The organism is Helcobacillus massiliensis, assembly GCF_033106145.1.
GTDB lineage: Bacteria > Actinomycetota > Actinomycetes > Actinomycetales > Dermabacteraceae > Helcobacillus > Helcobacillus massiliensis.
Window position 1 is genome coordinate 2,122,346 of record NZ_CP136959.1, and the last position, 115,343, is coordinate 2,237,688.

Sequence of the window (115,343 nt, forward strand, 5' to 3'; positions counted from 1 at the left end):
GCGCTGCGAGGCCGCGCACACCATTGAGGCGTTCGGCCCCGTCTCCTCCCTCTTCACCTACGACACGCTCGAGGAGGCCGTGGAGCTTGCGGCGCTCGGCCGCGGCTCCCTCGTGGCGACGGTCTGCACCAACGACCCGGAGGCGGTGCGCACGCTCGCGCTCGGCATCGCCGGGCATCACGGCCGCATCCACCTGCTCAATCGGGACGACGCCCGCACCTCCACCGGTCACGGCTCCCCGCTCCCCCACTTCACGCACGGCGGGCCGGGCCGCGCCGGCGGCGGCGAGGAGCTCGGCGGCATCCGCGCGGTCAAGCACTACATGCAGCGCTCCGCGATCCAGGGATCCCCCGATCAGCTCACCGCCGTCACGGGCGTGTGGCACGCCGGGGCCCGTCGGATCATCGCCGGCTGCGAGAAGTTCGGCGCCTCGGCCGACGCCGTCCACCCGTTCCGCCGCGCCCTGGACACCCTGCGTGTGGGTCATGCCTTCGCCTCCGACCTGCGCACGGTCCGAGCCGAGGACATCGCGGAGTTCGCCGAGTCCACCGGGGACGTGTTCTATGCGCACACGAACCCGGAGGCTGCGGCGGCGAACGAGTTCTTCCCGGGGATCGTGGCGCACGGGTACCTGCTGGTGTCGTGGGCGGCGGGCCTGTTCGTGGCGCCGGGGCGCTCCCCCGTGCTCGCGAACTACGGGCTGGAGAACCTGCGGTTCATCACCCCCGTCGCCGAGGGCGACTCCGTGCGGGTCATGCTCACGGCCAAGGAGATCCGACCCCGCGTGGACGCCGACTACGGCGAAGTGGTGTGGGATGCGGTCCTCTACAACCAGGACGAGGAGATCGTCGCGACCTACGACGTCCTCACCCTGGTCGCGAAGGACGAGTCCCAGGCCCTCGGCGGGTGACGCGGGTGCGGTCCGTCGGGCTCCGGTCTACATGAACAGCCGCACCCAGGCGTCTGCGCCGAGCCAGATCCCGACGATGGCGGCGATCCACAGCAGGGTGACATCGGCCTGGCGGCTGAACCACTGCGCGAACCTGTCGAGCTGAGCCTCCGCGCGCTGCCCCAGCCGTGCGCGCAGCACGACAAGAACGAGCGCCGGGACAACCATCAGCAGGCAGTACCCGGCCAGGATCAGAAGCCTGCCCGGCAGTCCCACATCCATCTGGCCGATGATGCCCGTCGCCGCCAGGTACGGGAGCATGCTGGCGACCTCGATCAGCCCTGCCCCCAGGGCGAGACTCATCATCACCGGGACGGGCAGATCCCGATCGAGGCGGCGCCGCCACTTGCGCGCTGACGCCTCCGGGTCCGGGGTCCGGCTGAAGATCCCCCACGCCGCGAGCGCAATGCCCACGATCAGTTGTCCCCACAGCACCGGTTGGGCGTCCCAGATCCCGTCGGCCTCCACGATCATGGAGATGCCCGCCAGCAGTGCGATGCCGACCAGGAAGTAGAACGCGGTGATCACCGCGAGGTAGGCGAGCAGCGGTGCGAGGCGGGGACGGGGCCGCGCGAGGTAGAGCAGCGGGATGAGGAGTGTGCCGGTGCTGGTGGCGTCGATGAGGGCAAGGCCGATGAGGGGGAGGATCATACGCCGTCCTAGAACGATCGTGCTGAAACAAGCGCCAGACTAATACAGCACAGGCGTGCTAGAAAAGAGGCATGCCGAAGATCGTCGACCACGACCAGCGGCGGTCCGAGATCGCCGATGCCACCATTCGCGTCATCGCCCGAGACGGCATCCAGCGAACCAGCGTGCGCGCCGTCCTCGCTGAAACAGGGGTGTCCAGCGGGGCGCTGCGGCACTACTTCCCCTCGCATACTGACCTTCTGCGGTTTGCGAGCATCCACCTCAATGCGCGCAGCGAAGGGCACGTCCGTACCGCTCGCCTCGCTGGGCACCGCTCGCCCGCCGATCAGGTGATCGCGATGTGCGAGGCGCTGCTGCCGCTGGACGAGCCCCGGCGTGAGGACATCCGCGCGTACGCGCAGCTCGCCGCACTGGACGGCGCCGACGCCCAGTACCGGGCAGACGCGGCGCCCGGGGTGGGCCGACTGGCGAGGATCTGCGTGGAGCTGCTGGACCCGTCGGGGCGGCTTCCCGAGGACCGCCGACGGATCCTCGCCGACCGCCTGCACTGGGCGCTGGACGGGATCGCCGCGCAGGAGGTCCTGTTCCCCGGCCACATGAATGCCGCCACAATGAGAAGCGCCCTGCGCGAAGTCATCGAGGACCTGGTTCGGGAGATCGAGGCTGCGGCCGCACGCTGACCGCGGCAGGGCCCGCCCGCACCCTGACCCGACAGGGCCGCCCGTGCACGCTCGCCCCTGCCTGGGCCCACCATCGGCGCTCGGCCCCGCCCGCCCCTACCGCCCGCGCAGGCCGTGCATCGCCATCGCCACCACCAGGTCGGCGACGGCGTCGGCGTCGAGCGGGCCGCCGGGGCGGTACCACTCGGTGATCGAGTTGATCATGCCGAACAGCAGGCGGGTCGCGATGCGCGGGTTGATCCCGTCGGCCAGCTCCCCATCGGCGGCGCAGGCTTCAACGAGTGCGGTGACCTCACGGTCGAACGCACGACGCCGCTCCATGGCTTCGCGCTCCAACGGGGTGTTGCCGCGCAGGCGCAGCAGGAGGGTGACGCTGGGCAGTTCTTCGATGAGGGCGAGGGCGGTGGCGCGCACCACCGCTTCGACCCGCTGACCTGCGGTTGCGTTATCCGGGACGTGGGGCGGCCGACCGGCTTCGAGGGACTGTTCGAGGGCGTGGAGGGCGCGATCGAGGGGGATGCGCAGGAGCGCTTCCTTGCTGGCGACGTGATGGTAGATCGCCGACTTGGTGAGCCCGAGCTCCGAGGCGAGCATGCCGATGCTGGTGGCCTCGTACCCGTGGCGGGTGAACAGGTCCGTGGCCACGCGCACGATCTCGTCCTGGTCGTAGCCCGGACGGCCCCGGCGGGCACCCGCGCGCGGCGTCCGGGAAGCGGTGGCGGGCTCGGGAGCAGCGCGGTCGGTGGTGTCAGTCATGGGCCTTCACGGGTGTCGGAGCTGGCCGGTCGCTCGGTCAGGAATCGGCTGTGCCCAGCCTAGCGACCCCGAGGCTCGGTGACCTGGGACTTTGCCTCGGACGCACAGAACGAGGTTGACTTTTTTGCAGTTTCCCGGCGGGGATATCGCAAAAAGGTCAACCTCGATGGGCTAAGCGGCGTGGGGCCGGGCTCAGCGCAGCTGGGGTGCGTCCGGGACGGGGCGGCAGGGGCTGCACGGCGCCGCAGCAGCCCCCGCCGGCGTCACTTCAGTTCGCCGGCCACACCTTCAGCAGCGGCGACGAGGTCGCCGTCCTTCAGCAGCTGCACAGCGGCCTCGATGTCCGGCGCCATGAAGCGGTCACGGCCGGGGCCCTCCACCGTCTCGCGCAGCTTCGCCACCACCGCGGCGCCCGCATCGGACGGCTTCAGCGGTGCGCGCATGTCGATGGCGCGGGCGGCGGTGAGGATCTCGATGGCGACCACGCGGCGCAGGTTCTCCACGGAGACGCGGAGCTTGCGGGCGGCGTGCCAGCCGAGGGACACATGGTCCTCCTGCATCGCCGAGGACGGGATGGAGTCGGCGGACGCGGGCACGGCGGCGCGCTTCATCTCGGCGACGAGCGCCGCCTGCGTGTACTGCACGATCATGAACCCGGAGTCGGTGCCGGGATCCTCGGCGAGGAACGGCGGCAGACCGTGGGAGCGGGCCTTGTCGAGCATGCGGTCGGTGCGGCGCTCGCAGATGGAGGCGAGGTCCGCGGCGACCACGGCGAGGAAGTCGAGCACGTAGGCGACGGGGGCGCCGTGGAAGTTGCCGTTGGAGGTGATGGTGCCGTCGGAGAGCACCACGGGGTTGTCAACGGCGGAGGCGAGTTCGCGCTCGGCGACCATCGCCGCGTGGGTCATCGTGTCGCGGACACCGCCGGCGACCTGCGGGTGGCAGCGCAGCGAGTACGCGTCCTGCACGCGGGAGCCTTCGGCGAGGACGTCCGCCACGATCGGGGAGTCCTTGAGCAGCGCGAAGACGTTCGCGGCGGAGTCGGCCTGGCCGGGGTGGGGGCGCAGCGGCATGTGCAGCTCGGGGCCGAACACGGTGTCGCGGCCGCGCAGGCCCTGCACGGTGAGGGAGGTGGCGATGTCGGCGGCCTTGACGAGTTCGCGCAGGTCCGCGAGCGCCATCAGGAGCATGCCGAGCATGCCGTCGGTGCCGTTGATGAGGGCCAGGCCCTCCTTCTCCTCGAGGGCGATCGGCTCGATGCCGGCCTCGTCGAGGAGCTCGGGGACGGGGCGCTCCTCACCGTCGGCGCCGCGGGCCCGGCCCTCGCCGAGCAGCACGATGGCGCAGTGGGACAGGGGCGCGAGGTCGCCGGAGCAGCCGAGGGAGCCGTACTCGTGGACGATCGGGGTGATGCCGGCGTTCAGCAGCGCGAGCATGGTCTCGACCACCACGGGGCGCACACCGGTGTGGCCGGTGGCGAGGGTGCGGGCGCGCAGGAACATGAGGGCGCGGATGACTTCGCGCTCCACTTCGGGGCCGGTGCCGGCGGCGTGGGAGCGGATCAGGGAGCGCTGCAGGTCCTGGCGCTTCTCCTGCGGGATGGAGGTGTCGGCGAGGGCGCCGAAGCCGGTGGACACGCCGTACACGGGGGTGGGGTTGGAGGCGAGGTCCTCCACGTGCTGGCGGACGCTCTGGATGTGCTCGCGGGCCGACGGGTCCAGCTCGACCTTCGCTCCGTGGCGGGCAACGGCGCTGACGTCCTCAGGAGTGACGCCAGAGGTGGAGAGGGTGATGGTGTTGGTCATGGGTTCAGGGTGCCAGGCGGCCTGGAGCGGCGCCATAAATCTGTGAGCCGGGCGCACAGCACCGCCCCCGAGTGTCCGGAGATCCGGATCTCGAGGGCGGTGCGTTTCTGACTCCGCTCCCGCGCTACAGCAGCAGGTGCGCGATCGGGGTGGCGATGAGGATCGAGAGGGCCACGCGCTCGAACCAGATGACAACGAAGTGCCACAGCTTCAGCGGGATCTCGGTGGCGAGGACCGCCGGGACCATGCCGGAGAAGAAGATGATGGCGCTGACGCTGACCACGCCGATCACGAAGCGCAGCACGAGCGATTCGTGATCGCCCACGATGCCGGCAGGCAGGAACATTTCGGCGATGCCGACCGCGGAGGCCTTGCCGGCCAGCAGCGGGTCGGGCAGCTGCACGATCCACGCGAACGGGTAGAAGAGGTAGCCGATCCAGTCGAAGATCGGGGTGAACTTCGCCAGGAGCAGGCCGATCAGGCCCACCGACAGGATCGAGGGGATGATCGACGCGCTCATCAGCGTGCCGTCCTTGAGGGTGGACCACACGTTCCGCGGCAGCGACGGCGTCTGGTGCAGGGTGCGCATGGCCTCGGTCCACGCGGTGCGCAGCCGGTTGCCGGGTTCGGCCACGGGCTCCGGCTTGTGCTCCACACCCTCATAGGTGGTGGTGGGGATGAGGCTCAGCGGCGGGATCCACACGGTGATGATGGAGACCAGGAAGGTCACGAACAGGCTGACGAAGAAGTACAGCAGCCAGTGGTCCATCAGGCCGAGCGCGCCGGCCACGATGATCATGAAGGTGGCGGAGACGGTGGAGAAGCCGGTGGCGATGATGGCGGCTTCGCGGCCGGTGTAGCGGCCTTCGCGGTACACACGGTCGGTGATGAGCAGGCCGAGGGAGTAGGAGCCCACGAAGCTGGCGACGGCGTCTACAGCCGAGCGGCCGGGCACGCGCCACAGCGGCCGCATGACGCGCTGCAGCATGACGCCGAGGAACTCCATCAGGCCGTAGCCCACGAGGAAGGCGAGGAACACGCCGCCGATGGGGATGAGCATGCCCACGGGGATGGCGAGCTTGTTCCAGAGGAAGTCACCGATGGCCGGGTCGGACAGCGGGCCGGGGAAGCGCCCGAAGGCGGCGAACGCTGCGACCACGAGGCCGAGGATGTTGAGCACGGAGAACACGATCCGCACCGGGTTGGCGTTCCAGCGACCGGTGACGAAGGGCCTCACGGTGCCGAAGGCCACGAGCGCCAGCACAACGAACGGCACGGCCGGGCCGAGCACCCATCGCACGAAGGTGAGCACGTGGTCCACGGGGATGGAGGATTTGCCGTTCACGGAGAACACGGCAAAGAACATGAACAGGCCGAAGATGCTGTACACGACGAAGCGCCATTTGCCGCGCACCGACGCAGGGTCGAAGTCGCCGTAGGAGCGGCCGGAGGCGGCATCGGCGGCGGACTGGGCGGCGCCGGACAGGCCCGAGTGGGCACCGCCGGTGGGGATGGCGGTGGTCGGGGTGCGGCTGAGCCGCCCGCCCGAGTGGGGGTCGATCGGGTGGGACATGGGACTCCTGAGGTCGGGGTTCAGGGTGCCGGAGCGCCGCGAACCCACTGGGGGCGTTCGCGGCGCCGACGATTGCAGTCAGTGTGCCAGATCACAGGGTGCAGTGCCCCTTCGGGTCGGTCTGGTGGGCGCGCAGACCAACTGACCGTCCACGATGCCGGACATGGGGTGGCGGGGTTGCTCGGCGGGGCCGGCCGACGGGTGCCGGGGTCGCTGGCGGGGCGGGCCAGGGCGGGCCGACGGGTGCCGGGCAGCGGCCAGGGCGCCTCAGTAGGGTGGCGACAGTCGACCCCGGGAGGTGCCATGAAGATCGCCGTTTCGCAGTTCACCCCGACCAGTGACCCGGCCGCGAACCTTGAGCGGATCCGCGACGCCGCGCACCGCGCCGCCGATGAGAGGGCGCGGATCTTCGTGGCGCCGGAGTACGCGATCGGCCGCACCGAGGACCCGTCGGCCCCGCTGGAGCCCATCGCTCAGGGGCTCGACGGCGCCTTCGCCACCACCCTCGCGGACCTGTCCGGCCGACTCGGCCTCGTGATCGTGGCGGGGTCGCTGACGCCCGCGCCGCAGGGGCGGGTGCACAACACGCTGCTGGTGGCCGCTGGCGGCTCGATCACCGACACGTACACCAAGATCCACCTGTACGACGCCTTCTCGTTCAGCGAGTCCGACCGCATCCACCCCGGGGAGGTCCGCCCCACCGTGATCACCGTGGACGGGGTGCGGATCGGACTCGCCACCTGCTACGACCTCAGGTTCCCCGAACTGTTCCGCGCCCTCGCCGCCGACGGCGCCGAGCTGGCGCTTGTGCCTGCGGAGTGGGCGCCGGGCCCGATGAAGGAGGACCACTGGCTGACCCTGCTGCGCGCCCGCGCCATCGAGAACACGATGGCGGTCATCGGCACGGACTCCTGCGGGAAGGGCGTGGCGGTCGGGCGCTCCGCCGCGTTCGGGGCCGACGGCGCGCAGCTCATGGACCTGGGCGCGGGCGAGAAGCTCGGGTTCGTGGACGTGGACATGGACGAAGTGCGACGGGTGAGGGAGTCGAACCCGAGCCTGCAGAATCGGCGGATGTGAGGCCCTGGGGCGGGGTGTCGGCACCAATGGCGATGAAGGCCGGCCTCTGACGGCCATGCCCATGCATCTGCGAGCGGAGCGTCAGTGCTGAGCGCCCGCATCTTCCCAGGACGCGTAGGTCTGGCCGTCCTCAGTGCACCATTCGATTCGGCCGTTCGCAGACGCTCTTCCTACGGCAACGGCTGCGGCTGCCGACGCCGACCGGAACACAACGTCTCGGGTCAGGCGAGCGATGCCTGTCTCATCGGGCTCGATGCTTCCATCGTCGAACAGTTCCTGACGGACTTCGGCTCGCTGGAGGTGCTGCCTCCGCGTCGCATTAGCCGCGCTTGCAGTCAGGGGTGCCATGGCCTCCGCCACAGCTGACCCTTCGAGCATGGTGAACTCCCCGTCGATCATTTGGGCGCGGGCGTCGACATTCCGCTTGCGGAGGCTCAGCCGGAACACCGGGGAGCGCTCCGGACCCAGAGCCTGCGGCACAACGGGCTCTGAGATCGCAGAATGTGCCCGCTCGTCGAAGTCTGCCTTCACAGGCCGTGCTTGCCCGCGCAGCAAATTCACACCAAGCACCGGGAGGAGGACCCGCACCTGCTCGATGAAGTACTCCATGTCGGAGCGGTCACCCTCAGGGAGCTCAGCGCCGCCCGTGGGAGTGTTCCCGTTCTCCAATGGGGTGCGCGCGATTGATTTCGCGATGGCGATGAGCCGGAACTCGATGAAGCGCACGTGCGCGCTGGTGAGGTTCAGGTCCTTGGAGGTGATGATGAGGACTTCGTTCCACCAGTCCTTCTTCGCATCATGGTTGGCGAGCCGGGTCGCGACGTTGTCGCTCTGCCCGATGTACGCGAGTTGGCCCGCTAGCATCGATGGGTCCTCGCCCAGAAGGATGTAGACCCCGGTCCGTTGAGCCTCCTCACGGCGACGGATCTCCCCCAGCTTTTCTCGCTTTCCACGCAGAATATGGCCTGTCCAATTGCCGATCTCTGCGGTGATGAGACCACCAGCGGTTCCATCAACGAGGAAGAGCTTGACCTGTCTGCCGTGCACTGTTTCCCCAACGGTCGTCCGGATTGCTACTGGGTGACTCTACGTGCTTCGGGCCCTGCCCGCAGGCCGCTCAGCGCTGAGTGCCGCCCTCGACGACGGCGGCGAGCTGGGCGAGGCCGCGGTCGAACTGCTTGGCGAGGGTCTTCTCCATGCGGAACACGGCGAAGAAGAACCGCGCCGGTAGCGTGTTCTCACCGGACATGGTCCACGTCAGGTCGCTGCCGCCGCTGGCCGACGGGGGCACGGCGATGCGCACCCGGTTGTCTGCGGTGAACGGCTTCGTGAAGTGCAGGGCGATGTCCGCGGACGTGTCCGTGGCAGCCGTGATTTCCATGGTGCCTTCACCGGCCGTTGCGTTGCCGGACCAGCCGTACTTCGCGCCCACGCCGGAGTCGGGGCCGGTGCAGCGGCGGTTCAGCTGCGGGTCGAGGCCCTCCCACGGGGACCACAGTTCCCACTCGTGGAAGTCGAGGATCAGCGGCATGACCTGGTCTGGGGTCGCGGTGGTGTGGGCGGTGCGAGTGATGGAGAACGGTGTCGTTATGGGGTGACAGCAGATCCGCTCACGGGTCCGTGGCGCGAGTCCGGTGGCGGGATCACATCGTCGGGGACGACGCTCCGGCGAGCCATGACCTCGAGCGGGTCGCCCAGGTCACTGCCAATATTTGACGCTTGGTCAGTATGACGAGTCATGCGCCTGCTCTCCGGTTCGGGCGATTTCATTGCGGCAGTGGCAACGCTTTCTCACCAGTCAGCCTGTGTCCGCTGCCGGGGTCATGCCCTGGTCCATTCACCGGCATCTCCTCGGCCGCTATGCGTGCGACTCTCGCTTCATTTTCCCGTTTGCGGGACGGTCCCGCATGCTGACGTCCTTACCGGCCAGGCGATCGCGACACCGGTCCCGGCCCCTGCTCGCATGCAGATGCCGCAGGGCGTCTCCGTATGCGCGCGATCGTTGGACAGCCTCAGGCTCAACGCTGCTGGCGGGGGGAGGACGGTGTTGCCCAGTTCCTGGGCCGTCACCAGACGGGCTCATCCCCGCTGACGCGGGGAGCACTTGATCCGCGGGGGCGCGGTGTCCGTCCACGTCATCGGGCGTACACCAGGACCAGGGTCTCGTTCGGCCACGAGTAGCGGATGTCGGAGTGCTCGATCGATCCGGGCCGCTTGTAGTCGTAGATCATGTTGCGGATGCCGTCGGTGGTGCCGAGGGCGTCGAGGACGCAGTCCAGGTCGTCGCCGCGCTTCAGCATGAGGACGTCGTTGGTGCCGTCGCGGTACTGGTCGGCTGTGAGGCCGCAGTCGGTGCCGGCCATAGCGACCTTCTCGGCGGGGGACTGGGCGCAGCCGGCGAGGGTCAGCAGGGCGGCGAGGGTGAGAGCAGCGCGGCGCTTCATGGTGTGGTCCTTCGTAGAGTGTCCTGGTAGGCGTGGATGATCTCGGCGGTGACGTCGAGGGCGGCGGCGAGCGCTGGGATGTGCCCGCCGGTGTGGTGTTCGGCAGCGGCGTATGCCTCAGGGGTGATGAGGAGATCAGCGGCCCATCGCCATGGTCGGGCCTCGTTGGCGTCGTCCTGTGGGCCGTCGTCGCCGTACCAGGCGTGGCCGAGTTTGTGGGCGAGTAGGGATCGTGGGCTCATCCCCGCTGACGCGGGGAGCACCTCAAGTTCGGCGACACCGGCGACGCGCAGGAGGGCTCATCCCCGCTGACGCGGGGAGCACTCGTTACTGTACCGGGTCAGCACCTTGACCGACGGCTCATCCCCGCTGACGCGGGGAGCACCGAGATACCGCGCGCCCATGTGCGTGCCGAGCGGGCTCATCCCCGCTGACGCGGGGAGCACGGCGACCGGACCCGGCCCGGCGTGTCCGTCCTGGGCTCATCCCCGCTGACGCGGGGAGCACCAGGAACTCACCAGGGAGGGGGCCGCTATGCAGGGCTCATCCCCGCTGACGCGGGGAGCACGCGGCAATCCACGGGTTGCGCTTGGTCTTCATGGGCTCATCCCCGCTGACGCGGGGAGCACGACATCGCACCCCGACGCGAGATAACAGCGTCAGGCTCATCCCCGCTGACGCGGGGAGCACGTGGGAGCGCCCGCTCACCCTGCACAGTGATGCGGCTCATCCCCGCTGACGCGGGGAGCACACAGAGACGGCGTCGGCGTACAGCGGGTCAGGGGGCTCATCCCCGCTGACGCGGGGAGCACCGCCGGGCGCGACACTATCCGGGCGCTCCAGGCGGCTCATCCCCGCTGACGCGGGGAGCACTCAGCGGTGTGGCGCGACTCGGACGCCGGGACGGGCTCATCCCCGCTGACGCGGGGAGCACGATAGCGCTTATCCTGGCGAGCATGGCCGGGGAGGGCTCATCCCCGCTGACGCGGGGAGCACCACGCGGCGGACAAGGTCGAGCAGGGCGTGGACGGCTCATCCCCGCTGACGCGGGGAGCACCGCCATGCAGCAGTGAAGGTGCGGGGGGTGGTAGGCTCATCCCCGCTGACGCGGGGAGCACGGCGGCGTGGAAGATAGCGCTTGGCCCGATTGGGGCTCATCCCCGCTGACGCGGGGAGCACGACATCACCGCGATCACCCTCTACGGCAACAACGGCTCATCCCCGCTGACGCGGGGAGCACTATCCCCACTCGCTGCTGATACGGCGCGGATCGGGCTCATCCCCGCTGACGCGGGGAGCACTCCTCGTGGGCGATTTCGAGCTGTCCGTGCTCGGGCTCATCCCCGCTGACGCGGGGAGCACGACGCCGCCCCTCTCATCGCGGCGCTCGACTCCGGCTCGTCCCCGCTGACGCGGGGAGCACCCGCAGCTGGTCCTTGCGGACCGTCACCGAGAAGGCTCATCCCCGCTGACGCGGGGAGCACCGATGCGACGTGGGAAATGGTCTGAGGCCGATGGGCTCATCCCCGCTGACGCGGGGAGCACCCTCCGCGCCTGCGCGGCGCAGTGAGCCAGGGCATCGTCGTAGGCGTTCTCACCGTCGAACGGGGCTCATCCCCGCTGACGCGGGGAGCACAGGTGGTGGCTTATCTGGGGTGAATTGTAGGTGGGCTCATCCCCGCTGACGCGGGGAGCACGAAAAGGACACGCTGCTGCGCCTCGCCGCCGCGGGCTCATCCCCGCTGACGCGGGGAGCACTGGACCCCGCACGACCCGCCTTCTCTAGCGCGGGGCTCATCCCCGCTGACGCGGGGAGCACATACAGGTGCGCTAGGCGCACATCGACCCCCGCGGCTCATCCCCGCTGACGCGGGGAGCACGGGTCCATGCCTAGATTCTAGTCGTGGTCGTCCGGCTCATCCCCGCTGACGCGGGGAGCACGATGAGCCTTCGTATAGACGTGGGCGCGCTGTGGGCTCATCCCCGCTGACGCGGGGAGCACTCCTGGCCACATTCGTGCGCTGAGCACGGTGAGGGCTCATCCCCGCTGACGCGGGGAGCACATCGCCAACTGCGGAACAGCAAGCGCCGTCGCCGCCGGCTCATCCCCGCTGACGCGGGGAGCACGCGTCCACCTCCTGCGGTGGGGTGAGGCCGATCGGCTCATCCCCGCTGACGCGGGGAGCACCATGAGGGTGGGCCGCTACTGACCCATCGGACGGGCTCATCCCCGCTGACGCGGGGAGCACCCACCGCTCTTCCCCGTGGTGGACCCCATCCCCGGCTCATCCCCGCTGACGCGGGGAGCACAACGCCACCAACAGTGACTTGAAGACCTACGAGGGCTCATCCCCGCTGACGCGGGGAGCACCCGGGCGCGCCGGGGGTGAGCGTGTCAGCCATCGGCTCATCCCCGCTGACGCGGGGAGCACTTGACCCGTACGTGTTCGGTTACTGGCTTGGTGGGCTCATCCCCGCTGACGCGGGGAGCACACCAGCGACTTCCCGATCCTCCTCGGCCGCGGCGGCTCATCCCCGCTGACGCGGGGAGCACGAGTTCTTGTCCACCATGGGGAAGTTATTCGCGGGCTCATCCCCGCTGACGCGGGGAGCACGCGATCTACGGCCGAAACGAGGCCCGCGGTGACGGCTCATCCCCGCTGACGCGGGGAGCACCCAAGCAGGTCAACTCGGCGGCACGCCGATTCCGGCTCATCCCCGCTGACGCGGGGAGCACTCGGGGTCGTCCGGGACGGGCTTAATCCAAACGGGCTCATCCCCGCTGACGCGGGGAGCACTCTAAGGTGTTCGGCACCAGGGGCGCGACACAGGGCTCATCCCCGCTGACGCGGGGAGCACCTGAGGCGCTTTCCCGCGCCCTAGACCTTGGCCGGCTCATCCCCGCTGACGCGGGGAGCACATGAGAGATGCAACTGCGATCCAACTTGAACAGGGGCTCATCCCCGCTGACGCGGGGAGCACGAGATCACCAGCTGGGTACTGGCCTCCACATACGGCTCATCCCCGCTGACGCGGGGAGCACTGTTCTGCTTTCGTCCCACGTCGAGATCGCCTCGGCTCATCCCCGCTGACGCGGGGAGCACCCGCGATAACGCGGGGGTCTCGCGTCCCCATGAGGCTCATCCCCGCTGACGCGGGGAGCACCCCCGAGGGTCTTCCCTACGGCAAATACCCCCGCGGCTCATCCCCGCTGACGCGGGGAGCACTTGGCGCTGTGGAGGATGCGGCTCGCTCGGTTGGGCTCATCCCCGCTGACGCGGGGAGCACCTGAGGATGCGCCTCGCTCGGGTGTTGGAGATCGGCTCATCCCCGCTGACGCGGGGAGCACACTTCCCCACCTGGGGAAATGGAAGCCTACTGTCCATTCTAGACACGACTTGCGATGCGCTACGGCCCGTATCAGCGACGACGTGCACGTCGGTAAGCAGCCGCATTGCTCCACCCAGTCGACCGTTGCGGGACCCTTTCACCACCTGTCGGTCTGCGCAGCAAAGTGACGCCATCGAAGTCGACCGGCGTCCAGGCATGACGGTGAACGCGATAGGAGTACCCCTGCTCATTCGCATCCGGATAGACAAGCAGTGCGCGCCCGTCGGCCACGCTTCCCATCACCCGTTCCCACAGTTCATCGCGAACCCGAGCGCTCGGGTTCCCTACGAAGACCCCTGGGCTGATCTCCAGCAACCATTTTGTCAGATCGCCTCGCAGACCCGCCGGCACCGCCGTGAGTACCAGCGTCATCATGAGCTGGTCCCCGACCAGTTCTTTCCGGCAGCCACGGCATCCAGTTCATCCCACAGCAGCAGGTCCCCCAACGCCAGGTCCATCTCGTCCGGCACATCAAGGAGCTCATGCACAGCTGCGATCATCCGCGGAATGAGTCGCGTTTCCACGACTTGGTCCCGCAGGGCTCGGCGCGCACGGGGCCCGGCATCGTCCTCCCCGGCCGCTGCCACATCGAAGGCTGCCGGGACCACCACTTCAGCTTTGAACAGATCAGCGATGTCGTAGACGAAAGCACGATCAGTCCCGGAATGAACCACACCCAGCGCGGGGACCGCGCCTAAGGACACGAGCACCGCCTGCGTCACCCCGTACAAAGCGGCATTGCACGAGGTGAGCGCCTGATTGATCGCATCGGAAGCGCTGAAGTCATCCGGGTCGTAACGGCGGCTCGACCATTCCACGCCCGTGCGCTCCGCGTGCTCCCGATAGATCTTCTTCATCCGGGCTCCCTCACGCCCACGCAGCTCAGCCATCGTTCGGCCGCTCACGTCCTCACCGGGAAACCTCATGCTGTACATAGCCCGCGCACACTCCAAGCGACGGCGCTGATTCGTCACGATCGCCGCCTGTGCCTCCGCCAATCGCGATGAAGCCGACAGCGAACGGCCGTGAGCGTAGTACCGCACGCCCCTCTCCCCAACCCATACGACGGAGACTCCGCAATCGCCCAGCAGGCTCATCGCACCGAAGGTGGTACGTGTCCCCGGGCCGAGCAGGAGCGCCGCCAGTGACGCCGCTGGGACATGGACGACTCCACGCTGGTCGGTGAGCGTCACCGCATTCGCATCACGGTGAACAACGCAATGCTCCGCATACAGATAGCTGAGACGGTGCTCCGCTCGGGCGAGGGAATGCCGCCCGAGCGGAGCACTGCTGGGACGCGCTGTCATCCGGTCGGTGCCGCCAGTGACAGCAGCCCGCATCCGTATGCACGCGCTCGCCCGATCCCCTCGGTCAGGGAACGACGCAGCAGCTCCGCATCGGTCACCTCCAGATGACCATCGAAGCGTGCTGTCCGGATCATCACCGGATGCTTCGCTTTTCCCTTATGGAATCGAAGATCACGCCGCTGCGACACCATCGCATCCAGATGCTCGACTGCGAGCTCCTCGGCCGACGGCTCCCGGGGCGCATCCCGATGCACGATCGAGAAGCCGTGCTGGCCGCTCTTCGTATCAAGCCAGGCCAACTGCTGCGCCACGGTCACATGCGCGAGCACCCGCCCCCGCTGGCCGCGTTCACCCGCTTTGGAATGAACCGGGTTGGCGGTGAGTCGGAACGCCCATCGCTGCCCTGTTGCCAGCCGGTCGAGGAACGGGCCCAGATCAGCTGTGTCCCCGCGCTCGCCCGCACTGCAGGCCTGGCCGGCGATGACATCGAGGTCCGGCACGCCTGGACCCACCAGGTACAGCACATGACGGTCGGGCGTCGAGTCCAGTCGCCACAGCACCCGGCCGCTGAGATCAGCCTCGCCAGCGCTGAAGGCGGTCATCACCGCGGCGTGCATCGCCTGAGGGTTGCCGATCAGTTTTCGTGCGCCCCGCACCCGCGGATCAAGGGGGATTCTGCTGAGAGTCGTCATGCCTGCACCACCGCCTCGAAGAATGGGTCCCGAGGGCGAGTGCCTTCAGAATTCTCCACCTCGACGGGGGAATCCTCCACCACTGTCCTCCAGGCGTACTTCCGGTGCTCCTGATCGAAGCTCACCGGCACATCCTGGATCTGCTCGCCGGATTCACCCGGCAGAGCATCTCGATACACGGGCAGCGACACGGACTGTGCGCACCGCTTCTTGTACGGCTTACCGGCACACCACTTCGCCTGCTGCAGCGCGACCACTGCATCGGTGTCTACGATCCCCTTCACGAGATCCGGGTTCGCGGGGCATGAACGGCGCCCCAGGTACAAAGGAAACATCGGTGAGAGCAACGCTTCCTCCATCCCTTCCAGAACCTCGCGGTCCTTGGATTCGATTGCTGCGAGAAACACGGCGTCCTGGAGGAAGTACCGGGTGACCAGCGAGGTATCGGTCTTCGTTCTGCGCTGCCAGGTCTGTGCGGTCTGGTAGTCGCGCAGAAGGGTGCCCGGCTGGTCCACACGCACGGCGAACCGCAGCCCCAACAGGTCCGCCAGCGAATCCGTGCGATGCCGCCCCTCAGCCGCCGCAATCATGCCCAGCACGCCTGACTTCGTGGGGGCAGAGGCTGTTGTACGGCGGTTGAATCGCGCCTGGTGCCCCCAGGACTGCATTGGACCGCTCAGCTTCAGCAGAAGGGTGGCTGTCATGAATCGCTGCCTTCGCCGAGCGCCTTTGCGAGTCCTTCGTTCAGGTCGGCAAGGGTCACCGTTGCGCCGAGCCCCTCGAGGGCGGCCACCATCTCAGAGGTGCCGAGCACAAACGCCGCCTCGGGTGCGAAACCATAGGCACTCTCCAGCTCGCGGGCCTCCTTCGCAAGACTATGAGCCGCGCTGACGCGGCGTCCCTGATCGTCTCCCGCCGTCACCGGCTCCTCGAACGCGTTGACCAAGGAGACCGGACGGTCCCGGCGCACCGTCACATACACCAGTTCGGGCAGCGTCTGGTTTGCGAAAGTGTTGATCTTGCCCGTGGGCATTGAGGTGATGAATGCTTTGACGAACGCCTGGACGCTGGGCACGACAGCCTGAGGATCCCCGAGGTTCTTCGCGAGACCCGACACATTCACGGTGGCGTAGCGGTACAGAGTCGACGACATCATCTGGACCGTGCCGATCATGCCCGCCCCGGCTTCCTCGTTGTCCTCCACAACGTCATCCACCGCGGTGAAGTAGTCGAATTCGGGTTCCGACTCGTGCACTCCGATGGCGTGTGCAACCTGTACTGCAGCATCCACGTTGAAGTCCGGGGCGTCGGCAAGCATGCGTCCAAACATGGCGATGTCAATGCTGTGGTGGGTGTCCAGAACGTCACGCGCATCAGCAGGCTTCGGCTTCGTTCCGTCGAGATCGAGCAGGAGTCGTGCAGCCCTGTCGATCTGGCGAGACGAGAGGAACAGGAGGTAGCCGGTCTGCTCGGCTCCAGGCTGTTCTCCCTCCTTGGCCTTCGGCTCCGTCAGTTTGATCTTGCCCGCAGCGAAGAGAGCCTTGACTGCAGCTCGGGCATCGGCTTCGTTGAACTCTGTGCCGCTCTCCATCGCCAGGTGCTTCATCCGCTTTTCGATCAGTTCAGCCGTGTGCTTGGTGCGGTAGCCGATCTTCTCCTGGCCGAGGGTGTTCTCAAATTCTCGGCGGATTGCGCGCTTCCACGCCTGGGAGGAGACGCGCTGCCGAGGAACCCCGCCGAAGACAGCGGACTTCGGTGCGCCGGTGTCATCGCGGTTGATGTTGCTCGGCGGAATCGTGTGCAGAGCGTGAATGTCAACGATGAGTGTCATGAGTGTTCCTTTCAGGATTCCGAGGTGGTGGATGAGGAGTCTCTTGTCTTCTTCTCGCGCATCGGCGCGAATGTGATGTCCCGCGACCAGCGCAGCAGGACCCCCTGCCGGTGCTGTCCTGCCAGCGTGCGCAGGTCGCCCGCGAGCGCGCCGTAGTCGAAGGCGAGCTTCTCTCCGCGCAGGAGGGTGATCAGGGAGCGCAGATGTGTGGTGCGGGCGCGGTGGTCGCGCGCCGCAAGGAGAGCATCGAAGCGCGGCTTGAGGGACTGCGAGCTGCTGCGGTCGATGAGAAGCCCCATCGCGCTGGCGAAGGAGCGACCGTCCCGATGGATCGGTTCCGTGATGCTCTGTGCGTGGACGGCGAACAGTGTGAGGGCATCGAAGGCAGCCTGTTCGCTAGGGGTGGGGGCATCCCCGTGACCGGTCTCCCCCTCGCGCAGATCAGCGCTGAGTGAGGAAAGGACCTGTTCGAACTCCAGAGGATGGCGTTCCGGGGACTGCCCGGCTGCTCGGCGCAAGCGGGCAAGTGCGGCCCTCGCGTCCGCCTTCTGACGATCTCCGCGGTTGCCCAGTGCAGCATCCTGCAGCGCCACTGCGGCGTTGCGCACTGCGCCCCTGAGTCCACCGGGTCCCTTCCCCTCTGCCCGTTCGGGGGGACTGTTCTCAACTGTCATGGCGAATCTCCTTCTCCGTTCTGATGATCTGGGTTGCACGAGCGAGAGTCTTGGTGAGCGAGCGGCGCAGCCTGCTGAGGGCAGTGGCTGCTGAATGAGTGCGCATTCCCTCCCCTTCAGGAATGGTCCGGCCGATGAGAGCGCGGGGCCCGGCACCCTTGATGAGAATGGCGGCCTGGTCCGTTGCGGCCTGGAACACCTGCGTGTGCCAATCCGCGACCGCAGCGTCCACCTGCTCCGTGTCATCTGTAGGCACGGTGCGCAGCCACTTGCGGAAGGGCTGCTCGAGCATGGCGAGGAAGGAATCGGTGGCGGGGGCCTGGAACACGTATTCGTCTCCTGCGGCCTGGAGGAGCCACCCGGCGAAAGACCCGATAGCGATGCCGGCATCCAGGGTGCTGCGGGCTGCACCGAGTACGGCTTGGCGAGCGTATGCGTTCTCTTCCTGGAGCACTGCGGCTGGCAGTTCCACAGCCGCATCCACCACTTCGGTAATGGTGGCTGACTGTGGACCGTAGGTCATCGAGGTGAGGCGAACGGGCGCGAGCGTCGGCACCCCGGGCACCGAGCGTGCTGCAGCCGAGAACCAGTCGAGGTTCTGCGGGCGCTTGCCCGGCTTCGCCTTCTTCTCCAGCGGCACATCTCCACCCAGACTGACAAGGGGTTCGAGCGCCTTCCACATGGTGCGCTCCGGCGAATACGGCTGGGGGTAGAACACGTCCTGGGTTCTACTGGACTTGTTCGTGGAGTATCGGTGCGGTGTCATCGGGTCGTTGAGCACGTTCGCTCCTGCATCGGGGATCCTGTCCCCATTGGTGACCATGCAGCCCGTGACGTGCTCCCCGTTGTGGTGCAGGTGGGCACGGCGGGACTGCCAGGTCATGAGGTCACAGGCCCCCTGCGGAATCTCGGCTGCACGTGCTCCTGGACGATCCGGTTCGCGTTCCCAGGCAGGCAGGTCCGCGTCACTTTCCAGGAATACAGAATCAGGGCAGTTGAGCATCAGAGTTTGGCGGAGATTTCGGCCGAGGATGGTGGTGCCGCCTGTGTAGCCGCTCCACCCTGTGCCAATCGGATAACTCTTTCCACCCTTGACTCGCGGATCATCCAGCACTCCCGATTTGATGCCGGAATAGTCGAAGGCATGCACGTGGATGAGCCACCGAGCGGCTTCGGCGAAGCCGAGCGTCTCAACACCCGCACCAGCCCGCATGGTGAACCTGTCGCCTTCGGCTTCGGGGATCAGACGGCGCACGGGCAGCTGCCCACCGGTCTTGGTGCGCAGATCAGCAACCTGCATGAACGGCACTTCCGAGGAGAGAAGATCGAACCGGTCAGCATGGTCGGACAGGTACTCCAGCACCTGGTCGTCGCGAACGGCCCCGTCGGCCGCAGTCCACTGCTCACGGCGCCAGGTGCGAAGTTCACGTGCATCAGTGAGGTCATAGTCGCTGTAGAGCACATGGGCGCGCACATAGATCGCGATGATCACTCGCAGGACGGCGTAGTCCTGGGTGGGGGAATCACCCCTGAGCGCGATCACCTCGATCTGCCCCGAGAACAGGTCGCGCAGGCTCACGAGCCTGCGTTCCTCTCCTGTGAGAACCACAGGGATCCACGGCTCGGTGACGAGTGAGAATTCAGTTGCTGCCATCGGCGTCTCCTTCAGGATGCTGGCGAGGACGGTGGGGGTCTTCGGCGATTTCGATCAGGCCGAGATCGGGGCTGTAACGCAGCGCGCGGCCCTGCAGGTCAGTGGTCAGGTCTTCGTCAAAAGGCAAGGCGATCATTCCGCGGAGGAACGGGTCCTTCCTCCATCCGAGCGGTGTTCCGCGTTCCAGCTGCGCGATGAGGACGTCGAGCGCCTGCGGATTGCGGCCCACCCAGCCGGGAAGCCGGATGATGCTGCCCGCGAGATCCCGTGCAGACCGGCGGTCGAGTTCGGCATCCGGAATCCGGTCGACCAGCGCCGCCTCACGGTCTCCGACCCATGGGAAGGGGCGATAGCCCGTCTCCGTTCTGATGATCGGGATGACTTCGAGACTGGGCGTGCTGTCGCGCACCTGCGCGAGCCCGAACGCCTCCGCGTCAGATGCGGAGCGGCTGCGGTCGTCGTAGAAGCGGGAGAACAGTGCGTCCAGGTAGAGCGCCTGTCGCGGCTGCGGGAACCGCCACGTCTTCGCATTGTCCTCCTGGCGCTTCCGCCGTTTCTCATCGTCTGCACACGCCTCGGCCCACGTCTCCTCCCACCCGGTCGGAATCTCAGGGTCTGGTCCGTACGCCTGCTGCACCAGTGGTGCGGTGCTGTGGGGGCGCTGGAACCCGTCGGCCAGGACAGTGGAGTGGAGCAGGGCGGCGGTGGCCAGCAGCATCCGCGCCCCATAGACCGCAATCGCACCACCGTCGAACTCCGGAGCTTCGCTCGGGCTCAGGTCGGTGAGGATGCCGCGGATCAGCACGGTCGCCTTCTGGAGGCCGGCAGGTCTGTCCGACGCTGGGCGACTGTGCCGGTGGAGCCTGCCGATGCGCTGGATCAGGAGGTCCACTGGTGCGATATCCGTGATCAGCACGTCCGCATCGATGTCCAGGCTCTGCTCCGCCACCTGGGTCGCCACCACGATTCGGCGCTCCGGTCGGCCCGAGCCCCGGTGCGCCTGGGGGCCGAGCGCTGCACGCAGAGCATCTTCCCTTCGGGACCGGTCGGAAGCGAGGAAAACGGCATGGTGCAGTTCCACCTCTCCCGGGAACCGATCACTGATCGTGGTGAACGCCGCCTGGGCGCGCTTGACGGTGTTGCAGATGATCAGCGCACAGCCGCCGTCAGCCAGCAGGTCTCCGACGGCGTCCACGAGCGACTCGGGCGAATCCTCGAGGGTTGAGACTCCCGCAGTCAGTTCCACTTCTCCCAGCGGAACCGGTGTTTCGTCCACGGACCGCGCCGTCACCGAGGTGATGGCCGGGTACGCGTGCGAAAGCGACAGGGGCTGCTGCCGGCCGCGCTTGCGCCGATAGCCGGGCAGTCCCTGCTGATATGCGTGGGCGAGTTGCTCCTTCTGGCCCACAGGCAGCGTCGCAGAAAGCAGAATGACCGATGCTCCGTAGGACGCGAGCCAGGTCAGCGCGGTCTTCAGGTAGCTGGACATGTAGGCGTCGTAGCTGTGCACCTCGTCGACGATGATGACTTTCCCCGCAAGCCCCAGATGACGCAGCATTGAATGCTTGGACTGCAGGGCCATGAGCAGCACCTGATCGACTGTGCCCACGACGAATGTGGAGAGAATGCCCTTCTTCCTCCCGGACATCCATTGCGAGGCCACCACATCACCTCCGGATGAGGGATCGTCAGCATCGATGCCGCGGAAGCGGAGCCGATGGTAGTCCTCGTTCAGCGAAGCTCGTGAGTGTGCGAGGAACAGTGAGGAGACTTCACCGCTCGGGGTTGCTCTGCGGATCCATGAGAGGAAGCGTTCGAACAGGCCATTGGCGGTGGACATTGTGGGTGCCGCGACCATCACCCCACCCGCACCGGTCTTCTCCGCGAGGATTTCGGCTGTCGCAAAGGCGGCTTCGGTCTTGCCGTTGCCCGTCGGCGCTTCCAGGATGAGCAGAGCGGGACCCTCTGCGGCTTTCGCCGCCTCGATCATGGCTTCCTGGGCCGGCCGCGGGGCCATCTCGGGTCCCCATCCGAAGCGTTCGCGGTAGAACTCCGCGGCGGGGCCGACGGATCCCTCCGCCGTCCACGGAACCGTGAGGTCAATGGCTCGGCATCCTGCTTCGATACGGCTCTCCTGGTCGTGGACGGTTTCCAACGGGAATGCTTCTTCGTTCGAGGCTATCCAGTCGGCCGCGATCACGATGCCCGCGAATAGGTTCTGGGTCTGAATCGGCAGTTCGGGGAGGTGCCCGATCAGGCTTCTGATTCCTGATTCATCTGCGGCGCGGTCGAGAAGGTACCGCTGGGCCTCCTGCCAGTTCTCAGGGTAGGAATCGAGGATCACTTCCGCTTCCCCGATCAGCTTCACCTCGCTCGATTTTCCGTGGTGCGCATCGACGATGCTTGCCAGGGATTTCGCAGTGTCGATCGAGCACCCTTGCTCCATGGCCCAGCGACGAAGCAGGATCCCTGACGCCATTTCGTGGCGAAAGCGGGGAATCATCTGCTCGTTGGCGCTCAGATCGAGGCTGAGACCGGCGTCGCGCACACGCTCGGCGAGATGAGCATATTCCGGCTGGTGCGAGGCGAGCATCTGGAACGTCATGGTTGCTTTCCCGCAGTTGTGAGCACCGGCGAGGAACCGCAGGATGCTTCGGCATTCTTCGTCCGTGAGCCCGGTCTGCTCACTGACCAGGGATCGAATGCTCAGCGGAACCCAGGAGTCCCACAAAAGTCCCGCCACACTGCATGAATCCGAGAGATGCTGTAAGAGCGAAAGCCACCGCGAACCGTCCCCAGACTTCGCCCACAGCACCCGCGCCAGCTCCATTGCGTCCATAGCGCCCTCCTCGAGGCCTTGTTCACTCTGCGGTTTCACGCCGTCAGGGTCAGCATAGGCAGACCGCCCAATATGAAGTCAACCCCCAGACCCCCGACTTTACGAATTCAGTTACTGAAGCACCTTCGACTCTGCATGTCGCACCACAGGCGCAGGACGTAGATTGCTTCTGGCGCATCTCGCTCCCAGCGTCAGCCGGGATGAGCCCTCGTACAGACGCGGGTGCGCCGTGCTCCCCGCGCCAGCGGGGACAAGCGGAGGGCACCTCAGGTCTCGAGGTGGCCTCCGCTTACATTCATGCACCCGTCGGCTGGCCTCGTGCATCTGGGCCGCGGTACTCAGCTCCTAGTACCCTGAAGCGCCACCGCGCGTCTCAGGGCACTGGGCTGCAATCCGTTCTTCCACCGCAGTTCTCTGCAGAAATGAGACCCAGCATGACCACCGACTCCGGGCACGCCAGCATCGACTGGATCGCCACCACGGACACCACAGAGGAGGCCGTCTTCGACCTCCTCGACGCACTTGTCTACTTCGCGCCGGCCGGCGGTTTCAGCCCCGGCCTCCGCGAAGGTTCCATCGACATCGCGGTCGACGCCCCCAGCTTCAGCAACGCCCTCGAGGAGAACCTTGCAGCCGCACGCCGCGCCCTCTCGATGAACATCCCCAATGCCGACATCATCGGCATTGAACTCATCGACTGGGCCACGTTCGAACAGGAGCTTGCGGAGCCGCTGAAGGGCTGATACTTCCCGCCCGCCGCAGGCATCAGCGAAGGCCCCTCTCGGTCCATCGAACCGGAGGGGCCTTCCTCATGCCGCCGTCACTTCACCTCGGCGCCGCGCGCGAACACCTTCCACGTCATCGGCATGCCCGGACGGTACGCCAGGTGGATCGCTGCGGGCGCATCGAGCACGTGCAGGTCGGCGCGGGCACCCACCGTCAGATGGCCCACGTCAGCCATCCGCAGCGCGATCGCGACCACCGCCCCCGCATCCAGCAGGTTACGCGCGGGCGCGAACGGCATCCGCGTGGAGATGTCGCACGCCGGCAGGATCGTGGCGACAGTCGGGCCGGAACCCGTCGGCCAGCGGGACGATGGTGATGACCTCCGGCTTGCCGTGGGTGAGCGTGCCCGTCTTGTCCACCACGAAGGTGTCGGCCGGGGCGAGGCGCTCGACGGAGTCGCCGCCCTTGAGCAGCACGCCGTGGCGGGCGCCGTTGCTCATGCCCGCGACCATCGAGACCGGGGTGGAGATCACGAGGGCACCGGGGCAGGCGATCACGAGGAACGGAGGGCGACGTGGATGTCGCGGGTGATCAGCAGCGCGATCAGGGAAGCGACGATGATGCCCGGGGTGTAGATGCGGGAGAACGCCGTTCGGGAGCCGACGGAGTCCGCGCGGACGGTGAGGAACCCGTCGGCGGCCATGGTGCCGGCGTACACCAAGTCGCCCTCGGACTTCTCCGCGGGGACGGGCTCGCCGGTGATGGTGCGGCCGTCAGGGATGACGTCCGCCTTCTCGGGCGCAATGTCCAGCAGGTCGCTGACGGAGCGGCGGGTGCGCTCCAGGGTGCGGGCCTCCAGCCAGGAGCCGACGACGAACAGGAAGGCGACCACGCCGGCTTCCACGAACTCGCCGATCACCAGGGCGCCGGTGACGGCGGTGGTGACGAGCAGGTCGATGGAGAAGGCGCGGTAGCGCAGGGCGCGCAGGTGGGACGTCATGATGAGCCTCCATCAACACGTAGAGGATGAGCGTTGATACGAGTTCATCAGCGGCCGGCACTCGGCACCTTGACCGGGATCAAGTGGGGGCTCCGGGCGGTGGGCCGCGGCTCTGTCCCGACCCCGTCATTCACATACGGGCACACTCCGTCATGAAGCGAGCCTTCTCCGCCGGGGCGTGCCTACGGTGCTGAGAACATCGGTTGAAAGGGGGCGCTCGTGGCGGTCACGATCGGCGTCGACATCGGCACTCAGGGCAGCAAGGCAGCGGTCTACACCATCAGCGGTGTGCAGGTGGGCGCCGCATACACCCCGCACACCATCACCTACCCCGGCCCGGGGCTCGCGGAGATGGACCCGGAGCACCTGGTGGACTGCGCGTTCACCGCCATCGCCAGGGCCCTGGACTCCGCGGTGGACAACGGCATCGACCGTTCACAGGTGGCGGGCATCGCCCTGTCCGGCATCCTCGTGGGCCAGGTCCTCCTCGATGAGGACAGTCGGATCCTGTTCCCCGTCATCACCAGCCTCGACAGCCGCGCTGCCGGCCACGCCGCCCGCGCCGGCCGCGACCTCGAACCGCTCTGGGCGGCCGAATCCGGCACCACCACCCTCGATGCGTACGCCGCCCCGTTCCAGCTGCAGTGGATCCGCGACACCCACCCCGAGGTGTACGCCCGGATCGCCCGCACTGTCTCCGTGGCGCCGTACGTCTCCGGCCGTCTCGCCGGCCACGGCCAGGCTCAGATGGTCACCGACCCCACGCACGCCTCCGGCTTCATGGTGGGCTGGGACGCTGCCACCGGTGGCTTCTCCCCCGCCCAGTTCGAGCTGTTGGGCCTGCGGACAGACTTCCTTCCGCCGATCGTGCCGTCCGACGCCGTCATCGGCACCGTCTGCGCGGAGGCGTCCCGACGCACGGGATTGCCCGTCGGCACCCCGATCGCCGCCGGTGCAGGCGACGTCCAGCAGTCCACCCTCGCCTCCGGCATGGTGACAGCCGGGCAGGCCACCGACTCCGCCGGCACCACGAGCATCCTCACCGTGGGCGTGGACGGCATCATCCCCGCCGCCACACAGATCCCCGGCCTGCTGTACAGCCTCGGCACCATCCCCGGCCAGTCGTTCTACTGGGGGTACGTCCGCGCCGGCGGCCTGTCCCTGCGGTGGTTCCGCGACCAAGTCGCCTCCCGCCCCCAGGACGACGCCCTCTACGCCGAGTTCGACACGCTCGCGGCCGCGGTCCGCCCGGGGGCCGACGGGGTCCTCTTCCTGCCGTACCTCGCCGGTGGCAACCCGAACAATCCGGACGCCTCCGGCACCTGGCTCGGCATGGACTCGAGCACCACCACCGGCGCCCTGTGGCGTTCCGCTCTCGAAGCGGTGGCGTTCGAGTACGCGTCCACGATCCGCACCATCGAGCAGAGCTCGCAACCGCTCAGCGAAGTGCTCGTCACCGGCGGCGGCGCCTGCAGCGATGTCTGGAACCAGATCAAGGCGGACGTCACCGGTGTGCCGTGGCGCCGCCCGCGGCGGGTGGACGGCCCCGTCCTGGCCGACGCCGCCCTCGCGAACCAGGCGGTTGGCCTCACCGACTCCCTCGCTGATCAGCTGACCGCCTGGAACCAGGGCGGCGCCTCCGCCCGGCCCGATGCGGCCCGGCACGCCTGCTACCGCGACATCGCACAGGTGCGCGACGACCTGCTCAGTGGGCCGCTGCAGCAGGTGTTCGCGGGAGTGCGCACCGTGCGAGAGGTGACGCAGCGGGACCACCGCGAAGCCGTCGGCCGCGCCCTCGCCGCCTGACCCGATCATCCCCACCGCGCCTCGTGCGCACCACCACCCCAGACGAAGGAGACACCATGACCATCCTGATCAAGTGGGCCGCCGATGCCCCCGAGACCGAACTGCTGCGCACCGAGGAGCCCGCGGAGATCCGCAAGGAGCTGTCCACCCTGGGCGTGCGCTACGAACAGTGGCCCACCTACGACCTCGCCCCAGACGCCGACCAGGACGCCGTCCTCGCCGCCTACCGGGACGAGGTGCAGCGCCTCACCGAGGAGGAGGACTTCACCCTCGTGGACGTGATGCGCCTGAAGAACACGGGGCAGGAGGACTTCTGGGAGAAGGCGAAGGCCGGCCGCGAGAAGTTCCTGGACGAGCACCGTCATGACGACGACGAGGTCCGCTTCTTCGTGGACGGCGCCGGCACCTTCTACCTCAACATCGAGGACACGGTGTACGCGGTCCTGTGCGAGCAGGGCGACCTGCTGTCCGTGCCGGAGGGCTCCACCCACTGGTTCGACATGGGCGAGAAGGCCCCGGAGTTCACCGCGATCCGGTTCTTCCACGACGGCGAGGGCTGGGTGGGCGACTTCACCGGCTCCCCCATCTCGCAGAACTTCCCCACCCACGACCAGATCCTGGCCTCTCGGGCGGCGGCATGAGCACCACCGTCACGCTGAAGCGGCCCGAGGCGATCGTCCTCGACATCGAAGGCACCACCAGCTCCACCTGGTTCGTGCACGACGTCCTCTACCCGTACTCCCGCGAGCGCTTCACCGAGTACCTGACGGACCGCGCCGATGATGAGGACGTGCAGCGCGCCCGAGGCCAGATCATCGACCTCGCCGGCCTGGACCCGGACGCGGATACGGCGCAGCTGGTGGCGGCACTGGAGGACTGGCTGGACCGGGACGAGAAGCGCACGCCGCTGAAGATCCTGCAGGGCCTCATCTGGGCCGACGGGTTCGCCAAAGGCGATCTGACCAGCCACTTCTTCGATGATGCGGTGCCGGCGATCCGCCGCTGGCACGAAGACGGCATCGAGCTGTGGGTGTTCTCCTCCGGGTCCCTGTCCTCGCAGCGGGCCTGGTTCGGCAACTCCCCGGACGGCGACCTGCTGCCCCTGTTCTCCGGTCATTTCGACACGGAGAACGCGGGCCCGAAACGGGTGGCGTCCTCGTACGCGACGATCCGCGAGCAGATCGGCCGGCCGGCCGCATCGCTGCTGTTCTTCTCCGACCTGGTGGAGGAGCTGGATGCGGCCGAGGAGGACGGCTGGGGCACCGTGGGCGTGCGCCGCGAGGGCGATCAGCACGCGGAGCGCGGGGTCGGCGAACACCCGGAGATCTCGACGTTCGAGCAGGTCCGGTTCACATGACGGGCACCGTGCACGGGTCGCCGGCCGGCGGGACCGTGGGCGGGCAGGCACCGTCGGCCGCGCTGGCGGGCCGCGCCCTGGGGGCGCCGCTGCGGGGCGAGTACGACGTCGCCGTGATCGGCGGCGGCATCTCGGGCGTGCAGATCGCGCGCCACGCCGCCGGTCGGGGCCTGCGTACGGTGCTGCTGGAGAAGGTCGACTTCGGGGCGGGGACGTCCTCCGCGACGACGAAGGCGATCCACGGCGGGCTGCGCTACCTGGAGCAGTACGACTTCGGGGTGGTCGCGGAGTCCGTGGCGGAGCGCCGCTTCCTCGCCATCGCCGCCCCGCACCTGGTGCAGCCGCGCTCCTTCCTGCTGACCGCGTTCGACTGGTCCGCTCCGAAGGCGCCGATGCTGGGCGCGGGGGTGGCGCTGTACGAGGCGTTCGCGTGGAACCGGAACACGGGCGTGCCGCGGGACATCCGCTCGCCGCGCTTCCGCTGGGTGGGGCGCCGAAACCTGCTGCGGCGGGCGCCGATCCTCTCGCCCGACGGCCTCACGGGCGCGTGGCGCCACGACGACACGCTGAACCTCCACCCGGAGCGGCTGCTGCTGGCGCTCGTCCACTCGTTCACGGCCGACGGCGGCACCGCCCTCAACCACGCGGAGGTCACCGGCCTGCTGCGGGGCGCCGACGGGTCCGGTGCCGTGACCGGTGTGCGAGTGCGGGACTCCCTCACGGGGGAGACGGCTGCCGTGCCGGCGCGGACCGTCATCAATGCCGCAGGCCCCTGGGTGCAGCAGGCCCTTGGCGGTGATGCGCCCCAAGCGGGTGTGCGGGTGCAGCAGGCGAAGGGGGTGCATCTGCTGGCCCGGGACATGGGACTGACGGATTCGCTGTACGTGCGGGGGCGCAACGGCCGGCACGTGGTGGTCAGCCCGTGGCAGGGCCGCACTCTCATCGGCCCCACGGACACGCCGTCCGCGGGCAGCGCTGATGACGCCCGCACCGAGGTGGAGGACGTGCAGCTGCTGCGCGAGACCCTGGATTCGATCAGTGCGCGGCCGCTGCGCCGCGAGGACGTGACGTCCACGATCGTGGGGGTGCGGCCGCTGGTGGCGACCAACGGTGACACGTATTCGACCTCGCGCCGCTTCACCATCACCGATCACGCCCAGCAGGGCCTGGACGGGCTGTTCACCGTCACCGGCGGGAAGTGGACCACGGGCCGCGCCATGGGCGCGCAGGTGATCGACCGCGTGATCGCGGCACGAGGGTCCCGTCTGGGCCCCACTCGCCGCTTCGATTCGCGGCGCCTTCCCCTGTCCACGAGCTTCGGCGACTACGGCACGGTGGCGGCCGCGTTCGATGCCGCTCTCCGACGGGTGCCGGCGGCGCCGGTGCCCCAGGCTGTGCGCCTGCATCTGGCGCGGCTGTACGGGACGGCGCATGAGCGAGTGCTGGCGCTGGCGGAGGCGGATCCGCGCTTAGCGGAGCCGATCGGTCCGGGTCCGGACATCGCCGCGCAGGTCGTGTATGCGGTGACCGACGAAGGTGCCCGGACGCTCGCGGATGTGCTGGAACGCCGACTCGTGATCGGCACGCTGGGTCCGGTCCCGGAGGGAGCGCTGCGGCAGGCGGCAGCGCTGCTGGCGGGACTGCTGGGCTGGGACGAGGCCGGGATCCGCGCGGAGGTGGAGGCGTACCGCGGCCGGCTGGATGCGGACCGGGATGTGCTGGATGAGGCGTTCGCGCGGTAGTCGCGGCGCGTGCTGGGCGCGGCATGCAGGATGCGAGAAGGGGCGGGATCCGTGGTGGGATCCCGCCCCTTCTGCTGTATGCGGCTGGTGGTCACACGGCCGCGGCGGGCACCGGTTCCGGGGCGGGAGCGGTGAGCGGTTCGCGGTGGTCGCGGGCTTCGATGCCGGGGGCGCGGAGGGTGAAGGTGAGGGCCATGCCCACAATGTAGAGGGCGGCCAGCAGCCAGATCACGGGGGCGACCCCGACGGCGGGGACGAGGCCGGCGACGAGGGGGCCAGCGAAGTTGGAGAGGCCGGCACCGAGGTTGAGCACGGCGATCGCGGCGCCCTTGTTGGCGGGGGCGAGCAGCGGGACGATGGCGGACAGAGGGCAGAACATGCCGAGGGCGAAGCCGTAGACCACGCCGACCGCCATGACGGCGGGGAGGTGGGCGCCGAGGGCCTGCGGGGCGTAGTAGAGGGCGAGGACGGACAGGGCGCAGGCGAAGCAACCGGCCCAGGCGACGACGGCGACGCGGCCGAGGCGGTCGGAGAGGTAGCCGCTGAGAAGGTTCGCGACGATGTTGGCCAGCAGCATGGTGCCCCAGATGGAGGACCACTGGGCCTGGGTGAAGCCGATCGTGTTGACCATGTGGACGTTGAGGAACACGGCGAACGCGTAGTAGCTCATCGTGTTGATGATGCGGATGACGCCGGCGATGCCGACCTTCGGCTGATCGCCGACGATGGTGATGGAGGCGGCGAGGCCGCGGAGGGTGTCGGCTGCGGTGACGGTGGTGGGGCCGTCCTGGCTGCGCAGCAGGAGTGCGACGATGGCGAGTCCAGCGGTGACGAACGCGAGGCTGCTCCAGAGGACGCCGAGGGGGCCGAGCTGGTCGATGGTGCCGGCCACGAAGTAGCCGGAGATGACGCCGAGGCCCATCACGTTGAAGAACCAGTACCAGCCCACGGCTCTGCCGAGGACCTGGCTCGGGGTGGACAGCGTGACCCACACGAGGAAGCCGTAGGCGAACAGGGGGTAGCCGATGGCGCGGATGGCGTAGGCGGTGAGCATGACTGCGAAGCTGTCCGGGAGGACGCCCAGCAGCAGGAACACGAGCTGGAACACGATCCAGATGCCGCCGCCGATCACCATGACGCGCTTGGGGCCCCATGCTTCGGCGAGGGCGCCGGCGAGCCACGCTCCGACTGCCACCACGATCCCGTACACGGTGAACAGGAGGGCCACGGATCCGGCGTCGTGCCCGCGGTCGGTGAGGTAGGTGGAGAGGAAGCTCAGTTCGATGCCGTCTCCCACCATGAACAGGGTGAGCGCCACGAAGCCCCAGGCGAGGGGCCTCGAGATGCCCTGCTGTGCGATGAACCTGCTGAGTCCACGGCCCGAATCCGGTGATGCCACGGCTCCTCCTCCACATCAGTGCGCACGCGTGCCGTGCGCGAGTGGAGTCAAGCTACGGGCCCTGGGCAGCAGGCCGCACCATTCGTGACGGTCTATAGCCGGGGATGAACGGGAGGGGTGTGGGGGTGCTCCTTCACCGCGCTTCAGACCGTCACTTCACCTCGGCGCCGCGCGCGAACACCTTCCAGGTCATCGGCATGCCCGGACGGTACGCCAGGTGGATCGCTGCGGGCGCATCGAGCACGTGCAGGTCGGCGCGGGCACCCACCGTCAGGTGGCCCACGTCAGCCATCCGCAGCGCGATCGCACCGCCGCGGGTCGCCGCAAACAGCGCCTCGGCGAGGCTCATGTGCTGCTGCAGCACCGCCGTGCCCACACAGAAGTTCATCGCACTGGTGAAGCTCGTGCCCGGGTTCAGGTTCGAGGCGATCGCGACCACCGCCCCCGGATCCAGCAGCTCACGCGCGGGCGCGAACGGCATCCGCGTGGAGATGTCGCACGCCGGCAGGATCGTGGCAACGGTCGGGCCGGAACCCGTCGGCCGCACACCGCTCTCCCCCGCGTCCACCACGACCTGGCCGTCCGAGTCGCGGGAGACCGTGCCCGCGAGCGCCTCCACATCCGCCGCGGACAGGAAGTTCACGTGGTCCACGCTCGCCGCGCCGGTCTCGACCGCGAGCTGCACACCGCCGGATTCGCCGAGCTGGTTGCCGTGCACGCGCACACCGAGGCCCGCAGCCTTCCCGGCGTCGAGGACCCGTCGGGACTGCTCCACATCGAACGCGCCCTTCTCGCAGAACACGTCGATGAAGTCCACGTGCGGCGCCACCTGCGTCAGCATCTCCCCCACCACGAGGTCCACATAGTCCTCGGCGGTGCCGCGCGAGCCCTTCTCGCCGTTGAACTCCGACGGCACCAGGTGCGCCCCCAGGAACGTCACCGCGTCCACGTGGTCGCGGGCGATCGCGGCGGAGCGGACCTCGTCCTCCACGGTGAGGCCGTAGCCGGTCTTCGTCTCCATGGTGGTGGTGCCGCCGAGCGCCGCGGCGCGGACCCGCTGGGCGAGCAGCTGGGAGAGGCGGTCATCGCTGGCGGAGCGGGTGGCGTCCGTGGTCACCTGGATGCCGCCGGCGGCGTACGACTCACCGGCCATGCGGGCTTCGAACTCGGCGGAGCGGTCGCCGTCGAACACCATGTGGGAGTGGGAGTCGACCCAGCCGGGCAGGACCGCGCGACCGCCGAGGTCTTCGCGGGCGTCGGCGTCGGGCGCATCGGCGGCCTTCCCGACCCACACCACGCGGCCGTTCTCGGCGACGAGCGCGGCGTCACGGATCACGCCGGCGCCCTTCGCGCCCTCGGATTCGCGCAGTGGGTCCATGGTCCACAGTTCGCTGATGTTGGTGAACAGGGTGGTGGTCATCGCGGCCTCCATCGGCGGGTCGGTCGCGGCGCTCCGGGGTGGGAGGCCGACGGGTGCCCCGCCAGGCTATCGCCGCGGCCCGCAGGACGTGCCCGAGATCCGGGGCGGGGACTGCTCGCCGACGGGCGCGTGTGTGGACTCCCGGACAGCGACCCCCGACGGGCCCGCGCCCCCCGCCGTCACCGGCCCCGTCGGCCTCCCCCCCCCTGCGCCCAGCCCGCTCAGTACAGTGGCGGCACCATGCCCGACGGGATCGGCCCGCAGACCGAGCAGACCCTGAAGAACGTGGAGGCGGTCCTCGCGGAGGCCGGGTGCACGCTCGATGACGCGCTCAAGGTGACGGTGCACCTCGCGGACCTCGATGACTTCGCCGGGTTCGACGCCGCCTACGCCCCGTTCTTCACCGATCCGCGGCCCGTGCGCACCACCGTCGGCTCCGCGCTGCTCGGCGGGATCCTCGTGGAGATCGACGTCATCGCCCGCCGCCGCGGCTGAACGGGCCCCGGGCGGCGATTTATAAAGATTATAAAAATTATAAAGCTCGCAAAGGCAGGCTCTCGGGTGGGCCAGCGTTCGGCGGAGCCCCCGCCCCAGGGCCGGCACAGGGGGTGGCGACCCCGCTGATGCACGATGCCACGGCACCGGTACAGGCGGGGGTGACCAGTCACCGACCAGCACCTCCGCTGAATCGAGATAAGGGTTGTGGGTCCCACAACGCAGTGCGGGGCCCACAACCCTTACCTCAACAGCCGGCGCACGCGGCCAGCGGCTTACGCGGTCAGTCGCGCACGTGCGGCTCCATCGGGATCTTCACGCCGCGCTCCTCGGCCACCTCAACGGCGCGGGAGTAGCCGGCATCCACGTGGCGGATCACGCCCATGCCCGGGTCGTTCGTGAGCAGAGCGGTGAGCTTCGCCGCCGCGAGGTCGGTCCCGTCGGCCACGCCGACCTGGCCCGCATGGATGGAGCGGCCGATGCCCACACCGCCGCCGTGGTGGATGGACACCCAGGTGGCACCGGAGCTGGTGGCGGTGAGGGCGTTCAGCAGCGGCCAGTCGGCGATCGCGTCGGAGCCGTCGAGCATGGACTCGGTTTCGCGGTACGGGGAGGCGACGGAGCCGGAGTCCAGGTGGTCGCGGCCGATCACGATCGGGGCCTTCACCTTGCCCTCCTTCACCAGCTGGTTGAACAGGAGGCCGGCCTTGTGGCGCTCACCGTAGCCGAGCCAGCAGATGCGGGCGGGCAGGCCCTCGAACTCCACGTACTCGTCGGCGGCGTCGAGCCAGCGGTGCAGGTGCTCGTTCTCGGGGAACAGCTCCTTCAGCGCCTCATCGGTCACCTTGATGTCCTCCGGGTCGCCGGAGAGCGCAACCCAGCGGAACGGGCCGAGGCCCTCGCAGAACAGGGGGCGGATGTAGGCGGGGACGAAGCCGGGGAACTCGAACGCGCGGTTGTAGCCGGCGTGACGGGCCTCGTCGCGGATGGAGTTGCCGTAGTCGAACACTTCGGCGCCCTCGTCCTGGAACTCCACCATTGCCTGCACCTGGCGGGCCATGGCTTCGCGGGACTTCTTGGTGAAGCCCTCGGCGTCGGCCTTCGCCTCCTGCTTCCAGTCCTCGAACGCGATCTCGGTGGGGAGGTAGGAGAGGGGGTCGTGGGCGGAGGTCTGGTCGGTGACCACGTCGATGTGGATGTCGCCGGCGCGGTGGCGCTTCAGCAGTTCGGGGAAGATCTCGGAGGCGTTGCCCTCGATGCCGATGGAGAGGGCGCGCTTCTCCTCCTTCGCCTTGTTGGCGCGGGCGATGGCGTCGTCGAGGTCGGTGGCGATCTCGTCGAGGTAGCGCTTGGCCTGGCGGCGCTCGAGGCGGGAGCGGTCCACGTCAGCGATGATGCAGACGCCGCCGTTGAGGGTGACGGCGAGGGGCTGCGCGCCGCCCATGCCGCCGGCGCCGCCGGTGAGGGAGATGGTGCCGGCGAGGGTCCCGCCGAAGTCGGCGTCGCGGCCGTCGCGCTCGGCGAGCTTGCGGCCCACGGCGGCGAACGTTTCGAAGGTGCCCTGGAGGATGCCCTGGGTGGCGATGTAGATCCAGGACCCGGCGGTCATCTGGCCGTACATCATGAGGCCCTCGGCTTCGAGGCGGCGGAACTCGGGCCAGTTCGCCCAGTCGCCCACGAGGTTGGAGTTGGCGATGAGCACGCGCGGCGCCCATTCGTTGGTGGTGAAGACGCCGACGGGCTTGCCGGACTGCACCAGCAGGGTCTCGTTCGGTTCGAGGTCCTTGAGGGAGTCGACGATGGCGTCGAACGCGTCCCAGGAGCGGGCGGCGCGGCCGGTGCCGCCGTAGACCACGAGCTCATCGGGGTGCTCGGCGACCTCGGGGTCGAGGTTGTTCATCAGCATGCGCAGCGGGGCTTCGGCCTGCCAGTGCTTGGCGTTCAGGTCGGTGCCGCGGGGCGCCTTCACGGGGCGGGGGCCGGCGGGCGTCTTCTGCTCGTCAGTCATCGATCCTCAATCCTTGTGGTGGTCGGGTGTGGAGCCCACACAACCACAGTGGGTGTGTGCCGGACCACGGTGGAAGAGGGAGTCAGGCGGCCGACGGGTGCTTGCAGTCCGGGGGCACGGACTATTGCCCGAGGGCGAGCCCGCTCAGCCGAGCGCGGCCTCGAGGCGGCGGACGGCCGCGCCGAGCTGCGTGCGCACCACATCCGTGTCGACGGCGGTGCCGTCCTGCCAGGTGACGGCGATGGAGGCGACGGGCCAGCCGGACTTCTCCACCACGGCCTTCGCGATGGAGCGGAACCCGGGTGTGACTTCGCCGTTCTCCTCCGCCCAGCCGCGGTCGCGGGCGTCGCGGGCGTCGGCGAGGGCGCGGGCAACGGGGAACGTCATCGCACCGCCCACCCGGGATTCGAGGGCGGTGGTGCCGGCGAACACGGCCACGAGCTGCCGGTCGGGCAGCGCCGAGAGGATGGCGCGGCCGGAGGCGGTCAGGTGGGCCGGCAGGCGGACGCCCTGGTCGGTGACGAGGGAGGGGCGGTGCGCGGCGCGGGATTCGACCACGTAGAGGATTTCGCGGCCCTGGAGGACGGCGAGGTGAGCGGACTCCCCCACCCCGTCCACGAGCTGATTGACCACGTGGTTGCCGAGCCGGGCCAGGGGCGCCTGGCGGGTGTAGCCGGCGCTGAGTTCGTAGGCGGCGGTGCCGAGACCGTAGGTCTTGTCCTCGCGGTAGTGGAGGACGTAGCCGTGCTCGGCGAGGACACCGAGGACGTCGTACGTGGTGGAGCGGGGCAGTTCCAGTTCGGCGGCGATGCGGCTCGCTGGGACTGGCCGCGAGCGCTGCGCGAGCAGAGTGAGGATCCGCAGGGTGGCGTCAGCGGCGGGGACTTTGGTGGCCATACCATCCAGTCTAGCCAGGCCGTCCAGAGTGCTGGACAGCAGTGCGAGCGGTGGACGGCACTGCCCAGGCTGGCGCTTGCCAGCGTGCCAGGATGGGGGCATGACCTCTTCGCACAGCACCGCTCCCGCTCTGCACGACCAGTGGTCCGGTCGCCATGACGGCGACGGCGCCGATCACGCGCGCTGGCACGAAGTCGTGCGCATCGCCGCTGACCCCTCCCCCAGTGACTCCCAGGCCCCGTCGGCCCCCGGACCCGACACCTCCTACCCCACCGAGTTCGGTCGCCACATCGGCGTGCTCGGCTTCCGCTCCGACGAAGGCGTGCGCCGCAACGCGGGCCGCACCGGCGCCGCCGACGGACCCCGGGCACTGCGCGCCGCCCTCTCCGGAATAGCGCTGCACGGCCCCCTCGGGGACGGCTCGGTCGCGATCGTGGACCACGGCGATGAGGTCACCCACGGGGAGGACCTCGAGGACGGGCAGGCGCGGCAGGCGGACGCCACCGGTCGGGCGCTGTCGGCCGACGGGAACACGCTCACCGTGGTGCTCGGCGGCGGCCACGAGACGGCGTGGCCGAGCTATGGCGGCCTTCAGCAGGCCCTGGACGCCGGTGCGCTTCGGCCGGACGACGCCGGCACGGGCGCGGCAGGCGACGCCGGTGCGGGTTCGGGCGCGGCTGGTGACCGGCCCCGCTGGGGCGTCCTCAACCTCGATGCCCACTTCGACCTGCGCCGCGCCGACGCCCCCTCCTCCGGCACCCCGTTCCTGCAGATCGCTGAGGCGGAGCGCGCGCAGGGCCGCGACCTCAACTACGCGGTGGTCGGCATTGCGGAGGCGTCGAACACGAAGGTCCTGTTCGATACCGCGCGGGACCTCGGCGTTGAGTGGATGACCGATGAGGAGTGCGCATCCGTCGGCCGGGACGGCATCGCCGACTTCATCGAGTCGTTCGCCGAGCAGCTCGATGTCCTCTACCTGACGATCGACCTCGACGTCCTGCCCGCCCACACCGCCCCTGGGGTGTCAGCTCCGGCCGCGTTCGGGGTGGAGTTCGCGCTGATCCTGCATGCGGTGCAGGTGGCGGCGCGGACGGGGAAGCTGCGCCTGCTGGACGTGGTGGAGCTGAACCCGACCCTGGACATCGACGGCCGCACCGCGAAGGCCGCCGCCCGGCTCATCACCGACGCTGCGAGCATCGCAGCGGGCGAGACTGCCGGTGAGTGAGCTCGACGCCGTCGCCCCGGGGGTGCTCGTCAGCACCTCCCGCCGGGACCTGACCACCTCGACGGTGCTGGCGTCCATCAGCGAAGCGCTGCTGATCGACCCGTCGTGGGAACCCGATGAGCTGGCGGACCTCGCCGACCAGCTGGGGTCACGGTCCCTGCAGGTCACGGGCGGTTTCTCCACCCATGCCCACCATGATCACGTGCTGTGGCACCCCGCGTTCGGGCCCGCGCCCCGCTACGGGTCGCTGCCGACGGCGGCGCAGTGCGCACAGCACCGGGAGGACATGGTCGCGGCCCTCGGACCGGACTTCATGGGCGCTCCCGGCTCCCTCGGTGCGGTGCTGGGCGATCTGGTGGGCCGTGTGGAGCCGGCGCCGCACGCACCGGCGGACTCCTCGCGGATCTGGCTGCCCGCGGGCACGGTGCCGCGCGGATTCGAACCGGAGTTCATCGTGCACAGCGGGCACGCCGACGGCCACACCGCGGTCTGGCTGGAGGAACAGGGCGTGCTCATTGCGGGAGACATGCTCAGCGATGTGGAGCTGCCGCTGCCGTACACGGCGGCGAACATCGGCCTGTACCTCGACGCATTGGAGCGTCTGGAGCCGTACGCGGCGAAAGCGCAGGTCATCGTGCCGGGACACGGGCACGTGGGCTGGGGGCAGGCCGCGATGGAGCGCCTGGACGCGGACCGACGCTACCTGCGGCACGCCATGGCGGGGCGCACCCCGAACGATCCGCGGCTGGAGAGTGCGCAGATGCGCGCTGTCCACGAGCAGCTGCTCGCCTCCGTCTCGGAGAGCGGCACCGGCCCGGCCTGAGCTGGGAACGGCCGCTCCCCACAGTTCAGCAGAAGAAAGCACGCCTGGAGCGCGCTATGCGTGCGGCATTCTGCTCACGTTCGGGCGGGACGGCTTACCAGATGCCGTCCTTCGAGCGCGCGCCACCGGTGGACGCATTGCCGGTGTCGAGCGAGCTGATGACTGTGCCTGGCTGCACCGGGACCTTTGTGTTGCTGGTCTGCGGGCCGGACATCGTCCAGTTGATCGGCGACTTCATGGTCGCGAGCTTCTTGTTGTAATAGTCGACGCACCGCGACTGGTTCGGCAGGCCGATGCTCGCGAGGCTCGGGGCGAAGGTCTGCGCCGTCGGCACCGTGACCGTCAGATAGTTGGTCCACCGCTGGCCGCTGACTGCGCCGCCGGAGATGCCGAAGCGAATGTCCGCAGTCGTATCGCCCGAACCCGCAGCGGCGAGCTTTCCGGTCGCTGCCCAATTGATCGTGTGATGCACCTGGTTCGCCGCGCCGTTCGTGGGCTGCGGCCCAATGCCTTCCCCACCGTTGACAGTGCGGGTGCCCCAGCTGGTGACGACGCTCGTGAGAGCGCGCCCGGTGCGAACCTTAGTGGTGGACAGGTCGTTGTAGCTCATCAGGCGCACACCGAGGTTGAGCGGCTGCGTGGACGAGAACGTCACTGGGCAGCTGCTGGCGTTCGTGACGTTCACATAGACATCAGTGGCGTATCCGTTGAGAGCGGCGACCGGCTGATAGAAGTTGATGTCGAGCGAGATCGGCTCGCCGTTGCAGGAGAACTGCTGCTCGGCTTTCAGGAAGGCGGCGTCGATCTTCTGCACAGAGGCGCTGTTGCAGGCGCCGCTGGAGGCTGCGTACGCCGGCGCCGCAACGGACACCGCAGCGGCGGGCACCGTCCACGCCGCACCGGCCGCGAGGGCGCGGCGGCGGGAGAAGTCTCGCCGGGCAGAGGTGGTGGACGAGTCGCGCTCAGTCATCGGAGAGCCTTTCTGGTGGAGGGATGGTCGGGGGCCCATGCGCGCCGGCGGTCACCTACCGATGGGGTAAGACACTTGTACGGCGCTCATCTCCAGCATGCTCCCGTTACCTGAACGAGATCAACAGGGCGTGACCGGTCCCCACCCGCCCGCGACCAGTGCGGCACCACTCGGGCGCGCCATGACGGCATTCATCCCACCACCCCCGGCGCATACCAGCCCCAGTGCCTGCCCGGACCGGGGCTACGATGGTGGCACTGTTCCCACCCGCCCGGCGCTCTCCGATCTCCGCGCCGCGGCCTCACTCCTCAAGGTGTCGCCTGTGAGCACTGCTGCCCAAGAACCCCATCGTCCACCATCCGGCGCTGCACCCGTCGGCGCTGCCCCCGTCGGCCCCGACCGCACCCTCGTCGAACGCAACGGGATCGACGTCATCGCCGAATCGGAGCGCACCGCCGCACCCCACCAGCTCTTCTGGCCGTGGTTCGCCGCCAACGTCTCCGTGTTCGGCATGTCCTACGGCGCGTGGACCCTCGGCTTCGGCATCTCCTTCGTGCAGGCCGTGATCGTCTCCATCATCGGCATCGTGGTCTCGTTCCTGCTGTGCGGCCTCATCGCCATCGCCGGCAAGCGCGGCTCCGTCCCCACGATGGTGCTGTCCCGGGCAGCGTTCGGGGTGCACGGGCAGAAGGTGCCCGGCATCGTCTCGTGGCTGACCTCCATCGGCTGGGAGACCATGCTCGCGATCTCCGCCGTGCTCGCCACCGCCACCGTGTTCGAACTGCTCGGCCTCGCCCACGGCACCACCGTGCTCGTGATCGCCGCGGTCGCGATCGCGGCGCTCATCGTGGGCGCGTCCGTGCTCGGCTACCACACGATCATGCGGATGCAGTCGATGCTGACGTGGGCGACCGGCGCGTTCACCATCCTGTTCATGATCCTCGTGATCCCCCACATCGACCTCGGCGCCGTGATGTCGATGGAGAACGGCACGGTTCAGCAGACCGTCGGTGCGCTCGTCATGGTGATGACCGGGTTCGGGCTCGGCTGGATCAACATCGCCGCGGACTGGTCGCGGTACCAGCGCCGATCCACGTCCGACGGGGCGATCGTCGCCTGGAACACCATCGGCGGCTCCGCAGCCCCCATCATCCTGGTGACGTTCGGCCTCCTCCTCGCCGGCTCCGATGCCGACTTCGCCGCTCAGGTGGGCGATGACCCGATCGGGGCGCTCGCCACTCTCCTCCCCCTGTGGGCGCTGATCCCGTTCTGGATCGTGGCGGTGCTGACCCTCGTCTCCGGCGCGGTCCTGGGCATCTACTCCTCGGGCCTCACCCTGCTGTCCCTCGGCGTGAACATCCCCCGCCCCGCGGCGGCCGCGATCGACGGCATCATCCTCACCCTCGGCACCATCTGGGTGGTGTTCTTCGCGCAGAGCTTCATCGCGCCGTTCCAGTCGTTCCTCATCACCCTCGGTGTGCCGCTCGCCTCCTGGGCAGGCATCCTCATCGCTGACATCCTCAGCCGCCGCGCCGACTACGACGAGCAGGCCCTGTTCGACGCGCGCGGCCGCTACGGCTCAATCGACTGGACCTCGATCGGGACGATGGCGGTGGCGTCGCTGGTCGGTTGGGGGCTGGTGGTGAACTCCTTCGCCGGGGAGGCCTCGTGGAACAACTGGCAGGGCTACTTGCTGGAGCCGCTGGGCCTCGGCCAGTGGAATGCGGCCGACGGGTTCTGGGAGGGCGACTGGGCGTACTCGAATCTCGGGGTGCTGCTGTCGCTCGTGCTGAGCTTCCTGGTGACCCTGGTGCTGCGGCGCGGCTCGATCCGCCGCCAGGAAGAGGGGGCGCTGGGCCGCGGTGAGGGGCGTCGTGGCTGAGCCTTCGCCGTTCCTCGTGATCGTGGACCCGCAGGTCATCTTCGCGGCGGACGGCAGTGACTGGCAGTCGCCGTTCTGGGCCGACGCCGAACCCAACATCCTTCGCCTCGCCGACGCGTTCGGTGAGCGGGTCGTCGTGACGCGATGGCTGCCCACCGCGGACCGCTCCACCTCGTGGGGCGACTACTTCGAGGCGTGGCCGTTCGCCGACGTCCCCGCCGACGACCCGCTGTACGACCTGTTGCCGGGGTTCGAAGACCTGTCCCCGCACCCGACGGTGGATGAGCCGACGTTCGGCAAGTGGCATGACCAGCTGCGCGGCATTGTGGGTGACGCCCCCGAGGTCGTGGTGGCGGGAGTGTCCACGGACTGCTGCGTGATCTCCACCGTCCTTCCCGCCGCCGACGCTGGCGCCCGCATCACCGTGGTCGCCGACGCCTGCGCCGCTTCCACCGCCGAGAACGGCGCGGCGGCGATGCACGTGATGGGGCTGTACCCGCCGCAAGTGCAGATCACGTCGACCGCCACAGTGCTGGCGTCCCGCGCCACCACAACATAAACGCCTTCGAATCATAAAAACGCCCGCCCCATCAACCACGTGCGTGATCGATGGGGCGGGCCATTGCTGGAGCGATCAGTGCTCGCAGTAGTGATCACCGTGCTCGGCGTGCTTGTGGCCATCGTGGATGTAGTCCACGTGGTCACCGTGCTGCACTGCTTCGTGACCGCAGTTCTCGCCGTGAGTGTGCTCTTCCTTAGTGTGGTGCTTTTCGCAGGACATGTCCGCTCCTCTGTCAGTGGTGTTTTCTGGTCTGCAGTGCCTGCACAGTCAATGCTGGGCACCCGCAAGGTTTTCAGCAGTATGAGCGAGCGCATCTTCAACCACGTGCAGCACATGCTGATCCGCGATTGAGTAGCGGACTTCCTTGCCATGCCGGCAGCAGGTCACCAATCCCACGCTTCTCAGCGCTTTGAGATGCTGCGACACCACAGGCTGCGCCAAGTTCGACGCCTCCGCGATTCGCCCCACCGGCATTTCCCCATCACGCAGCGTGAGAAGCACACCGACTCTGGCCGCATTGCCCAGAACCTTGAACAGCTCCGCAGTTCGGATGAGGTGGTCCATCTCGCTCATATGCCCAGCCTGACACACATATTGTTTTATTGCAATATCTTGATGTGTTGGTTGGGGGCGCCCCGGCTATCCAGTGATCCCGAACCGCTCCAACTGCTTGCGGGCGCCCGCGTTCTGCATCGCCAGCAGCTCCGCGTAGATGCCGCCGGAGCGGGCCAGTTCCGCGGGGGTGCCGATCTCGTCGATCTGCCCGTCCTTCAGCGTGACGATGCGGTCCACGTTCGCGATGGTGGACAGCCGATGCGCGATGATCAGGGAGGTGCGGTCCGCCATCAGTTCGTCGAGACCGCGCTGCACTTCGCGTTCGCTCTTGGTGTCGAGGGCGCTGGTGGCTTCGTCGAGCACGAGGATGGGGGCGTCCTTGAGGATGGCGCGGGCCACCGCGATGCGCTGCTTCTGCCCGCCGGACAGCTTCAGGCCGCGCTCCCCCACCACGGTGTCGTACCCGTCGGCGAACTTCTCGATGAAGCGCTCCGCGTTGGCTTTGCGGGCGGCTGCGCGGATCTCGTCATCGGTGGCGTCGGGCCGGCCGTAGGCGATGTTCTCGCGGATCGTGCCGGAGAACAGAGACGCGTCCTGGAACACCACGCCGACCCGGGCGCGCAGGTCCTGCACCTGCAGGTCCGCCACGTTGTGCCCCGCCACCGAGATGCGTCCCGAGCGGGCCTGGTAGAGACCGAGCAGGAGGTTCACGATGGTGGATTTGCCGCCGCCGGACTCGCCGACGAACGCCACCTTCTCGCCATGATGGATGCTGAAGGAGATGTCCTGGAGGACATCGACCCCTTCGTCGTACGCGAAGTGGACGGAGTCGAACTCCACCGTCGGCGCCCCCGCCACGGGTGCGATCGCGGAATCGCGTGACTGCTGCAGGGTCCGCATCGGGGAGCGGGCATCGATCGGGGTGTCCATGACGCGGAAGTAGTCACGGGAGCCGGCGATGGCGCGCTGGGCCATGTCGATGAGGTAGCTCATCGACTCCACGGGCTGGCGGGCCATCATCATCATCTGGATCAGCAGCACCATCTCGCCGACCGTGAACGCTCCCTGCACGGTGTTCACGAAGATGATCACGTAGATCGCGAAGAACACGACGTTGAGGGCGGTGCGGCGCAGGATGTCCATCGTGTGCCAGTGCTTCGACTGTTCACGAGTGGTGGCGTCGGTTGTGATGAAGCGGCGGGTGAAGGCGTTCAGTTCGCCCTTCTCACGCACGAACGACTTCACCACGCGGATCTGCCCCACCACTTCGCTGAAGCGGCCGGAGGCGATGTCGATCTGTTCGTTCTTCTGCCCTTCGAGCTTCTGCCATTTCGTGGAGGTGAGGGCGGTGAGCCACACGTACACGGGGAACACGATGGCGAGCAGCACGGCGATCGGCCACGCGTACCAGCCGGAGATGACGAGCACCGCGACGGTGGTCAGCAGCATGGTCGCGAACATGTTGGACATGGTCTTCGCGAACTGCGAGATCTCGGTGATGGAGCGGTTCAGCCGCGCCACGATCGTGCCGGTGAGTTCCCTGTCGTACCAGGACTGCGGCAGGTGCAGCAGCTTCTCGTAGTAGCGGACCGAGAGGATGGTGCGCATGCGGTTGGCCATGACGTCGCCGTACCAGCCGCCGATGTTGTGCAGCAGCGCCTGCGCCGTGAGCGCCACGAGGATCCACACGGCGGTCCATATGATGGAGGACATGGCGCCGTCGGCGGGGCCGCCGTTCGCGGCGGAGGCGGCGACGATGTCGGTGGCGCGGCCCACGAGGAACGGGACCAGCAGGGTTGCGACGGTGGCGAGGGTGCTGGTGAGCAGGATCGCCAGGTAGAACGGCCAGAGCCGACGGGTGAAGCTGAGGATGCGCAGGAGGGGTTTCATCGTCTTCGAACCTACTCCTGCGCATCCTCGCGCGGCCAGGATCAGTGGGGAACGCGGCACCCCCGCTGCACGTAGGCATCCATCTCGCCTTCGGGCACCATGGAGCCGCCGGTCAGCCACGCCAGGTGCATCGCGTCGGTCGGGAGGTTGAGGCCAGCTCCCCGCCCGGCGGCGATGCGGGCGGCGGAGTCGAGGGCGGCCGCGGAACTGGGCTCCACCCGGATGCCGTCGGCCTCGGAGAGCTGGGCGAGGCGTCGGAACATGGCGTCATCGCTGACCGTCACGAACGCGTCCACCAGCTTCTCCACCGCGGCGCCCACGAACCCGGAGGGGCTGGCGCAGGCGAGGCCGTCGGCGACGGTGACGTTGGTGAGGCCGATATCCCGCACCGAGATCTCCTCGTGGGCGCCGGTGAGGACGCCGAGCAGCATCGACGGGGACTGGACGGGCTCCACGAAGATGCAGCGCACCGCGTCACCGAACTCGGTCTTCAGGCCGAAGGCGACACCGCCGGGGCCGCCGCCCACACCGCACGGCAGGTGCACCACGAGGGGTTCGGCCTGCGTCGGTGTCCGGCCTTCGCGGCGCAGCTGGGCGGCGAGGCGGCGGCCGGCGACGGCGTAGCCGAGGAACAGGGAGCGGGAGTTCTCGTCGTCCACAAAGTAGAGGGAGTCGTCGCCGGCGGCCTGGGCGCGGGCCTCGGCGACCGCGACGGAGTAGTCGGCGTCGTATTCGACGACTTCGACGCCGTGGGAGCGCAGCATGTCCTTCTTCCAGGCGCGGGCGTCGGCGCTCATATGGACGCTGACGGCGAAGCCGAGCTGGGCGGACATGATGCCGATGGACAGGCCGAGGTTGCCGGTGGAGCCGACGGCGATGCGGTGGCGAGCGAACAGGGCGCGGGCGTCGTCGCCGGCGAGGATGCTGTAGTCGTCGTCGGTGGAGGTGAGGATGCCGTGCTCGAGGGCGAGCTGTTCGGCGTGGACGAGCACTTCGTAGATGCCGCCGCGGGCTTTGATGGAGCCGGAGATCGGCAGGTGGGAGTCGAGTTTGCCCCACAGGTCGAGGGAGCCGACGGGGCCGTCCGCGAGCGCGGCGCTGGTGCCGGGGAGGGCCGCGAGGGGCGATTCGATGATGCCGGGGGTGCCCCAGTCGGCGGCGGAGGAGGCGGTCTGGGGGAAGACAGCGGCGAGGTAGGGGGCGAAGCGGCGGAGGCGGGCGTCGGCGTCGTCGATGTCGGCGCGGGTGAGGCCCACGCTCGCCAGACCGACGGATGCCGGTGTGGTGAGAGCGGGCTCGTTCAGCCAGATCGTGGGGCGGGCGGCGGCGATCTCGCTGATCACGGGGTGTTCGCGCTCCCAGGCGGCGAGGGGGCGGCCGGCGAGCAGGTGGGGCTGCGTGTCAGGGGTGCGGTCCATTCGCCGATCATGTCATGCATGGTGCGCCGTTCGGCGGGCACTGACGGTTCCGATGTGTCCGTTCTGCGGATATTCTGTGACCATGAAGCGCTTGCACCGCGCCGGCCTGGTTCCGGCGCTCACTCTCACTGCTGTTCTGGGTCTGTCGGGCTGCGGCCTGTCGTTCGGCGGTGATGAGCCGTACGCCAAGGACGATTCGGGCGGCGGGTCGTCGTCCCCGGCGTATGCGGGATCGGAGAACAGCCCCGGCGCGTCCGACGGAGGCGGCGAGTCGCCCTCCGCTTCCCCCACCGAGTCGGAGTCGCCGAGTCCAGAGGCGAGTGAGTCCCCGTCGGCCTCGAAGAAGCCGTTCCAGCCGGCGCCGTCCTCCACCACGGACAGCCCTCAGCAGGCGGCGCCCGCTCAGCCTGCGCAGCCGGCCCCCGCGCAGCCGGCCCCGGCTCAGCCGAGCAGCGCGCCCGAGGACGGCGGCCCCTACCATTCCCAGTTCAACGAGTCCGACAGTGACTTCATCGATGCGCCGGTCACCGCACCCGAGGGCCTGCCGCCGGAGATGGTGAAGGGGTATCGGAAGCTGAAGCCGCCGCCGTCGGGGGCGTGGGCCGAGGACCACATGCAGCCGTGGATCACGTATGACACGGCGTCGGACCTCTCCTGGGTGCAGGTCATCAGCACGGACAAGAAGTACAGCCAGATCCTCCTGTTCCACAAGGGGAAGTACATCGGCGTCACCACCGGCAAGGCGCAGCCGGGGCATCAGACGGTGACGCGGATGTCCAACAGTTCGATCCTCGTGATCTACCGGACGGATCGGGGCAACTACCAGGTGACCTACACGTGGCAGCCGGGCAATAAGAAGGAGCCCGTGCGAATGGACGGCGACGCCCCCGTCATGAACTGACGCCGAACGGCCCCAGTCGAGCGGGCGCGTTCAGCGCTGCCGCCGCGGCGGGCGCGCTCAGAGCACCAGTGTCTCCACCAGGGTGAACACGCCGACGGCGGCGAGCAGCCCGGAGAACACCAGGGTGAGGGTGGAAGGGCGCGCCTTCTGCGACAGCGGCCCGCCGAGGAGCGAGCCGGCCATGGAGCCGGCGAGGAACAGCAGCACGAGCGGCCAGTCGATCTGCACGTCGGTCCCGATGCGGGCGATGAGGGACACCGCGGAGGACATGATCATCACCAGCAAACTGGTGCCGGCTGCGCGCCGCATGTCCAGGTGCAGCCCGATCACGAGCATCGGCACCACGATGAACCCGCCGCCCACACCGAAGAACCCGGTGAGGAGGCCGGTGAGGGTGGCGGCGGCGATGAGGAGGGGCAGTTTGGGGCGGCCGACGGGTGAGAGCGTCGCCTCGGTCCTCTGCTCCGCCTCGGCACTGGTCTCAGCGCGGGATTCGCCTGCCGCATCGGCGCGGGCTTCGGCTGCAGCGTGGGCGCGGGCCTGGGCTGCGCGGCGGTTCTCGCTGCGGCGAGTCTCCAGGCCGCGCCTGATCATCGCGACCGCCACGAGCATGAGCAGCGCGGAGAACAGGATGAGCAGGATCTGCCCGGGGACGAGTGCGGAAGCGCGGGACCCGGCGACAGCGCCGACGAGGGAGATGCCGCCGAAGATCAGGCCGTCGCGGACGGCGACGGAGCCGCGCCGCCAATGGTGGATGATGCCGACGATCGCGGTGACACCGACGATGACCAGGGATTCCGCGGCCGCTGTGTGGGGGTCCTGCGCGAGCAGGTAGACGAGCACGGGAACGGAGAGGATGCCGCCGCCGGCTCCGAGCGCACCGACGACCAGGCCGATGCCGAGGCCGAGGAGGATGGGGAGGACCATGCCCCCATGGTCTCACTGAGCAGGCACGCGATGTGAGGCGCAAAGCCGGAGGTGGAGTTGAATGCAGAAACTGGTACGAACTGCTCGATCAACGACGATGGCCCTCGGCGCCGTCTCGAACGCACCGCGTTGCCAGCAGTTCAGCACTTTCACTCATGCCAAGCCTGCCTTCGGCAACCCCAATGACCAGGTCATACGCATCATCATCTGGGGCGACGAGGTCCCACCCATTGAGTCCGAGGAAAACATGAACAGCAAGGAACCCAAGCCTCTTGTTGCCATCGACCAATGGTCGATGGCAAACGAGTGACTCCAGCAGTGCTGCGGTCTTTTCCATCTCCGTTGGGTAGACATCATTGCCCCACAGAGTCGTGGTGGGACGTACGGCAGCAGCTTCGAGGAGGCCCAGGTCCCTGATTGGCCCAACATCAAGATCATCGATGAGGCCCAAGAGGTCCACAAGGTCCAAGAACTGTGTCATTGACCCAGCCGGTCCAGCAGCTCGGCATAACGAGCCCGACCCGATGAGGACAGTCGGCGCACCTGTTCACGATGGGCGCGACGCTCAGCCGCCTCGCGAATCGCACGGGCGACCGTCTCCTGTTTGCTGAGCCCCTCGGCGCGCGCAAGCTCGGCAAGCAGTCGATCGTCATCGGGGGAGAGTCGAAGAGTCATGGCCATGACAACATGGCATCAATCCGGTACCACTGTCGCGATCCCCACCTCGGCTCCTGCGGGATGTCGCACCTCTCTGGCTCGCCTTCAGCAGCATCAAGGCTTGCGCGCCAGATCACACCCGTGTCTAGAATGGCTCTCATGACGATCACGCCTCCTGCTTCGACGACTGCTGTTCGAACCGATGGGGGCGCTGCCCCGTCGGCCTACCTCCGCCATCCGGATCTGCACGATGACCTGGTGGTCTTCTGCGCCGCCGACGACATCTGGGCCGCTGACCTCCCCACCACGGAGGGGCCGGCCCCGCATGCGCGGCGCCTCACCGACGACGGCGTGCCCGTCTCCTACCCCCGCATCTCCCCCGACGGCGCCCATGTCGCCTTCACCTCCAGCGCCACCGGCGCCCCCGAGGTGCATGTGGTCTCCACCGACGGCTCCGCCGACGCCCGCCGCCTCACCTATTGGGGCAACCGCAGCACTCGAGTCGCCGGGTGGCTGGAGGACGGCCGGATCCTCGTCACCACTGGTCACCGCGCCCCGAACACGCAGCGCGACGCACAGCTGTGGGCCCTCGACCTCGACGGCGGCGCCGACCTGCTGCCGTTCGGCCGCGCCGGCGAGATGGTGCGGCACTCCTCCGGCGTGACGGTGGTGGTGACGCCGTGGCGGAAGGAGCCGGCGCACTGGAAGCACTACCAGGGCGGCACCGCGGCGCGCCTATGGGTCTCCCGAGAGGACGTCCCACTCGATGCCCCGCTGTCCGAGCACGCGCAGCGCACGTGGGAGCCGCTGCGCGACGACCTGCTCGCCTCGAAGACCCGCCTGGCGTTCATCGGCGACCGTCTCGTGTTCGCCTCCGACACCCCGGGCGAAGGCGCCTCCCTGACCGATCGTGCGTCCGGGAACCTGTGGTCGATCGCGCTGGATGGAACCGATCTGCGCCGCCACACCGACATCGACAGCGCCGACGGGTACCTGCGCGACCCGGCCGTGTCCGGTGAGCGGATCGTATTCACCTCCCGCGGTCGACTGTTCGTGAAGGACTCCCTCGATGCGCCCGCCCGGGAGGTTCCGGTACAGGTCAGCGGTGTGGGCGCGTCCCGTCGGCCCTCCCTGGCGGACCCGGCGCATGCGCTGATCGCGGCGCGGCCCACGCGGGATGCGCGCGCATCGGTGATCGAGTGGCGAGGCAGCGCCCATGTGCTGACGCACCGCGGCGGCCCGGCGCGCCTGCTGGCGGGACAGTGCGGCCTGCGGATCCGGGAGGCGTCACCGCTGGGCGGCACCGGGTACGCGGTGTTCGTGACCGATGAGCTCGCCCAGTCCGACCGCGCCCCCAGCAGCGCCGATGCAGCGGGCGCAGGCGGTGCCGCAGCTGAGCCGGTCGTCGGCTCCGACGCCCTCGGTGTCCGCCGTCTCGACGCCTCCTCCAACGCCGACGTGTTCGACCTCGGCGATGTGGGCCGCATCCTCCATGCCGTCCCGTCCGCCGACGGCCGGCGCGTTGCGATCAGTTCGCACGACGGCGCTGTCCGCGTCGTCGACCTCGACCACGCCGGCGAGGGCGCTGACCTGCGCATCTCCCTCGGCGGGGTGCGGAACATCGCCCACTCCACCGGCGGTGAGGTCGCCGATCTGGCGATCTCTCCGGATTCGCGCTGGCTGGTGTGGTCCGAACCGAACTCGTGGCATCTGAGCCGGCTGATGATCGCGGACCTGGAGGAGAAGGACCCCGTCGGCCGGCCCCTCACCTCCGGGGCGTTCCGGGAGGCCCACCCGGCGTTCTCCGCGGACGGCAAGCATCTGGCGTTCGTCTCCAGCCGCACTCTCGACACCGTGTACGACGACCTCGTGTTCGACCTCGCGTTCGTGAACGCGCAGCGCCCGCACCTGCTGCCGCTGGACCGCGCCACGGAGGACCCGTTCGGGCCCCGCGTGGACGGCTGGGCGGCGACGGCAGCGGAGGCGAAGCCGGACGAGGCGGGCAGCACCGCCGGCCGCCCCGGCGCTGACGGCGCTGCGGCGATGCAGGCCGACGGCACCACGGCGGCAGCCGGTCCCCAGTCCCCGGCTGCCGCCCCGACCACCACGGTGGACCTCGACGGCGCGGAGCAGCGGATCCTGCCGTTCCCCGTGGAGTCCGGGCGGATCTCGCAGCTGCAGGCGGTGAAGGACGGGTTCGTGTGGCTGCGCCACCCGCAGGAGACCGTCATCGGCTCCACCCGCGCCGGAGTGGAGGGGGACGCGCCGAAGCCGACTCTGGAGATGTGGAACCTGAAGGACCGCCGCCTGCTCACCCTCGCCGAAGGCGTGGACCAGGTGGAGGCGTCCGGTGACGGTGAGCATCTGGTGATCCGGCAGGGCGATGCTCTCGTGCAGATCCCGTCGGCCCGCACCACCGAGGAGGACGACCCGGCGCGCATCGAGATCGACACGTCCCGCCTGCGGCTGATGGTGGATCCGGTGGCGGAGCGCCTCGGGATGCTGTGGGACAACTACCGGATCATGGCGCAGCAGTTCTGGCGGGCGGACATGGACGGGCAGGACTGGCACGCGATGACCTCCTGGTACGAGGATGTGGTGCCGCGCCTGGTCACCCAGAGCGATGTCGTGGACATGATGTGGGAGGTGGTCGGTGAGCTCGGCACCTCGCACGCCTATGTGACGCCCGCCGAAGTCGATGTGGAGAGGCCGCCGATGCCGGGCCTGCTGGGTGCGGAGCTGGTCCGCGACGGGGACGCGTGGGTGATCGAGCGGATCCTCACGGGGGATTCGTCGGATCCGGCGTCGCGCTGCCCGATCCTGGCGCCCGGTGTGGCGGCGCAGGTGGGTGACCGCATCGTCCAGGTGGACGGCCGTGACGTGGACCCGGCCCAGGGGCCGGCGCCGCTGCTGGTCGGCACGGCCGACAGGCCGACGGAGCTGGTGCTGGAGCGGCCCGGCGCGACGGGTGCTGATGCGCGCCGCCGCGTGGTGGTGGTGCCGACGGGTGACGAGCATGACCTGCGGTACCAGTCGTGGGTGCAGTCGCGCCGCGAATTCGTGGCGGAGCGCTCCGGCGGCCGCCTCGGCTACCTGCACATTCCGGACATGATGTCCGGCGGGTGGGCGCAGATGCACCGCGACCTGCGGGCGGCGTCCGAGAAGGAGGGCATCGTGGTGGATGTCCGCTACAACAGCGGCGGCCACACCTCGCAGCTGGTGACGGACCGGCTGGCGCGCCGCGTGGTGTCCTGGGACTACCCGCGGCATCAGGAGCCGGGCACGTATCCGGCGTTCGCGCCGCGCGGCCCGATCGCGCTGGTGACGAACCAGGATGCGGGCTCCGACGGCGACATCGTGAACGCCGTGTCCCAGGCGATGGGGATCGGTCCGGTGATCGGCACCCGCACCTGGGGCGGTGTGATCGGCATCGACGGCCGCTTCGACCTGGTGGACGGCACGGGCATCACGCAGCCGAAGTATGCGTCCTGGTTCGAGGGCAAGGACTGGGGGATCGAGAACTACGGCGTGGATCCGGACATTGAGGTGCCCATCCCGCCGAGTGCGTGGGTCGCGGGTGAGGATCCGCAGCTGGCGCGGGGCGTGGATGAGGTGCTGGCGGCTCTGACGGACCGCCCGGCTGCGGTGGCTCCGCCGCTGCCGCCGGCCCGCTACGGCGATGGCGGCGCTGCCTGATCCCACCAGCCCTGCGCTGGGTGAGCGCCTCGCCGAGGCGTGGGCCGACGGGTCCCTGATTCCCGTCGGCCCCGCCCCGGCTGCCGAGCTCCCCGCTTCCGAGCACCCTGCTCCGAAGCTCCCGCCTGCCGAGCGGGTGCGCGCGGACCTGGTGGGCACCGGCGAGTCGTATGCGGCGTGGCGGCTGTCCGCACCGGGCACGGACCCGGTGACGGTGCGGGTGCCGCTGACGGACGCGGCGGTCGGCCTGGAGTTCCCGGCGCTGCGCCTGGTGCAGGAGCACGCGCCTCAGGCGGGGCCGGCGCCGCTCGCCGCCCACCCGGATGGGGCGACGAGTCCGATCGGGGTGCCGTGCGCGGTGACGAGGTTCGTGCCGGGCGAGGTTCTGTCTCCTCAGGGGTGGACGCCGGCGCATCTGGCGGCGCATGCGCGCCTGCTGGCGCGCCTGCACACGATCGCGCTGCCCGGCCGGGGCGCTGTCCCTGCGCTCGCGCCCGGGCCGTTCTCACTGGAGGCGGAGGCGGCGTCGGTGTTCGCATGGTGGGAGGAGCACCACCCGGAGGCGCTCGCGCTGCCCGGCGACCCCGCCGGCAGCGCTGGGGCCGACGGAACCCGCCGCATCCTGGACCGCGCCCTCGCGTTCTGTTCCCGCATCGACCGCGACGCGGGGCTGACCAGCGATTTCGTGCTGTCCCACGGGGATCTGTGCGCCACGAACGTGGTGTGGTCGCATTCTGAACACCCGAGCCCCGAACGCGACCGCACGGCCGCCCCCGGCACACCGGTGCCGGGGTTCATCGACTTCGAGTGGGCACAGGCCGATGACCGCGCCCGCGACCTCGCCATCATCGGCGGCGCCGTCCACGGCGGCCCCTGGTACGTCCCGATGGACGACGCTGCGGTCCGCGCATTCGTCGCGGAGTACGTGCGGGAATCCGAATCGCTGACGGATGCGGCCGCGCCGCTGGATGCGGATCATCTTCTGCTGCGGCGTGACGGCTGGGTCGCGTACGAGCGGACGGCGATGCTGCTGCACTGCTCAGCGCGCGCATCCGTGGGCAATGAGCTTCACCGCCGCGTTCTGCCGGGCCTGCGGGAGCGCCTCAGTGCGTTCCTCGCGGGCTGAGGCGACCCGGCACGGCGCCCGGGATCCGCTTGGTGTCAGCGGGAGGCGACGCTGTGGCGGGACCCGTCGGACCCACCGGTGCCCGCGGAGCCTGCCTGCGCCGCCCACCGAGCGCTCGCGAGAGGCGCAGCGAGCAGGCCGACGGGCCCCGCTGCACGTCGTGATCTTCACCGGCAGTCTCCTCACGGTCTGTTGGATGATGGGCTTCGACATCCGCGCCATACTCACAGGCACCCCCTCCGCCACGAGTCCGATCACCGGCGGCCCCTTCCTCCTCTTCCCCTTCCTGTTCGCACTGATCGCCAGCAGGATTGTGGTCGGCAAGATCCAGAGCGCCCTATCGGGCCACCGGACCCCGGCCAGTCCGCAGCGCCCGTCGGCCCCGTCCCAGCGCTCGTCGGCCCGATCCCGACGGAGCGCACTGCGCAGGCAGAGCTCCCCGGTCTCCGGTGCCGAGACGGTCGACCCGTACAGCGATGCCTCCCCATGGTCGTCGCGCGGCAACGACATCGGCTATTCCCGCGCCTTTGAACCCGCTCCTGGCGGTGCCGAGCAGTGGCGCCGGGGCGATGCAGCAGAGGAGAAGACCAGCGACCCCATCATCAGGATCGGCGACTGGGTGACGCGGAACAAGGGGGCCAGAACCTTCGCATCACTGCCCATCGCGTTCGTGCTCAGGGTCTTTCTGCCGACGCTCTTCTTCTCCGCGGCCGCTGCGTTCCTCATGCCGCGGGGCGCGGGGACGTCGTTCCTGGCGCTCATGGTCCTTGTCGCGCTCGGCGGGACCCTGCTGATGGCGGCGTACTACCGCAAGGCGAAGGATCAGCAGCGCAAGGAGCGGCAGTCCGCCTACCTGAGGGACAACGTCACGCAGTTCAATGAGGAGTTCGGCTCTTCGGACGTTGACAGCGGCCGCCCCAGCACCTCGGACCCCGACCCGTCCTGGCGCTGGGGCTGAGGGGGCCAGCACTTCCGCCTGATACCATCGTGCTTCCACGAAGCACACCGACACAGATGCAGCCACTCGCAGCGGTGTGCGCGATCGGATTTCCTCTGTTCGTACTGATCAGCACGCTTCAGCGCCGCCGGTAGACTGTGCTGCGCTTCAGAGCGGCCGATAGACCGCCGCTCTGGGTCCCCCCTCCTCCATTCCGAGCCGATGCAGGTGTTTGGGGTCCCGCTGCCAGTCCCGCGCCACCGTGACCCTCAGATCCAAGCAGACGGGAGTTCCGAGCATCCTTTCGATGCCGGCGCGGATAGGACACCGCCCGCCCCGGCAGGAAGCCGGGGCGGGCGAAGAAGATGCCACAGGGATTCAGTTGATGTAGAACGGTCCCTGGCGTGTGATGGTCTGCGTCTCGCCGCTGGGCAGCCGATAGGTGACCTTGCGGACGGAGACGGCGGCGGCCGCGAACTGGGTGGACATATCCTTCAGGCCCTTGGCGTCCGCGTGGTAGGTCAGCCTCGGGGTGGCTCCGCCGCCGGCACTCTGCGGGACGTAGTTGTGCGGGTGCTTACCGTCTGTCACGCCCGTCGCGAAGAGGTAGCTCTTGCACGTGCGGTCCGAGTTGTAGGTCGGGGCGGGCAGCAGGGAGGCCGGCACGACGCCGTTCCGCGTGGCGGCCGTGTAGGTGAACTCCCACGCCTTGCTGACCCCGAACGTGCCCGTGTAGTTGGGGTAGTTGTTCTTGAAGGCGGTGGCGTACCGGCTGAAGTCGTAGTCGAACCAGTTGCGGGTCATGGCCCCCGTGGCACCGTTGGCCGGATCCCACACCTTCGCGATGGGCTCCTTCGCGAGCTGGTAGAAGCTGATGTCGGTTGTGCTCCGGGTGGTCCCAGCCGCCGTCCATCGGCACCCGGTGATGTCCTGGTAGCTGGAGTTGCACTGATTCTTTTTATCCTTGACGTGGGAGTTGCCGAGGTCGTAGAAGCCCGGCCCCCGGCCCTCGTTCACCGAGTCATCGCGGGCCATGAAGATGAACGACTGGGTCATGCTGACGATCTCGGCGTCCGCGGGGATGTTCATGACGTTCATCCACGTGCCGACGAAATCGAACACCTGCGTGGTGTCGCGGGAGTTGGCGCCCCAGTTATAGGTGAGGTCCGCGTATGCCTCGATCTTCGGCGTGCAGTTCGAGGGGCTGGGGCTGACCGCATAGGCCGGGGCAGCGACGGCGGTGGCCACGGCCGGGGCGGCCCAGGCGATGCCGGCAGTGATGGTTCTGCGATTGATCGAGCGCGTCTGCTCGTTGGCCAAGGGGAACCCCTCCTCGAGGTCTGGAGTGACTGGTGGTCAAGATCTGAAGTGAACCGTGAACGAACCGTTTCAATGACCAGCTCGCCATCAGAGACGGTAACTCGCCATCAGACATGGTAACTAACCATCAGGGATGGTAACACAGCTCCTGCGCAGGTCGTGGCCGCGCCGAGACTCACGTCACCCCCTCGCCTCCACCTTCGACCCCCCCGAAACGAAAAAACAGCATGACCGCTCGCACTGGCACCCGCCGCACTCTGCTCACTACCGCTGCGTGGTCCGTTCCTGACGTCGCGGTCTCGGTGGCCGCCCCGGCCTACGCCGGCTCACCCCAGCCGCCGAAGGGCAGCGGTGACTACGGCCTGTTCGTTACAGCATCAGCGGAGGGCGACAGCATGGGGAACATCAACACCACCTCGATCCTCGCCGACTACACCGCTGCGGATACTCCGGAGGAGTCCTTCAGGAACGGCAGCACCTGGGTGGAACCGGACAAGAACTGGGATGACGCCACCGGTCGACCTATCTCCCCGACCCCGCCGTACTACAACGGAGAGGGCTCCTACACCCCGGCCGGCAACGCCGGCGGCAGCGCCGGCAGCTATGCCGCCAGCACGGGCTTCTGGTTCTCCTCCCCCACCACGGCCCCCGGAACGGGAACCAATTACACCGGCACCGCCACCCTGAAGCCCGGCGCTGTGTTCTCCTCGAGGATCACGATCGTGGCGATGCCCGGGGGAACCCACCCAGTACGCGACGAACAGGACGCGGGAGTTGACCGGCAACTACACCCAGCCGCTCACCGACGAAACCAACCGCTACAACGACTACATGGTGAAATCGCAGGCCGCCGGCACGCTCGCCCTGAAGCCGGGCACTGAGCGCACCTACGTGAATGATCAGGGCCGGAACGTGTGGGAGGGCATCGTGACCTTCACCACGACAAGGCGACGTCGACCACCGCTGAGAAGCCGTTCACACAGGTGAAGATCCTGCCGTACCTCGGTTCCGGCTTCCAATCGACCTACAGCTGGACGATCACTTCGTGGGTCGACTCGGCAACGATCACCGACAGCACCGGTGCCACCTCTACGGTGCTGTCGAACCAGGATCTGAAGACCACGTCGTTCGTCAACAAGTAAACCTCCCCGCTGGCCGCCGACGGATTCCTCCGCGCGGCCGGGTACGACATGAGCCGCAGTGCCGATCAGCACTGCGGCTCATGTCATGGAGACGGGCTCCCTGCGGGGCCCTAGCCCTCTGGTGGGCGGGATGCGCGCCGGTTCAGACCTGCGGCGACTGGTAGCCGGGGCGTTCGTTCTCATTCAGCCCCTGGTGCTCGACCTGCGGCTCCGCCGGAGCGGCACTCCCACCGAAGGACGGCGCACTCGGCGCCTGATCCGCGTCCGCGCTGTTCTGCGGGGCCGCGCTCACAGCGGTATGTCCGGCGACCGTTGCTGCCGGCACGGAGGCGCCATCGGTGCCGTGGAACTGCGGAGCCTCCCCCTGCGGATGGTTCTGGCTGTGCGTGGACGCAGCCGCTGCGCCCGCACCGCCGGCAACGGCGGCGCCGGCGATCAGCTTCGGAATCGCGCCGACCACCAGGGCCGCCACAATGCCGAGGACGACCGCGAGGATGCGGATCATCCCCGGATCCATCGTGGTCATCTCGAACAGGAAGTAGCGCGAGGCGAAGTACACGATGACACCGGCGAGGGCACCGAGGCCGCCGCCGGCGGCGTTGGCACCGCTGTTCTTCTTCCGACCGAACATGAGGGGCTCCTTCTTCAGGGACTGAGGGGGTGTACGCCGATCACGCTACGCACGCCGCACCGCTTCGCACAGGGGGAGCCGATCCCCGAAGCATGGGGAGTTGATGGGGACCCGGCTCCCACCTGGGCGAACATCAGTCTTCAGGCGAAGAAGGCGACAGTCAGTTCCCGCCGTTCCCCTTGTCCTCAGCGTCGTGGTCATGGCCCTCGTGGTCATGGCCCTCGTGGTCATGACCGTGCTGGTCGGCACCGTGGTCGTGGTCGTGACCGTGGTGCTCACCGCCTCCGTCGGACGCCTCGCCCTCGTGGCCGTGCTCGTGGTCGTGCCCACCGGACACCTCAACCTCACCCGACGGCGACCCGGTCGTCACCTGCACCTCGTGCGGAACCTCCGGCAGATCCAGCGAGCGGTAGAGCTTGCCGGACTCGATGTCCACCAGGTGCAGCTTCTTCGCGGCCGGCTCGGTCACGAAGGCGGTCCCGTCGGCCACGGTGACCAGCGGGGCTGCCTGCTGCCAGTTCTTCGGCTCCTTCCACGGCTTCACCACCGGCACCTCATGGATCGGCTTACCGGTCTCGGGGTCGATGATGCGCAGCTTGCCGTCGGCGGTCAGCACGATCGCCTCCCCCTCCGGGCCGCGCTCGAGGGAGCGGAACCAGTAGGGCGAGCCGAGGTCCACCTTCTGCTGCTTGCCGGTGCGGGTGTCGAGCAGGCCGATCACGGTGCTGGCTTCGGAGCCGTCGCCGTCCTCGGCCTTGGGCTCACCATCGGTCAGGATGATCGACGAATTCTCACTGCCCTTGAGGTTGCCGGAGCGCTCAGCGCCCGCAATGGGGGCGACCTTGTGGAACTTCCCGTCGCGGTAGACCACGGGCCCGTTCTCGCAGCCGAGGGCCACAACATCGCCCTTCTCGGTCGGCTCAGCGACGGCCTCGCCGTGCACGCCCGGGCAGTCCTTCGTCTCGGCGGTGACCTTGCCGTTCTTGTCCTTCACCTGCACGGTGGTGCGCTCATCCTCCGTGCCCTGCGTGGTCAGCAGGCCCCCGTCGGCCAGCGGGACGGCCACCCCGTGGTGCGGGGCGTCGGTCTTCGTGGTGACGGCGGCGCCGAGGTCGCCATCGGCGAGGGCCGACGGGTCCATGATCGTGATCTGCCCGGTTTCGTCCGAGAAGAGAGCGGTGCGCTCGCCGTGGGGCACCACATGGCCCGGGTGCGGGGCCTTGACGGTGACGTCGGTGATTCGGGGCTCCTGCTCGAAGAAGTGCTTGTGGTCGCCGTGGGGCTGCTCGATGAGGCCGGTGTCGTAGGCGGTGAACTGCTCACCGTGCGAGAGCATGACGTGACGGCCGTCGCCGGCGGGGTTGAGGCGGACATAACCGTCGAGCTTCTCGGTGCCGAGGACCTCGCCGCTCTCGGCGTCGATGGTGGTCACGCCGCCGTCATGTGCGAGCACGACACGCGGGGACAGCGCGGCGACCTCAGTTTTCTTGGGGGCCGACGGCTTCGCGCTTGCGCTGGGGCTGCCGGACCCGGCGTCGGAAGCGCCCGACGAGGTGGCTCCGGCGCCGCAGCCGGCAAGGGCGAGGGCAAAAGCCCCGGTCAGAGCAATGCCGCGAACTTTCCTAGGAATGGTTCTCATTGGCTTCATAGTGATGGAGACTAGCAGCAGATGGGAGCCGTTCGCATCTGCAGTGTCGGGTGGCGCGCGCTGCAACGACCGAAATCCGCGCAGTCTGAACGTTTTCTCGGGATTCGGTGGAGCCTGATCTGCAACGATGTCACCCATGAACAAGAAGGAACTCATCCAGGACGTCGCTGCAGCTACCGACCTTCCGCAGGCTCAGGCACAGGAAGTCGTCTCCGCAGCACTCGACTCGATCATCAAGGCCGTCGCCAACGGCGACAAGGTTCAGATCGCCGGCTTCGGCACCTTCGAGCCGCGCGAGCGCGCAGCTCGCACCGGCCGCAACCCGCAGACCGGCGCTCCGGTGGAGATCGCCGCCTCGACCGCACCGGCCTTCAAGCCGGCCGCAGCGTTCAAGGACGCCGTCAACAAGTGACCCCGTGATCAGCACGGGGGCGCCCCCTGAGCTGATCCAGTGACCTGCTGAGCGCCCCGCTCCCCGTTCGCCTCGCACAACGGAGACGGGGCGCTTTGCTGTGCACCGCCTCCGCTCCCCCGGGCTCCCCGGGCCCCTGGGCTCCCTGCCGCCGCCACCGGGCCACTCCCACAGGGCCCGCGCCGGGGGACGGCGCTGTTCCCGGCCTGGGGTCGGCGCTGCTCCCGGGCTGGGGTCGGCGCAGGGCCTGTGCACATTCCGACCAAAAACCGGGCGTACGGCTCCGTAACGCCCCGCAGGCCCCGATTCGCTCCACTTTTTGCACAGCACTCGCGCTGCCGTGGCGAGGCGCGACCTTTGCACAGCACTCACGCTGCCGTGGCTAGCCGCGCCTGCCCCGGCCTCCGCTCCCGCGTAGATTGGCGCGCGTGAACCAGAACAGCAGCACCGCGAGCCCCAGCCCCAACACCGCCGCAGCCACCGCCCCCGCCCGGCCCGGACTCGACCTCATCCCCTGGCCGATCCGCACCGACCGCCTCGTTCTGCGCCGCCTCCGCCCCACCGACCTCGACCGCCTCTGGGAGTACCGGAGCCTGCCCGAGGTGCACCAGTGGCTCGGCGGGTCGATCACCGACTTCGCCGCGTTCGAGGCACGGTTCCCGTCGATCTGCGAGCACGGCATCGCCGTTGAGCTCGACGGTCGCGTCATCGGGGACCTTCGCGCCGTGGTAGGGGACGCCTGGTCACAGGTCGGCATGGAGCACCTGGCGAAGAACACCGAAGCCGTCCTCGGGTGGGTGTTCGACCCGGAAGCCGCGGGCCGGGGCTACGCGACCGAATCCGTCGGCGCCCTCATCACCGCGTGCTTCGCCCACCTCGGCGTGCGGCGCGTGAGCGGCAGCTGCTTCGCGGCGAACGAGCCGTCCGCGCGGCTGATGAAGCGGCTCGGGATGCGACTGGAGGAGCACTCCCGAAAGACCGCGCTGCACCGCTCCGGCGAATGGATGGACACCATGATGTTCGGCGTCCTCGCCGACGACTGGCCGGAGCGCTGAGAGCGAGAGGGGCCGGAGCGCTGAGAGCGAGAGAGGCCGGGGCGCTGAGAGGCCGCAATCTCAGAGACTGAACGTGCGAAACGGCCCCGCACCCCGTCTGAACGAACAGGCAGGAGGCGGGGCCGGTGCGGGCAGGGCCGGTGCGGGCAGGGCCGGTGCGGGCGGGGCGCTGCAGGCGAGGTGCGCTGGCTGCGGGGCCGAGGCTGACTGAGGCGGCTCACGCCGCCGGGCCGGGCCGGATCAGATCACGCCGAAGGCGAGCATCGCGTCGGCGACCTTCTTGAATCCGGCCACGTTCGCGCCGATCACGTAGTCACCAGGGTGCCCGTACTCCTCGGCGGTCTCGAGGCAGTCGGTGTGGATGTTGCGCATGATCTCGGTGAGGCGCTGCTCCGTGTACTCGAAGGTCCAGCTGTCGCGCATGGCGTTCTGCTGCATCTCCAGCGCGGAGGTGGCCACACCGCCGGCGTTCGCGGCCTTGCCCGGGCCGTACAGCACCTTCGCATCGCGCAGAACGTGGATCGCCTCCGGGGTGCACGGCATGTTCGCACCCTCGCTGAGGGCCTCCAAACCGTTCTTCACAAGGGTGCGGGCGGCGTCAGCGTCGAGCTCGTTCTGAGTGGCGCACGGCAGGGCGATTTCGGCGGGAACATCCCACACGGAGCCGTCCTTGACGAAGCGGGACTTCCCGCCGCGGCGCTCCGCGTATTCGCTGATGCGGCCGCGCTCCACGCCCTTGATCTGCTTGAGCAGGTCGAGGTCGATGCCGTCCTCGTCCACCACGTAGCCGGAGGAGTCGGACGCGGTGACGACGGTGGCACCGAGCTGCTGCGACTTCTCGATCGCATAGGTGGCCACATTGCCGGAGCCGGAGACGAGCACGCGCTTGCCGTCGAAGCTCTTCCCCTTCGCCTTCAGCATCTCCTCGGCGAAGATCGTGGCACCGTAGCCGGTCGCTTCGGTGCGGACCAGCGACCCGCCCCAGTTCAGGCCCTTGCCGGTGAGGACACCGGACTCGTAGCGGTTGGTGAGGCGCTTGTACTGGCCGAACAGGTAGCCGATCTCACGGCCGCCCACGCCGATGTCACCGGCGGGAACGTCCGTGTACTCGCCGAGGTGGCGGTGCAGCTCCACCATGAACGACTGGCAGAAGCGCATGATCTCGCCGTCGGAGCGGCCGTGCGGGTCGAAGTCGGAGCCGCCCTTCCCGCCGCCGATGGGCAGGCCGGTGAGGGCGTTCTTGAAGATCTGCTCGAACCCGAGGAACTTGATGATGCCGAGGTTCACACTGGAGTGGAACCGCAGACCGCCCTTGTACGGGCCGAGGGCGGAGTTGAACTCCACGCGGAAGCCGCGGTTCACGCACACGTTGCCCTCATCGTCCACCCAGGGGACGCGGAAGATGATCTGGCGCTCGGGCTCGCACATCCGCTCCAAGACGGACGCTGCGGCGTATTCGGGGTGACGGTTCTCCAGCACTTCGAGCGATTCAAAGATCTCCCGGACAGCCTGGTGGAACTCGGGTTCGCCGGCGTTGCGTGCAAGGACTTTGTCCATTGTGGTCTGCAGGCTCGAGTTCACCATGCGCGATACCTCCGTGATGGGCGGGTGGGGGACGGGTCGATGCTATACGCCCTGTCCGTCATGCGGGAAACACTTTCCCCCATGTGGACTGATTCCCGGTACGGGGAGGGCGCGCGACCCCTATACTGCCCGCCCCGCCAGGCACCGGGTGGGCTCATCGGCCCGAACTGTGGGGCTCGTACCGTCCCCGTCCACGTGCCGCTGTCCGATCGCCGATCCGCCGGCTGACTCCGGGGCAGGCAACCGGCCGAGGCCGGGGCGGACAGTCGACCGAGACCAGGGCAGGCAGCCGCACGCCGGATCGATTCAGCGACACATATCTCACTCGCACGGCGACCAAACCTATTAAGAACGGTTATCATCTTCATGACATGAGTCCGTCGGCCCCGCCGCAGGCTCCCTCCCCACCCGTTCCGGCCCGCACCGGAACCTTCTCGCTGGAAAGGTCACCCATGCCCGCCCCCACCTCTCCCGGCCGCGCCGCACCGCCCGGGCCGCCCCGCACGGGTGCAGCCGGCCCGCTGACCGCCTCACCCGTCGGCGGCGCAGCCCGCCACCGCATCGACCTGCGGCCCCTTCTGCTGATGGCCCTGAGCCTCGCCGTCATCGCCGCCGGCTCCGTGCTCCCCATGCCGACCGCCCTCGCCGCCAGCACCGTGGACGGCAAGGACCTCCTCTACCGCCGCCACGTGGACGCCGCCCACGTGTCCTGGACGGACGGTCACCTGGACGTGCAGGTGGTGGACGGCCAGACGGTGCGCCCGGCCGACGACGTTGCGGTCCGCCTCGGACCCGATGCCGACGCCGACGGCGCCGAGGTCTCCCGCATCACCGTGCCCAACGACCCGAACTTCTCCTTCCTCGGCAAGCCGGGCGATCACGTGTGGAACGCCCCTCAGCACATGTACGCCAACTGGGCACCCGTCTGGGCCGGCCTCGGCGCCGGCGACATCCCCGACACCATCGACCCCTCCTCCATCTCCCTCGAACTGAAGGGCAGCACGGGCCCGGGCACGATGGAGGTGTACCAAACCAACTACGCCGGCACCCCCGAGCGCGCGTTCTCATCGGCCGACGGCGCCCCCGCGTCCCTCCGGTCCAACAAGATGAAGCCGGGTGCTCACGGCCACTACAACTGGGCGTTCACCAAGCCGGGCCGCTACGACGTCCAGTGGCAGGCCCACGCCCGCACCACCGACGGCAAGCCCATCAGCTCCCCGGTGCGGACCGTGACCTGGTACGTCGGCACCGATGAGCAGGCGGGGCTGCCCGCCGGCTCCTACCAGGGCACTCCCATCACGCGCCCGATCGAGGAGCAGACCGGCACCCCGAATCCGTCCGACCCGGCCAAGGAGCAGCCGAACCCCACGAAGAAGCCGGGGGCCACTGATCCCGCTGACAACGTCTGCACGCACATCGACAGCGGCCACCTGGACGTGCGCGGGGCCGGTTCCGCGGACAACCTGCGCGCCTTCCTCCGCTGGGACGGACCGAAGGGGAAGCCGGTGGACCTCGGCTCGGCCTCCTTCGTGATCGAGGTGCCGGATTCGGCGAAGTCCGACATTCCGGCCACCGGCGCCACCGCGGACCTCTCCGCGGCGCTGAACTCCACCTCCGCCTACCAGCTGCCGGAGATCCAGGACGAGAACCTGCCGTGGATGGGCTTCTCCACCGAGGACCTGGACGTCCCTGAGGGATCGAAGGTCTCCATCGGCCTGCTCGGCGTGGAAGCGCCGTCGCCGAACGCGCGCTTCGCCCTCGGTCACTTCGATTCGGGCAGCGGCAAGTTCGCCGTTGATCTGGATTCGACCAACTACGAGGACCAGCAGATCGACATGCCGGGGCGCACCCACACGCACCGCGCGCAGTTCTTCTCCGAGCCCGGCTACTACACGGTGTACTACTGGGTGGAGATCGTGAAGCCGGACGGCACCCGTAAATACGCGACCCTGGACGCCTGGTACGCCGTGGGGACCGACGCGATCGCCAACGCCTGTGAGCGCACCGGCGAGACGTCGCCGAAGCCGGAGGACCCCGCGCCGACCGATCCGGCTCCCGAGGACCCGGAGATTCCGTTCCCCGGTGACGACACGGGCTCTGACGGCTCCGACGGCGAAGACACGACCACCCCGGGCGACGGGAACGACACCGGCTCTGACGGCTCCGACGGCGAGGACCCCGATGTCCTCTTCCCCGGCGATGGCTCCGCACCCGCGCCGAAGCCCGGCACGAAGCCGGGTACGAAGCCCGCTCCGAAGCCGGACAACGCGCAGAAGCGCATCATCCTCGAGCGCGGCCACGTGGACATCTGGCACGTCACCGCGAAGAACGGCGCGCTGAACCTGGGCCTGTCCGAGGACGTCACCGGCTCGCACGTGACCCGCGACCCGGCGTCCGTGGAGCTGCACGTGAAGGACGCCGCGAAGACCACCATCCCGCAGGGGTGGCCCGGCGCCGGCACCGCCTGGTACCTGCCGCAGGCGCAGAAGCAGGACGTTCTGTGGCCCGGGTGGGACACCCAGGGCATCAAGGGCGGCGGTGTCGCCGATCGTGTGGACCTCGCGGTCACGAAGGTGACCGGCCCCGGGAAGATCCACCTGTTCGGGTCCGACGCCTTCGGCAAGCAGACCCCGCTGCTCACCGGCGGCGCCACCGAGCTGAAGGCCGGGGCGGTGCGCAAGCAGACCTTCCCGGCGCACACCCACGCGAATTGGGTGTTCACCAAGCCGGGTGTGTACACGGTGACCGTGCAGGCGCGCGGCACCGCGAAGGGCCGGGCCGTCGCCTCGAAGGAGCAGACCTACACGTTCACCGTGGGCGATGACTTCCGCGGCAAGGCCAGCGGCGGCGCGGCCGGCGATGACGCCCCGGCCTCAGGTACGCCGGGCTCCAGGGCCGACGGGTCCGCTGACCAGCCCGGTTCCACCGGCGGCGACACCGGCGCACCCGGCGGCGATGCAGGCACCGGCGACGCCGGCGGCGCCCAGAACGGCGCTCTGCCGGCGGGCGGCGGCTCTCCGGCTTCCGTCACCGGTGCTCCGGCCCCGGCCGGTGACTCCGGTTCCGGTGCCCCGATGGGCGCTGCGGCCCCGTCGGGCGTGGGCGGCATGAAGCAGCCCGCGATGACCGAGTGCGATCCGGCGGACTTCTCCGGCGCGGGTGCCTCCGATGCCGGCGGCGCGTCCGATGCGGGCGGTGCATCCGGCGCCTCCGATGCCGGTGGCGCTGCGCTGACCCCGTCGGGCCCGGCCCCGGGCGGCACCAGCTTCTCCGGTGCCCTCACGAGCAGCTTCGCCGCACGCTTCACCGCGGGCTCGGTGGCGCAGATCGTGACGGCGGCCGTGAGCGGCAGCTACACGATCCCAGCGAAGACCCACGTCCACCCGAATTGGGTGTTCTCCAAGCCGGGTTCGTACACCCTCGTGATCCGCCAGACCGTCACCGGGAAGGATGGGAAGACAGCAACCTCGCGGTCGCACCTGAAGTTCGAGGTGGGCCCGAACGCCAAGGGCGTCACGGACGGTCACTTCGACTTCGGCGCCCAGTACGCGAACGGCACCCTGGTCGGCGCGGTGAAGGACGACCGCTCCTCCCCCGCCAAGTGGGTGAAGCCGTCGTCGATGACGTTCGCGCTGAACGACACCGCGAAGACGAAGGCGCCGGCCGGCATTGAGTTCGTAGCCCCCGCCGGGTCGGACGTCTGGATGATCCCCGCCTCGCAGATCGCGGGCGTCCCGTGGCTGGGCGCGAACTCGATGCACCCGTCGATCGTGGACGGCACCACCGGCACGGTGCAGCTGACCCTGGAGAGCGTCAGCGGCCCCGGCAACGTGGGCGTGTTCACCTCCGGCAACTTCGGCTCCGTGGTGGGCGAGAAGTGGTTCTCCGGTTCCGGCAGCGGCGGCCCCGCAGCCGCCGGTAGCGAAAAGAGCGCTGCCGGTGGCACCGGCCAGGACGCCGCAGATGCGGCCGCCCAGGGCGCCGCGGGCGCACTGCCCGGTACGGCAGGCCCCGGCGCCGGTGCGAACCCCTGCATCCCCACCGGGTCGATGCCGCGCACCGGTGCGACCGTCGCCCCGATCGTGGCCGCTGCGATGCTCGCCGTGCTCGGCGGTGCGGCTCTTGTCGCGCACCGTCGACGCTCCGCGACCGCGCTGACGGGACGCTCCGCCCAGGCGAGCGCTCCGAGCCGCGGTGGGGAGACCGACGCGCCGTGAGCACCCCGCTTACCCGGCGGCGCCTGACCCGACGCACCATGCTCGGGGCAGGCGCCGCCGGCGCGCTCACCGCCGCCATTGCTCTGCCGGGCCGCAGCAGCGGCACTGTGGACGCGCACGGCCTGTCGATCATCACCACCACGGGGATCCTCGCGGATCTCGCACGCCGTGTGGTGGGCGCCGACGGCCGCGTCACCTCCCTCGTTCCCGAGGGCGGCGACCCGCATTCCTATGAGCCGACGCCCCGTGCGGTGCGGGACGTCGCCCACGCGGACCTGGCGCTCTCGAACTATCTGATGCTCGAGGAGCAGTCCCTGATCCGCATGATCGACGCGAATCTCGCACCGGGTGTGCGCCACCTCGCCCTCGCGGAGGAGGCGAGCCAGCACGGCGCGGAGGTGATCCCGCTGGTGGAGTCGCGCTCGCTCGACACGGTGTGGCTCGGCCTGCGCGTCTCGGGCGCACCCGGCGGGGACGCCACCGCCGACGGGAGCGCAGCGGGCGGGGCCGACGGGAAGCGCCCCGCGGACCGGCTCGCCACCACGCGCCTCTCCCTGATCGGGGCCGACGGGCCCGGCGACCTCCACGGGTACATCACCGGCACCTTCGGCCAGCCGCAGAGCGTGTTCGACTCCTCCGACGGCGCCGGCGCCCGCTCCGACGCCATCGACCTGTCGCTGGACGCCCACACGCACATGAGCTGGGCGTTCACCGAGCCCGGCGTCTACCGGGCGCGCTTCGCGGCGGTGTTCACGGGAGGCTCCGTCGGCGGCGCCGTGCGGGCCGAGGGAGAGCTGGTGATCGCGGCGGGCACGGACCCGTCGACCATCCCCGGTCGTGAAGGCGCCCGCATCATCGATGCCGGGCACGCCGACCTCACCGCGGACCTCACCGGGCAGCGCCTGGTGCTGCGCGTCGACGCTCCCACCGGCAGCGCCGATCGCGCGACCGGCGGTGATCGCGGGGCCGACGGGGCCGCCCCGGCCGGCAGCGCCGCCCACGCCACCGAGGACCTGCCGCTGGACTCAGTGGTGGTGCACGTGCCGCCGAAGGCGCTGCTGCCGATCCCGTCGGACCCGGCGTTCCGGTTCATCGGGCGGCCCGGAACGGACGTGTACCAGCTGCCTCAGGCGGTGCTGGGCCGGCACGTGCACGGCGAGATCGACCCGCACCTGTGGCAGGACGTCACCAACGCGCAGGCGTACGTCGAAGTGATCCGGGACGCCGCCGTCGGCCTGGACCCCGAGCACGCCGCCGCCCACCGCGCCCGCGCCGCTGAGTACCTCCGGGAGCTCGACGAGGTGGATGCATACGTGCAGCGCTCCATCGACTCGATCCCTCAGCGGCGGCGCCACCTCGTGACCACGCACGACGCCTACGGCTACCTTGCGCACCGGTACGGGCTGGACATCGCGGGCACGGTGTCACCGTCGCCGGGGCAGGAGCCGTCGATCGCAGACCGCCGGCGCCTCGCCACCACCCTGCGCGACCTGGCGGTGCCGGCGGTGTTCATCGAACAGGGCGCAGGCCCCGCCTCCCGCTCCCTGCGCGACGCCGCCGAGATCGCCGGCGTTGAGGTGCGCCCCATCTGGGGCGACGCCCTGACGCCGGGGGTGCGGACCTACGCCGACATGATGCGCGCCAACGCCGACAGCCTCGCCCGCGGCCTCGGCGGCACCCCACTGGGCACCCACAACCTCTCCGACTGAAGGACCATCCCCATGACATCCACTCCTCCCCCTGCCCGCCCGGCCGCTTCGGCCCCGCTGCCGCGCCGCGCTCTGATCGTGGCTCGGACCGCGCCGTCCCGCCGCGCTCTGCTGGCTGCGGCCCTGGTCTCCCCGCTGTGCGTCGCCGCCGCGGCGTCGGCGCCCGCGAGCGCTGCGACGCCGGACCCGTCGGCCGATCCTTCTGCGGATCCCGCCCTGGACCAGACCGTCACCTCCGATGAGCAGGCGGTGCACGGCGAACCGGCGGATCTGTCCGTGGGGCACGTGGACATCGGCCCGCGCATCGTGGACGGCCAGTGGGTGCTCGCCGCCCGCGACGACCACGCCTCCCCGCCCGTGTGGCGCGACCTCGCCGACGCGGTCCTGGTGGTGCCCGATGCGGCGCAGCTGCCGGTGCCCGACGGGGAGGAGTACGCGTTCCTCGGCGCGCAGGCGGGCGAGAAGGTGTGGACGATTCCGCAGACGGAGATCCCCGGCGTGGTGTGGCTCGGCTGGAACACGCAGGACCCGGCGGTGGTGCAGGAGGCACCGGACGGCATCACGCTGCGCTTCACCGGCATCCAGGGGCCGGGCCGGCTGACCCTATTCCTGCAGCCGGGGAACTTCGCGCCGCCGCAGCTGCTGGTGGATGGGGAGAAGCTCGCCGGTGGCGCCGCGCAGGACGTTTTCGTGGAGACGAACACGCACACGCACGCGAACTGGGTGTTCACAAAGCCAGGGGCGTACACGGTCGGAGTGGAGGTGCTGCCGGGCCGGCCGGACAGCGGCGCGGACCCGGTGGCGGCCGGGGTGCTGCGCTTCGCAGTCGGCGATGCCACGGCCCCGCAGGCGGCACGCGAAGCCGCCGCCCCGGAGGGCGCTGCGGGTGCTGCTGGCGGCTCCACCGGGGCCGACGGGTCCGCCGCGTCCGATGGGTCCAGCGCAGGTCCCGCGGCTGGCGGGTCAGCGTCCGGCGGATCGGCGTCGCTGCCGTGGATGATCGGCGGCGGCCTCGGCGGCACCGCTCTGCTCGGCGCAGGTGCCGCCGCTGTCGTGGCCAAGCGCCGACGCGCCGCTGAACAGGCAGCCTTCGCCGGCGCAGACACCCCAGGGGAGGCGCAGTGACCGCCCCCACCGCCCGCCGCACCCCTTCCACCGCACCCTCAAGCGCGGGCGAGCGCGGGGCCACGGAGACGACCGATGCGCGGACCGTCCTGGAGGGGCGGAGCCTGTCGGTCAGCCTCGGCGGCCGACGGGTCCTCGAGGACGCCTCGATCCGCGCCGACGCCGGCCGCATCCACGTGCTGCTCGGCCCCAACGGCGCCGGTAAGACAACGCTTCTGCGCGCCCTGCAGGGCCTCGTTCCCCGTGAGGCCGGCGAGGTGCACCAGGACGGTGCGATCGGGTACGTGCCGCAGCGGCATGACATCGACTGGGACTTCCCCGTCACCGCGAAGGACGTGGTGCAGCTCGGCCTCGTGCAGCGCCGCCTGCTGGATGTGCGGCGCCTCCTCGGCCCCACTCGACCGCAGCTCACCGCCGTCGCCGACGCACTCGAGCGCGTGCGGATGCTCGACCTGCGGGACCGCCCCATCGGTGAGATGTCCGGCGGTCAGCGCCAGCGGGTCATGATCGCGCGCGCCCTCGTGCGCCGCCCGTCCGTCCTGCTGCTCGACGAGCCCTTCACCGGGCTCGACATGCCCAGCCAGGAGCTGCTGTCCGACCTCTTCCGCGACCTCGCGGCCGACGGGTGCGCCATCATCATGTCCACCCACGACCTCACGCACGCCCTCGACATCGCCGACCGCGCCACACTGCTGAACCGGACCGTCATCGCCTCCGGCGCCCCCGCCGAACTGCGCGATGCCGAGCTGTGGCAGCGCACCTTCGAGGTCGGCCCCACCTCTCCCCTGCTGCGTCAGATCGGAGCCTTCACATGCTGACCCCGCTCGACTTCCTCTCGGACCTGACGAACCCGCTGCTGTCGTTCCTGCCGAAGGCGCTGCTGATCTCGGTGCTCTCCGCGATCGTGTGCGCGGTGGTGGGCTGCCACGTGGTGCTGCGCGGGATGACCTTCATCGGTGATGCCGTGGCGCACGCCGTGTTCCCCGGCATTGCGCTCGCGTTCGTGCTGCAGGGCTCGCTGCTGCTCGGCGGGCTCGCCGCCGGTGCGGTCACCGCGGTTCTGATCGCCGTTCTGGGCACGAGCAGGCGCCTGCGGGCGGACAGCATCATCGGTGTGCTGATGGTGGGGATGTTCGCCGCCGGCATCGTCATCATGTCCCGCGCACCCGGGTACAGCGGATCGCTGACGTCGTTCCTGTTCGGGTCCATCACGGGGATCCCGGACTCGTCGGTTGTGGTGGTGGCGATCGGCAGCCTGCTGGTGCTGGGGATACTGATGCTGCTGCACCGCGACCTCGTGGCCGTGGGGCTGGACCGCGGCTACGCGCAGGCGCTGGGGCTGCCGGTGCTGCTGCTGGACATTGCGCTGAGCGTTCTGGTGACGATGGCGGTGGTGATGAGCATCCAGACGATCGGGAACATCCTGGTGATCGCGCTGCTGGTCACGCCCGCGGCGGCGGCGCGGATGCTGACGGATCGGCTGGTGCCGATGATGCTGACGGCTGCCGGGATCGGCTGCGGCAGCGCAGTGGCGGGGATCTACCTGTCGTGGGCGCTGGACCTGCCCACCGGGGGCGTGATCGTGCTCGTGTGCACGGCGGTGTTCGCGGCCGCGTGGGCCCTCGGGCCGCGGCACGGGGTGCTGCGGCGCTCCGTCGGCCGCGCCCCCGTCAGCGCTCCCGCCGCCTGAGTCGGGTCGATCCCGTTACCTTGTGAGCACCCCGATGGACGGGGTCTGGTCGCTCGGCCGGGTATGGCTTTGTTGCCCTGCCATTGATGGTCCGGGGGGGTGTTGCCGCCCGGTCGAGAGACACGCGTTGACCGCTGATAGGGACACGGCCCAGCTCTGTCTGAGGTCTCTTCGTAACGTGGGTGCCGGCATCGGGTGTCGAGACTGCGGCCAGCAGTGATGAGGAGGACAGCGTCATGAACACAGGGTTCGCGGTCGTGATCGGCCTGGACGTCGGGAAGACAGCTCACCACGCGTGCGCACTCGACCCGGAGGGGAACAAGCTGTTCGACAAGCCCCTCCCGCAGGACGAGACCAAACTTCGCGAGCTGTTCACCCAGCTGCAGAACCACGGCGAAGTGCTGCTGGTCGTCGACCAGCCGAACACCATCGGAGCGTTGCCGATCGCGGTGGCCCGGGATACCGGCTGCACAGTCGCCTACCTTCCCGGATTGGCGATGCGGAAGGCCGCGGATCTGTATCCGGGCAGGTCAAAGACTGATGCGCGGGATGCTTTCATCATCGCCGACACGGCCCGCACCATGCCTCACACCCTCCGGCAGGTCGATCGCGACAGCGAGGTCCTCTCCGCGCTGAAGGTTCTGGCCGGGTTCGATGAGGACCTCGCTCACGAGACCACAAGGGCGCTGAACCGGATCCGGTCCCTGCTCACCCAGATCCACCCCGCGCTCGAGCGCGTCTTCGCAGGCGGGAAGCTTTCCACTGGGCTCGTGCTGGACCTGCTGGAGAAGTTTGGCGGACCCACCGGCCTCCGAAGTGCCGGCCGAAGGAAGGTGCTGCGGTTCGCCCGCGCGCATTCACGCCGCGACCCCGAGACGCTGGTCGAGCAGATCTTCACAGCCCTTAGCGAGCAGACCGTCATCGTGCCCGCCACCGCAGCGGTTGAGCTGGTGATCCCCCGAGTCGCTGGCCAGGTTAAAGAGCTGAAAGAACAGCGCGCGACCGTGGCCCACGAAGTGGAGGGCATGCTGGAGGACTTCCCTCTCGCCTCGGTCTTGATGAGCATGCCGGGGATCGGCATCAAGACCGCCGCCCAGATCCTCCTCGCGATCGGTGATGGCTCCGCGTTTGAGTCCGCCAGCCACCTCGCGGCCTATGCCGGGATCGCGCCGGTCACCCGCAGATCAGGCACCTCGATCCGCGGAGAGTTCCCCGCCCGGTCAGGGAACAAACGCCTGAAGAACGCCCTGTTCTACTCCGCCTGGGTCGCCTCCAACCACGACCCCATCTCCAAGGCCTACTACGATCGCAAACGCGCCGAAGGCAAACGGCACAACGCCGCCGTGATCTGCCTAGCCCGCCGCCGCTGCAACGTCATCTACGCCATGCTCCGCGACGGCACCTACTACCAGCCACCGACAACCGCCCCTACCCCCGAGCCGACCGCTCTCGCGGCTTGACTCGAAACATAGGGACACCCCCCGGCTGCGTGCGCCGCGTCAGTGCGCGGCGGAGCCGAGGCCGAGGCGGCGGGCGGCCCAGTGCGGGTCGTCGGTGGTGACGGTGTCGGCGCCGCTGGCGAGCGCGCGGGACAGCTGCCGGTGCGAGTTCACGGTCCACACGTTGACGCGCAGGCCCCGACGGTGCGCTTCGGTGACGGCGCCGGAGCGGATCCCATCGATGCGGGCGCCGAGCCAGCGCGCGCCGACGGACTCGATGACGTCGAACGCGGCCCGACGGGTCCAGTGCACCAAGAAGGAGCGGTCCACATCAGGCAGGATCCGCCCCACCACCTGGAGGGCATCCGGGTGGAAGGAGATGACGGCGTCACCGGCGTGGGCCGCTTCGCCGGTGCGCATCTCTTGGATCATGCGGGCCACCGGTTCAGCGGCGGCGGCGACCTTCACTTCGATGTAGACGGAGGCGCCGGCGGCGCCCGCGAGCGCGAGCACGTCCTCGAGGAACGGGATGCGGTGCCCGCCGCGAAGCTCCACCTGCTCCAGCTGGGCGCGGGTGAGGTCGGCGATGCGGCCGCGGGTGCGGACACTGGTGGGGGCGGCCATGCGGGTGATGGTGTCGTCGTGGTGGACGGCGAGGTGGCCGTCGCGGGTGAGCCGGACGTCGCATTCGAGAGTGCGAGCGCCCGCGGCGAGGCCGGCGCGGAAGGCGGCCATGGTGTTCTCGGGGGCGAGGAGGGCGCCGCCGCGGTGGGCGACGATGCGCGGCGGGCCAGCGGGCGTGTGCGCGGCGGCCGGCGCTCGTCCGCCGGTGAGGGCGGCGGGGCCGACGGGTGCGGTCGCGGGTCGTATGGACAGCGCGTGGCTCATGGCGGTCCGTTCGTCGAAGGGGAGCCTCCGGGGCGTGGACATGGCCAGGTTAGGGGCGCGTCGGCCCCTCCCCTGGCGGTTCGGACGGTCGTGTGCCGAGTGTTGATCGAGTCCTCGCCGCGGGTGCACCGCCGGGACACCGGGACGTCACCCGCCGCTGGGCTGTCAGTGATGGGGGTCACGTGCCGGTAGGGTGGCCGCATGGACATCAACGAGCGCATCCAGACCCTTGACTATGCGGCATCGATGGACGCCCCGCGCGGCCCCGAGTTCCTCACACTCCGCTACCGGCCGTCCACGCCGACCTCGCAGGACGTGCTGTGGCAGTTCATCACCCAGCCGGAGCGCCTGGCGCAGTGGTCGCCGATCGTGCCGGAGCGGCCCCTCACCGAGGTGGGCTCGTACACCGCGCACGAGCACGAGGGCGATGCCGGGTTCACGTGCGATGTGATCCGGGTGGCGCCGGCGCAGGAGCTGGTGCACCGGTGGGGTGAGGACCGGCTGACCTGGGCGGTCTCACCGGAGGGGCACACGCTGAGCTGCACGATGGAGCTGATGCAGCCGGAGTACGCGTCGATGTATGCGGCGGGCTGGCAAGTGTGCTTCGGTGTGCTCGATGCGCTGCTCGCGGGCCAGGAGCAGGAGCGGATCGTGGGCGATGATGCGATGAAGCACGGCTGGCGGGACCTGCAGAAGAAGTACGTGGGTGAACTGCCCGGCCAGTCCTCCGAGCTGCCGTTCGGATGAGGGTTGGGCGCGGGGTGAGGATGGCGCCCTCGCCCCAGCCCCACGCCTCACTTTTGATTGAAGCTTCAATCATCCACATGTAGGGTGAGGCCATGTAGAGCTTCGGATTCCTCAGCTTCGGCCACTACGACCCGCACGGCCGCGGCGGCATGCCCGACGCGTCCGGCATGCTCCACGACGCCATCGGCATCGCCCGGGCAGCCGATGACCTCGGCGTGAACGGCGCCTACTTCCGCGTCCACCACTTCGCACCGCAGGCAGGCGCACCGATCCCGCTGCTCAGCGCGATCGCCGCCACCACGAAGCACATCGAGGTCGGCACCGGCGTCATCGACATGCGCTAGCGCATGCCTGGGTTGTAGCACTTGTTGTCAGCGTCGGCGCGCTCTACAGCACAACGTTGACGGCAATCCTGGCTGGTTTTCGATGAAGGCGGCTCTTCCTGCGCTGAGCGTCGGTGCGATGATCGCGCAACCCGGCGGTGCTCCACCCTCATAGAGGCGCATCGAGTACTTCGCGCAGCTGATCGACGGTGGGCGAACCAGCCAGCCCGGCAGGAGTGCGGAACACTCGACAGGCGAGCCCCACCGGCGTGTGCTCGTCGGCGAAGGGGTCGGAGCCGTCAATGAGGACGGTCGGGGACCCGTGGAACCCGAGGCGGGCGGCGTCCTCGGCAGTCTCGACTCGCTGATGCACGACGCGGACGTCCGATCGGCCGTCGAGGGCCTCGGTGAGCCGCCGGTCGAGCACCTCCCAGTTCGGGCACCCGTCGAAGTACTGAAACGTGATCTCCACGATCCACTCCTCTCAGGCTCTGTCCGCGCGGACTGCGGCCGGTGACGCCGTCTCAGGCGACGCAGCCGCCGCTTGGCTCTTGCGGGCACGCGCGGCGCGCAGCCCGTTGGCGATGACGACGACCTCGGCGACTTCGTGGACGAGGACGACTGCGGCCAGGCCGAGCACGCCGGTGATGGCCAGCGGCAGCAGCACGGTGATGATCGCCAGGGACAGCACAATGTTCTGGTTCATGATCGCCCGGCCCCGGCGGGCGTGCCGCAGAGCCTGCGGGATCAGGCCGAGGTTGTGACCGGTGAAGGCGACGTCGGCGGACTCGATCGCGGCGTCGGATCCGGTCGCGCCCATCGCGATGCCCACGGTCGCACCGGCCAGGGCGGGGGCGTCGTTGATGCCGTCGCCGATCATCGCCGTCGGCGAGGCCTTAGAGAGCTGGGCGACGATGCGGGCCTTGTCCTCGGGCCGCAGCTCGGCGTGCACGTCGCCGATCCCAGCGAGCTGCGCGAGCGCGTGCGCGGTGCGGGCGTTGTCGCCGGTGAGCATGCTCACCTCGACGCCCTGGGCCCGCAGCGTGCGCACGACCTCGGGGACCTCGGGGCGCAGCTCGTCGCGGACGCCGATCGCCCCGGCCAGTTCGCCGTCGACGGCCACGAGCACGCAAGTCTGGCCCTCGGCCTCCAGGTCCTCGACCCGGGCCTTGAGCGGCCCCGCGTCGATCCAGCGGGGGCTGCCCACGCTCACCCGGCGGCCGTCCACCATGCCGCCAATGCCGTGCCCGGCCTCCTCCGTCACGTCCTGCGCGGCGGGCGCTCCTTGGCCCGCGGCGGCGATGGCGGCGGCGAGCGGGTGCGTCGAGTGCTGCTCCACGGCCGCTGCCCAGGCGAGCACCTGGGCGTCGTCGAACCCGTCGGCGGCGACGACGGCGGTGACCTCGGGCCGGTTGCGGGTCAGGGTGCCGGTCTTGTCGACGGCGAGGTGGCGGATGCCGCCGAGGCGCTCGAAGGCGGCACCGCTCTTGATGACGACGCCGAACTTCGTCGCCGCGCCGATCGCGGAGACCACGGTGACGGGCACCGCGATCGCCAGCGCGCACGGGCTGGCGGCGACGAGGACGACCAGGGCGCGGGTGATCCAGGTCTCGGGGTCGCCGAGCAGCGAGCCGAGCACGCCGACAAGGACGGCGAGGACCATCACGCCGGGCACCAGCGGGCGGGCGATCCGGTCGGCGATGCGGGCCCGGTCGCCCTTCTCGGCCTGGGCCTGCTCGACCAGCTCCACAATGGTGGTCAGCGAGTTGTCGGTGCCCGCCGCGGTCGCCTCGACCTCCAGGACTCCGGCGGTGTTGATCGCGCCCGCCGACACTGCATCATCGGGCGCGACCTCGACCGGGATCGACTCGCCGGTGATCGCCGACGTGTCCAGACTGGAGCGGCCAACGCGGACCAGGCCGTCGGTCGCGACCCGCTCGCCCGGGCGGACCAGCAGCACGTCGCCGACGGCGATCTCCTTCGCCGGGATCTCGACCGAGGCACCGTCGCGCAGCACGGTGGCGGTCTCCGGCACGAGCTTGAGCAGCGCGCGCAGGCCGCCGCGGGCGCGGTCCATCGCCTTGTCTTCCAGGGCCTCGGCGATCGAGTACAGGGACGCCAGCGCGGCGGCCTCTTCGACGTAGCCGAGGATGACCGCGCCGACGGCGCTGATCGTCATCAGCAGCGCGATCCCCAGCTTCCGCTTGACGAACAGGTTCCGCAGCGCGCCGGGCGCGAACGTGTACGCGCCCAGCAGCAGGCCCGCCCAGAACGCGACCAGCGCCGCGATGTGCAGTCCCGACCACTCCAGCACCAGGCCGGTGCCGAACGCGACGCCGGAGAGGATCGGCACCACCAGACCCGGATCGCGCCACCACGGGCGCTCGGCCTCCTCGGCCCCTTCGGCGGCACTGGTGGTCGGCTCGTCGCAGCCGCAGGCGGCGCTCACGAGGCGTCCCCTGAACCGGTCGCGGCGCAGCAGCCGGGCACCGAACAGTGCGGGTCGATGCACGGCGCGCTCTCGTCCACCGCGAGCGTGACGTCCACCAGCGCCGTCAGCGCCGCGGCCAGGTGTGGGTCGGCGATCTCGTAGCGGGTCTGGCGGCCCTCGGGCTCGGCGACCACGATCCCGCAGTCGCGCAGGCAGGCTAGGTGGTTCGACACGTTCGACCGCGTCAGCCCCAACTCGCGCGAGAGCACGGCGGGGTGGCTCGGGCCGTCGAGCAGGGACATCAGTATCTTGGAGCGCGTCGGGTCCGCCATGGCCCGGCCCAGCCGGTTCATGACGTCGAGGCGCGAAGCAATAGTCAGCATGCACTGAACTATACAGTGTGTGCTGACCTATCGTCCAGTTGCAGGGCTGCCGCACGCGCTCCGCGCGCTTGCCCTCGGGAATCACGGTCACCTCTTGCGCCAGCTCGGCCACGTCGGCATCCCGCGGCCCTTCCACGTCTCCACGAGACCGGCGGCCCACCGGACGGACGCGAAGAGCCCGTAGCCGGACCCGGCAAGGCCAGCGCCGACCGCGAGCCACCGCCCGATGCCGAGCCACACGCTCCCGTCCACGTCCAGCGCCCACTGAGCGCCGGTGATGAGCCCGGCGATACCCATCCAAAGCCCGGCGACGACCACGACCACCGGCAGGAGGGCGAGGCACATCGCCGCGGCCGCCGACCAGAGCTGACGCGCTTCCAGCTTCGCCGTCGCCGCGATGATCCGCTCGGCGCGCTCGTTCGACGCGTCGATGTTCGCCGTCATCGTGGCCGAGGCCTCCCCGGCGACCTGCTCGACGGCCTTCTCGACCCGCTCTTCGGTGCGCTTCTCGATTCGCTTCACCGCGCCGCCGGCTTGACTCACGAGCTTCTGGTTCGCGGCGGCCTGGGCCTTGAGCCCGTCAATCCTGACTTAGGTCATCGAGTTGGGGTTGGCTGTCTGGCGGGGCTGTGACCTGGGGTGATGGGTGGTTTTGGGGGTGGTGTGGGGCACTAACGGGGCTCTTCAGAGTTGGGTGTGGGGTGAGGCGTCGAGTCCGCCGGTGATGAGGAGCATGCGGAGACGGTAGTGCTCGACGTTGCGGAACCCTCTGGCGATGCAGCGGCCGAGTTCGATGATCCCGTTGATGGCCTCGGTACCGCCGTTGCTCGCGCCGTCAGTATCGAAGTAGGCCAAGAACGCGTTCTTCCATCGACGCAGGGTCTTACCGAGCCTGGCGATCTCCGGAATCGGGCAGGACGGCAGCCTCTCGATCAGCTGCTCGGCCAGTCGTCGGCCTCGGGCGGGCGTGGGCTGGCGGAACACGTCTCGGACGTCCTGGGCGCACTGATAGGCGACCTCGACCGCAACATGATCGGGATGGGCCGCGAATGCGCTGGCCAGACGAGTCTGCTGACGCGGCGTGAGGCGTTCCCGTCCAGCGCGGAGAACATGACGGATCCCATAGAGAGGCTCGCCCTTGCGGCCTCGGCGGCCGAGGGCCTCCTGCTGGATCCGGCGGCGGACATCATCGACCGCAGCCCCGGCGAGCTTGACGATGTGGAACGCATCCAGCACGCAGGTGGCGCCCTCGAGCTGGTCATCGATCGCGTTCTTGTATCCCTGGAACGGGTCCAGCGTCGCGATCTCGACCCGCTTGCGGAACTCATCGCCCCGCTCGTCGAGCCAGTCTCGGTAGGCCTTGCCGGATCGGCCAGGGATCAGGTCCAGCAGCCTGGCAGTGGGGTGGGGCCCGCGAGTCAGATCGACCATCCCGGTGAGCTCCTTCGGGCCGCGCCGGCGCGGGTCACGGTGATGCCAGATGTGTTCGTCCACGCCCAGGACCTGTACGTCCTCGAGGCGGACCGGGTCATTCGCGGCCTCGATCAGGACTGGCCGAACCTGGGACCAGACCGTGTTCCACGTCGTGCCAAGCTGCCGGGCCAAGCCCTGGACCGTCGCCCCCTCGTAGCGGAGCAGGCGGATCGCCCACCGGATCGCGCGCGTGCTCAACAGCCCCCGCGGCGCGCATACCCCGGGGTCCTGCTCGACGAACGCGACCACCTCACAGACGCCCTCGAGACAGATCCAGCGACGCTTGCACCACCGAATCCGCACCGGCCGACCCGCCCACGGAGCATCGATCACCTCGACCACCACCCGGCCGTGACCGGTGGCGATGACCCCGCCGCCGGGGCAGCCCATGACCGGATCGCAGGACTCCACCTCAAGCATCAGGCCCGACGGAGCCTGCGTGACCGCGACCAGGTGGAGGCTGGGGAAGTCGAGGAGAACATCGCATCGGTCGCAGCGATCGAGCGCGTCAGGGCATACGCACCTATGGTTGGGCATCGTCGAGATCCTTGAGATCAGCGGGGGTTGAAGTCCGCTCATCACCAAGGACCTCGACGTCTAACCCCAACTACCCCGCACCACCGGCGCGCCCACACTCAACTCTGAAGAGCCGAATATTCAGCACGCGCCATACGTCAAGTGCCACCTGAACGCCGCTGCCACCCTTTAGCAACACGCCCTAGCCGCTAGCGAATCGGGTCGCACACACTGGACATCTGCGATAGATTCCTCAGAATCCAGCGCGCCAAACCGCGTGCAACTCGGCAAGAACAAACTTGAATCAGTTCACGCCATGAGGGCCACCATACTCACGAGTCCATTGAGCCCCATGTGCACGGCCAAGGAACCCCAGAGATCGCGGTGAAACACGCGCAGCAAGCTCAGGCCAAGGCCGAGGACGAGGTAGTAGGGCAGTAGGATTAGGTAGCTGTGGGAGACCGCGAAAGTAATCGCGGTTACGATACTACCGATCAAAGATCCCCAGCGCTGAGAAGCCGCACCCTGAAGCACGCCCCGAAAGAACAACTCTTCCCATAGGGGGGTTAGCGCGGCCGTCCCAAGTAAACCCACCATAAATACTAGCGGGCCAACGCCCGCAATGTCGCGGCTCGCCCCATTGTCGGGTGGCTCACTCTGGCCCAAGATTAACACGCTGAACAGGATTTGGGCCATAGTCGCGACAATTAGAATAAGAGGGAACTCCCAAAGCGCATGCAGCAGCTTCCACCCGGGTCGTCGAACTCCGAGCGCGCGTATTGGGATGCCGCGGCGTCGGGACAGCCAGATCACCAGTGTTAAGCCGCCTGCTGCGTGCAGGGACATGAATACGGCGACTATCGTGCGGGCACTGGACAGGGGATCAGAACTCAAGAGAAAGACTGCAACAAGGACGCCGAGGCTCAGTGCCGTGTAGCCAATCAACGCGCCACCGTTGACAAAAACGGTGGCCACCGAGATTCGCGGCGGCGAATCAGTATCGCGCAGAGGGGAATCTGTAGTGACTATCGACATCTGTCCATCATGCCGCAGCGCCCCCAAGCGTGGGATCCCCAGAAGGTCGTCCTTTGTGTGAGGAGACTGCTGCACTGCGAGACGACCGCTTCCATGGTGCGACTGAGCATGCTCGTGTCCGCCGTGTGGTCCGACGTCAGCAGGAAGGCGAGTGCCCGGGCGGGCGTCCAGCCGTGCTGATGCACGCGCACGATCGTCGAGTCGATCGATGCTACCCGGTCCAACTCTCCACGCTGATGCGTGAGGGATCGGACCTTCTCGAGCGCACGTGGCGACGCACCCTGCCCGGACCACCGGTTGAAGTTCGTGTACCGGCTGCCGCTGTTGCTCGAGGATGAGGCCGCTTGGCGCGCCAACCATCGGGCGGCCTGGATCCCGACCTTGCTGTGCGCGGTCGCGCTCGTCATGAGAGCGGTGGGCACGCTCATCCAACGTGACGTGGAGGGCGTCCCGTGGTGGAGCGTCGGTAGCTGCATCGCGCTCGGCTTCCTCGCCCTCATCGGTTCCGCCTGTGCGATGGTGGGAGCGAAGCGGGCCGCCGAGCGGCACTGACTCCGCACTCCCCGAGGCCCCACACCCCGGCACCTCTCTGCTGCGCGCACCCGGGCGCGCCCCTGTGCCCCACATCCCGATATGAGTATGATTCTCACTAGCCTCTATAGCCTGCGGCGAGCAGTCCATGTTAGGCTTGCCTTACCTAACTAGAAAGATACCGCGTTGCCCTCCACCACCGCTGTGCCCAGAACTCCGTCCTCCGCCACCCCGCCCAGCAGCACCTTCACCGCCACCCCGATCCAATCCGCGTATGCCATCGGCGCTGATCCCGATCAGCCCCTGGGAGGCCAGCACTGCCTGGGCTACGTGGAGTTCGGCGGTAAGCGGCTGGACCCGGCTGTGCTCGAGGCCGCCGTCCCGCACCTGCACCGGCACCCTTCCTTGCGGGCCGTCATGCCAACCCCCGAGCATCTGATCGACCACAAGACCGAGCCCCCCTCGCTCGTGGTCAACGATCTGCGCACCGCCCCCGACCCCGAGGCGCAGCTGGAGCAGATCCGCCAGCGGCTCGCCTGCTTCCCGGTCGATCGGGCGAGGGGGCACACCTGGGCCCTCGAAGCCTCCCTGCTGCCCGATGGCACCACCACGGTGCACCTGGTGGTCTCCCTCATCGTCACCGACCTCGCCGGCATCGGCCGTATGGCCACCGACCTCGCCCGCACCATCGCCGAGCCCGATGCGCCGCTCCCCCGCTACACCTTCGATGACCTGCGCTCGAGCCTCCGCTCACCTCGGCTCCGCCCGGAGCTGACCGCCCCCGATCCGCGTCGCGAGCCGCTGCTGGCCGCCCCCGAGCTGCCCGGCAGCCCTGCCACCGCCCCTGCGATCACCGACCGTTGGCAGCGATCGATCTCGGTGGAGGAATGGGAGCGGCTCGGCACCGCCGCCCGGCGCTTGTCCACTCCCACCACAGCCCTGGTCCTGGGCGTCTTTGAGGAGTGCCTGCGTCGCTGGTCGTCCTCATCGGAGTTCATCGTCACCGTGACCGGCGTCGATACCCGCGGCACGGAGGACCACGTCGCCGACCGCACCCTGACCTTCGCCCACCGCTCCCTGCCGGCACCCGATCTGCGCACCGTGGCCGCCGAGGCGAGCCGCGAACTGCGGCATCGTCTGCTGCGCGGCATCGAGGCCACCGAGGAGCTGCGCGAGGGCCTGTCTGCGGGGACCCACTCCGGCATGTCCCCCTACGTGTTCACCTATGCGCCGCGGATCCCGCTGTTCCCCGCGGAGGTCACCGATGTGCTCGGGGAGTTCCGCACCGCCCGCTCCTCCACCCCTCAGGTGATCCTGGACTGCCAGATCATCCGCTTCACCGAGGCGGAGGTGACGGTCTCCTTCGACGTGCGCCGGGGCGCGCTCGAGCAGACCGTGGCACAGCAGCTGTTCGACAGCTTCATCCACTCCCTGGAAACCCTCGCCGCCGCCGAGAGTGAGGACCTTCCCCTCTCCGCGATCGCCGCCATCCCCCCGGAAACGCAAGCAGCGCGCGCCGCGGTGAACGCGAGCCCCGCCGTCGCCGATGGCCTCCTGCACGCCCCGTTCCTCCGCACCGCCGAGCGCACCCCGACGGCCCCCGCGCTGCTGTGGGACCCGGCGGCCCATCCGGGGCGACCGAGCGGCACACTGACCTACCGGGAGCTGCTCGCGGAGGTGCGGGAACTGGCCGGGCGGATCGCGGCGCACGCCGCCCCCGGATCGGTGATCGGCGTGCGCCTGCCCAAGGGGCCCGATCAGGTTCTCGCCGTCCTCGCTGTCCTGCACGCCGGCTGCTGCTACCTGCCGCTCGGCGTCGATCTGCCCGAGAACCGGGTCAGCGCCATCCAGCAAGCATCGGGTATGACGCTGCTGGTCGATGCCGGTTTCCTCGCCGCCGACAGCCCCGCGCGCGCCATGCATGACCCGGTGGCGGTGGACCCACACGAGCTCGCGTACATCATCTACACCTCGGGCTCGACGGGCGCACCGAAGGGCGTGGCGATCGCCCATCACAGCGCGGCCAACACCATCGCCGACGTCAACGCCCGCCACAGCATCGGCCCTAAGGATCGGACGCTCGCGGTCTCCGCCCTCGACTTCGACCTCAGCGTCTACGACATCTTCGGGCCGCTCTCGGTGGGTGGCGCGGTGGTGCTGATCGGCGAGGAATCCCGCCGCGACGCCTTCAGCTGGGCCGATCTGATCGAACGCCACCAGGTCACGATCTGGAACTCCGTGCCCAGCCTCGCCGAGATGCTGTGCGTGGCCGCCGAGCGACCGCTGGGCCTGCGCCGGGTGCTGTGCTCGGGGGACTGGATCGATCTGGGCCTGCCGGGACGCCTCGCGGAGACCGCCCCTGGCGCCGTGCTGGTGGCGATGGGCGGGGCGACCGAGGCGTCGATCTGGTCCAACGAATTCGTGGTGGAAAGCCCCGCTGACCTTGACCCCTCCTGGTCCTCGATCCCCTACGGCAGGCCGCTGTCCGGTCAGCGGTATCGCGTGGCCGATGCCGAGGGGCGGGACTGCCCCGACCACGTCGCCGGCGAGCTGTGGATCGGCGGCGTGGGTGTGGCGGCCGGGTATCACGGCGCCCCGGAGCTGACGGCCGAGCGATTCGTCGAGGTCGACGGCGAGCGCTGGTACCGCACGGGGGATCTGGGCATGTGGATCCCCGGTCCTCTGCTGGTGTTCCTCGGCCGGCGCGACACCCAGGTCAAGGTGCGCGGACACCGGGTGGAATGCGGCGAGGTGGAGCACGCTCTGCGGCAGACCCCCGGCGTCAGCGATGCCGTGGTGATCCCGATCCGGAACCGCTCGGCCCTGGGCGCCGTCGTCATCGGCGAGAGCGCAGACACCGACCACATCACCGATGACCTGCGCGAACGTCTGCCCGGGTACATGGTGCCGAGCGCCATCGCCCGCACCGACCGTCTGCGCCTGACCACCAATGGCAAGGTCGACCGGCGCTGGGCCGCCACCCTGCTCGAGAACGAGCCCTCTACTCCCGGGCACGCCACCGACGGCCCCATCTCCACCGAGTGGCTCGCGGTGCTGGGTGAGGGCACGGCCGAGGCCGATGCGAACTTCTTCTCCGTCGGCGGCGATTCGCTGAAGGCGACCGAGCTGTGCTCGCGGCTGCGTGCGCACGGGTACACCGTCTCCGTCGCCGACCTGTTCGCCGAGCCGCGTTTCGACGATTTCGCACAGCGCTGCCGCGCCCTGCAGACCGCGCAGCCAGCGGAATCATCGCTCCCTGCGGCAGACGCGGCCGAGACGGGAGCCTTCCCGCTGACCCGGCTGCAGCAGGCTTATGCCCTGGGGGTCGACGGGTTGACCGGGGTGGTCCGCACCCCACCGCTGTTCGCCACGGTGCTCGCCACTGTGGACGGATCCCCGATCGACCGGGAGCGCCTCGGTGCGGTCGCCACGGCCCTCGCCGCGGAGCTGGAGGTGCTGCGCTGCCATCGGCTGGAAGACATTCAGCAGACCATCGCCGAGCCGCGCCCCATTCCGGTGCGGCGCGTCGAGACGGACCTGGAGGTGGCGCTGCTCGACCCACAGCTGGATCTGGAGGCCGCACCCGTCCTCCAGCTGCTCGCCGATGATCGGGCCGATCGGGTGGGGGTGCGGCTGAACTACCTGCCGCTGGATGCTCGGGCGCTCGCCACCGTTCTCACCTGTCTGCTCGATGACCTGGCCGGACGCCCCCGGCGCCTGGAGGTGCGCGGCGATCTGGCGGCCTTCCGCGCCTACGCACGCCGCGATGCCGCCGAGGGGAACGGCGCGGCATCGGCCGACGACCAGGCGACGGAGCTGCCCGCCCCGGTACTCCCCCACGCCCTGAGCTCCACCGAGCCCGTGCGGCCCCGCGGCCGCTCTCTCCTCCTCACCGCCGAGCAGACCGAAGCTCTCCATGCCCGCGCGCACGAGCAGGGTGCGACCGCATCGGCAGTGCTGCTGCACACCTTCGGGCAGGTCCTCGGCCGGATCACCGGCCAGCCGCGGATGGGGATCACCGTGCCCGTCTCCTACCGGCCCGAGGGCGCGGAGGGAGAGCTGCTGGGCAACTTCACCCAGCTCGCCCTGTGTCCTGCGGGCTCTGACGTGGACCTCGCCGAGGTGCACGCCTCCATCGGCCGGGCCGCCGCCGGTCAGGGGCCGGGCGGCCGCGACATCGTGCAGGCGGGTCGGGCCGCCTACCCGGTGGTGTTCACCAGCACCATCGGCCTGGCCGCCGCCACCGCCCTCACCACAGGCACCCTGCGTCCGACGTGGTCGATCACCGGCACGCCGGGGGTGCTCATCGACTGCCAGGTCTCCACCCGCGATGCAGGGATCGAGATCCGGCTGGACCACCCCGAGGGGGTGCTGGAGGCCGAGGTCATCGACCGGATTCTCGCGGGACTGGCCGCAGAACTCGCTCCGCAGACCGATATCGCGGCAGAGCATTCGCAGGCTCGCCGGGCCACCGCACCCGAGCATTCGGCCCCGTGGCGGGAGTCCCTGCTCCTGCGGGCCCGGCAGCTGACCGAAGGCCGGGAGGTACGGCCCGGATTGGAGGCGGTCGCGGAGGCCTGGCGCGCGCACACCCCCCTCCATGCGCCGGTCCCGGTTCCCGAAGAGCACGCCCAGGTGCTCGCCGATTGCCTGACCGGGCGGGCCCGGGTGACCACCCTGCTGGAACACCCCGACCTCTCCCCACAGGCCTTGCTGGTCTCGGCGCCGGAGTTCGCCCCGATCCTGGCGGGCCTGGTCGAGGTGCTGCGGGACCTGCCCGATGACGCCGTGGTGCTGGAGATCGGCGCCGGGGCGGGACTGTTCCGGGACGCGGCGCTCAGCGCCCTCCGGGCGGTGGACCCACACCAGGCTGACCGCCTGACCTGGCAGTGCGTAGAGACCGATGCGCTGCTGCGTGACCTGGCGATCGACCGTGGCGTCGCGGTCTCGGCGAGCGCCGATCAGCCCGCTGACCTGGTGGTGGCCGCGGCGAGCCTGCACCGCGATCCCCGCCTGGTCGCCGAGCTGGAGCGGGTGACCGCGCAGCGCTGCTGGATCGTGGAAGTGCCGCGACCCACCGTCACCGCACTCCTCTCGGCCGCGCCCCTCGACCCGAGCGTGCTCTCGGCCGAGGGGCCCTTGCGCCCGGTCCCACGCTGGTGGGAGCTGCTGGAGCAGGCGGGCTGGAGCCCCTTGATCGCCGATGCCTCGCATCCCGATGCGGTAATCCTGCAGGCCCGCCGCGCTGCCGCGCCCGTGCCCCGGGCCGATTCCCCGGCGCCGAGCGCACCGAAGCGTCCCGCGCCGGCGGAACCCGCCCCGGCCGCGACGGAGGATGCCCGGGAGCTGCTGATGCGTGCCTGGTCCCGGCACCTGGCGGATGCCGGGCCGCTGGATGACGATGCTGACTTCTTCGCCCTGGGCGGGGATTCCCTCGTGGCCACCCGCGTGCTGGCCGAGGTGCGCCAGTCGGGTTACCCCCTGCGACTGGTGGAGCTGTTCAACCACCCGCGCCTGGGTGACCTGGCGGCGCTGCTCGCAGGCGGAAAGTCCGCTGGCGATCCGGCGATCGCGGCGCCCGCGACCGCGCGGGAGGAGGGTTCCGACCGGCATCCGCTCACGGAGGTGCAGCAGGCGTATCTCTCCGGCCGGGCGCACGATCAGCTGCTCGGCGGGGTCTCCGCGCACTGCTACTTCGAGTTCCACGCCTCTGCCTTCGATCCCGCGCGTTTCCGCGGTGCCGTCGAGACGGTGGTCCACCGCCACCCGGGATTGCGGACCCTGCTCACGGACGGGATCGGCGCCATCGGCCCCGTCCCGCCCGTTGTGACGGAACACCCGGATCCCCGAACCGCCACCGAAGCCGAGATGGTCGACCTCGCCGCACATTCCGCTCTGGTGGTGCGGTGGCGGTGGGAGGCCGAGGGCGCCGCGACCATCGGCATCGGCATGGACAACGCCGTGCTGGATGGCACCTCGATGCTGCTAGTGCTCAGCGAGATCGGCCGGGCCTACGCCGGCGAGACGCTCGGCCTCTCCCCCACGGTCACCTTCGCCGATCACGTCGCCACCCACCCCTGGGTCACCGGCGAGCTGCCTGCCGCCGGCCCCGAGCGGGAGCGGGTGCTGGCCGATCGGGCCTACGTCGATGCCGTGGCCGATCGCCTCCCGCCCGCGCCCCCGCTGACGGACCGGGCGGCACTCGCCGCGGTGGAGACCCCCACCTTCGCCCGGGCGACCGCCCAGGTGGAGGCCGCCATCTGGGAGCGGATCGGCGCCGCCACCGCGGATCGTGGCCTCACCCGCGCGGCCGTGGTGCTCGCGGCCTATGCCCTGGAGCTGGCGGACTGGTCGGGCCGCAGCGACCTGACCGTGAACGTCACCCGATTCGATCGGGATCTGGCGGTGCCGGGCATCGAGCAGGTCGTCGGCGATTTCACCTCGCTTACCCCCATCGGCTGCCGCATCGAGGGGTCCGAGGACCTGTGGGCGCTCGCGGCCCGGGTCCAGGCGGATCTGGCCGAGGCCACGGACCACGGCACGGCCGGCACGCTGTGGGTGCAGCGCCGCCTGCTGCAGCGCAGCGGCGACCCGGTCGCCTCCATGTTCCCGGTGGTCTTCACCTGCGGGCTGGGCCTCGCCGCGGAGGATATGCGGCTGGACGATTTCGGTTTCGGCCCGCTGGTCCACGCCGCCTCCCAGGCCCCGCAGACCGTGCTTGACCTGCAGGTATCCGCTGATCCCAGCGGGCTTCGGCTGAGCGCCGACCATGTGGTGCAGCTACTGGATTCCTCCGAGGTAGCAGAGCGACTGCAGCGGATCGCCGCCCGGCTGAGCGGCCTCGTCCCGGCGGTGGAGGAGCCATCTGCCCACCCGGAGCTGTACCGGCAGGTGCGCCAGGCCTGGAGCGAGATGCTGGACCTCCCGGAGAACACCACCGCCGTGAACTTCTTTACCGCCGGCGGAGATTCCCTGCGGGCCACCCGGTGTGTGCGCCTGCTGCGCGAGCGGGTGCACCCCGATATCGATCTGCGGACCCTGCTCATCAACCCCGATCTGGACCACTTCGTTGCTGCGGTAGCGCTGCTGCCCGAGGTATCCACCGGCACCTTCGAGGAAGGAACCCTGTGACCCCGACCGCGCTGCTCGAGCACCTCGATTCCCTCGGCATCGAACTGTGGCTCGAGAAGGAAACCCTACGCTTCCGCGCCCCCGAGGGCGCCCTCACCGACGACCTGAAGGTCCAGATCAAGCAGTCGCGCTCGGAGATCATGCGCCTGCTGCACGACCGCAGCTCCGCAGGCGCCCGCGCCGTCCGGGACCCCGAGGGCGCCTATGCCCCCTTCCCGCTGACCGATGTGCAGGGCTCCTACCTGGTGGGGCGTACCGGTGCGTTCAGCGACGGCGGCATCGGATGCCACGGCTACGCGGAATTCGATGTGGACCCACGGGTGCTGGGGCAGGACCCGGCGAGCGCCCTGCGCTCGGCGTGGGCGCGAGTGGTGGACTGCCATCCCATGCTGCGGGCGATCGTGCACGCCGAAGGATGGCAGCAGGTGGTCCCCGAGCTGGAGGTGCCCCTCCAGGTGCAGCCAGCGACGCAGCGGTCGGCGGTGCGGGAGCGGCTGCGCAACCGCATCCACCCGGTCACCACCGGGGCGGTCACCGATGCCACCGCGCTCGAGCCGCTGATCGAAGTCATCGCCACGATCGGGGATGGCCCCGAGGATGTGGTGCTGCACCTGTCGGTCGATCTGCTTCTGACGGACTTCCTGGGCCTGAACGTGCTCCTGACGGACCTGGGCGCGGCGATGCGCGGCGACCCGATCGCCCCGCCCTCCCTGACCTACCGCGACTACCTCGCCTCGGTGACCGCATATGCCGGCACGCCCGCAGGACGTGCCGAGCGGGAGCGCGCCGAGCGGTTCTGGTCCGAACGGGCGGCGCGAATGCCCGACCCGATCACCCTGTCGTCCGAGGTCACGCACCCGACCGCGGCCGCGCCCACCACCACCGAGCCGGTGCGGTTCACCCGCCGCAGCCATCATCTGGATGCCCCCGCGCGGCGCCGGCTCGAAGAGGCCGCCCGCGGCGCGGGCGTCACCACCACCTCCCTGCTGATGGCCGTGCTGGGCCGGGTGCTGCACCGCCATGGCGGGCCCGAGAAGGGCCTGGTGGCGATGACGCTGCTGGATCGCCTGCCCGTTGCGGATGACGTGGACCGGATCGTCGGGGATGCTACCAGCACCGTGCTGGTCGAGGTGGATGCCCGCCTCGACATGGGGCTCGCGGAGCTCGCCGCCGCCACCCAGCGCGCCAGCTTCGAGGCACTGGATCACCGCGCCCTCTCCGGGGTGGAGATCGCGCGGATGATCGCGAAGGCCCGCGGCATCGAGCGGTTGAACGCGCCGGTGGTGGTGACCTCGACGATCGGCACGGCATCCGCGGACCTCAGCCGCACGGACGCGGTGCTGCGACCCCGGCCCGGCGAGGGACTCAGCCAGACCCCGCAGGTGCTGCTGGATGTGCAGCTCTCGGCCGAGCCGGCAAGCGGTGGCATGACCATCGACTGGGACAGCCGCGATGGAGGCTTCTCTTCCTCCGTGCTCACCGCCGCCTTCGCGGACTTCACCACAGTGCTCGACACCATCGTCGCCACCGGGATTCCTGCGGGCGATCCCCTAGCGCGCCGCTCGCCCGCGCCCATCGCGCGCACCGGGCGGCTGGATGCCCCGGGCGCGCGCACCACCCTGCACGATCCGATCCTTGACCGCTGCCGCGAGGACCCGCACGCCCCGGCGGTGATCGACGGGGACGAGGTGTACAGCCGCGGGCACCTGGCCGCCGCCGCGGCGGCTGCCGCCGAGCGACTGCGCGCGGCGGGCATCGCGCCTGGTCATCGGGTGGTGGTGAACCTCCCACCGGGGATCGCGCAGGTCGCGGTGGAGCTCGGCACCCTGATTGCCGGCGCCTCGTATGTCCCGGTCGAGCCCGACTGGCCCGAGGCCCGCCGCGCGGCCGTGCTCGCGGCGGTGCGTGGGGAGGGGCCGGCCGTGCTGGTGGAAGCCGACACGGACGTCACCCGCGCCGTCACGCAGGCCCTCGCCGCCCCCGCCGATCACGCGATCCAGCCGACCGCGCCGGTCTCCGGCGACGCCGAGGCGTACGTCATCTTCACCTCGGGCTCCACCGGCCGGCCCAAGGGCGTGATGGTCACCCATCGGCAGGCCCGCACCACCCTCGCTGACCTGGAGAACCGCCTCGGTCTCGGCGCCGAGGACGCCGTGCTGGCGGTCTCCCGGCACAGCTTCGACCTGTCGGTGTTCAATACCTTCGGCATCCTCGGGGCAGGCGGCCGACTCGTCATTCCCAGCAGCGGCACCACCGCGGACCCGCAGAGCTGGGCGGCTGCTCTCGAGCGCCACCAGGTGAGCGTGTGGAACTCCGTCCCGGCGCAGCTCACGCTGCTGCTCGACCACCTCCAGGCCGATTCCACCACGTCCCCGCTGCCGCTGCGCCATACGCTGGTCTCGGGTGACTGGGTGCCCGTCGACCAGCCCGCCGAGCTGTGGCGGCACGCCCCCGGCTGCTGCTTCTGGTCGCTCGGCGGGGCCACCGAGGCGGCCATCTGGTCCGTCCTCCATGAGATCCGCGAGCCCTTGCCCAGCACCGCCCGCTCGGTGCCCTACGGCATGGCGATGGACGACCAGGCCATCTGGGTGCTGAACGAGGCCGATGAACCCGCGTGCCCCGGCCAGGTCGGTGACCTGGTGATCGGCGGGGACGGTGTCGCCACCGGCTACCTCGGCGATCCGGAGCGCACCGCCGAGGTGTTCTTCACCCACCCCGGCAGCGGGGAGCGCTGCTACCGCACCGGCGACCGCGGCCGGCTGTTGGCAGATGGGCGGATCGAGTTCCTCGGTCGCCTCGATGGCCAGGTGAAGATCAACGGCCACCGGATCGAACTCGGCGAGATCGAATCGGTGCTCGCGGCCGGCCCCGGCGTCGCGCATGCGGTCGCGGCGGTCGACCGCAGCGAGATGGGCCGCCCCGGATCGGGCACCCTGCTGGCCGCCGTCGTCCCCGAGACCTCCGCCGAACACGCCCGGCAGCGCGCCCTCCGCACGTGCCAGGTCACCGACGCCATGCACGCCGCTGACCAGGAGTTCACCGCGCAGGTCGACACCGCCGCCCTCCGCGAACTGGCCGCCCTGATCGAGGAATCCGCCACCGATCGGATGGCCGCCCAGATCGCCCGCGGCGATGGCGGCACCGTGCCGGAACTCATCAATACCCTCCACGCCGAGCAGCACAGCGAGTTGGTGGGACGCTGGCTGACGCTGCTGGCCGAACGGGGCTGGCTGACCGTGACCGATCAGCGCATCCGGATGCGCTCTGCGGTGGACCCGCAGGCCGATGCGGCCCGATGGCAGCGCATCCGGGAGCTTGATCAGCAGATCGGCTACGGCACGCAGCAATTGGATTACCTGGTCAGCTCCCTCACGCAACTGCCCGGCCTGCTATCCGGAGAGGTCGACCCGCTCGCGCTGCTGTTCCCCGAGGGCCGCACCGAGGTGGCGGTCGCCGCCTATGGCGAGAACCTCTTCGGCCGCTGGATCAACGGGGTGCTCGCCGCCGGCATCGCCGAACGAGCCCGGCAGGCACGCGATTCCGGCCGCACCCTGCGGGTGCTGGAGATTGGCGGTGGCGTCGGCGGCACCACCGCCCCCGTGCTGGCGGCGCTGGCCAATGTGCTGGGGCCGGAACTGAACGGTCTGGAGTACCTGTTCACGGACGTCTCCCCTTTCTTCTTCGAGGAGCTGCGGGAGCGCTACCCCCGCCTGCGCACCGCCCTGCTGGACATCAATGACTCGGATACCGCCGGCATCCTGCCCGGATCGGTGGACGTGGTGCTCTCGGCCAATGTCCTGCACAACGCCCGGGACATCCCCGCCACCCTGGAGTGGCTGTCCAGCCTGCTCAGCCCCGGTGGAGCGCTCGCGATGATCGATTCCACCGCGGTGAATGCCGCCCTCATGGCCTCGATGGAGTTCAAGGAGGGGCTCGACCACTTCACCGATCTGCGTACCCGGACCGGGCGGCCGTTCCTGGACCTCGCCAACTGGCTGCGGGTACTGGAGAACTCCCCCTTCGAGCTGGCGGGCTGCTTCCCCGAGGCCGAGGGACACCCGATGCGCATCGGCCATCAGCACGTGTTCTGGGCGACCACCGGGAACCAGCGGGCCGACCTGGACCCGGAGCAGCTGCGCGACCACCTCGCCGAGACGCTGCCGCGCTACATGGTTCCCCAGGCCATCGCCGTCCTCGACCATCTCCCGCTGACCAGCAATGGGAAGGTCGATCGGGCCCGCGTCACCCGTTCGATGCACCAGGTGCAGCACACTGCCGCAGACGAGACCGCCGCTCAGGCCCTCAGCCCGCAGCAGCAGCAGGTGGCGGCGATCTGGCAGGAGATCCTGGGGCTCGAGGGGCAGCAGCTGGCCCCCACCTCGGACTTCTTCGACCTCGGTGGTGACTCGCTGCTGCTAGCCCGCTGCATCGGCCGCCTGCGCCGCGGGATCCCCGGTGCCGAGGCGGTGACCTGGGACGATGCCCTGCGGCAGATCGTCGCCGATCCCAGCATCGCCGGCTGCACCCGCGCCCTCGTGGGCACCGACACCAGCGCTGGGAGCGGCGCGCAGCCGAGCGGGGATCCGCTCGTGCCGCTGCTGCCCGCCGATGGCATCGAGGACGAGCTCCTTGTCCTGGTGCACGACGGGTCGGGCGGGCTCGATCCCTACCGCGACCTGATCGCCGCGCTGGGTCGCATCAGCCCGCGCCCCCGCGTGGTGGGGCTGCGGCGCACCCCGGGCGATGGCTACCTGAAGACCCCGCCGGAGGAGCTCCTGGACCATCTGGGCGATCGGTACGCCGATGCGATCACCGCACTGGGGGCCCGCCGGGTGCGGCTGTTCGGCTACTGCATGGGCGGGCTGATCGCCGCCGGGCTCGCCACCCGGCTGGCGGAGACCCAGATCGACGTCGCCGCCTGCACTGTCGCCAGCTCGTACCGGATCCCCTTCGCGGTGGAGGACGAGCTGCTGCTGGACCACTCCCTGGCGAAGCTCCTGCACCGCGATCCCGCCGATGCTGGTATCGGGGTGGATGAGCACGCACTCGGCCGCGCACTCACCGAGGTGCGCCGAACCAGTCCGTCCCTGATCGCGGCAGGGTCCATCCGGGATGTCGCCGAGCCGGAACTTGCAGCGGCTTGGGACCGTGCGCCTCGCGATTCGGCCGAGCGGCTGCGTCTGCTCGCAGAATCCGATCCTCAGGGCGCCTGGACCCCGGAGGCCCTGGCGGGGATGAAGGCGGTCTTCCGGCAGTCGATGGCGGCCGTCGCCGCGTGGGACGCCCCGGCGTACCTCGGCGACATCCGTTTTCTGCGGCAGCGCGGCGAGCTGCACTTCCTGCCCACTCTGCGGGAGGACATGACCGCCTTCTGGTCGGATTTCTGCCTGGGTGATCTGGAGATCCAGGACGTGGATGGCACTCATTTCGACTGCCTGAGCGGGGAGAGGGCCGATGCGGTGTGCGCCGAGCTCGCCCGCGACTGGGGGCGCGCATGAGGGCCGTCGTGCTGGGAGCCGCAGGCGCCGTCGGCCGCGCCTGCGTCGCCGCTCTTCACGCCCAGGGCGCCGAGGTGCGGGCGGTCGGCCGGGACCCGCAGCGGGTCGCCGCAGCCTGCCCCGATGCGGCGATTCATCCCGGGCTCGACCTGGAGCGACTGGTGGCAGGAGACCTCCCCGAGGCTGCCCTCCGGGAGCTGCTGACCGGGGCCGATGTGGTGGTGTGCTGCGCCGGACCCTCGCACCGCTACTCCGCGGCGGTGGCCCGCCGGGTGTTAGCCGCAGGCGTGCCCCTGGTCGATCCGGGCGGGGAGCACGCATCCGATGAGCTCGATCCCCTGGCCCGCGCCGCCGGCACCTGGGCGGTGCTAGGGGCCGGGGTGCAGCCGGGCCTCTCAGGCCTCGCCGTCGCCACCGCCGCAGCGGAACTGGGCCGCACCCCGGAGGAGATCCGCGGCTGGTGCGGCGGGCTGCAGCCCCTCACCACCGCGGGGGTCGATGAGTACCTGCACGCCGCCACCCGGGGGGATCGGGCGGGGATCCGGCTGCTGCACCACCGCCGGGCCCGGATGCGCCCCGAGCACTCCCCTGCCCCGCCATCGCCCTTTCCTGCCTCGGCCACCGCGCACACCCACCTGGACCCGGAGTGCGAAGCCCTCGCGGCCCGCGCGGGCGCCGCCCACGTGCACTGGCTGAATGTCACCGAAGGTGTGGTCACCGAGGCCGCACTGCGGCGCTGCCTGAGCGGGGAGACCAGCGCGGCCCAGGCCATCGCCGCCGCGGAGACGGACCTGTTCGGGCGCGAGCCCTACTTCCACATCCTCATCGAGGCGCTCGCCGGCGAGGACCGGGGCTGGGCTCGGGTCTCCTGCCGTGACTCCTACGCCGCTACCGGCGCGGTGGCGGCCGCCTGCGCGCTCGCTGAGCTCCCGCCCGGGGCCCGCCTGCTCTCGGCCACCGACCGCTGGGATGCCCTGCGCAGCGCACTGCTCCCGGAGGTCAGCCTGAGCAGCGGAAACGGCCCGAATTTCGCCCCGACCGTCGCGGTGGAGGAGGGAGAGCTGTGACCCCGCGCGTGGCCGTCATCGGCGCAACCTTCGGGGCGCATTACGCCCGGGCGCTGCGCACCCCCAGCGCTCCCGCGGAGCTGGCCTGCATCGTCGGGGCGGGAGGCCGCAGGTCCGCCGCCCTGGCCGCGGACATGGACGTGCCTCTGCGGAGCATCGAGGAGATCGGCGAGGTCGATGCCGCCGTGGTGGCGGTCCGGTCCGCGCTGGTCGGCGGCGCGGGGGACGAGATCACCCGGCAGCTGCTGGGCCGCGGCATCGCCGTGCTGCAGGAGCTGCCGATCCACAGCCGCGATGTCGCCGAATCCCTGAGGGAAGCGCGCCGCCACGGGGTCGGCTTCGCGGTGAACCCCTTCTACCCCCACCTCGCACCGGTGCGCGCCTTCATCACCCGGACCGCCGCGCTGCAACAGCACAGCACAGTGCATCGGGTGCTGGCCCGCACCTGCACCCAGACCCTGCACGCCACCCTGTTCGTCCTGGCCCAAGCGCTGCAGGGCCCGCCGCCCCGATCGGCCGAGGTGTTCCCTGGCCGCACGGGCCATCTGGTGCGCATGGACTGGGCGGGCAGCGAGGTCGATCTGCTCATCGCCTCGCGCCTGGATCCCGATGACCCGGACAATCTGGCGCAGCCGCTCATGGCCTACACCGTCAGCGCCGAGGACGGGGAGCTGCAGCTGGACCACCCCCATGCCTCGTGCCGCTGGCTCCCGCGCCCCCACGTGTGCGAGGGGTGGCCGCTGCATCCGGATGCCCCCTCGTCGGTGGTGCTGCCGCCCACGAAGGAGCCGACCATCGGCGCGGCGCTCACCGAGCTGTGGCCCGAGGCCATTGCCCGCGCCCTGGAGCGCGTGCTGGGCACCCCGACCCTCCCCGATCAGCGGACCCTCGCCGTGCTGCGGCTGTGGGAGTCGATCTCCGCCGAGCTGCCGGCCCCCGCCCCTGCCCGGGCCCTGGCCCCGGTGGACCGCACCGCAGATCTGGCGGCCATCCGATGAGCCGCGTTCTCGCACCGCTGCCGGACAATCCCGCGCACGGCCGCCCCCTGGTGCTGTTCCCGCACGCCGGCGGCAGCCCCCGGTTCTTCCGCCACTGGAGTGGCCAGATCCCCGGCATGCGGCTGATCGGCGTCACCTATCCGGGCCGCGACCACCGCATCCACGAGCCCCACCCGGATGATCTGGGCGCCCTCGCGGACGAGGTCACCGACTCCATCACCGCCGCGGAGGACCATCCCGAACCAGCACTGTTCGGCCACTCCATGGGCGCGCTGGTGGCCCATGAAGTGGCCCATCGGCTGCATGCCCGCGGCCGCCGCCCGGCGCTCATCGTCTCGGGCCACAACGCCCCCGGCCACGATGCTCCCCGCCCCAATCCCCTGCACCGCAGGCCGGACACCGATCTGGTCGCAGACCTGGTGCGCCTGGACAAGCGCAATGCCGAGGTCTTCGCCATCCCCGAGCTGGCCGAGGTGTTCCTGCCGGCGATCCGCGAGGACTATCGGATGGTCGAGACCTACCGGCAGCCCGCCCCACGCCACCCCCTGCCACGCGTGCTGGTGATCAACGGCGATGACGACCCCGATGTGAGCGCCGCGGGAGCTGCCGCCTGGGCCGAGCACACCACCTGCTTCGACGGCGTGCGATTGGTGGCCGGCGACCACTTCCACCACGCCGCCCCGCGCCGCGCGTGCTGCCACGCGCTCGCCGACTACCTCGCTGACATTCCCACCCCGGTTCACACCCCCAGGAGGCACCTACCGTGAATGAACCCCGTGCGGGCACGCAGCCACTCTTGCGGTTGCTGGCGCCCGTCGCCGTCCCCGTCATCATCGCCATCGTGCTGCAGATCGGCGCCGCCGTCGTCTCGGTCATCCCCTACCTGGCGATCCTGCGGCTGAGCCGCGCGCTGCTGGCGCAAACCCCTGATCCGCAGGCCGCCTGGGCGCAGGTCGGCTGGTTCCTCGGCGCCATCGGCTTGCAGACCCTGCTGGGCTCCCTCGCGCTGCTGCTCACGCACTTCGCCGATGTGGAGCTGCAGGCACGGCTGCGCCGCGACTTGACCGACACCCTCGGCCGGGTGCCGCTGGGCTGGTTCGATGACGCCGGCTCCGCGCGGGTGCGGCAATGCGTGCAGAACGATGTGGATTCCCTCCACCACCTAGTCGCCCACAGTGTGGTGGAGGCCGTCGCCGCGGTGTTCACGCCGCTGGCCGGGGTGGCGTTCTGCTTCTGGGTGGATTGGCGGCTGGGGCTCGCCGCCCTCGCGCCGATGGTGCTCTACTTCGCGATCTACTCCCTGCTGGCTCGCGGGGACATGCGAGAGATCATGGCGCGGATCGCCGCGGGCCTTTCGCAGGTTAGCGCCGCCATCGTCGATTACGTCGGCGGGGTCGCGGTGCTCAAGGTGTTCGGCCGCGGCGGGGAGGGCTCGGCCCGCTTCACCCACGTCTCCCGCGAGTTCCGCACCGAGTTCTCGGCCCTCGTCGGCCCGCAGATGAAGATCCAGTCGATCGCCCTGCTGGCCCTCGCCGGGCCGGCGGTGGCGCTGATCTGCCTGGGCCTGGGCACCTGGTTCACCGGCGCCGGATGGACCGCCCCGGGCGAGGTACTGGTGGTCACCATCGTCGCCCTGCTGCTGCCCAGCACCCTGTACACCGTCGCCGCCGCCACCCAGGCGCGGGGGGAATCCCTCGAGGCCGCCGCCCGGATCACCGCCCTGCTGGATGAGCCGCAGCTCTCCGAACCCACCGAGCCGGGCACGCCGAGGGGCCACGACGTGGTGATCGAACACGCCGACTTCTCCTATGTGCCGGGCCGCAAGGCGGTCGATGACGTCTCCCTGACGGTTCCCGAGGGCGGCACCCTCGCCCTGGTGGGACGATCCGGCTCGGGCAAGTCGACGCTCGCCACGCTGCTGGCCCGCTTCCGCGACGTCGAGGCCGGCGCGATTCGCATCGGCGGCATCGACGTGCGCGAGATGAGCCCGGAGACCCTGCGCCGCACCGTCGGCATCGTGCTGCAGGACGTGCAGCTGCCCGCGATCAGCATTGCCGACAACCTGCGCCTGGGCAGCCCCTCCGCCACCGACGAGCAGGTGCACGAGGCCGCCGCGGCCGCCCGGATCCACGAGCGGATCATGCAGTTGCCCCGCGGCTACGACTCGGTCGTGGGCGAGGACGTCCGCCTCTCCGGCGGGGAGGCGCAGCGCGTGGCGATCGCCCGCACCCTGCTGATGGACACCCCGGTGCTGGTGCTCGATGAGGCGACCTCCGCCACCGACCCCGAATCGGAAGTGGAGATCCAGCAGGCCCTGGCGCGGCTCACCCGCGGCCGGACCGTGGTGGTGGTGGCGCACCGCCTGTCCACCATCGTCGACCTGGACGCCATCGCCGTCCTCGAGGAGGGGCGGGTGCTCGAGTACGGCACCCATGCCGAGCTCGTTGCCCGTGGTGGGGCCTATGCCGCGCTGTGGGCCGATTACCAGGGGGTGGCCGCATGATTCGCGCGCTCATCGACATCGGCGGCCCGACCGCCCGCCGCGACATGCGGCGCTTCCTCGCCTTCGCCATCGCCAATGGCATCAGCCAGGGCGTGGCGCTTGCCGCCATGGTCCCCGTGCTCGCCTCGCTGTTCCACGGTGATATGCGCGCAGCCGGGATCTGGTTGCTGGTGCTGGCCGCCGCCGCGGCCATCCATGCCTTCCTGGTGGTGACCTCCACCCGGATCGGCTTCGCCACCTCGATGAAGGTCATCGAGACCATGCACGATCGGCTGGGCCGGCACGTGGTCCGGCTCCCGCTGGGCTGGTTCGAGCCGCGGCAGACCGCCCGCATCTCGCACATCGCGGTGCGCGGCACCATGTTCGTCGCCCAGACGGCGATGGACATCCTCATCCCCTTCGTCGTCAACATCGTCACCCCGGCAACCATCACGGTGGTGGCCTACGCCTTCGACTGGCGTCTAGGGGTCGCGCTCACCGTGGCAGCTCCCCTCATCTATCTCGCGGCGCTGCTCGCGGGGCGCGCCACCGCCCGCGCGGAGGACCACCTGCACGACATCGCGATCGACACCGATAACCGGCTGCTCGAGTTCGCCCGCAATCAGGTGGCCCTGCGGGCCGGTGGCCTGCGCGGCACCGACTACACCCCCTTGGCCGAGGCCATCGAGGCGCAGCGCCGGGCGGGCCGCCGCTCCCTGTGGTCCCAGGTGTTCGGCCAGGTGCTGCAGGGATTCGTGGTGCAGGCCGTCTTCGGTGCCCTGGTGGGCCTCGCCGTGCTGTGGGCGCTGGGGGGAAGCGCCGACCCGGTGCTGATGGTCGCCATGATCGGGCTGATCGCCCAGTTCACCGGGCCGCTGCGGATCCTCGCCGATCTGGGCACCGCCCTGCACCGGGCGGGAACCGAGGTCGGGGAGGTGCGCGACATCCTGACGCTGCCGACGCTGCCGGAGCCGGAGACCTCCCGGGGCACGCCCCGCGACGGCACCATCGAGCTGGACGGTGTCCACTTCCGCTACGGCGAGCGCCCGCTGCTGAACGACCTGGACCTGACCGTCCGCCCCGGCGAGATGACCGCCCTGGTCGGTGCCTCGGGATCGGGCAAGACCACCATCACCCGCCTGGTCGCGCGTTTCCACAACGTCGATGCCGGCCAGATCCGCATGGGCGGCATTCCCCTGCCCGAGCTCACCGAGGTCGATCGGATGCAGCACCTCTCCCTCGTCTTCCAGGACGTCTACCTCTTCGACGACACCTTGGAAGCGAATATCGCGCTGGGGAACCCGGACGCCGATACCGCCGCGATCCGGCGGGCCGCCGAGCTCGCGCGGGTCGACGAGATCGCCGCGCGGCTCCCCGAGGGCTGGCAGAGCCGGGTGGGCGAGGGCGGCAAGCTGCTCTCCGGCGGCGAGCGGCAGCGCGTCTCCATCGCCCGCGCCCTGGTGAAGCAGGCCCCCGTGCTGCTGCTCGATGAGGCGACCGCCGCCTTGGACCCGACCACCGCCCGCGCCGTGCAGACCGCTCTCGACGCCCTGCCGGAGCAGACCGCCGTGCTGGTCATCGCCCATCAGCTGGACACCATCGCCCGCGCCGACACCATCGCCTTCCTCGAGGGCGGCCGCATCGTCGAGCAGGGCAGCCACGCCGAGCTGCTCGCACGAGACGGCCGCTACACCCATTTCTGGCGGCAACGCGAACGGGCCCAGGGCTGGCGCGTCGCCGCCGATTCCTGACGACCGACGATTCCCACCCCTGCACACAAAGGAAACACCATGAAATTCACTCCCAAAGAGCTCATTGCCCTGGGTATTTTCACCGCCGTCTACACCGTCATCTACATGGCATTCAATATGCTCGGGGCGGTCGCGCCGATCCTGCAGCTGGTGGGCGCCACGCTCGCTACCCTGCTGAACGGCATCACCTTCATGCTCTTCCTCACCCGCGTGCGCCACGCGGGACTGATCACCCTGATGGCGCTGCTGCTGGGCATCCTGGTGACGATCGCCGGCCACCACCCCATCAGCATCGTCACCGCCCTGGTGGCGGGAATCGCCGCAGACGTCATCGCCTCTCGCGGCGGATACCGCGCCACGGTCCCGACCGTGGTGGCCTATGGCGTGTTCAACCTGTGGGTGGCCGGCGGTTACCTGCCGCTGCTGTTCATGCGCGATTCGGTGCTCTCGGAATACCGCCGGCAGATGGGGGATCAGTGGGCCGATGCATTCAATGCACTGTTCAGTCCTGCGGTCATCATTGTGCTGATCATCGGCACCGTGGTGGTGGGCATGATCGGTGGGTGGATCGGTCGGCGTGCGCTGTCCAAGCACTTCGAGCGTGCCGGACTGGCCTGACGTGTTCGATGTCCGGTCCCTCGTCTTCACGGTGGTCACCCTCGACGCGCTCGTCCTCGCCGCCCTCCCCCGCCGCATCGACCTGCTGGCGCTCGCCGTCCTGATGCTCCTGCTGCTCGCCTACCGGCTGTGGCGTCAGCTCTTGGCACTGGTGGCTCTGGCAGTGGTGTTGCTGGGCGCCGCCTGGCTGCTCAGGTTGGGCAGCGGTCCGGTAGTGGGGGCGCTGGGGATCGCCGTGCTGTACCTGTGGCGGTACTCCCTGGCCGGGGCATTCGGCTGGTTCCTCATCACCCGGGTGAGGCCCACCGAATTCATGGCGGCGATGACCCGCATGCGCATCCCCCAGTTCCTGGCGGTGCCCATCGCGGTGGTGCTGCGCTTCGTGCCCACCGTGCTGACCGAGGGCCGGGCGATCATCGATGCCATGCGCATGCGCGGGCTGCTCGGCGGTCCGCTCTCGGTGCTGCGCCACCCCATCCGCACCGCGGAATACCTGGTCATTCCGATGCTGGCCGGGGCGGTGCGGGCCGGTGACGAGCTGACCGCCTCGGCGCTGTGCCGCGGTTTCGGCTCCCCGGGGCGGCGCACCACCATCGTCCAGCTGCATTTCGGGGTGGCCGATGTGGCGCTGATGCTCGTGACGGTGGCGGTGGCCGCCTACGGATTCGGGGTGGGGCTGCGATGAGCGAAGCCGTACGGCTCAGCGGGGTCACGGTGCGCTACGCCGGCAGCACGGATGAGGCACTGCGCGACATCGACCTCACCCTCCATGCCGGGGAGGTGATGCTGGTGACCGGCCGCAGTGGGTGCGGGAAATCCACCCTCATGGGCCTGGTGAACGGCCTGGTGCCGCATCTGCACACGGCCGAGATCAGCGGCAAGGTGGAGGTGCACGGCCTCACCCCGGCCGATGAGGAACTGCATCAGATGGGGCGCGTGGTATCAACGGTCTCCCAGAACCCTAGGACCCAGTTCTTCTGCGCCGATTCGACGGCGGAGATGGCCTTCGCCGGGGAGAACGCCGGGCTGGAACCGGATCTCATCCGCCGGCAGATCGCTGCTGTCACCGAAAGGTTGTCGATGACCCGCCTGCTGGGACGGCCGGTCGCGCAGCTCTCGGGCGGCCAGAAGCAGCAGGTGGCGATCGCCGCCGCGGCGGTCAATGATCCGCAGCTGTATGTGCTGGACGAGCCGACCTCGAATCTCGACGATTCCGGAGTGGAGGCGGTGCGGAGGCTGCTGGGGCACCTGCGGGAGGCGGGCTCCACCGTGCTCATCACCGAGCATCGGCTGGCGTTCCTGCGCCGGCTGGTGGACCGGGTGGTGGTGCTCGATCGCGGGCGGATCGCGATGGACGTGCCGGCCGCGGAGTTCTTCGCGCTCGACGATGAGCGGCGGCGTGAGCTGGGCCTGCGCCGACTGTCGGAGGAGGCGGGATCAGCGTCGCCGGCGGGCGCCCGGAGCACCGCGGAACAGGGCGCTGGCGGCCTCGAGGTGGAGGGGCTGTCCTACCGCTACCGTCGCGGGCTTCCCCCTGCCCTCGTGCTGGATCGCCTGCATGTCCCCCGCGGTCGCGTCACCGTGGTCACCGGACCCAATGGAGCGGGGAAGTCCACCATGGTGCGGGTGCTGTCGGGGCTCGCCCAACCGCAGCGCGGCACCATTCGCCTGGACGGCAAGCCGCTCGATCGGCGCGCGCTACTGGCTTGCAGCCACGTGGTCATGCAAGACGTGAACCGGCAGCTGTTCTCCGACACCGTGGAGGGCGAGCTGGTCACCGGTGCCGGGCGCCGGCAGACCGAGGGGGTGCTGGAGGGGCTCGGGCTCGACGGCATGGGCGAGCGGCATCCCATGTCGCTCTCCGGTGGGCAGCGGCAGCGCCTGGCAGTGGCGGCGGCGGTGGCGGCAGAAGCCGACCTGGTGTTCTTCGATGAACCCACCTCCGGGCTGGACCACGACGGGATGCTCGCGATCGCACAGCTCGCCCGGCGCCTGGCGGATGACGGCCGGGTGGTCGTGATCGTCACCCATGATCAGGAGCTCGCCGCGGAGTGCGCCGATGTGGTGGTGAGCGTCGGTCGGTGAAAATCCGGGTGCGCGTGAGTGCGGTGCAGTCCGTCTCTGCGGGGATCTTGTCGGCTGCGGAGCGTGAGCGGGCGGCAGGGTTCCGCCGCGAGGCGGACCGCGCGGCGTACGTCGGCGCGCATGTCTTGTTGCGCACGGAGCTGAGCCGGGCGGATCCGCTGGTCGAGCCGGCCCAGTGGGAGTTGGACCCGCGCCGGCCCGGCCGCGTACCCGGGCACCGCTGGCGGTGGAGCCTTTCGCACACGCGCGGGCAGGTGGCGGTGGTCATCTCGCCCGGAGTGGCATGCGGCATCGACACCGAGGCCGGTGACGTCTCCGGCTGGGAGGCATGGGGGCGCGAGGTCCTCTCGGGGGCTGAGGGGCGCTGGCTTTCCTCCCTGCCGGCGGGGGTCAGAGACGCGGGCTTCCGCCACTTGTGGACGGTGAAGGAGGCACTCGCCAAGGCCACGGATCGGGGGCTCGGGGCGTGGCTGAGGGGCGTGACGGTCAGCCTCGGCGCGCCGATCACGGTGTCCGATGAGGAAGGGCGGCTCCCCTTCACGGTGTCCTTGGCGGCGGGGGCGGTTCCCACGGCGGTGGCCGTCGCGGGCGAAAGTCGGGGCGTGGAGTGGGTGTTCGCGGCCGACCCGCCGGCGGCAGGCAGGTAGGCGCGTTTTCGGCGGCTCTGCGTGGCACCCGACCGCCGCTCCGGGATCGTGGCGGCGATGTCCCGTTCGTGCAGCCTGCCCGGGGGTCAGCACGAACGCGAGCGCGCGGCCTTTCCCGTCGCAGACCAGGTGATTCTTGGTCGTCAACCCACCGCGAAAACGGCCGATCGCGTGATCAGGAGGCTCGGCCCCGAACTTCCTGTAGTTCGACCTGGCCCCCTGTGTCCCGCTTGAGGGTCGTGCCGTGCTGATGCACGCGCACGTGCTGGAGTCGTTCGCGAGGTACGTGGCGCCCGAGCTCGGCTGGGTGCCCGCGACCGAGGGGCCGGCGACGGGGTACACCCGCGAGGAGCTCAGCGCCTACGGGGTGTGAGGCCCCGTCGGCCGACGGGTTCCATGCGTTTCAGCGCTCTTGATCCCGATCGAGGGCGCTGAAACGCATCAAACGGTCGGCGACGGCGATGCCGGTGGTCCGGGCGGCGTCGGCGCCGGGGGCCGGCCGGCGAGCTGGCCCTCCTTGCGGAACTGCCCGGTCGCGGCGAGCACGGCGAGGATGACCGCGAGCGCCGCCCACATCGGCACGCCCGCGGGCCCGGCGAGGATCATGTTCGGCGGGTGTTCGGCGTCGCCGAGCAGGATCAGTGCGCCGGCGGAGGCGTTGAGGGAGGCGTGCGCGAACACGGCGGGCCACACGGAGCCGGTGCGCAGCCGCAGGAAGCCGAGCAGAGAGCCCATGAGGATGCAGAAGATCGTCATCAGGCCCACGCCGCGCAGGTCGTACAGCCCGTAGTTGTGGCCGAGCAGGGTGATCGGTGCGTGCCACACTCCCCAGATCGCGCCGGAGAGGATCAGCGCGGGCCACACGCCGAGGGGGCGCAGGCGGGGCAGGAGCCAGCCGCGCCAGCCGATCTCCTCGCCGAGCGCGGGGATGAGGATGACGATGAGGGCGTTCAGCGGCGCGGCGAGGATCTGCAGCCAGGCGAGCAGCGCGGGGTCCATGGGGGTGCCCGGCGGGATCATCCGCGCGGCCATCGAATAGTCCTGGAGGTCGAGCTTCACCAGGCCGACCGCGGCGGTGAGGAACGGCAGGGCGAGCAGCAGCAGCCACATGCCGACGAAGGCGGCGAGGGTGACGCCGACCGTGCGCTTCCACGGCTGCAGCGGCCAGATGCCGAGGTCGCGCAGGCGGTGCTTTCCGGGCCGCTTCATGGTGAAGGTGACGATGAGGGCGGCGATGGCGGGGGTGAACATCAGCAGCACCGGCAGGAGGACGGGCAGCCACGCGCCGACGGTGTTCAGGCCGTTCTCGCCGAGGTGCAGCGGCAGCATGACGAGCCAGCCGAGGCCGTAGGCGATGGCGATGAACACGGCGACGGGTCCCCACGCGACGGTGGTGCGGTCGGGGATGGGGCCGTGGATGCCGGTGGCGGCGGCGCCGGTGGGGGCGGCGTCGGGGCGGCCGACGGGTTCTTCGGGCATGCGCTGTCTCCTCAGCAGGTGGCGGGCAGCAGGCAGGCGCGCAGCTGCTCCAGGGTGTCGACGAGATGGGTGGGGCCGGCGGCGGCGACGTCATCACGCGAGGCGGCGCCCCAGGTGACGCCGATGGTGGCGACTCCGGCGGCTTGCCCGGCGCGGATGTCGGTGGGGGCATCGCCCACGTAGACGGTGTCCTCGGGGGCGGAGCCGGACAGGTGCATGGCCCGCAGGATGGGGTCGGGAGCGGGCTTGTTGCGGGGCACGTCGCCGTTGCCGATGAGCAGGGGGACGGCGGGCAGGCCGGACACTTCGATGCCGCGGTGGGCGAGGCCGGGGTACTTCGCGGTGACCACGCCGATCTCCACACCCTCCTGTTCGAGGAAGAGCAGGAGGCTGCGGACTCCGCGGAATGCGCGGACCTGGTCGTCGTGCTTGACGCGGTTGATGCGGCGGTACGTCTCGACGAGCTCTTCGACGCGGTCGGGGGCGATGGGCCGGAAGGTGTCCTCGAGGGTGAGGCCGATCCAGCTGCGGACCTCGTCAACGCTGAACGGCGGGATCCCCGCTTCCGCGAAAGTGGCGTGGAACGATTCGATGATCAGCCCGATGGTGTCGAGGAGGGTGCCGTCGAGGTCGAACAGGACGGTGCTCCAGCGCGGTTCAGCAGGGCTCACGGGAGTCCTTTCGTCGTGGTGCGGGGCCGGGCCGGCAGGGCACCACCGTATCGGGGGCCGACGGGTGCCGGCACGTGCGTCCCGCTGCCCCGACTTTAAATGTCGCTCCCCCTTTCTACGGTGCCGCCATGACTGACACGATGACCTCCCCGCAGATCCTGCTGCAGAACCCGTCCGCGCCCCCGGCCGCTCCGCCGGTCCTTCCGCTGCGCCTGGAGCGCCGCGCCGATGGGCAGTGGGTGGAGGTGTGGCCCGCCGCGTGCGATCAGTGCCGGCGCCCGGGCCGGTGGGCGCGGCCGGGCTGGCACTTCTGTCGGTGCCCGCAGGCCCGGGCGGGCGGGCACCGGCTGCTGCGGTGCAAGTCGTGCCCGCGGGAGATCGTGCTGGGGTGCGCCACGGGTGCTGAGGCCGTGCCGTATCGGCAGCTGCGCTGACAGTTATCCACAGTGGAGCGCTCGCCGATGGACGTCGTCCGGCCCGACCCTAGACTCAGAATCATGGATCCAGACCTCACGCCTTCCCCAGATCAGAGCCACCCGTTCCAGGTCGACCTGCGCGCGGTGGTGGAACTGCTGAGCACGAACATCTACTCCCATCCGAGTGTGTTCGTGCGCGAACTGATCCAGAACGGCCGGGACGCGATCGCGGCTCGTGTCGATGCGGCGCGCGTCGGCGAGACCGACCCGTTCTCCGAGGAGGACGGCCTCATCACGATCACCCCGAGCGGCACGGACAGCCCCGAGCTGACCGTGCATGACAACGGCGCCGGCATGCAGCACGAGGAGATGGCGCAGCTGCTGGCCACCGTCGGCCGGTCCTCGAAGCGGGACCTGCTGGAGGCGCCGCGCCGCGACCGGCTCGGCCAGTTCGGCATCGGCCTGCTGTCCTGCTTCATGGTGTCGGACGAGATCGTGGTGGAGACCCGGCCGGCGCGCGGCGGCTCCGCGTCCCGCTGGGTCGGCCGGACCGACGGCACCTTCACCATCAGCCGCCTCAGCGACTCCGAGGGCGACCAGCTGCCCGTCGGCACCACGGTGCGGCTGAGCCCGCGGGAGGACCGCCGCGACCTCACCCAGTACCGGCAGGTGTGGGAGCTGGCGGTGAGGTTCGCGGAGTTCCTGCCGGTGCGGGTGCGGGTCGATGGCCCGCGCGGCACCGAATCGCAGGTGAACCGCGATGCGATGTTCGACCGCGGCATCGCCGGTGGGCTCAGCGCCGCTGGCCCGGCCGGCGACCCGGTCATGGCGTTCACCGAAACGGACGAGCTCAACCGCCTCATGCAGTACGGCACGGAGCTGCTCGGTGTGCAGCCGCTGGCCGTGATCCCCCTGGAGATCGAGGAAGCAGGCACTCGGGGCACGGCGTTCGTGCTGCCGTTCGCGCCCAGCCCCGGCGCCCGGCAGGCCACCCGCGCCTACCTCGGCGGCATCCTCGTGGGCGACTCGGTGCCGGACCTGCTGCCGGAGTGGGCGTTCTTCACCCGCGTGGTGCTGAACTCCACCGGCCTCACCCCCACCGCGAGCCGCGAAGGGTTCATCCAGAACGCGGCGTTCGCCGCTGTGAAGCGCGGCATCGCCGACCAGCTGCGCGCCTGGGTCGTGGACCTCGCCCAGAACAACCGCCTCGGGCTCACAGCGTTCCTCGAGGTCCATGACCTGCCGCTGCGATCCCTCGCCCAGCATGATGAGGAACTCGCGCGGATCATCCTGCCGCACCTGACGTTCGAGACCAGCGCCGGGCGGATGCTGCTGAGCGACCTGGTGCGCACCTCGCCGCAGGTCCGCTACGCGGGGTCGATCCAGGAGTTCCGGCAGATGGCGGGCGTGCTGAGCCCGTCGGAGCCGGTGATCAACGCCGGGTACGTCTATGACGAGCAGCTGATGCCGATGATCGAGCGGGTGTTCCCGCACGTCACGGCGCAGCGCCTCGACGTTCGCGACGTGATCGCGCAGCTGGCGGAGGTGATCGGTCCCGAAGCGGAGCAGGCGCGCCACCTGGAGCGGGCGGCGCAGGAGGCGCTGACGGACCTCGACTGCACCGTGCAGGTGCGGACGTTCCGCCCTCTGGAGGTGAACGCCCTGTACGTGGTGGACCCGGACATCCTGCGATCGATGGAGCTGCGGCGCCTGGAGGAGGAGACCGACGGGTTCTGGGGCGACCTCATGCGCGACATCTCCCCGCCGGCGGAGTCGGCAGAGCAGATCGCTGCTGAGGACGCCGCCACGCTGGTGCTGAACTGGGCGGCTCCCCTGGTGCGCGTGCTCGCCTCCTCCGAAGACGACGTGGTGGTGTCCCGCACGATCCGCATGCTGTACGTGCAGGCGATGCTCGTGGGGCAGAACCCGCTGCGCCGCGCTGACCGGGCCGTGCTGAACGAGTCCCTTTCGGACATGGTGGCGCTGTCCACCAGTGTGCTGCGCTCGGACATCTCTGCGGCCGATTTCACCGACGCCCCGGGGGACGACGATGCTCCCGGTCCCGCATCCGGGCCGACGAAGTAGGCTCAGGACATGCGACCTCTTCAGCAGCAGATCATCGTCGAGATGGGCGTCAAGCCGTCGATCGACCCGGCGCAGGAGGTGCGCGCCCGCGTCGCCTTCCTCAAGGACTACCTGCGCGCCACCGGCGCGAAGGGGTACGTCCTCGGCATCTCCGGCGGCCTCGACTCCACCCTCGCCGGGAAGCTCGCACAGATGGCCGTGGAGTCGCTCGCCGACGACGGCATCGACGCCCGCTTCGTCGCCGTACGCCTCCCCCACGGGGAGCAGTTCGATGAGGACGATGCGCAGAACGCTATGGACTTCATCCACGCCGGCTCCGAATGCACCATCAACATCAAGCCGGCAGCGGACGCCCTCAAGGAGGAGTTCGCCCGCGCCACCGGAGAGGAGATCAGCGACTTCAACCACGGCAACGTGAAGGCGCGCCTGCGGATGGTCGCGCAGTACGCACTCGGCGGCCAGGACGGCCTCCTCGTGATCGGCACGGACCATGCGGCGGAGTCCACAGTCGGCTTCTTCACGAAGTTCGGTGACGGCGGTGCGGACATCCTGCCGCTGTACGGACTGAACAAGCGGCAAAACCGCCAGCTGCTTCAGCACCTCGGCGCCCCCGCCGGCCTGTGGAAGAAGGTGCCGACCGCGGACCTGCTGGACGGCAGCCCCGGCCGCACCGACGAGGACGAGCTCGGCATCAGCTACGACGACATCGACGACTACCTCGAAGGCGACACCGTCACGGTGGAGGTCGCGGAGAAGATCGAACAGAAGTACCTCGCTTCGCGGCACAAGCGCACCACGCCCGTCACCATCCACGACACCTGGTGGGCCGCCCAGACGTGACCGATTCCCTCCCCGCCCTGCTGCACCGATTCGACACCGAGCCGATGACCGCGAGCGAGCGGTGGGACATCGGCAGGCGCGCCGAACAGCTCGCCGACGAAGCCGGGGACGACCAGCAGCTGTACGCCGTGCGGATGCGGCTCATCGGCCACGCCCGCGAAGTGTCCGACACCGACGCGCAGCTGTCGATGTTCCTGTGGTGCGCGTTCAAGCACGACCAGGACCCGGCGCGCTTCCCCACCCGACCCGTGGACGGCAGCCCCGGCATCGACCTGCTGTGGTGGTACAAGTGGCTGATCGACTCCCTGCTGTCCCGGCCGCAGTACTCCCTGGACCAGATCCGCACGTCCCTGTCGATGATGGAGGCCGCATACCGGCGCGACGGGGCGGGTGCCGCCGGTCCGCTGTGGGCGCGCCTGCAGCTCGCCATGGACCACGGCAGCGACGACGACATCCGCACCGCCCTCGCCGCGATCCGCACCACCCCCAGGGACGCCTACTCCCACTGCGACGCGTGCGCGCAGGCCTCCGAAGTGTCGATCCGTCTCAGCCTCGGCGAAACCGAGGAAGCGCTGCACGACCTCGAGGTCCTGATCGCCTCCGAGGACCTATGCGCGGAGGAACCGGAGGGCATCGCCTCCGAAATGCTGGTGGAGCTGTGCCGCGCCGGGAAGGCGGAGCGCGCCGCCGAACTGCAGGAGATGAGCTACCCGCGGATCATGTCGATGCCGGTGCATCTGCCGCTGCAGGCCCGCCACATGCTGTTCTTCGCCGTCACCGGCAACGTGGGCCGCGCCCACGAGCTGCTGGTGCGGCACCTGCCGAACCTGTTCCACACCGGCGTGTCACCCTCGGGACGGCTCTCCGCGCTGACCCTGCTGCTGCGGGTCGCGCGGCTCCTCCAGCACGCCGGGTACGGGCACCTCGTGCTGCCCGGCACCGATACCCGCGCCGCCCGCAGCATCCTCGCTCTCCCCGCGCCCAGCACCGCCGACCAGAACGACGCGGCACCCGTCGGCCCCCTCACCATCACCCAGTTCGCCGACGCCGCACGCGACCGCGCCCTCCGCCTCGCCGCCCAGTTCGACCGCCGCAGCGGCCACACCCGCAGCACCGACGCCGTCCGCCGCGCCGAGGAGAACCTCGACGAACGCTTCCCCCTCGACCTCGGCGGGCGGGAGGTGCTCGAGGCCGCGCTGCCGCCGCTGCCCAGCGACCAGGACACCGACGGCATCGAACTCGGCCTGGAGCTCTCCTACATCGCCCGCGGCCACGACGACCCGATGCGGATGGACTACCCGCCGCGCATCGTGCTGCGCGAGGAGGCGGACACCGAACGGAAGCTGCGGGCGCTGTCCGTTCTGCTGCAGCATGAGGAGACGCGGGACTTCGAGGAACTGTTCCAGCTGTTCCTGCTGCTGCATGCCGATCTTGAACATGACGAGTTCGCGCTGAAGCAGCGGGAGCACGGCGAGCAGCTGTGGCGGCCCATCGACGCCGCCCCAGCGGGCGACGGCCCGGTGTGGGAGCCGTTCGACCCGGTAGCCGAATGGGCGTCCGCTGCGAGCCCCGAATGGCGCCTCGAAGTGGCACTGCAGCTGGCGCCGCTGGCCGCCCAGTACTGGGAGGAGGTCGCGGAGGACGCCTACGAGGAGGCGGCCCTGCGCGGCGAGGAGGCCCTCGCGGAGCTGACCGCGTGGGAGGAGCGCGGGCTGAATCTGCTCGTGTGGGCGGTGGAGTCGCCCGAATCGCAGTGGGAGAGGATCGCCGACGACCTGCACCGCGCCTTCGCCGAGCAGCTGGCGGATCTTCCGAACCCGGACTGGTACACGGTGATGGCGCTGATCGTGGTGAACGCTCGCCTCTCGTTCGGGGAGCACCGTCTCGCTGATGCGCTGCGGGAGGGCCTGGACCAGTTCCAGTCGGTGACGATGGTGCCGCCGTCCTGCCACTACCTGATGGCGCTGCTGTACCAGGAGTCGGCGCGGGTGGGGAACGCCATCGGGCAGGTCACCGCGATGACCTCGCAGATCCGTGCCGTGGAGGCGGAGATCGATGCCGGGGTCGACCCGGCGGATGCGTCCGTGCTGATGCGATCCCTCGGCATCGACATCGCCGGGTACCCGGAGATCGACCCGTTCGCTGACCTGATGGAGGGCCGGATCGCGGCGGCGGTGGAGCATCCGCTGCTGGTGGCGCACCTGTGGATCCGCGCGTCCGCGGTGATCCAATGGCGCCTCCCCGACCCGAGCAGCAGCCGCGCGGGAACAGCCGAGCAGTACCGGATGATGCGGCTCGAGGCCCACAAGGACGCGCTGCGCGCCGCCCGGCTCGGCCTGCTCGCCGTGGAGCGCGCGGAAGCGAGCGGCGCCGCGAAGAGCGACGCGGAACGGGCGTTCATCTCCCGCGCCGACGGGCTCAACGCGATCGCGGCAGCGATCCAGCTCGCCGACGACCGCGGGGACGAACTGCAGCTCGTGCTGCAGGACCTCATCACCTTCTATGACGACGCACTCGCGGCAGCGGGGACGCAGTCGAACCGGGCGGGGCTGCTCAGTGCGCTGATCCGGTCCGCGCAGGCCGGCGCCCGCACCCTGCCGATGGACCTGGAGACCCCGATCGCGAACGCGCAGCGCGGCCTCGACCTGCTGGAGGGCCATCCACAGAACCGGGCCCAGCCGCTCACCTCGCCCGATTCCCATTTCGCCTCGCCCGATTCCCAAGCAGCCCTGTCCGCGTGCCTCGCCATCATGCTGCTCGCCATCGGCGCGGCCCCCGAATCCGAGGACCACCTCGACCGTGCCCTCGACCGCGTCACCCCGGGCACGGACGACCAGCCGATTCTGCGCTCCCTCCTGGGCCTGCACGCCTCCCGCATCGCCGAGGACATGCCCGGCACCACCGTGCGCATCGCCACCCGGCTCCTGGAGCAGCAGCCCCCGCGGTGGGAGAACATCGCCGTGCTGGACGCTCTCCTCACCGCGGCGATCCACTGCAACGACCGCGACCTCGCCCTCGCCGCTGCGGGAGAGATGCTCGACCACGGCAAGGCGCTGAACAGTGCGTCGATCCGCCGCACCGCACACATCCACCGCGCACAACTGCTCGGGGCCCTCACCCGCGAGGGGTGCGACGAGTTCCTCCGCGCCTGGGACGAGGACCCCGCGAAGGACGTCCACCGGTGGCCGCTGCCACTTGCAGACCTGTTCCAGCGCTCGCTGAGGGCCAACGGGATGCACGCGACCGCCGAGGAGATCTTCGGCAGCGCCTGACCGGCGCGGCCTCCCCGCGGCGGTCAGGGCCGAAGGCTGGGACGGCGCGGATCAAGTCCCGCAGAAGGTGCGGAAGCCGGCGCCGTCCTCGGCTCCCGGCGTCGACAGATGCTCCAGGCCCGGAAGCGACTCGAACGGTGAGGCCAGTGCCCGCAGCAGGTCCTCCAGCTGCAACTGATCCCCCGTCTCCGCGGCGTTCAGAGCCCGCTGCAGGTGCCCGTTGCGCGCGATCACCACCGGATTCACCTGATCCGCCAGCGACCCGTCCACGTCCAGGCCGCTTCTGTCCGCGAACTGCTGCAGCTCCTCGCGGCGCTGAGAATCCGTGCGATGGAAGCGCCGGAAGAACACCGTGAAGTCCTCGCCCTGCTCCTCCATCTGCCGCAGGGTCTGGTCCACGAACTCAGCAACCGGCTCGAGCAGGTCCCCGTCGGCCTCCCCCGGCAGGCGCAGTCCCAGCTTCGCCGCGAACAGTCGCGTGCGCTGCTGCTGGAACCGGTCCGCATACTCGCCGAGCACACCCGTGGCGGCCTCCACCGCCGCGTTCGGGTCCTCATCGATCAGCGGCAGCAGGCACTCACCGAGCCGCGCCAGGTTCCACTGCCCGATCGCCGGCTGGTTGCCGTACGCGTACCGCCCCTGGTGGTCGATCGAACTGAACACAGCGCCGGCGCGATAGTCATCGAGGAACGCGCACGGCCCGAAGTCGATCGACTGACCCGACAGCGTCATGTTGTCCGTGTTCATCACCCCGTGGATGAACCCCACCGACATCCACTGCGCAATGAGATCCGCCTGCGCGATGGCCACCGACCGCAGCAGCTCCAGGTGAAGGCTCGTGCCGCGCTCCTCAGCGCGATCGGGGGCCGACGGGTGATGCGCGTCGATCGCCCACTCGCTGAGCCGCCGGAGCAGGCCGTCGTCCTGCGACTGGGCGGCGAGCTGCATCGTCCCCACCCGCAGGTGGCTCGCCGCAGTGCGCACCAGCAGGCCACCGGGCTGCGGCCGCTCCCGCATGACCGTCTCCCCGGTGCGCAGCACCGCGAGCGCCCGGGACGTCGGGATCCCGAGGTGGTGCAGCGCCTCCCCGATCACGTATTCGCGCAGCATCGGGCCGAGCGGACCGCGGCCGTCACCGCCGCGGGAGAACGGGGTGGGGCCGGAGCCCTTCAGGTGGATGTCCAGCCGCGCCGGGCAGAGGGCCGACGGGTGCTGGGCGGTGGCGGGTGCCCGGCCAGCCGCGGGGACACTGCCGAGCAGGAGGGCGCGGCCGTCGCCGAGGAGGGGCGAGAACTGGCCGAACTGGTGCCCGGAGTACGCCTGGGCAACGGGCCCGAACGAGTCGGACTCCTCCAGCGGGCCCTGCCCGGTGAGGAAGCGGATCCCGTCAGTGGAGCGCAGGTGTTCCGGTCCGAGCCCCAGATCCGCAGCGAGTTCGTCGTTGAGCCGGGCGATGGCCGGCTGCGGTGGCTTCAGCGCCGCATGCGGGACGCTGAGCTCGGGGAAAGCGCGGGCGAAGTCCTGGTCGATGTCCACGGCCCCAGGGTACGGGCCGGCCGCGGACGCAGCACATCTTCCTGACCAGTCAGTCAGACAGTGATGATTTGGGCGCCCAAAACACTGTCAAGCAACCACAGATATTCACCAAAGAGAACACCTGATGAACTCTGCGGATTCGCATGTTGTTTCGCAGCGCCACAATCTGCGCAATTGCACAACAGTGTCATTGATTCGAGGGTTAGCTCGGAATAACACCGATATGTCAACAGCACCCGTCGGTCGGCCCTCAATCGGGGTTACCAGCGGTAACTTCTGGGCGGAGCTGCAAGTTCTTGCACTCATCGCCCGAAAGCCCGGCGAATCGGACATAACAGTCCCTGGCCAGGTCAGCGGACTGCTGGCTACCGTCGTTGCTCGGTCCACAGCTCGGATCCCCTCTCTTCCGGTTCGAGCCGCGGACCTCACCCTCCACCGACGACTCAAAGGATCAGCAATGTCCCTGACCACGAATCTGACGAAGAAGGCCCTGCTCACCCTCGGGGCCGGCGCCCTCGTCGCCTCCATGGCGGCATCGCCCGCCACCGCCGGCACCACGGTCGACGACCGCCCCGAGACCCCCGAGAACAACAAGAGCCTGCCGATCGTCCACACCACCAACGGCAGCGACAAGCTGAAGGCCAACGCCCTCAACCCGCACCCCGTGTGCAACGCCTGGGAGGACAAGCGCACCGTCGTCTACGAGGTGAAGGACTCGTTCCTGCCCGTCGGCACCATCTCCACCAAGAACGAGACGGACCACACCATCCCGCTGACGCAGAACACCTCGAAGTCGCAGACCATCTCCATCTCGGTCAACGGCTCCCGCACCGAGTCCCTGGACGTCAACGCCGGCGGCACCAAGAGCGGCGAGAACGGCTCCACCCAGGCCGGCATCGCCTACTCCCTCGCCACCACCATCGGCGGCGACGCCTCCTACTCCCTGTCCTGGGAGGTCGGCCAGCAGATCGGCCCGTACGACGTTCCCGCAGGCCACACCGGCGAGGCGACCTACGGCTTCCGCGCCATCAACATGAAGGGCACGCAGCAGTACTGCAAGCTCGACGGCACCTGGTCCACCCCGACCGCATGGCGCGCCTTCACCCCGATCAAGAACGAGGTCCGCGTGAAGAACTACGCGAACCCCGCCGACTCCTACTGATCCCCCCTTCTCATCCTTCCCGGCTGGGGCCCGCACACCTCAGCGGGCCCAGCCCCCGACTCTGGAGCAGCACAATGACCACCTTCACTCGTCGCACCGCCCTGACCTCCCTCATCGCCCTGGGTGCGTCGGCATCCGTCGGCACCGCCGCTATGGCGGCCGACGCCGCCCCCGCACAGGCCGAGCTCGACCTCCGTCCGTTCTTCACCGTGTCCTCCGCCAAGGCCCCCGGCTACGCCGGCCTGGTGGCGCTGCGCGTGGAGAACGTCGGCTCCAAGCACTACTACGCGAACTTCCCGATCGTGTCCTTCCGCATCGACGTCCACACCGAGAAGGGCCCGGAGGGCGTGGACCGCGTCATCACCCCGGGCTGGTTCAACGGCGCCTACACCCGCGACCTCGGCTTCGATAAGGAGACCTCCACCCGCAGCTTCCTCGTCACGCTGTCCAACCCGGTCAACAAGGGCGAGAAGCAGCTGATCGCCAACCTGAACTTCGGTGACGGCAACACCCGCGAGGGCCGCCTGTTCAACTCGGTCACCGTCACCCAGGTGGGCCGCGCCAAGGGCGATGTCTCCGAGGCGAACGACCAGAAGATCAGCTCGAAGCAGCACACCCTCACCGACACCGGCAAGAAGCACCCGGGCGTCTTCTGATCCCGCCTGCCGGCGGAGTCCGTCGGCTCGAATCCGTCGGCCTGATCCTGCCGACCCCGCCGGCCCGTGGATGATCTCCGCGGGCCGGCTCTTCTCTGCCCGCCACCGCTCCGGCCGCCCCTGCTCCGGCCGCCGGTCTCCGCCCGCCACCGCTCGGCCCCTCGCTTCAATTGCGTGCGTTTCAGCGCTCTTGATCCGGATTGAGCGCGCTGAAACGCAGGGAACTCACCGGAGCGCGGCGCATACCGGCCCCATGAGCCCTGCCGCGCCGACGACCCTGCCCACCGCCCACATCCAGGGACTGCGCGTCATCGCGCACGGCCTCACCCGTCTCCGCGAGGACGCCGCCGCCCACATGCTCGCCACGCAGGCGCAGCTGTACGACTCCGGGGTGCGCGGCCTGCAGGTCCGCTCCACCATCCCCATCGCCGAGGAGATCGCTGCCGGGCGGATCGTGCGCACCTGGTCGCAGCGCGGCACCCATCACCTGCTCGCCGCCGAGGACGCCACCTGGATGATGCGGCTGTGCGCCCCGCGCGCATGCTGATGCACCGCGACGCGGCGGAGCTGCTCGAGAGCGACGACTGGCCGGCCCTCCTGGAGGAGGCGCTGGGTGCGCAGGTGGACCTGCCGGCGTTCGATGAGTTCCTCATCGGCTACAAGGACCGCGCCCGGTTCGTGCCGGCACGCCTCGCCGGGAGCGTGGGACCCGGCATCAACGGCATGTGCTACCCCTTCACGATCCGCGGCGGCATGGTGGTGAACGGCGCCGGGCCTGCAAAAGCGGCCGCACGGAAGCGATGACGAACCCCCGTTAACCTTCCGTTCACCATTGCTGTGATGTTGTCTTGCGGTAGGTCTCGATAACATCTCGGCTCTGCAACAGACGTTCATGGAGCGTTAGCCTGCAAGTGGCCTTTTGTTCGCATATCGTTCCCACGAATCTGGTGTGTCAATGTCTCCCACTTCTGCTCCGGCGCCCGACGTCACGGAGAACCAGGGCTTCCTCGGTGCCGACCGCTGGTGGCATCTCGCCTTCGGCTCGCTCATGGCCGTCACCCTCATCGTCTTCACGCTGTGGACCCGCGGGCACCTGCCCAACGGCCAGTTCGGCATCCTCATCGTCGTGGCGATCCTGCTGGGTCTGTTCATGGCGTTCAACATCGGCGGCAATGACGTCGCCAACTCGTTCGGCACCTCGGTGGGCGCCGGCACCCTCACCATGAAGCAGGCACTGCTGATCGCCGCCGTCTTCGAGGTCTCCGGTGCGCTCCTCGCCGGCGGTGAGGTCACCGACACCGTGAAGAGCGGCATCGTGGACATCGGCCCGATCTCCGCAGACCCGATGCAGTTCGTGTACATCATGATGGCGGCCCTGTTCGGCGCCGCCGTGTGGCTGCTGGTCGCCACGAAGTTCGGCCTGCCCGTGTCCACCACGCATTCGATCATCGGCGCCATCGTGGGTGCGTCCCTCGTGGTCGGCTACTCCACCCATTCGGGCGGACTGTCGATGGTGCAGTGGGACCAGATCGTGCAGATCGCGGTGAGCTGGGTGCTGTCGCCGGTGCTGGGCGGCATCGTCGCCTACGCCCTGTTCTGGTTCATCCGCCGCTACATCCTGCTGTACAACCGCAAGGCCACCCGCCGCCTCGCCGCCGTCAAGGAGCAGATGCTCGAGAGCGGCGATGAGGAAGAGGTGGACCGCATCACCTCGCTGCAGGCCCTCGCCTACTCCAACCGCCCAATGAGCGCCCGTGAACGCGCCCAGCTGGCGATCGATGAGGACGTCGACCTCGACGCTGAGGAGGCGGAGCATCAGTTCTACCGCACGATGCGCAAACTGGACCGCAAGGTCGATGACATCCGCAGCCACCGCGCCCTCACCTTCTGGGTGCCGCTGCTGGGCGCG

The 115,343-nt window shown here is 69.7% G+C and carries 93 protein-coding genes, 4 pseudogenes and 1 CRISPR repeat array (2 of these 98 running past the window's edge); of the genes and pseudogenes, 52 read left to right on the forward strand and 45 right to left on the reverse strand.

Translation table 11 applies throughout. From position 1 onward, the window contains the following. Positions 1–910, forward strand: partial view of a phenylacetic acid degradation bifunctional protein PaaZ gene (gene paaZ / locus R3I40_RS09715; protein ID WP_285261855.1) — the 3' portion only. Its footprint begins 1,250 nt before the window's first position; the window shows 910 of its 2,160 coding nt (coding positions 1,251–2,160); its start codon lies off the left edge, out of view; the stop codon is at positions 908–910. 27 nt (positions 911–937) lie between these two features. Here the strand turns inward: paaZ and R3I40_RS09720 are convergent, their stop codons facing one another. Continuing rightward, entirely contained in the window at positions 938–1,600 is a 663-nt protein-coding gene (locus R3I40_RS09720; RefSeq protein ID WP_183377005.1) for a GAP family protein, read from the reverse strand. Between the two features lie 71 nt (positions 1,601–1,671). Between R3I40_RS09720 and R3I40_RS09725 the strand changes: the two genes are divergently transcribed. After that, on the forward strand, positions 1,672–2,280 hold the full coding sequence (locus R3I40_RS09725; RefSeq protein WP_285261856.1) for a TetR/AcrR family transcriptional regulator: 609 nt from the start codon (positions 1,672–1,674) through the stop codon (positions 2,278–2,280). Between the two features lie 96 nt (positions 2,281–2,376). Here the strand turns inward: R3I40_RS09725 and R3I40_RS09730 are convergent, their stop codons facing one another. The 3 genes from R3I40_RS09730 to R3I40_RS09740 form a co-directional block, all read right to left on the reverse strand. Continuing rightward, positions 2,377–3,036 (reverse strand): TetR/AcrR family transcriptional regulator, encoded by a 660-nt coding sequence (locus R3I40_RS09730; RefSeq protein WP_285261857.1) that lies wholly within the window; start codon positions 3,034–3,036, stop codon positions 2,377–2,379. Between the two features lie 263 nt (positions 3,037–3,299). Then, on the reverse strand, positions 3,300–4,841 hold the full coding sequence (gene hutH, locus R3I40_RS09735) for a histidine ammonia-lyase (RefSeq protein ID WP_285261858.1): 1,542 nt from the start codon (positions 4,839–4,841) through the stop codon (positions 3,300–3,302). 124 nt (positions 4,842–4,965) lie between these two features. After that, a complete protein-coding gene (locus tag R3I40_RS09740) occupies positions 4,966–6,414 on the reverse strand; it encodes a YjiH family protein (protein ID WP_285261859.1) in 1,449 nt (482 codons plus the stop codon). Positions 6,415–6,717: 303 nt separating this feature from the next. Here R3I40_RS09740 and R3I40_RS09745 point away from each other — a divergent pair, with 303 nt between their 5' ends. After that, a complete protein-coding gene (locus R3I40_RS09745) occupies positions 6,718–7,491 on the forward strand; it encodes a carbon-nitrogen hydrolase family protein (protein WP_285261860.1) in 774 nt (257 codons plus the stop codon). 81 nt (positions 7,492–7,572) lie between these two features. Here the strand turns inward: R3I40_RS09745 and R3I40_RS09750 are convergent, their stop codons facing one another. From R3I40_RS09750 to R3I40_RS09760, 3 genes are all read right to left on the reverse strand, one after another. Then, positions 7,573–8,538 carry a GIY-YIG nuclease family protein gene (locus tag R3I40_RS09750; RefSeq protein WP_285261861.1) on the reverse strand — a complete coding sequence of 322 codons (966 nt, stop codon included), beginning with the start codon at positions 8,536–8,538 and terminating at the stop codon, positions 7,573–7,575. A gap of 70 nt (positions 8,539–8,608) precedes the next feature. After that, positions 8,609–9,022: an SRPBCC family protein gene (locus tag R3I40_RS09755; protein ID WP_239376550.1), complete on the reverse strand. Its 414-nt coding sequence runs from the start codon at positions 9,020–9,022 to the stop codon at positions 8,609–8,611. 604 nt (positions 9,023–9,626) lie between these two features. Beyond that, a complete protein-coding gene (locus tag R3I40_RS09760) occupies positions 9,627–9,935 on the reverse strand; it encodes a hypothetical protein (RefSeq protein ID WP_239376548.1) in 309 nt (102 codons plus the stop codon). A gap of 32 nt (positions 9,936–9,967) precedes the next feature. On the opposite strand from R3I40_RS09760, the gene R3I40_RS09765 reads away from it, so the two are divergent. Then, positions 9,968–10,162, forward strand: a complete 195-nt coding sequence (locus R3I40_RS09765; RefSeq protein ID WP_285261862.1) for a hypothetical protein — start codon at positions 9,968–9,970, stop codon at positions 10,160–10,162. Positions 10,163–10,170: 8 nt separating this feature from the next. Further along, positions 10,171–13,284: a CRISPR direct-repeat array (repeat unit 28 nt; unit sequence GGCTCATCCCCGCTGACGCGGGGAGCAC). 71 nt (positions 13,285–13,355) lie between these two features. Here the strand turns inward: R3I40_RS09765 and cas2e are convergent. From cas2e to cas3, 8 genes are read right to left on the reverse strand one after another with little or no spacing between them, the layout of a single operon-like run. After that, complete coding sequence (cas2e, locus tag R3I40_RS09770) at positions 13,356–13,700, reverse strand: type I-E CRISPR-associated endoribonuclease Cas2e (RefSeq protein WP_317699964.1); 345 nt, start codon at positions 13,698–13,700, stop codon at positions 13,356–13,358. Then, the gene (gene cas1e / locus R3I40_RS09775) at positions 13,697–14,665 is read right to left on the reverse strand and encodes a type I-E CRISPR-associated endonuclease Cas1e (RefSeq protein WP_317699965.1); all 969 of its coding nucleotides are present in this window, start codon (positions 14,663–14,665) and stop codon (positions 13,697–13,699) included. The genes cas2e and cas1e overlap by 4 nt, the downstream gene beginning before the upstream one ends. After that, the gene (gene cas6e / locus R3I40_RS09780) at positions 14,629–15,324 is read right to left on the reverse strand and encodes a type I-E CRISPR-associated protein Cas6/Cse3/CasE (protein WP_239376546.1); all 696 of its coding nucleotides are present in this window, start codon (positions 15,322–15,324) and stop codon (positions 14,629–14,631) included. The genes cas1e and cas6e overlap by 37 nt, the downstream gene beginning before the upstream one ends. Beyond that, positions 15,321–16,028 (reverse strand): type I-E CRISPR-associated protein Cas5/CasD, encoded by a 708-nt coding sequence (gene cas5e, locus R3I40_RS09785; RefSeq protein WP_239376545.1) that lies wholly within the window; start codon positions 16,026–16,028, stop codon positions 15,321–15,323. Before cas5e ends, cas6e begins: the two co-directional genes overlap by 4 nt. Continuing rightward, positions 16,025–17,155 carry a type I-E CRISPR-associated protein Cas7/Cse4/CasC gene (gene cas7e / locus R3I40_RS09790; RefSeq protein ID WP_239376544.1) on the reverse strand — a complete coding sequence of 377 codons (1,131 nt, stop codon included), beginning with the start codon at positions 17,153–17,155 and terminating at the stop codon, positions 16,025–16,027. Before cas7e ends, cas5e begins: the two co-directional genes overlap by 4 nt. 11 nt (positions 17,156–17,166) lie before the next feature. Continuing rightward, positions 17,167–17,829: a type I-E CRISPR-associated protein Cse2/CasB gene (gene casB / locus R3I40_RS09795; RefSeq protein WP_275436784.1), complete on the reverse strand. Its 663-nt coding sequence runs from the start codon at positions 17,827–17,829 to the stop codon at positions 17,167–17,169. Beyond that, positions 17,819–19,483, reverse strand: coding sequence for a type I-E CRISPR-associated protein Cse1/CasA (gene casA / locus R3I40_RS09800; RefSeq protein ID WP_285261863.1), 1,665 nt, complete (start codon positions 19,481–19,483; stop codon positions 17,819–17,821). The genes casB and casA overlap by 11 nt, the downstream gene beginning before the upstream one ends. Next, entirely contained in the window at positions 19,470–22,322 is a 2,853-nt protein-coding gene (gene cas3, locus R3I40_RS09805; RefSeq protein WP_317699966.1) for a CRISPR-associated helicase Cas3', read from the reverse strand. The genes casA and cas3 overlap by 14 nt, the downstream gene beginning before the upstream one ends. 434 nt (positions 22,323–22,756) lie before the next feature. On the opposite strand from cas3, the gene R3I40_RS09810 reads away from it, so the two are divergent. Beyond that, positions 22,757–23,065 carry a hypothetical protein gene (locus R3I40_RS09810; RefSeq protein WP_285261865.1) on the forward strand — a complete coding sequence of 103 codons (309 nt, stop codon included), beginning with the start codon at positions 22,757–22,759 and terminating at the stop codon, positions 23,063–23,065. A gap of 77 nt (positions 23,066–23,142) precedes the next feature. Here R3I40_RS09810 and R3I40_RS09815 read toward each other — a convergent pair. The 3 genes and pseudogenes from R3I40_RS09815 to R3I40_RS09825 all read right to left on the reverse strand — a co-directional run. Beyond that, a pseudogene (locus tag R3I40_RS09815) lies at positions 23,143–23,403 on the reverse strand (imidazolonepropionase); the annotation flags it as partial. Next, positions 23,324–23,581: a hypothetical protein gene (locus R3I40_RS09820; RefSeq protein WP_317699967.1), complete on the reverse strand. Its 258-nt coding sequence runs from the start codon at positions 23,579–23,581 to the stop codon at positions 23,324–23,326. The pseudogene R3I40_RS09815 and the gene R3I40_RS09820, both read right to left, overlap by 80 nt. Positions 23,582–23,601: 20 nt before the next feature. Next, the gene (locus tag R3I40_RS09825) at positions 23,602–24,048 is read right to left on the reverse strand and encodes a P-type ATPase actuator domain-containing protein (RefSeq protein ID WP_285261867.1); all 447 of its coding nucleotides are present in this window, start codon (positions 24,046–24,048) and stop codon (positions 23,602–23,604) included. A gap of 219 nt (positions 24,049–24,267) precedes the next feature. On the opposite strand from R3I40_RS09825, the gene R3I40_RS09830 reads away from it, so the two are divergent. Genes R3I40_RS09830 through R3I40_RS09845 form a run of 4 tightly spaced genes read left to right on the forward strand, consistent with a single transcriptional unit; the run spans position 24,268 to position 28,953 of the window. Next, positions 24,268–25,854 carry an FGGY-family carbohydrate kinase gene (locus tag R3I40_RS09830; RefSeq protein WP_285261868.1) on the forward strand — a complete coding sequence of 529 codons (1,587 nt, stop codon included), beginning with the start codon at positions 24,268–24,270 and terminating at the stop codon, positions 25,852–25,854. A gap of 56 nt (positions 25,855–25,910) precedes the next feature. Then, the gene (locus R3I40_RS09835) at positions 25,911–26,495 is read left to right on the forward strand and encodes a 1,2-dihydroxy-3-keto-5-methylthiopentene dioxygenase (RefSeq protein WP_183377244.1); all 585 of its coding nucleotides are present in this window, start codon (positions 25,911–25,913) and stop codon (positions 26,493–26,495) included. Next, positions 26,492–27,211 (forward strand): acireductone synthase, encoded by a 720-nt coding sequence (gene mtnC, locus R3I40_RS09840; RefSeq protein ID WP_183377243.1) that lies wholly within the window; start codon positions 26,492–26,494, stop codon positions 27,209–27,211. The genes R3I40_RS09835 and mtnC overlap by 4 nt, the downstream gene beginning before the upstream one ends. Beyond that, the gene (locus R3I40_RS09845) at positions 27,208–28,953 is read left to right on the forward strand and encodes a glycerol-3-phosphate dehydrogenase/oxidase (RefSeq protein ID WP_285261869.1); all 1,746 of its coding nucleotides are present in this window, start codon (positions 27,208–27,210) and stop codon (positions 28,951–28,953) included. Before mtnC ends, R3I40_RS09845 begins: the two co-directional genes overlap by 4 nt. Positions 28,954–29,044: 91 nt before the next feature. Here the strand turns inward: R3I40_RS09845 and R3I40_RS09850 are convergent, their stop codons facing one another. Both R3I40_RS09850 and R3I40_RS09855 read right to left on the reverse strand, forming a co-directional pair. Next, on the reverse strand, positions 29,045–30,352 hold the full coding sequence (locus tag R3I40_RS09850; RefSeq protein WP_285261870.1) for an MFS transporter: 1,308 nt from the start codon (positions 30,350–30,352) through the stop codon (positions 29,045–29,047). Between the two features lie 151 nt (positions 30,353–30,503). Beyond that, positions 30,504–31,772: an amidohydrolase family protein gene (locus tag R3I40_RS09855; protein WP_285261871.1), complete on the reverse strand. Its 1,269-nt coding sequence runs from the start codon at positions 31,770–31,772 to the stop codon at positions 30,504–30,506. A 240-nt stretch (positions 31,773–32,012) separates the two neighbouring features. Between R3I40_RS09855 and R3I40_RS09860 the strand changes: the two genes are divergently transcribed. Beyond that, complete coding sequence (locus tag R3I40_RS09860; protein WP_285261872.1) at positions 32,013–32,267, forward strand: RidA family protein; 255 nt, start codon at positions 32,013–32,015, stop codon at positions 32,265–32,267. 283 nt (positions 32,268–32,550) lie between these two features. On the opposite strand, the gene hutU is transcribed toward R3I40_RS09860, so the two are convergent. Both hutU and R3I40_RS09870 read right to left on the reverse strand, forming a co-directional pair. Then, entirely contained in the window at positions 32,551–34,275 is a 1,725-nt protein-coding gene (gene hutU / locus R3I40_RS09865) for a urocanate hydratase (RefSeq protein ID WP_183377240.1), read from the reverse strand. 144 nt (positions 34,276–34,419) lie between these two features. Continuing rightward, the gene (locus R3I40_RS09870) at positions 34,420–35,172 is read right to left on the reverse strand and encodes an IclR family transcriptional regulator (protein ID WP_183377239.1); all 753 of its coding nucleotides are present in this window, start codon (positions 35,170–35,172) and stop codon (positions 34,420–34,422) included. Positions 35,173–35,272: 100 nt separating this feature from the next. On the opposite strand from R3I40_RS09870, the gene R3I40_RS09875 reads away from it, so the two are divergent. Then, the gene (locus R3I40_RS09875; RefSeq protein ID WP_285261873.1) at positions 35,273–36,397 is read left to right on the forward strand and encodes an arginase family protein; all 1,125 of its coding nucleotides are present in this window, start codon (positions 35,273–35,275) and stop codon (positions 36,395–36,397) included. Continuing rightward, a complete protein-coding gene (locus tag R3I40_RS09880) occupies positions 36,390–37,220 on the forward strand; it encodes an MBL fold metallo-hydrolase (RefSeq protein WP_285261874.1) in 831 nt (276 codons plus the stop codon). The genes R3I40_RS09875 and R3I40_RS09880 overlap by 8 nt, the downstream gene beginning before the upstream one ends. Positions 37,221–37,314: 94 nt before the next feature. On the opposite strand, the gene R3I40_RS09885 is transcribed toward R3I40_RS09880, so the two are convergent. Beyond that, positions 37,315–38,190 (reverse strand): hypothetical protein, encoded by an 876-nt coding sequence (locus R3I40_RS09885; RefSeq protein ID WP_285261875.1) that lies wholly within the window; start codon positions 38,188–38,190, stop codon positions 37,315–37,317. Between the two features lie 322 nt (positions 38,191–38,512). Between R3I40_RS09885 and R3I40_RS09890 the strand changes: the two genes are divergently transcribed. Together R3I40_RS09890 and R3I40_RS09895 are read left to right on the forward strand one after the other, a co-directional pair. Then, on the forward strand, positions 38,513–40,072 hold the full coding sequence (locus R3I40_RS09890) for a purine-cytosine permease family protein (protein ID WP_396349470.1): 1,560 nt from the start codon (positions 38,513–38,515) through the stop codon (positions 40,070–40,072). Continuing rightward, the gene (locus tag R3I40_RS09895; protein ID WP_285261876.1) at positions 40,065–40,631 is read left to right on the forward strand and encodes a cysteine hydrolase family protein; all 567 of its coding nucleotides are present in this window, start codon (positions 40,065–40,067) and stop codon (positions 40,629–40,631) included. The genes R3I40_RS09890 and R3I40_RS09895 overlap by 8 nt, the downstream gene beginning before the upstream one ends. 75 nt (positions 40,632–40,706) lie before the next feature. Here R3I40_RS09895 and R3I40_RS09900 read toward each other — a convergent pair whose 3' ends face one another. The 4 genes from R3I40_RS09900 to R3I40_RS09915 form a co-directional block, all read right to left on the reverse strand. Continuing rightward, positions 40,707–40,853, reverse strand: a complete 147-nt coding sequence (locus R3I40_RS09900) for a zinc transporter permease (RefSeq protein WP_183377234.1) — start codon at positions 40,851–40,853, stop codon at positions 40,707–40,709. A gap of 48 nt (positions 40,854–40,901) precedes the next feature. Continuing rightward, on the reverse strand, positions 40,902–41,207 hold the full coding sequence (locus R3I40_RS09905; protein WP_183377233.1) for an ArsR/SmtB family transcription factor: 306 nt from the start codon (positions 41,205–41,207) through the stop codon (positions 40,902–40,904). A 66-nt stretch (positions 41,208–41,273) separates the two neighbouring features. Then, the gene (locus R3I40_RS09910) at positions 41,274–43,079 is read right to left on the reverse strand and encodes an ABC transporter ATP-binding protein (RefSeq protein WP_317699968.1); all 1,806 of its coding nucleotides are present in this window, start codon (positions 43,077–43,079) and stop codon (positions 41,274–41,276) included. 41 nt (positions 43,080–43,120) lie between these two features. Beyond that, positions 43,121–44,497: a D-serine ammonia-lyase gene (locus tag R3I40_RS09915; protein WP_285261878.1), complete on the reverse strand. Its 1,377-nt coding sequence runs from the start codon at positions 44,495–44,497 to the stop codon at positions 43,121–43,123. Between the two features lie 82 nt (positions 44,498–44,579). On the opposite strand from R3I40_RS09915, the gene R3I40_RS09920 reads away from it, so the two are divergent. Next, positions 44,580–45,398 carry an LppP/LprE family lipoprotein gene (locus R3I40_RS09920; RefSeq protein WP_239376463.1) on the forward strand — a complete coding sequence of 273 codons (819 nt, stop codon included), beginning with the start codon at positions 44,580–44,582 and terminating at the stop codon, positions 45,396–45,398. A 57-nt stretch (positions 45,399–45,455) separates the two neighbouring features. Here R3I40_RS09920 and R3I40_RS09925 read toward each other — a convergent pair whose 3' ends face one another. The 3 genes from R3I40_RS09925 to R3I40_RS09935 all read right to left on the reverse strand — a co-directional run bounded on the left by R3I40_RS09925 (position 45,456) and on the right by R3I40_RS09935 (position 47,006). Further along, positions 45,456–46,325, reverse strand: coding sequence for a sulfite exporter TauE/SafE family protein (locus R3I40_RS09925; protein ID WP_239376461.1), 870 nt, complete (start codon positions 46,323–46,325; stop codon positions 45,456–45,458). An 88-nt stretch (positions 46,326–46,413) separates the two neighbouring features. Next, a complete protein-coding gene (locus R3I40_RS09930; protein ID WP_239376459.1) occupies positions 46,414–46,806 on the reverse strand; it encodes a type II toxin-antitoxin system death-on-curing family toxin in 393 nt (130 codons plus the stop codon). Continuing rightward, positions 46,803–47,006, reverse strand: a complete 204-nt coding sequence (locus tag R3I40_RS09935; RefSeq protein ID WP_239376456.1) for a type II toxin -antitoxin system TacA 1-like antitoxin — start codon at positions 47,004–47,006, stop codon at positions 46,803–46,805. The genes R3I40_RS09930 and R3I40_RS09935 overlap by 4 nt, the downstream gene beginning before the upstream one ends. 135 nt (positions 47,007–47,141) lie before the next feature. On the opposite strand from R3I40_RS09935, the gene R3I40_RS09940 reads away from it, so the two are divergent. The 3 genes from R3I40_RS09940 (at position 47,142) to R3I40_RS09950 (ending at position 52,762) form a co-directional block, all read left to right on the forward strand. Then, a complete protein-coding gene (locus R3I40_RS09940; protein ID WP_285261879.1) occupies positions 47,142–50,678 on the forward strand; it encodes a S41 family peptidase in 3,537 nt (1,178 codons plus the stop codon). Further along, positions 50,662–51,804, forward strand: a complete 1,143-nt coding sequence (locus R3I40_RS09945; protein WP_317699971.1) for a phosphotransferase family protein — start codon at positions 50,662–50,664, stop codon at positions 51,802–51,804. The genes R3I40_RS09940 and R3I40_RS09945 overlap by 17 nt, the downstream gene beginning before the upstream one ends. A gap of 196 nt (positions 51,805–52,000) precedes the next feature. Continuing rightward, complete coding sequence (locus R3I40_RS09950) at positions 52,001–52,762, forward strand: hypothetical protein (protein ID WP_285262469.1); 762 nt, start codon at positions 52,001–52,003, stop codon at positions 52,760–52,762. A 357-nt stretch (positions 52,763–53,119) separates the two neighbouring features. On the opposite strand, the gene R3I40_RS09955 is transcribed toward R3I40_RS09950, so the two are convergent. Next, positions 53,120–54,061 carry a hypothetical protein gene (locus tag R3I40_RS09955; RefSeq protein WP_285262470.1) on the reverse strand — a complete coding sequence of 314 codons (942 nt, stop codon included), beginning with the start codon at positions 54,059–54,061 and terminating at the stop codon, positions 53,120–53,122. Between the two features lie 227 nt (positions 54,062–54,288). Here R3I40_RS09955 and R3I40_RS09960 point away from each other — a divergent pair, with 227 nt between their 5' ends. Both R3I40_RS09960 and R3I40_RS09965 read left to right on the forward strand, forming a co-directional pair. Continuing rightward, a complete protein-coding gene (locus R3I40_RS09960) occupies positions 54,289–54,942 on the forward strand; it encodes a hypothetical protein (protein WP_285262471.1) in 654 nt (217 codons plus the stop codon). A 33-nt stretch (positions 54,943–54,975) separates the two neighbouring features. Next, positions 54,976–55,203, forward strand: a complete 228-nt coding sequence (locus tag R3I40_RS09965; RefSeq protein WP_285262472.1) for a hypothetical protein — start codon at positions 54,976–54,978, stop codon at positions 55,201–55,203. Positions 55,204–55,345: 142 nt separating this feature from the next. Here R3I40_RS09965 and R3I40_RS09970 read toward each other — a convergent pair whose 3' ends face one another. Beyond that, on the reverse strand, positions 55,346–55,834 hold the full coding sequence (locus tag R3I40_RS09970; protein ID WP_285262473.1) for a hypothetical protein: 489 nt from the start codon (positions 55,832–55,834) through the stop codon (positions 55,346–55,348). Positions 55,835–55,994: 160 nt separating this feature from the next. After that, positions 55,995–57,473 carry a WD40 repeat domain-containing protein gene (locus R3I40_RS09975; protein WP_285262474.1) on the reverse strand — a complete coding sequence of 493 codons (1,479 nt, stop codon included), beginning with the start codon at positions 57,471–57,473 and terminating at the stop codon, positions 55,995–55,997. 145 nt (positions 57,474–57,618) lie between these two features. Here R3I40_RS09975 and R3I40_RS09980 point away from each other — a divergent pair, with 145 nt between their 5' ends. Continuing rightward, a complete protein-coding gene (locus tag R3I40_RS09980) occupies positions 57,619–57,894 on the forward strand; it encodes an HU family DNA-binding protein (protein WP_183377152.1) in 276 nt (91 codons plus the stop codon). Positions 57,895–58,322: 428 nt separating this feature from the next. Continuing rightward, a complete protein-coding gene (locus R3I40_RS09985; RefSeq protein WP_285262475.1) occupies positions 58,323–58,949 on the forward strand; it encodes a GNAT family N-acetyltransferase in 627 nt (208 codons plus the stop codon). 240 nt (positions 58,950–59,189) lie between these two features. Here R3I40_RS09985 and gdhA read toward each other — a convergent pair whose 3' ends face one another. After that, on the reverse strand, positions 59,190–60,533 hold the full coding sequence (gene gdhA, locus R3I40_RS09990) for an NADP-specific glutamate dehydrogenase (protein WP_183377150.1): 1,344 nt from the start codon (positions 60,531–60,533) through the stop codon (positions 59,190–59,192). Positions 60,534–60,985: 452 nt separating this feature from the next. On the opposite strand from gdhA, the gene R3I40_RS09995 reads away from it, so the two are divergent. The 6 genes from R3I40_RS09995 to R3I40_RS10020 all read left to right on the forward strand — a co-directional run bounded on the left by R3I40_RS09995 (position 60,986) and on the right by R3I40_RS10020 (position 70,734). Continuing rightward, the gene (locus tag R3I40_RS09995) at positions 60,986–64,750 is read left to right on the forward strand and encodes a choice-of-anchor M domain-containing protein (RefSeq protein ID WP_285262476.1); all 3,765 of its coding nucleotides are present in this window, start codon (positions 60,986–60,988) and stop codon (positions 64,748–64,750) included. Then, a complete protein-coding gene (locus tag R3I40_RS10000) occupies positions 64,747–66,459 on the forward strand; it encodes an anchored repeat ABC transporter, substrate-binding protein (protein ID WP_317699973.1) in 1,713 nt (570 codons plus the stop codon). The genes R3I40_RS09995 and R3I40_RS10000 overlap by 4 nt, the downstream gene beginning before the upstream one ends. A gap of 12 nt (positions 66,460–66,471) precedes the next feature. Next, complete coding sequence (locus R3I40_RS10005) at positions 66,472–67,584, forward strand: choice-of-anchor M domain-containing protein (protein WP_285262478.1); 1,113 nt, start codon at positions 66,472–66,474, stop codon at positions 67,582–67,584. Continuing rightward, a complete protein-coding gene (locus R3I40_RS10010) occupies positions 67,581–68,402 on the forward strand; it encodes an anchored repeat-type ABC transporter ATP-binding subunit (RefSeq protein WP_285262479.1) in 822 nt (273 codons plus the stop codon). The genes R3I40_RS10005 and R3I40_RS10010 overlap by 4 nt, the downstream gene beginning before the upstream one ends. Then, a complete protein-coding gene (locus tag R3I40_RS10015; RefSeq protein WP_285262480.1) occupies positions 68,396–69,274 on the forward strand; it encodes an anchored repeat-type ABC transporter permease subunit in 879 nt (292 codons plus the stop codon). The genes R3I40_RS10010 and R3I40_RS10015 overlap by 7 nt, the downstream gene beginning before the upstream one ends. A gap of 236 nt (positions 69,275–69,510) precedes the next feature. Then, positions 69,511–70,734, forward strand: a complete 1,224-nt coding sequence (locus R3I40_RS10020) for an IS110 family RNA-guided transposase (protein ID WP_183375371.1) — start codon at positions 69,511–69,513, stop codon at positions 70,732–70,734. Between the two features lie 39 nt (positions 70,735–70,773). Here the strand turns inward: R3I40_RS10020 and R3I40_RS10025 are convergent, their stop codons facing one another. Further along, positions 70,774–71,601 carry a glycerophosphodiester phosphodiesterase gene (locus tag R3I40_RS10025; protein WP_239376847.1) on the reverse strand — a complete coding sequence of 276 codons (828 nt, stop codon included), beginning with the start codon at positions 71,599–71,601 and terminating at the stop codon, positions 70,774–70,776. Positions 71,602–71,802: 201 nt separating this feature from the next. On the opposite strand from R3I40_RS10025, the gene R3I40_RS10030 reads away from it, so the two are divergent. Next, complete coding sequence (locus R3I40_RS10030; RefSeq protein WP_246371026.1) at positions 71,803–72,348, forward strand: SRPBCC domain-containing protein; 546 nt, start codon at positions 71,803–71,805, stop codon at positions 72,346–72,348. Between the two features lie 125 nt (positions 72,349–72,473). Further along, positions 72,474–72,692 (forward strand): annotated as a pseudogene (locus R3I40_RS10035) (LLM class flavin-dependent oxidoreductase); the annotation flags it as partial. A gap of 148 nt (positions 72,693–72,840) precedes the next feature. Here the strand turns inward: R3I40_RS10035 and R3I40_RS10040 are convergent. The 6 genes and pseudogenes from R3I40_RS10040 to R3I40_RS10065 all read right to left on the reverse strand — a co-directional run bounded on the left by R3I40_RS10040 (position 72,841) and on the right by R3I40_RS10065 (position 78,509). After that, complete coding sequence (locus R3I40_RS10040; RefSeq protein WP_285261742.1) at positions 72,841–73,143, reverse strand: thioredoxin family protein; 303 nt, start codon at positions 73,141–73,143, stop codon at positions 72,841–72,843. A gap of 12 nt (positions 73,144–73,155) precedes the next feature. Further along, positions 73,156–75,120, reverse strand: coding sequence for a heavy metal translocating P-type ATPase (locus tag R3I40_RS10045; RefSeq protein ID WP_317700143.1), 1,965 nt, complete (start codon positions 75,118–75,120; stop codon positions 73,156–73,158). Beyond that, complete coding sequence (cmtR, locus tag R3I40_RS10050) at positions 75,117–75,485, reverse strand: Cd(II)/Pb(II)-sensing metalloregulatory transcriptional regulator CmtR (RefSeq protein WP_259923704.1); 369 nt, start codon at positions 75,483–75,485, stop codon at positions 75,117–75,119. Before cmtR ends, R3I40_RS10045 begins: the two co-directional genes overlap by 4 nt. Before the next feature lie 87 nt (positions 75,486–75,572). Continuing rightward, positions 75,573–76,070: pseudogene (locus tag R3I40_RS10055) on the reverse strand (hypothetical protein); the annotation flags it as partial. Between the two features lie 99 nt (positions 76,071–76,169). Continuing rightward, complete coding sequence (locus R3I40_RS10060) at positions 76,170–77,495, reverse strand: ISL3 family transposase (protein ID WP_285261740.1); 1,326 nt, start codon at positions 77,493–77,495, stop codon at positions 76,170–76,172. Positions 77,496–77,783: 288 nt separating this feature from the next. Continuing rightward, positions 77,784–78,509, reverse strand: coding sequence for a CPBP family intramembrane glutamic endopeptidase (locus tag R3I40_RS10065; RefSeq protein ID WP_285261739.1), 726 nt, complete (start codon positions 78,507–78,509; stop codon positions 77,784–77,786). Between the two features lie 297 nt (positions 78,510–78,806). Between R3I40_RS10065 and R3I40_RS10070 the strand changes: the two genes are divergently transcribed. The 12 genes from R3I40_RS10070 to R3I40_RS10125 all read left to right on the forward strand — a co-directional run bounded on the left by R3I40_RS10070 (position 78,807) and on the right by R3I40_RS10125 (position 101,317). After that, the gene (locus tag R3I40_RS10070; RefSeq protein ID WP_259923701.1) at positions 78,807–79,061 is read left to right on the forward strand and encodes a hypothetical protein; all 255 of its coding nucleotides are present in this window, start codon (positions 78,807–78,809) and stop codon (positions 79,059–79,061) included. 183 nt (positions 79,062–79,244) lie between these two features. Further along, a complete protein-coding gene (locus R3I40_RS10075; RefSeq protein ID WP_285261738.1) occupies positions 79,245–86,171 on the forward strand; it encodes a non-ribosomal peptide synthetase in 6,927 nt (2,308 codons plus the stop codon). Further along, the gene (locus R3I40_RS10080) at positions 86,168–91,669 is read left to right on the forward strand and encodes a non-ribosomal peptide synthetase (RefSeq protein WP_285261737.1); all 5,502 of its coding nucleotides are present in this window, start codon (positions 86,168–86,170) and stop codon (positions 91,667–91,669) included. The genes R3I40_RS10075 and R3I40_RS10080 overlap by 4 nt, the downstream gene beginning before the upstream one ends. Continuing rightward, positions 91,666–92,736, forward strand: coding sequence for an NAD(P)H-binding protein (locus R3I40_RS10085; protein WP_183377173.1), 1,071 nt, complete (start codon positions 91,666–91,668; stop codon positions 92,734–92,736). The genes R3I40_RS10080 and R3I40_RS10085 overlap by 4 nt, the downstream gene beginning before the upstream one ends. Beyond that, positions 92,733–93,734 carry a Gfo/Idh/MocA family oxidoreductase gene (locus tag R3I40_RS10090; protein WP_183377174.1) on the forward strand — a complete coding sequence of 334 codons (1,002 nt, stop codon included), beginning with the start codon at positions 92,733–92,735 and terminating at the stop codon, positions 93,732–93,734. The genes R3I40_RS10085 and R3I40_RS10090 overlap by 4 nt, the downstream gene beginning before the upstream one ends. Then, positions 93,731–94,501, forward strand: a complete 771-nt coding sequence (locus R3I40_RS10095; RefSeq protein WP_183377175.1) for a thioesterase II family protein — start codon at positions 93,731–93,733, stop codon at positions 94,499–94,501. The genes R3I40_RS10090 and R3I40_RS10095 overlap by 4 nt, the downstream gene beginning before the upstream one ends. Continuing rightward, positions 94,498–96,237 (forward strand): ABC transporter ATP-binding protein, encoded by a 1,740-nt coding sequence (locus R3I40_RS10100; RefSeq protein ID WP_183377176.1) that lies wholly within the window; start codon positions 94,498–94,500, stop codon positions 96,235–96,237. Before R3I40_RS10095 ends, R3I40_RS10100 begins: the two co-directional genes overlap by 4 nt. After that, a complete protein-coding gene (locus tag R3I40_RS10105) occupies positions 96,234–97,967 on the forward strand; it encodes an ABC transporter ATP-binding protein (protein ID WP_317699977.1) in 1,734 nt (577 codons plus the stop codon). Before R3I40_RS10100 ends, R3I40_RS10105 begins: the two co-directional genes overlap by 4 nt. A 39-nt stretch (positions 97,968–98,006) precedes the next feature. Further along, positions 98,007–98,585: an MptD family putative ECF transporter S component gene (locus tag R3I40_RS10110; protein WP_183377178.1), complete on the forward strand. Its 579-nt coding sequence runs from the start codon at positions 98,007–98,009 to the stop codon at positions 98,583–98,585. Beyond that, entirely contained in the window at positions 98,569–99,270 is a 702-nt protein-coding gene (locus R3I40_RS10115; RefSeq protein WP_158239525.1) for an energy-coupling factor transporter transmembrane component T, read from the forward strand. The genes R3I40_RS10110 and R3I40_RS10115 overlap by 17 nt, the downstream gene beginning before the upstream one ends. Continuing rightward, a complete protein-coding gene (locus tag R3I40_RS10120) occupies positions 99,267–100,670 on the forward strand; it encodes an ABC transporter ATP-binding protein (protein WP_281368101.1) in 1,404 nt (467 codons plus the stop codon). Before R3I40_RS10115 ends, R3I40_RS10120 begins: the two co-directional genes overlap by 4 nt. After that, positions 100,667–101,317, forward strand: coding sequence for a 4'-phosphopantetheinyl transferase family protein (locus R3I40_RS10125; protein WP_183377180.1), 651 nt, complete (start codon positions 100,667–100,669; stop codon positions 101,315–101,317). The genes R3I40_RS10120 and R3I40_RS10125 overlap by 4 nt, the downstream gene beginning before the upstream one ends. Positions 101,318–101,386: 69 nt before the next feature. Here R3I40_RS10125 and R3I40_RS10130 read toward each other — a convergent pair. Next, positions 101,387–101,503 (reverse strand): annotated as a pseudogene (locus tag R3I40_RS10130) (IS5/IS1182 family transposase); the annotation flags it as partial. A gap of 58 nt (positions 101,504–101,561) precedes the next feature. On the opposite strand from R3I40_RS10130, the gene R3I40_RS10135 reads away from it, so the two are divergent. Next, entirely contained in the window at positions 101,562–101,690 is a 129-nt protein-coding gene (locus tag R3I40_RS10135) for a hypothetical protein (RefSeq protein WP_259923696.1), read from the forward strand. A gap of 68 nt (positions 101,691–101,758) precedes the next feature. On the opposite strand, the gene R3I40_RS10140 is transcribed toward R3I40_RS10135, so the two are convergent. Both R3I40_RS10140 and R3I40_RS10145 read right to left on the reverse strand, forming a co-directional pair. Next, positions 101,759–102,796 (reverse strand): CPBP family intramembrane glutamic endopeptidase, encoded by a 1,038-nt coding sequence (locus tag R3I40_RS10140; protein ID WP_285261735.1) that lies wholly within the window; start codon positions 102,794–102,796, stop codon positions 101,759–101,761. Positions 102,797–102,807: 11 nt separating this feature from the next. Next, complete coding sequence (locus R3I40_RS10145) at positions 102,808–103,467, reverse strand: HAD family hydrolase (RefSeq protein WP_285261734.1); 660 nt, start codon at positions 103,465–103,467, stop codon at positions 102,808–102,810. Between the two features lie 128 nt (positions 103,468–103,595). Here R3I40_RS10145 and R3I40_RS10150 point away from each other — a divergent pair, with 128 nt between their 5' ends. From R3I40_RS10150 to R3I40_RS10165, 4 genes are all read left to right on the forward strand, one after another. Then, positions 103,596–103,901 carry a hypothetical protein gene (locus R3I40_RS10150; RefSeq protein WP_183377183.1) on the forward strand — a complete coding sequence of 102 codons (306 nt, stop codon included), beginning with the start codon at positions 103,596–103,598 and terminating at the stop codon, positions 103,899–103,901. Positions 103,902–103,964: 63 nt separating this feature from the next. After that, positions 103,965–105,968 (forward strand): HSP90 family protein, encoded by a 2,004-nt coding sequence (locus R3I40_RS10155; protein ID WP_285261733.1) that lies wholly within the window; start codon positions 103,965–103,967, stop codon positions 105,966–105,968. A gap of 9 nt (positions 105,969–105,977) precedes the next feature. Next, positions 105,978–106,808, forward strand: coding sequence for an NAD(+) synthase (gene nadE, locus R3I40_RS10160; protein ID WP_239376351.1), 831 nt, complete (start codon positions 105,978–105,980; stop codon positions 106,806–106,808). Further along, positions 106,805–110,080 carry a hypothetical protein gene (locus R3I40_RS10165; RefSeq protein WP_285261732.1) on the forward strand — a complete coding sequence of 1,092 codons (3,276 nt, stop codon included), beginning with the start codon at positions 106,805–106,807 and terminating at the stop codon, positions 110,078–110,080. The genes nadE and R3I40_RS10165 overlap by 4 nt, the downstream gene beginning before the upstream one ends. A gap of 51 nt (positions 110,081–110,131) precedes the next feature. Here R3I40_RS10165 and R3I40_RS10170 read toward each other — a convergent pair whose 3' ends face one another. Then, positions 110,132–111,616 carry a protein adenylyltransferase SelO gene (locus R3I40_RS10170; protein ID WP_285261731.1) on the reverse strand — a complete coding sequence of 495 codons (1,485 nt, stop codon included), beginning with the start codon at positions 111,614–111,616 and terminating at the stop codon, positions 110,132–110,134. A gap of 457 nt (positions 111,617–112,073) precedes the next feature. Between R3I40_RS10170 and R3I40_RS10175 the strand changes: the two genes are divergently transcribed. The 5 genes from R3I40_RS10175 to R3I40_RS10195 form a co-directional block, all read left to right on the forward strand. Beyond that, positions 112,074–112,778: a hypothetical protein gene (locus R3I40_RS10175; protein WP_239376357.1), complete on the forward strand. Its 705-nt coding sequence runs from the start codon at positions 112,074–112,076 to the stop codon at positions 112,776–112,778. Between the two features lie 74 nt (positions 112,779–112,852). Next, positions 112,853–113,434 carry a hypothetical protein gene (locus R3I40_RS10180; RefSeq protein WP_239376358.1) on the forward strand — a complete coding sequence of 194 codons (582 nt, stop codon included), beginning with the start codon at positions 112,853–112,855 and terminating at the stop codon, positions 113,432–113,434. Between the two features lie 253 nt (positions 113,435–113,687). Beyond that, the gene (locus R3I40_RS10185) at positions 113,688–113,981 is read left to right on the forward strand and encodes a DNA glycosylase AlkZ-like family protein (RefSeq protein WP_239376359.1); all 294 of its coding nucleotides are present in this window, start codon (positions 113,688–113,690) and stop codon (positions 113,979–113,981) included. After that, a complete protein-coding gene (locus tag R3I40_RS10190) occupies positions 113,960–114,238 on the forward strand; it encodes a hypothetical protein (RefSeq protein ID WP_239376360.1) in 279 nt (92 codons plus the stop codon). Before R3I40_RS10185 ends, R3I40_RS10190 begins: the two co-directional genes overlap by 22 nt. A gap of 151 nt (positions 114,239–114,389) precedes the next feature. After that, on the forward strand, positions 114,390–115,343 hold the 5' portion of the coding sequence (locus R3I40_RS10195; RefSeq protein WP_259923688.1) for an inorganic phosphate transporter. Its footprint extends 666 nt past the window's final position; 954 of the gene's 1,620 nt are visible here — the first part of the coding sequence; it begins with the start codon at positions 114,390–114,392; its stop codon lies beyond the right edge, outside the window.

Bases quoted from the DNA above. Each gene is read 5' to 3' on its own strand.
- R3I40_RS09720 (WP_183377005.1), bottom strand. From the start codon at position 1,600: ATGATCCTCCCCCTCATCGGCCTTGCCCTCATCGACGCCACCAGCACC.
- R3I40_RS09725 (WP_285261856.1), top strand. From the start codon at position 1,672: ATGCCGAAGATCGTCGACCACGACCAGCGGCGGTCCGAGATCGCCGAT.
- R3I40_RS09730 (WP_285261857.1), bottom strand. From the start codon at position 3,036: ATGACTGACACCACCGACCGCGCTGCTCCCGAGCCCGCCACCGCTTCC.
- hutH (WP_285261858.1), bottom strand. From the start codon at position 4,841: ATGACCAACACCATCACCCTCTCCACCTCTGGCGTCACTCCTGAGGAC.
- R3I40_RS09740 (WP_285261859.1), bottom strand. From the start codon at position 6,414: ATGTCCCACCCGATCGACCCCCACTCGGGCGGGCGGCTCAGCCGCACC.
- R3I40_RS09745 (WP_285261860.1), top strand. From the start codon at position 6,718: ATGAAGATCGCCGTTTCGCAGTTCACCCCGACCAGTGACCCGGCCGCG.
- R3I40_RS09755 (WP_239376550.1), bottom strand. From the start codon at position 9,022: ATGCCGCTGATCCTCGACTTCCACGAGTGGGAACTGTGGTCCCCGTGG.
- R3I40_RS09760 (WP_239376548.1), bottom strand. From the start codon at position 9,935: ATGAAGCGCCGCGCTGCTCTCACCCTCGCCGCCCTGCTGACCCTCGCC.
- cas2e (WP_317699964.1), bottom strand. From the start codon at position 13,700: ATGATGACGCTGGTACTCACGGCGGTGCCGGCGGGTCTGCGAGGCGAT.
- cas1e (WP_317699965.1), bottom strand. From the start codon at position 14,665: ATGCGGGCTGCTGTCACTGGCGGCACCGACCGGATGACAGCGCGTCCC.
- cas6e (WP_239376546.1), bottom strand. From the start codon at position 15,324: ATGACGACTCTCAGCAGAATCCCCCTTGATCCGCGGGTGCGGGGCGCA.
- cas5e (WP_239376545.1), bottom strand. From the start codon at position 16,028: ATGACAGCCACCCTTCTGCTGAAGCTGAGCGGTCCAATGCAGTCCTGG.
- cas7e (WP_239376544.1), bottom strand. From the start codon at position 17,155: ATGACACTCATCGTTGACATTCACGCTCTGCACACGATTCCGCCGAGC.
- casB (WP_275436784.1), bottom strand. From the start codon at position 17,829: ATGACAGTTGAGAACAGTCCCCCCGAACGGGCAGAGGGGAAGGGACCC.
- casA (WP_285261863.1), bottom strand. From the start codon at position 19,483: ATGGCAGCAACTGAATTCTCACTCGTCACCGAGCCGTGGATCCCTGTG.
- cas3 (WP_317699966.1), bottom strand. From the start codon at position 22,322: ATGGACGCAATGGAGCTGGCGCGGGTGCTGTGGGCGAAGTCTGGGGAC.
- R3I40_RS09810 (WP_285261865.1), top strand. From the start codon at position 22,757: ATGACCACCGACTCCGGGCACGCCAGCATCGACTGGATCGCCACCACG.
- R3I40_RS09825 (WP_285261867.1), bottom strand. From the start codon at position 24,048: ATGACGTCCCACCTGCGCGCCCTGCGCTACCGCGCCTTCTCCATCGAC.
- R3I40_RS09835 (WP_183377244.1), top strand. From the start codon at position 25,911: ATGACCATCCTGATCAAGTGGGCCGCCGATGCCCCCGAGACCGAACTG.
- mtnC (WP_183377243.1), top strand. From the start codon at position 26,492: ATGAGCACCACCGTCACGCTGAAGCGGCCCGAGGCGATCGTCCTCGAC.
- R3I40_RS09845 (WP_285261869.1), top strand. From the start codon at position 27,208: ATGACGGGCACCGTGCACGGGTCGCCGGCCGGCGGGACCGTGGGCGGG.
- R3I40_RS09855 (WP_285261871.1), bottom strand. From the start codon at position 31,772: ATGACCACCACCCTGTTCACCAACATCAGCGAACTGTGGACCATGGAC.
- R3I40_RS09860 (WP_285261872.1), top strand. From the start codon at position 32,013: ATGCCCGACGGGATCGGCCCGCAGACCGAGCAGACCCTGAAGAACGTG.
- hutU (WP_183377240.1), bottom strand. From the start codon at position 34,275: ATGACTGACGAGCAGAAGACGCCCGCCGGCCCCCGCCCCGTGAAGGCG.
- R3I40_RS09870 (WP_183377239.1), bottom strand. From the start codon at position 35,172: ATGGCCACCAAAGTCCCCGCCGCTGACGCCACCCTGCGGATCCTCACT.
- R3I40_RS09875 (WP_285261873.1), top strand. From the start codon at position 35,273: ATGACCTCTTCGCACAGCACCGCTCCCGCTCTGCACGACCAGTGGTCC.
- R3I40_RS09885 (WP_285261875.1), bottom strand. From the start codon at position 38,190: ATGACTGAGCGCGACTCGTCCACCACCTCTGCCCGGCGAGACTTCTCC.
- R3I40_RS09900 (WP_183377234.1), bottom strand. From the start codon at position 40,853: ATGTCCTGCGAAAAGCACCACACTAAGGAAGAGCACACTCACGGCGAG.
- R3I40_RS09905 (WP_183377233.1), bottom strand. From the start codon at position 41,207: ATGAGCGAGATGGACCACCTCATCCGAACTGCGGAGCTGTTCAAGGTT.
- R3I40_RS09910 (WP_317699968.1), bottom strand. From the start codon at position 43,079: ATGAAACCCCTCCTGCGCATCCTCAGCTTCACCCGTCGGCTCTGGCCG.
- R3I40_RS09915 (WP_285261878.1), bottom strand. From the start codon at position 44,497: ATGGACCGCACCCCTGACACGCAGCCCCACCTGCTCGCCGGCCGCCCC.
- R3I40_RS09920 (WP_239376463.1), top strand. From the start codon at position 44,580: ATGAAGCGCTTGCACCGCGCCGGCCTGGTTCCGGCGCTCACTCTCACT.
- R3I40_RS09925 (WP_239376461.1), bottom strand. From the start codon at position 46,325: ATGGTCCTCCCCATCCTCCTCGGCCTCGGCATCGGCCTGGTCGTCGGT.
- R3I40_RS09930 (WP_239376459.1), bottom strand. From the start codon at position 46,806: ATGACACAGTTCTTGGACCTTGTGGACCTCTTGGGCCTCATCGATGAT.
- R3I40_RS09935 (WP_239376456.1), bottom strand. From the start codon at position 47,006: ATGGCCATGACTCTTCGACTCTCCCCCGATGACGATCGACTGCTTGCC.
- R3I40_RS09940 (WP_285261879.1), top strand. From the start codon at position 47,142: ATGACGATCACGCCTCCTGCTTCGACGACTGCTGTTCGAACCGATGGG.
- R3I40_RS09945 (WP_317699971.1), top strand. From the start codon at position 50,662: ATGGCGGCGCTGCCTGATCCCACCAGCCCTGCGCTGGGTGAGCGCCTC.
- R3I40_RS09950 (WP_285262469.1), top strand. From the start codon at position 52,001: ATGATGGGCTTCGACATCCGCGCCATACTCACAGGCACCCCCTCCGCC.
- R3I40_RS09960 (WP_285262471.1), top strand. From the start codon at position 54,289: ATGACCGCTCGCACTGGCACCCGCCGCACTCTGCTCACTACCGCTGCG.
- R3I40_RS09970 (WP_285262473.1), bottom strand. From the start codon at position 55,834: ATGTTCGGTCGGAAGAAGAACAGCGGTGCCAACGCCGCCGGCGGCGGC.
- R3I40_RS09975 (WP_285262474.1), bottom strand. From the start codon at position 57,473: ATGAGAACCATTCCTAGGAAAGTTCGCGGCATTGCTCTGACCGGGGCT.
- R3I40_RS09980 (WP_183377152.1), top strand. From the start codon at position 57,619: ATGAACAAGAAGGAACTCATCCAGGACGTCGCTGCAGCTACCGACCTT.
- gdhA (WP_183377150.1), bottom strand. From the start codon at position 60,533: ATGGTGAACTCGAGCCTGCAGACCACAATGGACAAAGTCCTTGCACGC.
- R3I40_RS09995 (WP_285262476.1), top strand. From the start codon at position 60,986: ATGCCCGCCCCCACCTCTCCCGGCCGCGCCGCACCGCCCGGGCCGCCC.
- R3I40_RS10005 (WP_285262478.1), top strand. From the start codon at position 66,472: ATGACATCCACTCCTCCCCCTGCCCGCCCGGCCGCTTCGGCCCCGCTG.
- R3I40_RS10015 (WP_285262480.1), top strand. From the start codon at position 68,396: ATGCTGACCCCGCTCGACTTCCTCTCGGACCTGACGAACCCGCTGCTG.
- R3I40_RS10020 (WP_183375371.1), top strand. From the start codon at position 69,511: ATGAACACAGGGTTCGCGGTCGTGATCGGCCTGGACGTCGGGAAGACA.
- R3I40_RS10025 (WP_239376847.1), bottom strand. From the start codon at position 71,601: ATGAGCCACGCGCTGTCCATACGACCCGCGACCGCACCCGTCGGCCCC.
- R3I40_RS10030 (WP_246371026.1), top strand. From the start codon at position 71,803: ATGGACATCAACGAGCGCATCCAGACCCTTGACTATGCGGCATCGATG.
- cmtR (WP_259923704.1), bottom strand. From the start codon at position 75,485: ATGCTGACTATTGCTTCGCGCCTCGACGTCATGAACCGGCTGGGCCGG.
- R3I40_RS10060 (WP_285261740.1), bottom strand. From the start codon at position 77,495: ATGCCCAACCATAGGTGCGTATGCCCTGACGCGCTCGATCGCTGCGAC.
- R3I40_RS10065 (WP_285261739.1), bottom strand. From the start codon at position 78,509: ATGTCGATAGTCACTACAGATTCCCCTCTGCGCGATACTGATTCGCCG.
- R3I40_RS10085 (WP_183377173.1), top strand. From the start codon at position 91,666: ATGAGGGCCGTCGTGCTGGGAGCCGCAGGCGCCGTCGGCCGCGCCTGC.
- R3I40_RS10095 (WP_183377175.1), top strand. From the start codon at position 93,731: ATGAGCCGCGTTCTCGCACCGCTGCCGGACAATCCCGCGCACGGCCGC.
- R3I40_RS10105 (WP_317699977.1), top strand. From the start codon at position 96,234: ATGATTCGCGCGCTCATCGACATCGGCGGCCCGACCGCCCGCCGCGAC.
- R3I40_RS10110 (WP_183377178.1), top strand. From the start codon at position 98,007: ATGAAATTCACTCCCAAAGAGCTCATTGCCCTGGGTATTTTCACCGCC.
- R3I40_RS10120 (WP_281368101.1), top strand. From the start codon at position 99,267: ATGAGCGAAGCCGTACGGCTCAGCGGGGTCACGGTGCGCTACGCCGGC.
- R3I40_RS10140 (WP_285261735.1), bottom strand. From the start codon at position 102,796: ATGCCCGAAGAACCCGTCGGCCGCCCCGACGCCGCCCCCACCGGCGCC.
- R3I40_RS10150 (WP_183377183.1), top strand. From the start codon at position 103,596: ATGACTGACACGATGACCTCCCCGCAGATCCTGCTGCAGAACCCGTCC.
- R3I40_RS10155 (WP_285261733.1), top strand. From the start codon at position 103,965: ATGGATCCAGACCTCACGCCTTCCCCAGATCAGAGCCACCCGTTCCAG.
- nadE (WP_239376351.1), top strand. From the start codon at position 105,978: ATGCGACCTCTTCAGCAGCAGATCATCGTCGAGATGGGCGTCAAGCCG.
- R3I40_RS10175 (WP_239376357.1), top strand. From the start codon at position 112,074: ATGTCCCTGACCACGAATCTGACGAAGAAGGCCCTGCTCACCCTCGGG.
- R3I40_RS10180 (WP_239376358.1), top strand. From the start codon at position 112,853: ATGACCACCTTCACTCGTCGCACCGCCCTGACCTCCCTCATCGCCCTG.
- R3I40_RS10185 (WP_239376359.1), top strand. From the start codon at position 113,688: ATGAGCCCTGCCGCGCCGACGACCCTGCCCACCGCCCACATCCAGGGA.